Source organism: Ammoniphilus resinae (assembly GCF_017873965.1).
GTDB classification, from domain to species: domain Bacteria; phylum Bacillota; class Bacilli; order Aneurinibacillales; family RAOX-1; genus Ammoniphilus_A; species Ammoniphilus_A resinae.
In genome coordinates this window covers 403,314-518,656 of the sequence record NZ_JAGGKT010000001.1, presented here as the reverse complement: position 1 = coordinate 518,656, position 115,343 = coordinate 403,314, and the positions used below count along the sequence as shown (strand labels likewise).

The window sequence follows — 115,343 nt, the reverse complement described above, 5'->3', positions numbered from 1 at the left end:
TCCTGAGCGGCGTAAATACGGAACGCCCTTGCCTCTCAATCTGAAGGATGTCCCGGTTTGGGTTCCCGGTGGAACCTTTAATTTCACTTTGCCATCCAAGGTTGGTACTTCAATTTCATCTCCTAATGCAGCTTGACTATAGGAGATTGGTACCTGGCAATAGATGTCATTCCCATCTCGTTCAAAGAAATCATGTCTCTTCACACGCAAAACAACGTATAAATCTCCAGGGGGGCCTCCGTTCGCACCGACTTCCCCTTCCCCGGTAACGCGTAGCTGCGCCCCCTCATCAACACCCGCCGGAATGTTAAGATGGATTTTACGGCGCTTCTTCACTGCACCTGCACCGTGACATTCGGAACATTTCACCTTAATGATTTTTCCACGTCCACCACAGGCCGTACATGTCCGCCTGTTTACCACCCGACCAAACGGTGTATTAGCCACCTGATCCTGCTGCCCGCTTCCTCGGCATACCTGACAAGTATCTATCTTAGTCCCTGGTTCGGCCCCACTTCCGTGGCATTTATCACAATCCATCTCTTTTGGAATTTCAATATCCATTTCTTTTCCAAAAATAGCGTCTCTGAACTCCAAAGTGAGAGTATACTGCAAATCCGCACCTTGTCTTGGGGCATTCGGATTTCTTCTGCCACTCCCACCAAAGAACATATCAAAAATATCCCCAAAACCGCCAAAATCTTGTCCGCCAAAACCTCCAAAGCCTCCGGCACCTGAATCAGTTCCAGCATGGCCAAATTGGTCATATCTTTGTTTTTGCGAAGGATCACTTAATATGTCATAAGCTTCTTTCACTTCTTTAAATTTTTCCTCGGCATCAGGGGCCTTATTGACATCAGGGTGAAATTGTCGCGCTAATTTCCTATAGGCTTTCTTTATTTCTTCAGGTGAAGCACTTTTATCCAAGCCAAGCACTTCATAATAATCCCTTTTGCTCATAACGTTAACCTCACACTCCCGCTAAAATTCCGACCGTCCATAATCTTGACACAATCCACATCATACCAGGAAAAAAAGTCAAAGCCAAGATAAAACCTGACTTTGACTTAGATCTTGCTCCTTTATCCGAGCTTGATTATTTCTTATCTTCATCTACAACAGTATAGTCTGCATCGACCACATTGTCATCCTTTGATGAGCTGCCGCCCTCTGGGTTTTGTCCCTCCGCTTGTGCAGCTTGCTGGTATAGCTTAACCGAAAGCTCCTGAACGATCTTAGACAATTCTTCCTTGGCAGCTTTGATTGCTTCAATGTCTGTTCCTTTTAATGCAGCGGAAAGTTTTTCTTTAGCTTCATTCGCTTTTGCTATTTCGCTTTGATCGATCTTTTCTCCAATTTCTGTAATTGTTTTTTCCGTAGAGAAGATCAGTTGGTCAGCCTCGTTACGTACTTCCACTTCTTCCTTGCGGGTTTGATCTGCTTCGGCATTGGATTCAGCCTCTTTGACCATGCGGTCAATCTCATCATCGCTTAATCCAGAAGAAGCAGTAATCGTGATATTCTGCTCTTTTCCTGTTCCAAGGTCTTTCGCTCTTACATTCACGATGCCGTTTGCGTCAATGTCAAAGCTTACTTCGATTTGTGGTATGCCGCGTGGTGCTGGCGGAATATCTGTTAATTGGAAACGGCCCAAGGTTTTATTGTCAGCCGCCATGGAACGCTCCCCTTGAAGCACATGGATATCAACAGATGTCTGACTGTCAGCCGCTGTAGAGAACACCTGTGATTTGCTTGTAGGGATCGTTGTATTTCGGTCAATCAATTTTGTGAATACTCCTCCAAGCGTTTCAATACCTAGGGAAAGAGGAGTTACGTCAAGCAAGACCACGTCTTTAACATCCCCGGTCAAGACACCTGCTTGAACCGCAGCCCCAAGTGCAACCACTTCATCAGGATTTACCCCTTTATGAGGATCTTTACCAATGAACTTTTTGATCGCATCCTGAACAGCTGGAATTCTTGTAGAACCTCCGACTAATAAAACCTTATCAATTTGTGTTGGCTGAAGTCCTGCATCTTGAAGTGCACGGCGAGTTGGTCCCATTGTCCGCTCAACTAATCCGGAGGATAGTTCCTCAAATTTTGCACGGGTCAAGTTCACCTCAAGGTGCTTTGGACCTGTAGCGTCTGCTGTAATAAACGGTAAAGAAATAGTCGTAGTGAGTACACCGGACAAATCTTTTTTAGCTTTCTCCGCAGCATCTTTCAAACGCTGTTGTGCCATTTTGTCATTGCTCAAGTCGATTCCAGTATCCTTTTTAAATTCAGCAACTAAATAATCCATGATCACTTGGTCGAAGTCATCCCCACCAAGTTTGTTATCGCCTGAAGTGGCTTTCACTTCGAAGAACCCATCAGACAGCTCAAGGATTGATACGTCAAAGGTTCCTCCCCCAAGGTCATAAACAAGGATTGTCTGGTCATCAGCCTTTTCTAATCCATAGGCTAGAGCAGCAGCTGTCGGTTCGTTGACAATACGCAGAACTTCCAAACCAGCAATTTTTCCTGCATCCTTTGTTGCTTGGCGCTGGCTATCATTGAAATAAGCAGGTACAGTGATAACTGCTTTATCCACTTTTTCTCCAAGGTATGCTTCCGCATCGGATTTCAACTTTTGCAAAATAATAGCAGAAATCTCCTGTGGAGTATACTGTTTTCCTTCCAATTCTACCTTGTAGTTTGTACCCATATGTCTTTTAATAGAAATGACTGTGTTAGGGTTAGTAATGGCCTGTCTTTTTGCTGCCTCACCAACAATTCTTTCTCCATTTTTAAAAGAAACAACAGAAGGGGTTGTGCGGTTGCCCTCAGCATTTGCAATAACAACCGGTTCTCCTCCCTCCATAACAGCTACACAAGAGTTGGTTGTACCTAGGTCAATACCAATTACTTTACTCATATTAGATGCCTCCTGATTTTATTTATATAGTCAACTTCTCCCCGAAAATGGTAGATACTATGAGCTGACCTTCACCATCGATGGGCGAATCACTCGATCCTTCAGTTGATAACCTTTTTGCAGTTCCTGAATAACCATCCCCGCTTCATGATCAGGGCTCTCCTCCTGCATCACCGCCTGGTGGAAATGAGGATCAAAAGGCTTTCCAACCGTTTCAATGGCCTGCAAGCCTTCTTGCTCCAATGTTTGAACAATCTGACGGAAAACCATATCCACTCCTTTGGTAAGGGAGTCCACATCTTGTGAATCTTTTGCAGCGGCTAATGCCCTCTCCAAATTATCTAGAGCTGGAAGGAGACCTTCAATCACAGACTGCGCAGCGTAACGGATGAGCTCTTCTTGCTCCCTGCGGGTGCGCTTGCGATAATTGTCAAAATCAGCCTGAACCCGCAAATAACGATTATAGTTTTCTTCCACTTGCTTTTTCAACTGTTCGATTTCTACGTTGGAATCAGCATCGGCTTCCTGAGCATGCTCTGTCGTCTCGTTTGCTTCATCCAGTTTCACTTCATCTACAGTTTCCTGTTCATTCACCTGGTTTTCGTTTGACACTTCACCCACTCCTATTCCAATAGATCAGATGTTTCTTTCATCCGGATGATGGTATGAATTCTTAAGATACTTTCGGCAACCTCACCCGCAGCTTTTAAGGCGAATTTCTTAACAAGCACTGGGTCGACAACGCCCAATTGAATCATGTCCACAGCGCGGCCACTATCAAGATCAAGAGCGACAGAAAATGAATCTTCCCTAGATTGGGCGGCCCGAACCTCTTCCAATTTTTCAAAAGGATTGAAACCCGCATTGATAATCATCTGTGAAATCGGACGCTGAAGGGCCTGAATCACAGCATCGACTCCATAACCTTCCAATCCAGTCTGTGTTGATCGCCATTGTTCTAATTCCCTTGCCATCGCAACCTCCACACTGCCTCCACCGGGCACAATTCCACCGCGAATCGCCGCTTGCACGGAAGATGCTGCATCCTTCGCAATTCTTCCCCTCTCGCCAACGATCTCTGGTGTAGAGGCACCGATTAGAATCGTTGCGGTCGGTTTCCCAGCTCCTTCTAAAAAACGAACTTGCTGCTTGGTCTCTAACGTAACCATTCGTTTACAGCTGCCCAATAGCTTTTTAAAATCCTGTTTCAACTTAAGCAACCCATGAAGCTTGACAGGGATCGCTCCCAGATGTTCGGCAAGCCGATGAATCTGTGCTTGCGGAATTCTATGTATAACGGTAATTCCAACATCTGCACAATATTCTTCGGCAAAGGAATCACATGAACCTTCACAAATAATAACCCGAACTCCCATCTGGTTGATATACTCCAGACATCTTAGAAAGTTCTCTTTATTTTCAAGATACTGTTTAAAGCCGATCTCCGTCCCGAGCGCCTCATCGTCAATTCCTTCAGGACCAAAACGATCCTCGAGGAGCAAAACAGCTGGGTTCTCTAGATCAGACGGCATTTGCCGTGAGACTGGTCTTTTTTGTAACAGGATCCCTTTTATAACTTCACTTTCTTCTCCCTGATGAACCTCGACCAAATCTGCAAGTTTTAGCTCTGTTTGAACAAGCTGCTTATCTCCCACTAAATGGCATGCTTGCAAAACCAAATCACTAATCTCTTGATTTTCCCTAGCAGCAATATAGGCCGTTTGTCGAAGATGAGGGTCAGTTAGGTCCGTAACAGCAGCAGCCATTCTAGCCAAACTACGTTCAGCAGTGGCCACCCCTTGGCGGATGCCCGCTATCACTTTTACCGGGGGGACACCCCGGTGGATTTGCGCAGCCCCTTCTTGCACCAATGAACTTGCCATTATTGTCGCAGTTGTTGTCCCGTCGCCGATCTTCTCTTGCTGAGCAGTAGCGATTCGGATCAGCATCCGGGCGGCAGGATGCTTTACTTCCATTCTCTCCAATATCGTAACCCCATCATTCGTAATGACTACGTGTCCACGCTCATCTACCAGCATGGTATCAAGACCTTTCGGCCCAAGGGTTCCCTCTACAGCAGAGGAGATCGCCCGAACAGCATTCACATTATTCATTAATGTCGTCAGCCGCTCATCTCCTATTGGATGCTGACCTTCGCTAGAACGGGTCATGCTTCCAACTCCTTTAATCCTTCTACTTAAGGTTCATTTTTATAGATTTTCCCTAACAATCTTGTTAGATCCTTCGAGATATAATCAACAATACTAATCACTTTTCCGTACTCCATCCTCGTCGGCCCAATAATTCCAATCGTGCCAAGAGGATTCCCATCCACATGATAAGTTGCACTAATTATACTGCAATTATTTATCGCGTCCTCTTTATTTTCAGCCCCGATCTTCACTTGTACGCCGAGTGTCGGTGAACTAAAGTGTTTCAGCAGTTGTTCATTTGTATCAAGGAATTCAAGAATGTCTTTAACCTTATCCACATCCCTGAATTCCGGTTGCATCATAATATTTGTTGTTCCTTTTAGGAATACCAACTCTTCTGGATGACTGTGAAAAGCTTGTTCAAGCATTTCGATTAATCTTTGATAATTATCAAATACCTTTTGCAATTCATTGGAGATCTCTTGGTAGATCCGATGCTTGACTTCAAGCAATGGCATCCCTACCAATTTGCTATTCAGAAAGTTAACTAGCCTTTCAATTTCCGAAATAGGGACTCCTTCTGGTACTTGAATCGTTTTATTTTCTACCTTCCCTGTATTGGTAACAATAATCGCTACCGCAGTGGTGGAATTTAACGGGATCATCTGTATATGTTTGAGCAGGTTTTCCTTCACTTCGTGTCCAAGTACAATGGAAGTATAATTGGTTAAACCGGAAAGGATGGCCGCTGTTTGTTGAGTAATCTGTTCAAAAGCATAATACTTCTCAGCAAACAACAATTTAATCCGAGAGATTTCCTCCTTCGTTAATTGTTTTGGCTGTAGAATATGGTCAACATAAAAACGATAGCCTTTTTGCGAAGGTATTCTGCCTGCAGAAGTATGCGGCTGTTCTAAAAATCCCAGTTCCTCCAGATCCGCCATTTCATTTCGAATGGTGGCAGAGCTGTATCCAATATCTTCCCTTTTCGAAATCGTACGGGACCCGATAGGTTCCGCGTTGCGAATATAGTTGTCAACAATAGCATGCAATATTTGAATTTGTCGATTGGATAACATATACTCACCCCTTGTTAGCACTCCTATCTATCGAGTGCTAAAACCTTCACATTTAAAATACCAAATCGTACAGACTGTTGTCAACTATTCCAAAAACCGCATAAACACTTCATTTCCTAGGGGGATTCCTTTTTCCGTTAATCGTACCCGGTCTCCAACCTGTTCTAGTAGCCCAAGCTTTTCGAGGTTTGTTATTTGTTTTCCGAATACATCTTCGATTAGCTTACCGTAACGTTTGAAAAATTCCCTTTTCGAAATTCCTTCCATTAATCGGAGGCCCATTATCATAAATTCCTCCATTACTTCCCGATCTGAAACTGTAAATTCTTCAATTCGCGGCAATCCATTTTGCTTAACCAACTGCATATATTGTTGAACTGGCCCGGCATTGATATGCCTGCTTCTCTTCACATAGCCGTGCGCCCCGGCACCAATGCCATAATACTCCTCGTTTTTCCAATACGTTTTATTATGACCGCTTTCGTAGCCATCCTGGGCGAAATTGCTGATTTCATACTGCCGGTACCCATGCAATTTCATTTCTTGTCGAACTAGTTCGTACATCGCTACTTCTTCTTCCTCGGCTGGAAGGATCAGTTGATTTTTTTCATAAAGAACATGGAATAACGTATTTTCCTCAACTTTTAAACTATAAGCAGAAAAATGCTGAAGACCGAGATCAAAGGCTTGATTTAACGTCTTCTTAAATAATTCTACAGACTGTCCTGGCAGACCGAAGATCAAGTCGATAGATATATTCGTAAAACCTGCTTGTCTCGCATCATGCAGAGATCGGAAAACCTGTGCAGAGTCGTGGATCCGTCCAATTTTCCTTAGAAGTTCATCATCAAAAGCTTGAACACCGTAGCTCAAGCGATTGACTCCCCCTTTTCTCATGATAGTTAACTTTTCCGGATCCGTCGTTCCAGGGTTCGCTTCCATCGTAAATTCTATATCATCTGTTTGATTAGGAATATGTTGTCTGACCGCGTTTAAAAAATACTTCATTTGTTCGGCAGATAGAAAGGTTGGTGTTCCACCGCCAACAAAAATAGTTTGAATCGCATCAGGAGGTGTTTGCTTCATCGTTAAGATGATCTCTTGCTCCAAGGCATAAAGATAATCCCAGACCAACTGCTGATTCTGTGTAACGAAGGAGTTAAAGTCACAGTAATAGCATTTATTTGTACAAAAAGGGATATGGATATAAACAGAATGTGGCATATATTCACCTCAGTTTTTGGAGTTACAGGTTAGACTGAAAAGGGGCTTTGGCAACCAGCCAAAGCCCTATCCCTTCAGTTTATTTCTTGTCCATTTGCAATACGGCCATGAATGCCTCTTGTGGGACTTCTACGCTCCCCACCTGTTTCATGCGTTTCTTACCTTCTTTTTGCTTTTCAAGCAATTTACGCTTCCGGGAAATATCTCCACCATAACATTTCGCCAATACGTTTTTCCTTACAGCTTTAATTGATTCACGGGCAATGACCTTATGCCCGATCGCTGCTTGTATAGGCACCTCGAACATTTGTCTTGGAATTAGCTCCTTCAACTTTTCGCAGAGGAGTTTTCCTCTTGCATAGGCGCTATCCTTGTGCACAATGATCGATAAGGCATCAACCTCTTCGCCGTTTAGCAATATGTCCATTTTAACCAATTTCGAAGCCTTATAGCCTATTAACTCATAATCAAAAGATGCATAGCCTTTTGTATTTGATTTCAGCTGATCAAAAAAATCGTACACAATTTCCGCCAAGGGGATTTCATAGGTTATCTGTACACGTGTTGTATCAATATATTGCATATCGATAAAATCACCGCGTTTTCCTTGGCAAAGCTCCATCACCGCACCAACAAAATCCTTAGGAACCATAATCTGTGCCTTCACATAAGGTTCTTCTATCTTATCAATGAACTGCTGTTCCGGCATCTTCGATGGATTATCAATATCGAACTGTTCACCATCCGTTTTTGTGATCTTATAGATAACACTTGGGGCAGTGGTGATCAAGGTGATACCGAACTCACGTTCGACCCGTTCTTGAATAATTTCCATATGCAGCAGCCCAAGAAACCCACAGCGAAAACCAAAACCTAAGGCTTGTGAGGTTTCCGGCTCATATTGTAAGGAAGCATCATTTAATTGAAGTTTATCCAAGGCATCCCTTAGATCGTTGTATTCTGACGTATCAACAGGATATAGACCACAGTACACCATCGGATTGATCTTTCGGTATCCAGGAAGCGGCACTGTTGCCGGTTTTTCCGCACTTGTAATGGTATCCCCTACCTGCGTGTCACCTACAGATTTCATGCTCGCGGAAATAAAACCAACATCTCCGACAGTGAGCTCGCCCAGTGGTTTTGGATAAGGTGCTGAAGCCCCTACCTCTGTTACCTCAAACACTTTGTTTGTGGCCATCATTTTAATTTTCATGCCTTTGCGAATCGTTCCATTGACCACTCGAATGTAAGCTACAACCCCTCGATACGAATCATAATAAGAGTCAAAGATAAGTGCTTGTAAAGGGGCATCTGGGTCACCTTCAGGTGCAGGGATCTTCTCCACTATTTGTTCCAAAATCTCTTCAATCCCTATTCCAGCTTTGGCCGAGGCTAGGACTGCATCACTAGCGTCTAACCCAATGACATCCTCTATTTCACGCTTCACTCGTTCAGGTTCGGCACTAGGAAGGTCAATTTTATTAATTACCGGAACAATTTCCAGGTTATTGTCTATCGCCAGGTATACGTTCGCCAAAGTTTGCGCTTCAATCCCTTGTGCTGCATCCACAACAAGCAGCGCTCCCTCACAAGCAGCCAAGCTTCTGGATACTTCATACGTAAAATCGACGTGTCCAGGGGTGTCAATTAAATGAAGAATGTACTCTTCTCCATCTTTTGCTCGATAATTTAAACGAACAGAATTCAACTTAATCGTAATTCCGCGTTCTTTTTCTAAATCCATGGAATCCAGAAACTGATCTTCTTTTTCCCGATCACTTAGGGCGCCTGTATACTCCAGAAGTCGGTCAGCAAGCGTTGATTTCCCATGGTCAATATGCGCGATGATAGAAAAATTCCGTATTTTTTTCTGTCTCTCTAATCTATCCATTATCCAAGACCTCCTCAAGAGGAAAAAATGCACTATCCTTAATTATAGCATGGACATTTCTCTCAGGCAATGCGCTGTCAGATAAAGTTATTGAAACGCAAATAAAATAAAGCGCACAGTAGGGCGCTTTATTTGAATAACCATTTTGCCATATTATTCGTCGAAGTGGAGATCCAATCCCCTACTGAATTCCCAATGCTGCTTATCCAGTTGCTTGCGGCCTGTCCTTGATCTGTAGCACGGTCGACTCCATTAATATAGTATTGCTGACCAAGAACAGTCATTTCCAATTTCCCCTGATCTACACGAGCAATATGAAAAGACTGTGCCGGCCCATTTTCAAAACCATCTAAACGGCGTGTCCCGTTCTCCGCCAGTTGAATTCCTCCCAAGACAAAACATATCATAAACAGCACGAACCCAAAGAATTTGATTCTCCATATCATAGTTTTTGGCTCCTAATGTGTATAAGCTGATACATTGTTCTTATCAATCGCTTGATGCAGGGCAGCATTTAATCCATTCGCAATAATATTGCCCATATCTTCAATGAATTCATCTACTTCCTTAGGTGTGACAATTAAATTGTGTCCAAGCGGCTGAAGCACCTCCCTAATAAGCTGTCGCTTCTCTTCTTCAGGCAGTACACCAACAAGCCCCATGATCACCTTTTTTCCTTCCACAGAGGGCTCATCCTCTTGCGTAAATGGCTTAGTTGTTCCTGGAAGATTAAATCCAGCGGGGGTAAGGCGGCTGGCTGGCGATGGATTCTTGCTCTCGTTCATTTGCCTTCCCATATGTGACAAGACATAATCAATCGTATCACTGGCGATCGATACTGCATCCACAACAGTAGGAACACCAATTGCCACAACAGGAATCCCTAATGTTTCTTTTGTGAGTGGCTTTCTTTTATTTCCCACACCTGACCCTGGATTAATCCCTGTATCAGCAATTTGAATGGTTGTATTAACCCTTTCCAATGCCCTTGACGCTAACGCATCAATAGCAATAACAAAATCAGGTTTTGTTTTTTCCACTACGCCAAAAACAATCTCACTTGTTTCAATCCCCGTGATTCCCAATACACCTGGAGACAAGGCACTGACGGGACGATATCCCTCTTCTACATGTTCTGGCAATAATTCAAAGAGATGCCTTGTCACTAGTATATTTTCTACGACGATAGGTCCCAAAGCATCAGGTGTCACATTCCAATTCCCCAGACCGACGATCAAGGCTTTGTGATGTTCTTGTATACCGATTTCCTGCAAAAATTGTTGAAAAGCCTTGGCGAATTCTGTAGCAACCAAATTTTGCAGTTCCGTATCTTTTCTGCGCAGCCCAGGTACTTCCATCGTTAAATATTTCCCGGGAAGCTTTCCGATCTGTTGGGCTCCTTGTTTATTAAGCACCTGGACTCGCGTCATACGTATTCCATTCTTTTCTTCCGTACTCATCTCCACGCCTGAAATACTTGGTTCCCCTGTGCGCTCCAATTCCAACTGATGTGCTTCCAATGCCAGATCGGTTCGAATGGAGTATTTGGACAGATCCATATCTTTTTCCACTTCACTCATTATCGGCCAACTCCAATCTCTTTTCTTCCAGTATTACACATCTCTGCAAATTTTATGATGTGAAAATCCTATATAATAATCTCAATACGCTTATTGCATTTCACTTAGGCCCATGGTAAAATGATTTTTGTTGCAATTAACGAAGTTATGGATGCACCAAGGAGGTGACTCTGATGCCAAATATAAAATCACAAATTAAACGTACGAGAACGAACGAAAAAAGACGTACGCAACGTGTTGCACAAAAATCTGCTCTTCGCACTGCTCTTAAGAGTGTAGAAGTTGCAGTTTCTGCAAACGATCTTACTGCTGCTCAAGAAGCATACAAATTTGCTGCTAAAAAACTTGACAAGGCTGTAACTAAGGGTCTTATTCATAAAAATGAAGCTGCTCGTAGAAAGTCTCGCTTAGCGCAAAAAGTGAATGGCGTTACTGCCTAACACCAAAAAGTGCTCTAACCTGTTGAACTAGGTTAGAGCACTTTTTTTTCGCCCTTTAATATCTCCTCTGCTCTCATCATAAACAATTCAAGAGACAATTTTTTATCTATCTTCCCAGATTTAATCCGATAATCTTCTTCAGCTAAATAAGCTAAGACGTTTCGAAGTCCTTGCTCACTGAAATTCTTTACTTTTTCTGCTGCTAATTTTACAGGATAGGGGTGAATACCGAGTTGCGAGGCAATCTGCCCTTGTGTATATCCCTTGGAGAGTAAAATTTTCACATGCAAAATCAAACGAAACTGACGGACCAATAAACTTAGAATCGTCAGCGGCTCTTCCTTATTTTTCAATAAATCATAAAAGATCCTCATGGCACGTGTCATATCCAATTTAACGACTCTTTCCACCAAGGAAAATATGTCCTGTTCGAGGGTTCGCGAAGCCAATTGGTAGACAACATCCTCGGTAATAGTCCCCCGGGCGCCTACATAGGATGCTATTTTCTCCAGTTCCTGGTGTAGGGTCCGCAGATCGGTTCCAACCGTCTGCTTCAAGAGATTTGCTGCCTGGTCATCGATCCCTGCATTCAGCTTCTGGGCACGCCTTTGAATCCAGGAAATTAGTTCTGGTTCTTTTAGTGGTGAAAATGCCACCATCGTACTATGTTTTTGCAGAAGCTTAACAACTTTTTTTCGCTCATCTAGCTTTTCCACTTCTACCGCGAGAACAAGGACTGTTGTCTCTAGTGGCTGTTGAATGTAGTTCAGGAGAGCATCGATGTGATGTTCTACACCTCCAGTTTGTTTCGCTCCGGTTAAGAACATTGCGTTTTTCCCGATAATCAACCGTTTCTCGCCCATAAACGGAAGTGTCTCAGCCTCTTGAATGACGTCCTGTATCGGAGTTTCGTTCAGATCAAAAATATGTAAATTAAATTCTTCTAACTCCTGATCAAGCACTTTTCCTTTTAAAAAACGAATAAACTCTTCGCTTAGAAAAGTTTCCGAACCGTATAGTGTGTATAGAGGATCTATATCGTTTTGTTGAACCCGCTTAAATACATTACGAGAATCCATTTTCTCACCCCTTTTTATTGTACTAAAAAAAGGGTGCGCTCTGCACCCTCCAATTGTTTCTCGTATATATGTAAACGTCCAGATTAGGATCCTAGGCTTCATAATCTGGACGGAAAGCAAAGGTTACTTTCTTGCTTTCAATATATGCCGTTCTACATTTTTTGTTCCTGTCCGGAAGGAAGATTTACTTTCCATTGCTCTTTATAGGCTGGGAAATGAATTACATAAATGAATTCATATGGGCTTAGCCACTGAATTGTGACCGTACCCCCTCCTCCCCATGGATGACCGCGGAAATATTCTTTTCCCTCCTGGTCTTTCACAACCATCATCTGCCCTTCGACTGCGGCGATGTATCGTTGATCGGGTGATGAGACCCCCTCTTTCGCGGCTTGCATATCTACTTCCGGCTTACTCTCCACTGTGTCCGCCGATTTAAATGCCTTTTCGTTCGACACCGCCCCTTCCTCAGGAACCGCTAACCTTGGCGCTGCAAAATTTTGCATTATAGCTGGTTCTTCTGGGAGAGGCTGAAGGGCCAGCGCTTGATCCTTTGCACCGTTATTCTCAAGTGGTTGCTCTTCCACTACCCGTTTTTTCAATGTACCTGACATTGCATTCTCTGAACCTGCTTTGTCCATTGACTCTGCTTCTTCATGAACCTTAGGAGGTTCCGGGTTTAGAATTGATGGTTGTGCATCTTGGTTGGGTATGGATGACTTTTCCATAGTTGGTTGACTAAGACTCTCCCTTGGCTCCGTACCCACCATAGACTGCTCCGTATGTTCCTCAACCCGGGAGCTTTCCGCTGTATTTTCGTCCGCTGATAACGTCCTGCTCTCCCCAACAGCTGGTACTTTGTCAGCATGATCTGCTGTGTTGGCCGTTTTTTGCTCCATCTCTGCAGACCTTTCCGGAGCAGAGAACATATTCTGCATTGATATCGCCAAAAACATAGCTGCCGCAGCAGTTCCAATCATAAGTCCGTATCTTTTCCAATCCCTTCTGATCCGTGGGAAGACTTTCTTATCCTGTGCAACAGTTCCTTGTGCCACTGTTCCGTCCGTTTGTACAGCCAAGTAAGGCAAGATTGAATCCACGATGCTGACAGGTGGTTCTACTTGGGGCAGTTTTTCTAACTCCAATGAAAGATTTTGTAAGCTTTCATTTAACTTTTGGCATTCGCTGCAGAGTTTTAGATGTTCTTCTAATAAAGCAAGTTCGTTTGGAGAGAGATCCTTATCTAAATTCCGCTGCATTAATAGGGTCACCTCACTACAGCTCATATTCTCACACCACCCTTCTGATAGTCCTGAAGTAATCCTTGCAGTTGCTGTCGTGCCCTGTATAAATGGGACTTGACGGTATTCAGGGGAAGTTGTAAAGTATCGGCAATTTCATGATAAGAGAGATCTTGAACATACCGAAGGATAATGACCGTCCGTTGATGATCTGGTAATAATTCAATAGCCTTTTTGATTTCTTTCGCCATATCAATTCTCACTACTTCACTTTCGACATTCGCTTTATCCTCAAGCGGTAAAGAATGTTCATCGATGGATACGGTTTCGCGCTTTTTACGACAGTGATCAATGCAAATATTTGTCACGATGCGCTGCACCCATGTGGTGAATTTCGCCTTTTCTTGATAGGTATTGATTTTATTATAAATACGTATCAATGCCTCTTGTGAGGCATCCATAGCATCCTGCTCATTCTTCAAAATATAAAATGCAGTTTGGTAGACCGATTTTTCTATATTGCGCAATATTTGAATCAAGGCGTCGCGATCGCCTGCTTGCGCCTCTCTGATCAGATCTGGCTCAGTCACTAAGGTTCCCCTCCCTTACTATTTTATTGACGTATTACATACTTTTTAGGTTGCAGTTGACTAGAAACTACCAACTCTCCTTTTTTAATTTCAATCGTAATCGCACCATTATCATCCGTTCTTTCAATGTGACTGCCGATGGCAGCCAATCTTTCTAATGGTTCATGATGTGGATGACCAAAGCGATTTTTTCTCCCCACGGAAATAACCGAAACAGACGGATGAACCTGCTTTACCCATTGATCGGTTGTTGAAGTTTGACTTCCGTGGTGTGCCACTTTCAGCACATCTACTCTTTCTATTATATAAGGCAATAGGATATTTTCACCTTCTGCTTCCAAATCTCCAGTAAATAACAGCCGAAACCCCCATGCTTCCAATAAGATAACAACAGAATTGTTGTTATCGGAAGACATAGGGTGTCGCGGGTCGGGATTTAAAATTGTCCATACGACACTTTTGTTATCATGCCACTTGAGACCTTTATAGACCTTATGTACAGGGATTTTTTTACTTTCTATCGATTTAAACAAATCCCGTTCTTCCTGACTGCCTGGAGGTAATCCATTGACCAAAACAGAACCCACCCCAACAGCCTGTATGATCGATAATAATCCTCCGATATGGTCCAAATCTCCGTGGGTTACGATGATCTTTTCAATTCGATTGATGCCTTTCGATTTAAGAAAAGGGACTATGACGTTTTGGCCAGCATCAAACGGTTTCTTCTTTTTCTGCCAGCTTTGTCTTGGTGCAATCGCAGCACCTCCGCCATCAATTAAATAAACTTTTCGATTTGGTAATTCTACCACGATTGCATCCCCTTGTCCCACATCAAGAATAGTGACTACTAGATTTTGCCGGTTAATAGGAATTGCAATACATTGAAAAGCAATCAAGAGAGTTATGCTGGTCCACCAAAATTTTATCCACTTCTTCATTATCCACAATCGACTTAGCAGGACAAAGTAATAAACAACCAACCACAGAAAGCTTGGTTTTTCAACATAGTAATTTGTCCATGTAAAGCGGCTCAAATTTACCACCACTTGATTAATCAGATTCCATAATTCTGCCAAGACTTTTGCCATTAAATAAGCAAATCCAGGATGAATGAGTCCAATCAGAAAGGATGCAAAACCTACGGGGATAATCATTAGGGAAAAAAACGGGACGAGAAAAAAATTTGCCAAAGGAGACCAGAAAGAAAACTGGGAAAAATAATAAATTAAAACAGGTAAAGAAACAAGTTGGGCAATCATTGTTACACAAATCATAAGCCGAAAGGGAACTTTTACGTTAGGGGGGTGCGGATAAAAAATGGGCACAAACACAATTAGTCCCCAGGTGACGAGAAATGACAATTGAAAACCAATATCCCATAGTTGATATGGATTGTAAAAAAGCATGCTTAAAAGAGAAGCCCCCCAAATATTTAGCCCATCCACCGGTTTTCGCAAAAAATTTCCTAACAAAAAGATGACAGCCATAATCCCAGAGCGGACAATCGATGGGGAGGCCCCCGTGAGCAAAACATAGAGAGGAATAAAAGCGCAAGTCAGAAGAAGCGAACTCTCCCTTGTCAAGCCAATAATGCGGAGAAAAGCCAAAGCCCCTCCACTGAGGATGGTCATATGTAACCCGGAAATCGCCAGGATATGGAGCAATCCAAAGATTGAATAAGCATTGATCAAGCTTGGATCAATATCATCCCGGTTGCCAAGCAAAATTCCCTTCACAAGCGGCGTAATTTTCTCTGGGAATGTCCGTTCAACAGAATGGGATAGATAGTTTTGGATGGAAGAAAGAAGGGTATCAAATTGAAATGGGGGTGGGTCTTTAATGACTTGAGGAGCGGAGGAGGTTTGGATGATCCAGTGGATGCGCTGATGATACAAATATTGCTTATAATCAAAAGCATTGGGATTCCGTGCGGGCTCCGGTGCTGTGAGTTTCCCCTTTATCCGGACGAAACTTCCCCTATTTAAGTCGTTTGCCATTTCCTGATCTTGTTTTGATTGAAGATACACTTGACAGATTACTATTTCCTCTGCTTCTTGTTGGTCAAACTGGGCCAAATGAAGTTTAAAGGTTAACAGATTCCCGTCAACCTTTGGCTCGGAACGAATCGTCCCAGTCATTTCTACCGTTTTTCCTTCATCTATAAGGGTCGTATCATTCAGCTTTTCAAGCAGGTCATAATAACTCGCACCCAGCATTAAGAAAAGGAAGAGAAGAATACATTCCGAAAAATTCTGACGTCGAATCAACATCCAGATCCCTGGAAAAAGCAAAATAAGAAGATATCGGAAAGGATCACCCATCGAAAAGAAGTGACTAAAAACGATCCCACCGGTAAACATCAGGGAAAGCCAATAAACAGGCCTTCTTGCCATCCATTCATTTTTTATCGGAATATACTCATCCCTCCTTGTTATTTACCTACCCTCATTTTATTGTTTTCTGTCAGAAAGGACAATATCAAACATTAAATAATTTCAGTTATTTTTTCATCTTTCTTCGCCTGCCATTTTCCAACAACAATCACCAGAACAGTCGTCGCAATCGGAATAATGAAACCAGCCCCTGGTAAAACTTCGTGCAGAAAATGGCCGAGCCCTTTATCACCTAGGGCCATTTCCCCTGCTGTATACCCCAATAACCCTGCACCAGCCAAAATAATGATTGGAAAGCGATTCATCAACTTCATCAGAAGTTGACTACCCCAAATGATCAACGGGATACTTAAAGCCAATCCGATGGCAATCAAAAGAATACTGCCATTCGCGGCACCTGCTACTGCCACCACATTATCAAGACTCATGATCAAATCGGCAAAAATAATAGTTCGGATGGCTTCTGCTAAGTTGCCTCCACTTTTTAGGGATTCTTCCCCCTCTTCCCCTTTTAAAAGCTTAATTGCAATCCAAATCAGGAGCAATCCTCCTATCACTTGCAGATACGGGATCTTCAAGAGCCATACTGCAATAAAGGTTAAAATAACCCGTAACCCAATAGCCCCGCCGCTTCCCCAAAGAATGGCTTTCTTTTGTTGCTCAACCGGAAGATTCCGGCTAGCTAAGGCAATGACCACGGCATTATCCCCGCTTAAAACAATGTTAATTAAAATAATCTTAATTAGTCCTACAAAAAAATCCTCCATGAAACGCCTCCTTAAAAATTAAAAAATAAAAAGACCTTAGCATAACTTCAACAGAAACATAAAGATTCTGTTGAAGTTAAGCAAAGGTCTCGCATAGCACAAGTACTTACAAAGCCGGGAATCAGATTCCGTAATGACGACTTTGTATCAAGAATAAAGATATTCTTGCAGCTACTCCCCTTTACTGGAGAAGAGAAAATCGGCCGATTCAGCCGATTTACCACTTAGGAAAGTGAAGATTATTAATGAATTAAAGTGAACGAAACTTTTCTTAAAAAGAGTATACCATCAAATTCCGAAAATTAAAATAAGAAAAGTAAAACTGTATGCAGTCCTCTAAGTAAGAACTCAGAAATCCAGCTAAAAACAAAGAAAGCAGCAATGGGCGATATATCGATCATCCCAATGGGCGGAATGAAGCGACGGAAAACAGCTAAATACGGTTCCGTTATCTTATATAAGAATTCTGCGATTTTGTTTTCCTGAAGCTGTGGCAGCCAAGATAAAAGAATTCTCCCGATCAATGCAAAGTAATACAGGCGAATTAAATAAGATGCACCTACCATAATCGTACCAACAATGGATTCTGTCAAAGCCAAATCCTCCGTTTGCTTGTATTTTCCTATCATTATACTTTCTTTGCCCCAAAAACAAAAGGGTGCCTTTAATCAATAACCTGCGAATCATCCGTTCCTTGAGGGGGATGATAATCTTCTAAGCCACGAAAGATAATTCCCTTTTGTTCTAGTAATTGCTGAACCTTGGTATGATCCTTCCGGTAAGGACGGTGATAAACGATCTCTCCAATCCCACTGTTAGCCAGTAAATTGGCACAAGTCCAGCAGGGTTCGTCTGTTACATACACAGTGGCACCTTCCCGATTTTCACGATCTGTGAACAGCAGTAAATTTTGTTCGGCGTGAATGGTGCGAATACATCTCGTCTTTTTCACTAACTGTCCATTTTCTTCCTCGTAGTTTTGGACAAGCATGCAACCTTCTTCGTAGCAGTCTGCCACCCCCATCGGTGCCCCGTTGTAGGAGGATCCTAACAATTTTTTATTCTTGCATAGTACAGCACCAACATGGCGTCTTCTGCAGGTCGCTCTTGTTGAAGCCATATAGGCAATATCCATGAAATACAGGTCCCAAGATTTCCTCATCCGCTCATTTCCCTCCTATGCTGATACATTGATTATAGCGATAAACCATGTTAAAGTGGAGTCTGTACTTATTTTTTCTTACTAAAGGAGCTTTTTTATGTGCGGATTTGTCGCTCTTTATAACATAAAAAATCATCCGGTATCCTCCGAGCATTTAAAAGAAATGACCGATGTGATTACACATAGGGGGCCGGATGACAGCGGATTTTTTACTGATTGTCAGGTTGGACTGGGTTTTAGACGGCTTAGTATTATTGACTTAGAAGGCGGAAAACAGCCGCTTAGCAATGAAGATGGAGACATATGGATTGCCTTTAATGGCGAAATTTATAACTACCAGGAACTGCAAGCCTGGTTAAAAGACCGCGGACACCAGTTTAAGACCGAGTCGGATACAGAAACGATTGTCCATTTATATGAAGAAGTCGGCTTTGATTGTCCGAAACATCTTCGTGGAATGTTCTCCTTTATGATTTGGGACCGAAAAAAACAGCTGTTCTTTGGAGCACGGGATCATTTTGGCATCAAGCCTTTTTATTGGACAGAAACTGAGGACTTTTTTGCTTTTGGTTCTGAAATCAAAAGTTTGCTTAAGGTGAATGGAGTACATAAAAAAGTAAATCCAACCTCCCTTTATCACTACCTAACCTTCCAGTATGTTCCCGACCCCGAAACCATGTTTGATGGAATTCATAAATTGCCGCCTGGACATCAAGTAATGATTAAGGATGGAAAATTAACGATTGAACCTTATTGGAAGGTTGAATTCACCCCAGAGGAGAAGCCCTTCTCTTATTTTGTTGATGGTACCAGACAAATATTAGAGGAGTCGGTGCTAAAGCATCGGGTTAGTGATGTGCCGCGCGGCGCCTTTTTATCAAGTGGGATCGATTCCAGCAGTATCGTGGCAATGCTTCGCCAGCATGAAGAGGTGAAAACTTTCACCGTTGGTTTCGATATCCCTGGTTATAGTGAATTAGATATAGCAAGGGATACAAGTCAGTTTTTGAAAACTGATCATCATGAGGTGAAGATATCTGCAGAGCGTTATCTACAGGAACTGCCACGACTAATCTGGCACCAGGATGAACCTGTTGCTGATCCGTCTGCGATCGCGCTTTACTTCGTCGCCGAATTAGCCAGCCAGTATGTAACCGTTGTGTTATCTGGTGAAGGGGCAGATGAGTTCTTTGGGGGGTATAATATTTATCGTGAACCACATTCTTTACGGATGTTTTCATCGCTCCCCGGTTCTATGAAATCTGCTTTAAGACAAGTAGCAGGCGTCCTCCCAGATGGTGTGAAAGGAAAAAGCTTTCTAATCCGTGGATCAAAAAGTGTAGAGGAACGATTCTTTGGGAATGCCCTCATCTTCTCTGAAGAGCTTAAACAAAAGGTAACCATGAGTAATCTGTCAAATGATCCTGCCTACGTCAGCCCTTTTAAGATCACCTCTGAGATCTACAAGGGTGCTGCTGGGTATGATGATGTAACAAAGATGCAATACCTTGATATTCATAGTTGGTTGCGTGGCAATATTCTGATGAAGGCTGACAAGATGACGATGGCCAATTCCCTTGAACTTCGGGTCCCATTCGTCGATCCAAAAGTCTTTGAATTTGCCGCGAAAATTCCTACCAAATACAAAATTGCTGAGGGAACAACCAAATATGTGTTGAGAGAAGCAATGAAAGACTTGCTACCCCCACAAATCAAAACCCGCAAAAAACTTGGTTTCCCCGTACCGACTCGGGTGTGGCTGCGTGGCGAGTTCTACTCCTGGGCAAAGGAACTGATTTACAGTGCGGAAGTAGATGAATATATTAACAAAGCCTATGTTTTATACATGCTTGATGAACATAAAGAAGGAAAAGTTGATTACAGCAGAAGAATTTGGACCATTCTTATCTTCATGCTGTGGCACCAAATTTTTATTGAAGAAAAGTACTGCTTCGGTCCTTTCGTCAGCCCTTATATAGAAACGAGACGGAAGAATTTAGAGACTTTTCGAGTAGGATAGGTAGAGTTAACCGTTCAGAGATGTTTTCTGAGCGGTTTTTTACGCTTAGAGAGTGAATAGCGGAAAATTTTTCCCTTATTCTCAAAAACAAAGGAGGCGGTCCCGCATGATCGAGTAAGCCGCCTCCAACTATACTTATTTCTGACTAGCCCTCAAAGCCTGGTCCAAATCGTATAAAATATCGTCAATGGTCTCTAAACCAATGGATAAACGGATAAGATCAGGGGTGACGCCTGCCTTCTTCTGCGCTTCTTCATCCAATTGCTGGTGTGTTGTACTTGCTGGATGAATGACAAGCGATTTTGCATCTCCGACGTTAGCAACATGTGAGAACAGCTCTAAGCTATTGATAAACTTCTTGCCTTCTTCTACCCCGCCTTTGATCCCAAAGGTAAAGATGGCACCAGCACCCAATGGCAAGTACTTCTTTGCCAATGGATGATAGCGATTTTCCTCTAGTCCAGGATAATTAACCCAGGAAACAAGCTCGTGGTTTTGCAAGAATTCAGCAACCTTTTGAGTGTTTTCTACGTGACGCTGCATCCGAAGCGGCAAAGTCTCCAACCCTTGAATAAAGAGGAAAGAATTAAATGGCGCTACAGCGGCACCAATGTCACGTAGAAGCGTTACTCTCGCCTTAATGATATAAGCCAATGGTCCAACAGCCTGAGTATAGACGATTCCATGATAGCTAGGATCTGGTTCGCTTAAACCCGGGAATTTCCCATTGTTCCAATCAAATTTACCAGAATCAACAATAACACCACCAATAGCTGTCCCATGTCCGTTAATGAATTTGGTTGCCGAATGAACAACAATATCTGCCCCGTGTTCAATTGGACGGCATAAATAAGGGGTAGCAAAGGTATTGTCTACAATTAGTGGTACTCCATTTTCATGGGCGATCCCAGCAATCGTTTCAATGTCAGCAACATTGATTTGCGGATTTCCGATGGTTTCTATATAAAAAGCCTTCGTCTTATCGTTTACTTTATCACGGAATTGCTGCGGGTCGTCTACATCCACAAAGTGGATCTTCAGGCCAAGCTTTGGTAGGGTGTGGGCAAATAGGGCATACGAGCCACCGTAAAGGCTACTAGAGGCGATAATTTCATCCCCTGCACCTGCAATGTTTAACAAAGCGTATGTAATAGCAGACTGTCCCGAAGCGGTCGCTAACGCCCCTACTCCTCCCTCTAACTGCGCAATCCGCTGTTCAAAAACATCCTGCGTTGGATTCATGATCCGTGTATAGATATTGCCAGATTCCGCCAAGGAAAATAAATTAGCAGCATGGTCAGTATCATTGAAAGTAAAGGATGACGTTTGGTAAATCGGTACAGCGCGGGAATTTGTTTCAGAATCTGGTTTTTGTCCAGCATGTACAGCAAGCGTATCAAATCCTAATTTTCTTTCAGTTGTCATTGTTATTCCTCCCTTTAGTAATAAGTGTCTCCTAAAACTTAACAAAAATAAAAACCTCTTCCAGATGAAGAGGTCGTGTCCGAATCACACACAATCTCTCTCATCTTTCAGAACCATCGTTCTGCTGGATTTAGCACCTTGCAGCATCACTGCCGGTTGCCGGGCGTCATCGGGCCAGTCCCTCTACCGCTCTTGATAAGAGAATACTATGAAATTGTTATGAATTAATTATAAAATTTAAAATAAATGCTGTCAACACGTTTATATTATCTGATACGTATATGATCCTTTAACTGTTGGAAAATTTTCTCGCCGATCCCTGGAACGTCTTTTAACCTCTCCAGCTCTTGAAAGGCCCCATGGGTTTCTCGATATTCAATAATTGCCTTAGCTTTAGCTGGTCCAATTCCTGGTAAACTATCAAACTCTGCCTCATTTGCCGTATTAATTTGTACCTTTGGATCGTCCTTTTGCTGCCCTATCACTCCCGCGGTACTTAGGGCGGAAGCCTCCTCTCCCCTTTTTGGCACATAAATCATCTCACCATCCTGAACTGTCTGCGCGAGGTTCACTAACTTTTCTTCGGCATCTGGCAGGAGACCTCCGGCCATTTCGATTAAATGATGAACCCGCGACCCTTCCTGCAGCTGATAGACCCCAGGGTTCTTCACTGCTCCTTTGAGATCAACCCATACCTCATGGCTTTCAGGCAGGTCTTTTGAATCCTCTACCTTCTTAGCAGAATCGAGTTCAACCAGCTCAAAAGGCTTGTCATCCTCCTCCTCTCCAATATCCTCGCGAATCGAAAACTGATAAAATACCATACTGATGATCAATATGAAACAGGCAATGCCAATATAAACAAAACTCTTTTCTCTTTGTGACCAGTTAAAATTCATCACCATCAATCCTTTCCATAGCTTGTCTTCAAACAGGCATTTACATATAATCTAAGAATATGACTTTAGAGAAAAATGAGGTGTCTATCGTGAGTGTACATGAGGAAATTTCCAAAAAGACAAATAAAACCTGGGGGATCATTCAAACATACAGAAAGTTGGATGAGAAACGGGAAGCAGAAATTGAAAAGGTCATTCTGCAGTGCCAAAACAATGAGGCATTTTCTGTGGATCAAATCAATAAAGTCACTGAGGAGATCAATTCATTTGCAGCAATCAATCATCTCCCTTCCCGAAAGTTTGTCACTAAACAAATGGTAGAAGAAGCTGCACAGAATTAGTAAATCTAAGAAGGAATTCATCGTTAATCCTGATTTTGATGTATGGATTCCTGCCCTCCATCATACATATAGGAATAAAGATTGATCGGGGGGGATTTCCATGCGAGTGGGCTTTATTGGAACGGGGAGTATGGGAAGCATTCTTCTTGAAGCGTTTATATCGGAAAAGGCCCTTAAACCAGATCAAATTACCGCTAGCAATCGTACCCGTGAGAAGGTAAAGCGATTAAGTGAGAAATACCCTGGTTTAACTTATGCCGATGATAATATCCAAGTGGTAAAAAACAGCCAACTTATTTTCATCTGTGTGAAGCCTTTGGAATTCAAAACTGTGATAGAGCAGATCAAGCCTTGGATTGAAAAGGATCATCTCATCGTGTCTATAACTAGTCCCATTCTTATACAAACATTAGAGGAACAAATCCCCTGCAAAATTGCAAAAATTATCCCAAGTATCACCAATTTAGTAGGTGCTGGGGCTTCTCTCATGATGTTTGGAAGTCGAGTAAAATCCGATGATCGCGACTTTTTAAGAAAACTTTTTGAAAAGATCAGTAAGCCGATTGAAATCAAGGAAGAGTTTACTCGGGTATCTTCTGATATCGTTAGTTGTGGTCCTGCATTTCTAAGTTTTCTTCTGCAACGATTTATTAGCGCTGCGGTCGAAGAAACCGGGATTAACCAAGATGATGCCACATTCCTTACAACCGAGATGATTATTGGATTTGCCAAATTAATTTCGGAAGGTCCTTTTGATCTTGCCACTCTCCAGCAGCGGGTAGTTGTTCCTGGCGGAGTCACTGGTGCAGGTCTTATTGCATTGGGAAATATCGGGGATACCTTTAATCAAATGTACCATAATACCCATGAAAAGTATCGCACAGATTTAAGAGAAGTGGAAGTCATGTTTGAAAAATAGTATAAAAAAAGAGGGCTAAACGCCCTCTTTTTTTATTCGCCAATAACCTCTTTGGCAGACTTTTTAAGTTCATCAGATACCTGCAAACCAAATGCTTTTGCAGAATCAAGGTTAATCGTGAGATCTGCGTCTTTTGTTACTTCAACAGGATTAGCAGTGGTTGCTTCACCTTTTAGGATACGCGCGGCCATTTCTCCTGTTTGGTATCCCATTTTATAATAATCAATTCCATAGGTGGCTACTGCACCACGTTTCACGGAATCAGTATCAGATGCAAACACTGGCAGCTTCGCTTTCAAAGCTGTAGTAACGACACCCTCCATCGCTGAGACAACGGTATTATCGACAGGAATAAGGATTGCATCGACCTTTCCAGCTAACGCCTCGGCACCGGATTGAACTTCGGAAGCTTTTGTAATACCTACCTTCTCGACTCCAATATTGCGTTCTTTTGCGGACGCTTCAATATCTTTCACCTGAACTTCAGAATTCACTTCGCTGCTGCTATAAATGACACCGATTTTCTTCACTCCAGGAATAAACTTCTTAATTAGATCCACCTGCATGGCCATTGGCAACTGATCTGAGGTTCCGGTAATATTGTCGCCAGGTTTATCCAGCGCTTCAACCAGTCCTGCTGCCACAGGGTCAGTTACAGTCGCAAAAACGATAGGGATATCCTTGGTTGCTTTTGCAGCTGCTTGTGCAGTCGGCGTAGCGATCGCAACGATCATATCCTTCTGATCAGCAGTAAACTTCTGTGCTATAGAAATGGCATTGTTCATATCCCCTTGTGCGTTCTGCAGATCAACATTCAGGTTTTCTCCATCTTTGAACCCCTTGTCTGCCAATGCATCAACGATTCCTTTACGAACAGAATCCAAGGCGGGATGCTCAACAATCTGTGTAATTCCTAAGGTAATGGTTTTTTGTTCTTCCTGTTTTACGGGTTGTTCCTGTGCTGTTGCTTCCTGGGATGTGCTGGCTTGCTGTTCAGCAACCCCGCTGCACCCAACCCCAACGAACATAGTTAATAACAATGCTAAACTTGTCTGAATCGCTCTTCTCAACTGTCTCTCCTCCTGATCTTCTCGTCTCAACTTTAAGTTTAATTCTCGACTTTAGATTAATTATACACAAAAAAATTATTTGGTCTAGCACTTTTGTCACAAATTATTTTTCTCATCTGCAAATAATACAACTTAAAGGTAAAGCCCTACAGAACAACTACATGGCCTGTAGGTGCACAAACCTATTTATGAAGGAGGAAAAGTTCATGATTCAACTTGTTCTAAAAAAGGATGCCATGAACACCATGTATTTTGATGATATCAATGAAGGAAGAGCCTCATTCACAAATGAAGCTCAAGGACTGACCGCTTCGCTTTCTGAGGAAGAATTTGATGGTTTTATGAAATCTAACAACCTGATTGTTTATCATAATACAATTAAGGGGTACGAAACTGGGGAAATCTACGGTGAGTTCACAGCGGAATAGGATGTACTAAAAATCCGCATTTCCCCTACTTTCTTTTCCTCATGCCACGAATAAGATATAGCAGGTGATGGCTCGATGACCCTGCTATGTCAAGTTTCATACAAAAAAGAAAAGGCTGCTTATCTGTTGGAAAAAAAAATACGAGAACGCATCGATCGGCAAGGATCCTATTCTACGCTGATTGTCTTCTGCATTGGAACAGACCGCTGCACAGGTGATTCGTTGGGGCCACTTGTAGGGACATATTTAAGCCAAGGGATTGGAATGAATGTCCAGGTATGGGGCACCTTGAAAAATCCGGTACATGCGCTGAACCTTCGAACTGCTCTGCAGAACCTGCAACAACTTCGATCCCCTCTTGTTATTGCCGTTGATGCTTGCCTTGGACAAAAAAACGACATTGGAGATATTCAACTCGTGGACGGTCCGTTAAAACCAGGCATGGGGGTTAAAAAAGTCCTGCCGGAGGTAGGTCATTTTCATATTAAAGGAATTGTGAACGAGAGCGGTTTTTTGGAAACCATGATGTTGCAAAATACTCGTTTGTTTACCGTCATGCAGATGTCTGAAGTGATTTCACAAGCTTTGAAGAACGCTTTATCTTAACGATAAGAAGGAAACACCCAAAATAGGGGGAGACTATCCCCCGTTCAATAGAATACGGGGAAATAGGGAGGAAAAAACCTCTATTTTCTCAAAGCAAATTATGAGAGCGCTAACACAAATAGGATAAGGGGATTTCCTCCCCCTTTTTTTATTTTGGCAGCCTTTCTAAGAACAAGAGGAAAAACTCACCTTATTAGATTCATCTTGCTTCATCGCTGTAAAAAATAGTCTTTCACTCGTTTCTCGCGGTGGCTCGTCAGTAAAATCTGCCGTACACATAATATGATCAAATCCCGCTTTCCGTAGCCAGTGTTCGATCTCCTCTACCGTGTATCCTCTCTGCTGATGAACCTCTTCAAATCGTTTATAATAACCGCCTTCTTGAACAAAAAAGGTTAGTTCATGGGTTACCTGACTTGCCCCATCCCAATCACATTGCCAAATATAGGAGATATCTGAATCTGCTAAGGCAAATGTTTGATCGCCATAAAACGCTTGGATTTTGTATACTGAATGAACATCAAACAAAAAGATCCCTCCGGGTTTTAGGGCCTGCCAAACGTGACAAAAGGTCTGCTCCACATCCAAAGGGGTTGTCAAATAAGATAATGAATCACAAAAACAGACCACAGCATCAGCGGAAGAAGGTACGATGAACTCCCTCATATCCTGGCACAGAAGTTGAACGTTTACGCCTGATTGTTGGGCTTTGTCGTAAGTGACTGCAAGCATGTCATCCGAAAGATCGATACTGGTGACTTCGTAGCCCCTTCTTGCCAGCTCGATCGAGATGGTCCCCGTACCACAAGCCAAATCAATCACTTGCTGTACACTTCCCCCATAACGCTTTGTTGTTTGCATAAAGTACTCCATCCACTGGTCATAAGGAGCATCTTCCATAAGGCGGTCATAAATCAATGCAAGCGATTGATAGCTACTGGAATTGGATGACACTTGCATCTCCCCAAATTCGTTCAATATTATAATACTCACGTTCATCCTTATGAAAAATATGGACGATCACATCCCCCAAATCCATCAAGACCCAGCGTGCTTCATCATATCCCTCGACACCCTTAATATCGATCCCTGCCTCTGCCATCTGTTTCTTCAACTCGGAAGTAATAGCTTGTACCTGTGTCCCCGAGTTCCCATGACAAACTACAAAATAATCAGCTATCACGGATAGTCCATGGATATCTAATATCACTACATTTCCCGCTTTTTTGTCCTCCGCGATCGCGGCTGATTTTTGGGCAATTTCTAAAATCGTCACTATTGTTCTGCCTCCTATCGGGTTTCTTGAAGATCAGCAAGCATTCCGTTATATGCTTCCACCGTTAAAGGATAGATCCTCTTCTTTTGTTTAATCAGAAACATAAGCGTATTGCCAAGTGCTTTGAGTAACGCCTCATTCAGATTTTGATGGGCTAGTTCCCTTATTTCATCAACCCCAGGGAATTGTCTGCCTGGTTCAATATAATCCGCCACCCATAAAATTTTTTCCAATAACGTCATATTTTTCCGGCCAGAAGTATGATAGCGAATGGCATCTAACACATTTTGATTTGTAATCCCTAAATCCCGCTCAACAATATAAGCTCCTACCGGTGCATGCCATAGTTCTTTATCATATAGTAAAAGAACCGCCGAAATCGATTCTTCCCTCTGAATGATTTCTTCCATCTTTTCCCGTTCCCAAAATTTACAGTAATCATGAAGGATTCCCGCAAGATCAGCTTCTTCCGGATCTGCCCCATACTGCTTTGCCAAGGCTTCCGCTGTTGAAGCAACACCTAATGTATGGATGAAGCGATGTTCAGTCATTTGTGCACGGACCTGCTGCAATAGGTTTTCTCGATCAAACGTCATACAAATGATTCTCCTCGATGTACTTTTTCACCTCGTCAGGCACCATAAAACGAATGGACTGTCCATTTTTGAGGTAAGTCCGAATGAGCGTCGATGAAATTTCAGTCTGCGGCATCGGAACCATTTTCACATATTTTCTGGCCCATTCATTATCCGGCAGGTATCCAGGACGATGCACGCCAACGAATTTCACCAAATTGACCAGATGGTCAATTTTATGCCATTTAGGCAGATAATCTATCATATCTCCACCGATGATGAAATAGAAATCAACTTTCGGGTATAAATCCTTTATTTCTTTAATCGTTTGTATTGTGTAGGATGGGCCTGGTCGACTTAATTCATAAGGAAAGGCATGAAAGTAAGATATAGATTGCGTGGCAAGCTCCACCATTTTTAATCGATGGACAGCTTCTGATACATGCTTGCCTTCCTTATGGGGCGGAATATGAGCAGGCATAAACCAGATCTGATCCAACTGCAACTGATGGTAAACTTGTTCAGCTGTCATCAAATGGGCAATATGGATCGGATCAAAAGTCCCGCCTAAAATCCCGATTTTCATCACTTAGGTTGGAATCTCAAGCTTTTTATTTTCTTTCGATTCCTTGTACAAGACAACGGTTCTCCCGATTAATTGGACAAGCTCAGCATCTGCCCCATTTGCCAATGCTCCGGCGACTGTATTCTTATCTTCCCCACACGTGTCTAGAATAGAAACTTTAATCAATTCTCGCACTTCCAAGGCCTCTGCGATTTGTTTAGTTAAATTTTCATTGACTCCACCCTTTCCCACTTGAAAAATAGGTGTAAGATGGTGTGCCTCAGAACGCAAAAAACGTTTTTGCTTTCCTGTTAACATTTTGAATTACCCCCTTTTATCTCTGTTATTTATTCGGATGACTTGCTCTGGAGTTGATCCAACACGGTCTGCTTCATAAGCGAAATAGGCGGTTGTTTTCCCGTCCACTTTTGCTGAGCAAGGGCACCTTGATGGATAAACATCCCAACCCCGCCATGTGTTCTTGCGCCAATCTTTTTAGCTTCCTGTAACAGCTTTGTTTCTAAAGGATTGTAAATCAAATCGCTAACTACTAACTTTGGATGTAAAAATGAAGGGTCTATAGGGATATTATCCTCATATGGGTACATTCCTACCGATGTCGTGTTAATAATAAGGTCAACTTGCTCGACATCCTTTGCCTTTAAATGATCACTCGACAAACTTACAGAGTGTGTGAAATGACTAATTTGTTTTGCCAATGCCTCCGCCTTTTCCACCGATCGATTAACCACACAAATGGATGCTACCCCGCGTTTTGCAAGTGAGACTGCTACGCCTTTTGCAGCTCCGCCAGCCCCTAAAATTATGACCCGTTTCCCTGTGAGAGGCACTTTCCATTCTTCCAGAAGGGACTGGACATACCCCGCTCCATCGGTGTTGAAGCCAATCAATTTTCCGCCATCATTGACAATCGTATTAACAGCGCCTATTTCTTCAGCTTCTTGATCAATCTCATCTAAAAAAGGAATGATTGCCACCTTATGCGGGATCGTGACATTCACGCCTGCAAACCCCAGTGCTCGTATCCCGTTGACAGCCTGCTCTAGCTGGTCAGGTGCGACGGCAAAAGCTGCATAGGAAAAATTTATTCCTAGCGCCCGAAAAGCCTGGTTATGCATTATAGGTGAAAGGGATTGTTCGATCGGATACCCAAACACCCCTGTCATGATTGTCTTACTGTTCATTGAAACGCCTCTCCTTTAACACTTCCAAGATTAATTTCTTTTTCTAGATCAAAGCCTCTCGAATCGTTACCGATACGCCATCGGGTGCATACACGTCTACCAGAGCCCCTGCACCCCCAACCGTAATCCAACCGAGACCAGAGATCACAATATCCTTCTTGCTGCCTGACTCAATCTTAAAGGATCTCTTGCGCATCGGAGGAAGCATCTTTACATTTTCTCCCGTTGGAGGGGACAGCAAATCTGTGCCCACGTGCGAAGTATACAATTCTTCTGCCTTTTCCAGTTTTGTCCGATGAATCGTTATCCTGTTCGAGGCATAAACAACGAATGATTGTCGATCACCCTTTACAAAATCGATCCTGGCCATACCGCCAAGAAACAATGTCTGCTGATCATTTAATTGAAAAATCTTAGGGTTCACTGTTTTCTCTGGGGAAATAAGTTTTAAATCTTCTGCTGTAACCATATGTACTATTTGATCCCGATTAATAATTCCCGGTGTATCATAAAGAGAAGTTTGTTTGTCAATGGGAATTTCAATCATATCTAATGTTGTACCAGGAAATCTCGATGTTGTTAATTCAACCTCCGATTCCCCGTATTCTTTTAGGATTCGATTGATTAACGTGGATTTTCCAACGTTGGTCGCGCCCACTACGTATACATCCTGTCGATTCCGATGTTCTCCCAGCGCCTGAATAAAGCGCTCCATGCCCATACCTTTGCTAGCACTGCAAAGAACAACATCCACCGGTCGCAACCCTAGTTGTTTGGACTGGTATTTCATCCAATTGACCAGACGGTTTGGATTGATCGCCTTCGGAAGAAGGTCGAGCTTATTTCCTACAAGCAGAACCGGATTATTTCCTACAAAGCGATGCAGTCCCTTCAACCAGCTGCCGTTAAAATCAAAAATATCGACAACGTTAACGACAAGCGCCTTTGTCCCCGCAATCCCGTTTAAAATCCGAATAAAATCCTCATCATCCATAGCCACTTGGGCCACTTCATTGTAATGCTTAATTTTAAAGCAGCGTTGACAGATTGGATTCTCCTTTTCCATAGTGCTGGTCGGAACATAACCAATCTTTTGTTTATCCTCTGATTGCAACGGTACACCGCAGCCAGCACACTGCCTTGCTTCTGTCACTCTGTCCATCGTAGTTAGTCCTCCCATGTAATCCATCCTTTTTTTCTCATCCAGGAGAGAGCCAGTCGTTCAAGACGGCGATTAAATCGCGTATAAATCCCATCGGTCTCAGCCACTGGGACAACTAAAATTGTATACAACCCCAGGCGATTGCCTCCTAATACATCTGTAAATATTTGATCTCCGATCATAACGGTCTCATGGTACGCCAAACCAAGGCGTTTCATCGCCTCCCGAAACGGGCTGCGAGTCGGTTTTTTCGCCCTATGTATATAAGGAATTCCTAAGGGGTCGGCAAATTTTGAAACCCGAATCTGATTATTATTCGATACCACAATAACTTGAAAGCCTTCTTTTTTTACAGTATCCAACCAATCCATTAAAACTGGCGTGGCATCCGGTCGGTCCCACTCAATCAAGGTATTGTCCAAATCCGTAATAATTCCTTTTACCCCTTTCCTTTTCAATGCTGCCAAATCGATGTCATAAACCGAAGCAACATGTAGATCAGGAACCAATTTTTTCAGAAACACACCCACACCTCACAAACGAAAAGTTGCATCTATCCATATTTTCTCAGAGTAACCTAGACCCTATTCATTGGCACGTATCCCATCAAATTATAACCGAAATACAACATTTGGTATATACTCTGCCCCAAACCTTGGCTGGGTAACCAATATTTGGACATACCGTAATTATCCAAAACATGTTATTCTTTTACCATCGATCTACCAATCTTACCAAGTCGATGCAAAACATCAAAAGAAAGGATTGATAGGATGAAAAGTGGAAAGTTGCTAAATTATGCGTTAGCAGGAAGTATTGTTTTAGGTGGATTGCTTGGTTTTCATAACACTGGAGCTGCTTCCAGCTTTGGAAATGATGTTGCTGACCGTGCGGATAATTATATTGGCACTAAAATCACTAATTTTGGCCCCGCCTATTTTGTTTCCTATGTTTATGGGAAAGAAGGAGAAAAAGTCTCTAGTAATTTAAAGACCTTAAGCAATCAGGGCAAGCTCATTCTGGACAAAAACAAGCTTGAAAAAGGGGATATTGTGTTTTTTGGATACAGTGCTAGCAATCTTTTAGGTGCTGGTATCTATACTGGGAATGACAAAGTTGTTATAGCCTACAAGCCCTATAAAACGATCAAGGAGATCAATTTAAATAGTGGAGACGGAAAAAAATACTATTTAGGGGCAAAAAGAATTAACTCTAGCGATTCCAAAACAGACACAAAGCCAGATTCATCAGCTTCAGTTCAAGCCCAAAAGGTCATAAATGCTGGGAAAGATTATCTTGGTACGCCATATGAATACAGTTCAAGCCGTTCCAATACGAAGACTTTCGACTGCTCGGACTTCGTCCGTCAGGCCTTCATAGATGGAGTCGGCATCAAATTGCCTTCTGATTCAAGGGGACAAGCCTCTTATGTGCAGGATAAGGGACAAATCAAAACAGATTGGAGAGATTTGAAACCGGGGGACATCATGTTCTTCATGGATTACAAAGGGTGGAAGAAATCCGATTACAATGGAATCAATGTATCGAAACAAAGAATCTCACATGATGGAATCTATCTTGGAAACGGGAAAATATTACATACCTATTCGAAAGATTCCGGTGGCGTAAGAATTGATGATATTGAAGGAACCCATTGGGAATATCGCTTTATATTTGGCGGAAGCGCGTTCTAATTTTTTAAAAGGACCCAGTACTGGGTCCTTTTCCTGTTTCAATAATACTGATTTCTAGCTTCAATCGTAATAAAGATTCCTTTGTAATACTTTTCAATTGAGTGAATCTTAAACCCTGCCTCCTTGATGTAGTGGATGGTATCTCGATTCAGACAGCATCCATCACAAAGCCGTTTCCAAACAGGGGTTAACCAGTCCTGCAACGATCCAAGAACCTGATGATCTATCTTAACGTGTTCAAACAACAGAATTTGACCGTCCACCTTGCATACACGGCGGATTTCCTGCAATGCCTTCAACGGATTGGGAATCGTACATAATACCAAGGTTACAACTACGGTATCAAACACATGATCAGCAAAGGGAAGCTGCTCCCCACCAGCCTCTATTACCTCAATCGGAATTTTTGCTTGTCTAATTCGATTGAGAGACTGCTTTAGCATCAACGGTTCGGGTTCAATAGCAACTACCTGATCGGCTTGATCGTATAACGGAAAATTTATCCCTGTCCCCGATCCAATCTCCAAAACCTTTCCCTTTGCTTTCCCAATTAGCTTTTCCCTTATTCTCCTAAACTTTTTTTGTTCCAAAGGTCCCATTAAATGATCATATAAACGAGGAAACCAATAGCTCATTCCAACCCCCTCCATTCCCCATCTTATACTTATTTTTGGATTTTTGGAGAAAATAAAAACCTAGATCCAAAGACCTGCTTTTGTATTTTTATTTATATTTTCTTTTATCATTTGGAAATAATATCCCCAAAGGAGGTTGCATGTCGTTGAACGTAATTGAACTAGTGACAGACATATTCACAAACTACAAGCAAACAAACAATTCACCTCTACATGTTGGGGAAGTGATGAATTTATGGACATTCCTTACTGCTACAGAAAATTTTACCAATAGCGAAGAAATTACGTTAAATACTGTCGGAGATCAGGATTTAAAAAAGAAGATGAGTGAATTAATCGAGAATTATCACAAACCCATTATAAAAGAAATTAAAGCTATTTTGTTAAAAGATGGTGTAGAATTACCCCAAGGGCCATCTGAAAAGCCTGATTTAAAGCTTGACGTTCCTACTGGCGGAAAAATGACTGATGAAGAGGTTGCAAATTTTGTTGTATTCAACTTAGTTTGGGCTATTAATTTTTGTGCAAGAGGACTTACTGAAGCTGTGAGAGCAGATGTTGGAACATTATTTGTGAAGGCTATCATTCAAAAGGCTGGATTTTCTTTAACCCTCAAGCAGTTAATGACAGATAAAGGGTGGCTTCATGTTCCACCTGAGTATAAAATCCCAGGTACTAATCAAAAATAAATTAACAAGAAAATCGAGTAGGAGGGAGTGACTAACCCCCGTCCTCTCACACCACCGTACGTACGGATCCGTATACGGCGGTTCGCTAAACTTGACGAATCTCTGAATATCGTTGAAGTAAACTTCGAAGTCCTAGGGACTGCCAGTAGGCATTACCTAGGGCTTTATTTATTTGAGGAGTTCTCGAGGTTCTCCAAGCACTTTTGCGCGTGTTGGCAAGACGATGGACGTCCTTTTCTTTTAATCCCAATGATCGAAGGACATGGTAACGGGTTCGTACTTTCTTCCATCTTGTCCATTGGACCATACGAAGTCTGTGACGGATCCACTCATCTAAGGATTTTAATGGGCTCGGCGTTTCTATGAGTGCATAGTAACCGATCCATCCCATCAGATAGCGATTTACATCTTCAATAATATATTCCATCGGTGATGGGTCTGTTGCCTTAATCATGGAGCGGATCTTTTCTTTTACCCTCTTGAGTGATTTAGGCGCGATTCGAATTCTCGATTTTTTCTCGATAGTAAAACTAAACCCCAGAAATTTACGATTCCACGGTCTATCTACTGCGCTTTTTTCCTCGTTTACTTTTAGTTTTAACTTCTGCACCAAGTATTTTGTTACACTCGTTTTCACTCGTTCTCCCGCACGTTTTGTCCTCACATAGATATTACAGTCGTCAGCGTATCGACAAAAGCGCAATCCCCTTCTTTCTAGTTCCTTATCCAGATCATCCAGTAAGATATTTGCAAGAAGTGGGCTAAGCGGGCCTCCCTGTGGTGTTCCTTCTTCGCTTCGAGTACAGATTCCATGACTCATAACCCCAGCTTTCAGATAAGAGCGAACGAGTTTTAGTACCCGTTTGTCTTGCACCTTTCGAGCGATACGGCTCATGAGTATGTCATGATTCACTCGATCAAAGAATTTCTCTAAATCCATATCCACTACGAAACGGTATCCTTCCTGGATAAATCGTTGGGCTTGGCGTATCGCATCATGTCCCCGTTTATTTGGACGAAAGCCGTAGCTATGGTTAGAAAAGATCGGGTCGAATATGGGTGTGAATACTTGGAGGATGGCTTGTTGGATTAAACGGTCTAAAACGGTGGGAATACCTAATAACCTTACGCCTCCGTCAGGTTTCGGGATTTCGACTCTGCGGACAGGTGAGGGTTTGTAGGTTCCCTCTAACAGTTGTTGTTTAATCGTGTCCCAGTGCTGTTGGACGTATGCTCGGAGTTGTCGGGTTGACACCCCGTCGACACCCGCCGCACCTTTGTTGGATTCCACTCTTTTCAGGGCTTCCAATAGGTTTTTCCGTTCTAGGATTTTCTCCATCAAATCCATCTCGATATCTTCCCTTCGCAGGATGAGGTTCAAGTCTTGCCGATGGATACTCTGCCCTCTCTAGTACCCCCAGGGCTTCACCCTTCTTCTCCTAGAGTAGTTCCTTTCGGAATTCTGCTTTCTACGCATCCATACGAAAGAGATTGATTCATCCTTGATTTAGCGTTCAGTCCTTCCCTGTTCGAGCGTCCTCTACTTAGGTACTATGACCTCTGCTGACTTCTGCATGTTCAACGATTCCTTACAGTTTCGCTTACCATGGGTACATGGCATTCCATGCAGACCTCCCCAGGTAAGAACGCTGTCTTTCTGCTCATGTACCTGCCCAAGTTTACTAAACTAGCCCTTGGCGACTTTGGACTTTGTCTTGTTGAGCAGACTCATCCGACTAGCCTAGCCTCAAATTGGATTCGTGTACCTCAGGTCAAGCATTTGCCTCCAGCTTCCTTCAGATTCCACCTCACGGTGGACACCCTTGCTCTTGGCTAACGGTAGGCGTTCGCCAGCCCCCGTTCGGGACTTACACCCTATAGACAGCGCCCATGCTGGGCGCACTCAAACAAAAAGCCACCTCTCGGTGGCTTTTAATTTTTCATTCCGTGCTATCCCCATTTCCCACTTCCTCGCGGCAATCCTCGCAAATCCAGTGGTCCACTTCTAAGCCGTCTTTGCGTTTCTTTTTACAATCATTACAAGTTAACATAGCACCCTCCTTGTCTTCGATTTTTTTCTTCAGCTTAATTGTTCAAGAAATAATCGAGAAGTCCTATTGAGGGCTCCTTCTTGTCTTTATTATAACGGCTCATACAGAAATTCATAGTGAGGAAAATCACCTTGATTTGCTTACAGATGGTTTGCGATAAAACTCATTGAACAGTTTCATTAAAGCTCTCTTTTCAATGCGCGAAACATAGGATCGAGAGATTCCAAGCTCTTTGGCAATTTCACGCTGTGTCTTTTCCTCCTGTGTCTCCAGTCCAAATCTTCCAATGATGACCTCTTTTTCTCGATCATCAAGCACGTGAATATGTTTATAAATTTTACTTTTCTCAATCTGCAGTTGAACTTTATCCACAACTTCGTTTACATCGGTTCCTAAAACATCTATTAGGCTTATTTCATTTCCTTCCTTATCTGTCCCAATCGGATCATGTAAAGATACATCTTTACGTGTCTTTTTAAGTGATCGCAGGTGCATGAGAATTTCATTCTCAATGCAACGAGCGGCGTAGGTGGCAAGCTTGGTACCTTTATTGGTCTGGTAACTTTCAATGGCTTTGATCAGCCCAATTGTCCCGATGGAAATCAAATCTTCGCTATCTTCTCCCGTATTTTCAAATTTTTTCACGATATGTGCAACTAGCCTCAGATTATGTTCAATGAGCATATTTCTCGCGAATTCATTTCCTTCTTCCATTAACTGCAGGTACTTCGTCTCATCCTTTTCAGAAAGAGGCTGGGGAAAGGCATTGTTTTTAATATAAGAGACAAAAAGAACCAGCTCTTTAATCACTAAAGAGATGGCCGCAAAAAACCCAAGCATATATTCTGTCACCTCCAGGACGTATAGAATATTATAAGCATATGTGGAGGTGAATTTGTCCGTGCCTGTACCAATTAATTATTTTCACGAAGGTTTGTCTAGTTCTGCTCTTCAAGTGCTGCTAATTCATTAACAATCCGTTTAAACAGCGGAATTACCCTGTTTGATCCTGATAAATTTTCCTGTTCAGCTACAATGGCAATCACATATTTTGGACTTTCGCTCGGTGCGTAGCCCACAAACCATTGATTGTTTTTTCCTGCGCCTTTGCTGTCAATTTGAGCAGTTCCCGTTTTACCTGCAATCTGCCAGTCCGCTTCAGCAAGTGCCTTTGCAGTTCCATCTGTGACCACTAATTCCATCATTTTCCTTAACTGGTAGGCCGTGTATGGTTTAATCCCTTCTCCTGGCAGTTCTTTATCTTCAAAAGAATAGAAAACGCTTCCTGTTTTATAACGGATATCTCCTACTACACGAACTTCCTTTCTCTCTCCACCACCCACAATCGAAGCGACCATATTTGCAGCCTGAAGTGGAGTAATTTGCACATCCCGTTGTCCAATAGCTGTTTGGATAATAATGCCCTCATCCTTCTTTTGTGTTTTTGGAGAAAAAATTTGCCCAGCGTCCTCGCCGGAAAATTGGCGGAATGTATCCATCTTAAAGAATGGCGACTCTTCCCAGCCAACTCTTTGCGTGACACCTAGTTTCGCTGCGTACTCTTCAATCTTGCCAGGAGGTAGCTTGAGGGCTGCCTTCGCAAAGGTGATATTACATGATTCAGCAAAAGCCTCAGCGAAAGTAATCGACCCATGTCCTCCTTCTTTCCAACAGGAAAAACCGTATTTTCCATAGGATCCGTTGCATTCAAAATGGTCATCAGGCTTAACAAGCCCTTCTTCCAAGACCGCGGCTGCTATCACTGTTTTAAAAACAGAACCAGGGCTAATCTGCTTAATTGCCCGATTCACCCAATCCGACTGGTTCGGATCAATTTTCGTTGGATTAAATTCAGGCTGGCTGGCCATAGCCAACACCTCACGTGTATTCGCATCTAAAATCGTAACAGACCCCTGCTTGATGCCTGCTTGCCCCATCCATTGTTCTACTTTTTGCTGTAAATCATGATCAACGGTTGTAACAACCGATAGGGGATAGAATTGATTTTCCTGTTCAATCAACCTGGCTTTCAAACCATTCAACGGGTTTCCCCTGCCATCTACAAAATAGGAAACAGAGGTAGGACCCACTCCTTGCAAAAACCGTTGAAAACTTCTTTCAAGCCCAGACGCACCAATTAAGCTATGACGGCTAATTTCGCCGTTTCGCAACTCATCTGCATATTCCTTTTCAATTAATTCCGGATTTTGACTAATATAGCCGATGAGATGTGCAGCCAAACCATCATTTTGGTATCTTTCAGTGATCGGTAAAGGAATAATCCCTGGAAGGGCCAGTTCTTCTACCTGCCTTGCCTCCTCATCTGATAAAGCCAGGATCCGCCCATTTTCCCCACGAATAAAGGTAGGTTCCTTCACGCCATCTACTAACTCTATAAATTTTTGATGATTTATACGCAAGATGTTTGCCAACTGCTCTAATTTATCCTGGTTTGTCACTCCGCGAACAAGTGGAAAAACAGCAACACCTTTTACCGGGGTCCCTGTTAGTGGAGTACCGTTACGGTCCAAGATATCCCCTCTGCCCGTGTGCAGAATCACTTCCTGCTTGCGTTGTGAAACAGCTTCCTCGACAAGATTGATCGAGTGGGCGGAAAATTGGTGAACACTAATTATTTGAATCCATAATAGCCTAATAATTAGACAACACATGATAAAGCCTAAAATGACGAGCGAACAAAACATGCGACGTTTATTTGTATTTGATAAGTCCATCAAATAAAACACCCCCCTCAGGCTTACCATTTTTGCCTAAAAAGGGGGGATTTATACTTTTACTTCTTTTTCTTCACGGAAAAGAGAATACCATCGCCAATTGGAATAAGCGATGAATCCAATTCAGAATGGTTCATCATATATTGATTGAAATCATGTATCTTTTTTACCATAGGAGCTAGTCTTTTATTTTCAACCACTTCTTCTGCTACTAATCCTTGAAATAGGACATTGTCGCAAATTACGATTCCACCAGGCTCCAAGTGTGGCAAGTAAAGGTCAAGGTGTGAGCGATATTGTCCTTTCGCTGCATCCAGGAATAGACAATCAAAGCGATAATGCGAGGGAAGCCCCTCACCCGCATCTCCCTCAATCAATTCAATCCGATCTCGAACCCCAGCTTTTTCAAAATTGTTTCGTGCCCTATTTGTCCGTTCTTTATCAATTTCCATCGTGGTAATCCGCGCCATGGGAGCAGCTTCAGCCAACCATATCGTTGAGTACCCAATCGCTGTACCAATTTCCAAAACCCTTTTAGGCTCATAGGCAAGGAAAAGGGTTCTCATGAATTGAATACTAGGAAGCTGAATGATCGGTATCCGTTCCACTTTTGCTTCCGCCTCCAGCTGAGTAAGCAGCTCTCCGCGTGCAGGGATCAGTGTTTCTATATAGTTACTAATTTTAGGCTCGGTAATCATCATAACATCTCCTACAAGCATACAATTATTATTCTGTTATATATTACCACAAGGTTTTTTCATTTCCTACTTCTTCTGTTTTTTACTTAAAGCAATATTATGCAAATGCTGCTGATAGGTCTCAGAGAAATAGTGTTCCCCAGATCCATCTTTTTTGGTTACATAGAAGAGATAGTGATTTTTTTGCGGCTGTACTACCGCTTCAATCGATTTGATCCCTGGTGAAGCAATCGGTCCAGGGGGGAGCCCCTTATACTTGTAGGTATTATATAAGCTGTCCAATTCCAAATCCTTATAGGTCAACTTGGCCTTTTGATTGCCTAATGCATATTGAATAGTGGCATCTGCCTGAAGCATGATATCCCCAGCAAGCCGATTGAAATAGACGCCCGCAACGATCGGTCTCTCCTTATCGACTACGACCTCCCTTTCCACTATGGAGGCAAGAGTGATAGCGTCGTGAAGAGTTAGCCCATTTGATTTCAGCTTTTCCTGCCAGGAGGGATCCCATTCCTGCTGAAATTGATCTAGCATCATTGTAATAATTTCGTGAGCTGTAATGCCTTCTCTCAATTCATAAGTTTTTGGGAATAGATAGCCCTCAAGTCGGTATTTCGTTGCTCGATCCTTCGGAATCTGTTTGACAAATTCATAGGGGAAATCCCCGTGGTTTACTTCTTTTAGGAATTCTTCTTTATTTACCAGGCCCTTTTCTGTTAAAAAATCAGCAATTTGTGCTACGGTGTAGCCTTCGGGTATCGTTATTGGTGTTGTGGAAACATAAACGTCTCCCTCTACCAACCGATCGATGATCTGATCAACTGATTCCCCTCTGGTAAACTGATATTTCCCAGCCTGCAGCTGACTTCCTTTTCCCTGTTTGCGAACATATAATGCAAAAGTAAATCCGTTATGAATAAGCCCGTTTTTTTCTAATACTTGTCCAATCGTTTTCGTAGAACTTCCCTTAGGGATCTCAACTATAACTGAATCCCCCTGCTCCATGGACTTCAGTGATTGTATATAAAAAGTATAAAGACCACCAGAGGCAATGATAAGCAGGATCAGTAGCCCCAAAAATGCTTTTTTCATCAAAGATTTCCCCTTCATCAAAGATGACTACGTTTACATACTTCCCCATTATACATGATTTTGTCGAATATTTGATAAAAAAAAGACTGTCCCTCTCATTAGGAACAGTCCCTTTCGTTTACTTATTCACCAAATTCAGCCTCAAGTGCTTCAAAGGTTGCAATCACATTTTCCTGCTCTTCCTCTGATTCGATGGGATACAGCATTCCTTCCTTCTCATCAAAGCGAAGGAAATGAACTTCAACTTCTTCCTGTCCCTCTTGTTCTTCCGGCACTAAACAGAAGTATTTTCGATCTTCAATATCAAAGATGTACATGATAAGAAAGTCTTTTTCTTCACCGGTCTCATCATCAGACAAGGTAATAACTTCACCAACTTCAAATTCTATTTCTTCCATCTCCATACTACACCTCCCGAGGCTATTTCCTCGCATCCAAATACCCTTTAAGGATCATGACGGCTGCCATTTTATCAATAACCTGCTTACGTTTTTTACGACTGACATCCGCGGCTACCAGCATTTTTTCAGCGGCTACGGTCGTTAGGCGTTCATCCCAAAGGATGACGGGAAGCCCCAGAGTTTCTCTCGCCTTTTCGGCAAAGGATCGAGATAATTCACCCCGCGGGCCAATGGTCCCATTCATATTTTTGGGCAGGCCAACAACAATCTCTTCTACGTTATATTCCACCACTAATTGTTTCAGCCGTTCAAAATCTTTTGTTAGTGTTTCTCTTTTAATTGTTTCAACACCTTGGGCGGTCCATCCAAGTTCATCGCTAACAGCAACGCCAATGGTTTTATCGCCAAGGTCTAAGCCCATAATCCGCATATTTTCACCTGAATTTTCATTTCAATTCAAATTCTAGACTAGGAGTCCCCTTAAGAGACTCTTACACCAAACTAATTAGGTTCTATGTTGAGCAAGATAGGAACGGACTAATTCTTCGATAATCTCATCGCGTTCGAGCTTTCTGATTATACTTCTCGCGTTGTTATGTCTTGGAATATAAGCCGGATCACCGGAAAGCAAGTAGCCGACGATTTGATTGATTGGATTATATCCTTTTTCTTCTAACGCGTTATAAACGGACAAAAGTGCATCTCTAGCCTGAACATCTGTGTCATCAACTTTTAGATTGAACTTCATCGTTCGGTCCCAAGAACTCATAATCAACACCTCTTCTTGAAGTACTCTGTTAAAATACTTCGCTATAGGTACGCATAATCCTTTTTCTTTATTGCTGCTTAACCCATTCTTCAACATATTCCAGAGCATTTGCCAGTTGATCCGGATTTTTCCCACCGGCCTGTGCCAGATCGGGACGACCGCCCCCACCCCCGCCACAACGGTTGGCAACTTCTTTAATCAGCTTTCCGGCATGGAATCCTTTCGCATTTAGATCTTTGGAAATTCCGGCAGTCAAATTGACTTTTTCACCCTGTACAGAACCAATGACTACAACAGCCGATCCGAGTTTATTCTTTAAATCATCAACAATGTTGCGGAGATTTTCCATATCCATCCCGTTCACTTGTGCTGAAAGAACTTTGATTCCATTCACCATTTTCACTTGATCTATCAAGGATGATGCTTCAACACGACTTAGCTTGGCTTTTAAAGATTCGTTCTCCTTTTCCAGATCCCGAATTTGAATCTTCAATCCCTCGATTCGCTTTGGTACATCTGTCATGGATGATTTTAAATCAGCAGCAATCTGGCTCAAAGTATGGTACTGCTCATTGAGATATTCATAAGCCGCTCTTCCAGTAACTGCTTCAATCCGTCGAACACCTGCGCCAATCCCGCTTTCACTGACGATCTTAAATAATCCGATTTCTGACGAATTCCGGACGTGACATCCACCGCATAGTTCTAAGCTATAGTCACCAACCTGCACGACCCTAACAACGTCCCCATACTTTTCACCGAATAGGGCCATAGCTCCCATTGCCTTTGCATCTGTCAATGATTTTTGCATGATGTTAACATCTATGCTGCTCCAGATCTTTTGATTCACGATTCCTTCTATAACTTCCAATTCTTGCGGCTGAATCGAACCAATGTGGGTGAAGTCAAAACGAAGGCGGTCAGGGGCAACCAATGACCCCGCTTGGTTGACATGCTCTCCAAGCGTATCTTTTAATGCTCGATGAAGCAGATGGGTCGCAGTATGGTTTTTAATAATATCTGAACGGGAAGCAGGGTCAACAACCGCTTCCACCGTGTCCCCAACTTTAATCGTCCCAGCCTCAACCGTTGCAGTATGCACATGTTGACCATTAGGACCTTTCTGCACATTTTCCACACGTAGCTGAACCCGTCCACAGGTGATTAAGCCTTTATCGGCAATTTGTCCCCCGCTTTCCGCATAAAACGGTGTGCGGTCAAGAATCACTTGACAGCTCTTTCCTTCAGCTACGAAATCAACAGATTGATTTTCATAGATCAGGGCAACAACTTTAGCACTTATTACCAATTCATTATACCCAACAAATTCACTCTTAACCGTAATATCACCCAAAATACCGCCCTGCACCTTCATGCTGTCCACTTCATGTCTTGCTGCACGTGCACGGGCCCGTTGTTCTTCCATTGCTTGTTCAAACCCTGAAAGATCAACGCTCATTTGCTGTTCGGAAGCGAAATCTTCCGTCAAGTCAATTGGAAAACCATAGGTATCGTATAGTTTAAAAGCTTCTTCACCTGATAGTGTTGCTTTCCCTTGTTGCTTGGCTTGCGCAATCATTTGTTCCAAAATAGTGAGACCTTCATTCAAGGTTTCGTGGAACCTTTCTTCTTCCGTGCGAACGACCTTCTCAATAAATTCCCTTTTTTCTACAACCTCTGGATAGAAATCCCCCATAACATTTCCTACTACAGGTACGAGTTGGTACAAAAAGGGCTTTTCCATTCCCAATACTTTTCCATATCGAACTGCACGGCGAAGCAAGCGACGAATAACATAGCCTCGTCCTTCATTGGAAGGGAGCGCACCATCTCCGATGGAAAAAGCAACTGTACGAACGTGATCGGCAATTACCTTAAGCGCGACATCTGTTTCCCAAGAAGAACCATAGGTTGCTTTGGTCATTTCACAGGTTGCTTGGATAATTGGGAACAAGAGATCGGTTTCATAGTTATTATCAACGTTTTGAATCACCGAAGCCATCCGCTCAAGTCCCATACCAGTATCAATATTTTTCTTTGGCAGCGGAGTATAAGATCCATCGGTATTATGATTATATTGAGAGAAAACAAGATTCCAGATTTCTAGATAACGCTCATTTTCCCCGCCTGGGTATAACTCAGGATCATTTAGATCATTCCCAAATTTTTCCCCACGGTCATAAAAGATTTCGCTATTCGGGCCACATGGGCCTTCTCCTATATCCCAAAAGTTCCCTTCCAAACGAACGATACGTTCCTCAGGGATTCCGATTTTTTTGTTCCAAAGTTCAAATGCTTCCTCATCTTCCGGATGGATCGTCACAGAAAGCTTCTCAGGTTCAAATCCGATCCATTCTGGACCTGTGAGAAACTCCCAAGCCCAAGTAATAGATTCCTCTTTAAAATAATCACCGATGGAGAAATTTCCAAGCATTTCAAAAAACGTATGGTGTCTAGCTGTTTTCCCTACATTTTCAATGTCGTTTGTGCGAAGTGATTTTTGCGAATTGGCAATACGCGGGTTCTCCGGGATCACCGTACCGTCGAAATACTTTTTCAAAGGCGCCATCCCACAGTTAATCCACAGCAAAGAAGGATCCTCATGTGGAACAAGAGGGGCACTTGGTTCAATTCGATGGCCTTTGGAAGCGAAAAAGTCCAAAAACTTCGCTCGTATTTCGTTTGCAGTTAATTTCTTCATACAAATTATCCTCCATTCGGTTAGGGATAGACCCTAGTCAAAATTTTTTTGCTTATCTCAAAATACAAAAAACCCTCATCCCTATACAGGGACGAGAGTTCATCTCGCGGTACCACCCTGGTTGCACGTAACAATAGTGCCTCCTCAATGACTGTAACGGCGTCGATCCGGCAGGTTCCCTGCTCTCCAGATTGGCTTTCAACCGTGCTCTTCCTAGACACCCTTCCACCCAAGGGGTATCCTCTCTGTAAAAGAAGAATTGCCAGTCTACTTGATCCTTCATCAATCACTATTCAATCTTTTGTCATTATAAGGATTCTTTTTCTTCATGTCAATGTTTCACCAAGTGTAAAATGACATGCTGTGAAATGACCCTTAACACAGCAACAATCGGTACTGCAAAGATCAATCCAATTAGACCAGCAATTTCTTCGCCTAAAAGGAGGGCAATAATTATGAGGAGTGGATGTAGCTGCAGCCGTTTTCCCATCACCATTGGCGAAATGAGATTACCTTCAAGCATCTGAACAACTAAATTTACCGCAAAAACGAGCAGGGTCATTTCCCAAGAGATCGTCAAAGCCAAAAGTATGGAAGGTGCGGCTCCAATTAATGGTCCAACGTAGGGAATGATATTTGTCACGGTAATGAACACTGCAAAGATGAGGGCATAGGGCATATCGATAAACCAATAACCAACATAAGCCAAGCATCCAACAATTCCACAAACTAATAACTGGCCGCCAATATAATTTCCCAGGGCACGGTCAATATCCTGAAACAGTTTTGTCGCCTCTTTTCGTTTCGTCCGCGGAACAAACCAGAGAAAGGCTCTTTGCAGCATCTCCATATCTTTTAGCAAATAGAAAACAATAAAAGGGATCACTAGGAAATTAAGCAGCTTTTGAAACAAACCACCTGCACCATCCAAAATGCCTGAAAAAAATTGAGTTGTACGCATCTCCGAATTAACCAAGGCCCCATCAATCGCATTTCTCATACTGGCAGGTAAATCGTATTTATGGGTATGAATCTCAGACAACCAGCTCTGATAAGTTCCAACAAGTTCGGGAATATGTTCAGTTAAATCTTTGGATTGCTTTAAAAAGGACGGGATAAGATTCATTAACAAAACAACGAAAAATAGGGAAAAACTAAAATAAATTATAAAAACAGCAATCCCTCTGGGCACATTTCTCTGCTGTAAAAGGGTTACAATAGGATTCAAAAGATAGGCGATAATGATTGAAATAAGAAGGGGGGTTAGGACCGCTTTAACAATTGCCCAAATCCATCCCAATACGGGAGAAAGCTTTACTAACAAATACATGGAGCTAGTCAGAATCAAGATAGACAATGCAAGGAGGAAAAACTTCATGAATTTGGAGTTAAACACTTGGATTCCCTCCCTTCAAAGGAATTGCCTTCTTATTATTTCCTATTTTCCATAAAATATTGAACTGTAAGGATTAGTCTAGTCAGTACAAGCAAAAAAGAAGTAACCTCCACATTCATTAAAAAGCAGGGAGGTACTTCTTTTTTGACACGGCAAATTCCATAAGGGATCTGTTTACTTTACCATTCCTTTAATCCGACTACCCGACTTAACCGCCCATTTTCTCATGGGAACAACGGCCATTTTTCCCCATTTCATTGTCTTCATCCATGGGGATTTCTGTCTTTTTGGAAAAGCCCAACCAACCATGGCTAATGCTAAAACTCCAAGTCCAACGATCCAAGACATGTTTCTCATTTTGTATTCTCCCCTTTTGTAGTGGATTCTTCTTCCTCAAAGATGGGGATCACGATAGCATCCTCACCGATATTGACCTGTTGAAGGGGTTTTATTGTCTTTCTTCCTTCCTTTAGATCCGTTAAAAATCCATCGGAAATTTCAAAACCCACGATTGAACTATACTCCCTTTCGGAACTAATATCCCCTGGGGAAGCCAACTCCTCCTGAAAATAGATATCCTCTACATGGCCCAAGATCGAACCATCTGGGGTAATAACCGATTTCTCAAGGAGCGTTTTCTGTCCGTTCTTTAGGCCATTAAGGTGCTCGAAGCCTGAAATCCATTGTAAGGATTCCGAATCGGATACTGTTACACAGTCCCCACCGATCGCGTGGATAGAGTCGGAAGGGATAAAGCGGCCCCGTCGAAAAAAAGTTTTCACTTCAACGAGCAGGCCTTGGAACGTCCATCCCTGATCGAACAGAACATCGCGAACAATTCCCAGCTCTTGTCCTTTTTGTAGATCAATGACAGGCAAGCCGATTACATCATTCGCTTTGTACACGGGAAGACCCTCCTTCCGCTTTCTTAGTCTGTGCAGAAGTATTTTACCGTATGTTCTACAATTTTTTCATTTGCATGAACGGCAACTAACATTCGTCTTTGTCCAAAGCTTGATCAATCGTCCCCCCGCCAAGGCATTCTTCCCCGTTATAGAAAACAACGGCTTGACCCGGTGTAATAGCCTTTTGTGGTTTTTCAAAAACCACCTTCCAGCAATTCTCATTTAATATCTCCACTTGAACCTTTTGATCCGGTTGACGATAACGGAATTTCGCTGTACATTCAAAGGTTTGCTGCGGCATTTCGTTGGGAATCCAGTTTAAATCACTGGCCAACAAGCCATAGGAGAATAGGCTTGGATGGGTGGAACCTTGTGTAACATACAAGACGTTTTGCTTCAAATCTTTACCAACCACAAACCATGGTTCACCAGTTCCCGAACCGCCTATTCCAAGTCCTTGTCTTTGGCCAAGAGTATAATACATTAGGCCGTCGTGCCTTCCTTTGACTTCCCCCTCCAGTGTCTGAATTTCACCCGGTTGTGCAGGAAGATAATGGCTCAGAAACTCTTTGAAATCTCTTTCACCGATAAAACAGATCCCCGTACTATCCTTTTTCTTTGCAGTTGCCAGACCTGCCTCCATGGCAATCTTTCTCACTTCTGGCTTTTGCAAATGACCAATAGGGAACATTGATTTAATTAACTGATGTTGTCCAAGTTGATTAAGAAAATAGGTTTGGTCTTTGTTTTGATCCAATCCCCTTAGAAGATGTGCTTCCCCATTTCTATGTTCAACCCGTGCGTAATGACCAGTGGCCAAATAATCAGCTCCAAGGGAAAGGGCTTTTTCCAAAAAAGCCTTAAATTTAATTTCTTTATTACACATGACATCGGGGTTAGGTGTCCGCCCTTTTTTATATTCATCTAGGAAATAAGTGAAAACCTTATCCCAATACTCTTTTTCAAAATTGACGGTATAATAGGGGATTTCAATTTGGTCGCAGACACGGCGTACATCCTCATAGTCCTCATCAGCCGTGCAGTGGCCAAATTCATCTGTATCATCCCAGTTTTTCATAAATATACCGATTACATCATACCCCTGTTGTTTAAGCAGAAGTGCAGCAACAGAGGAATCCACGCCACCTGACATCCCCACGACAACGCGGGTATTTTGATTTGTCTGACTCATTTTCATCAACCTTTTTTCTACCGAAGTCTGTTTATAATTTCTACCACCTTATTTGCTGCATAGACGGCTTGTTCCATTGTATTATTGATTCCAAAACTAAAACGAATCGCTGAACGCTGGCGTTCTTCCTCTAGCTTCATGGCTTTTAGGACGTGAGATATCTCTAACGATCCGGCAGAACAGGCAGAACCGCTAGAACAAGCAATCCCCTCTAAATCCAAATTCATGAGCAGTGTTTCTGTATTTTGACCAATAAAGCTGACATTGAGTATATGTGGTAAATATTCAGTTGGATGCCCATTCAGGCAAAAGTCTATGCCTGCCTGTTTCCAAACGCTAAGCATCATTTCTCGAATTTCAACATATTTCTGTTGCCTTTCCTGCATGGCAACCTGGGATATTTCTATGGCTTTGCCAAAACCAATGATTGCCGGCACATTTTCCGTTCCAGCACGTCTCTTTTTCTCCTGTTCGCCGCCATATAGCAGCGGAGCGAATCGAACGTCTTTTGAAACATAGAGTGCGCCCATCCCTTTGGGTCCATTGATTTTATGCGCTGAAACGGAAAGCATGTCGATGGGTAACTCACTTGTGTTGATTGGTAAGATCCCAAATGCCTGAACTGCATCTGTGTGCATGTAAACCCCATTTTCACGTGCAATCGTTCCAATTTCCTGAATGGGCTGAAGGGTTCCCACCTCATTATTTCCATACATTATGGAAATAAGAATAGTTGAATTTTTAATCGCCTTGCGTATATCGTCTGGATTCACCCGGCCCGTCTGATCTACGGGAAGATAAGTGACCTCAAACCCTAACCTTTCCAAGTGTTCACAGCTGTGAAGCACCGCATGATGCTCGACGCTAGAGGTGATAATATGGTTCCCTCTGTCCCGATTGGCCAGGGCAGTTCCGATGATCGCCAGGTTATCCGCTTCTGTCCCACCGCTTGTAAAAACAATTCGGCTATGTTCCGTGTGCAGACTAGTTGCGATATTTGAACGCGCCTTGTCGATCCCGGTTTTTACCTTTCTTCCAAAACGATGAATACTGGACGGGTTTCCATATACTTCTGTGAAATATGGAAGCATTGCTGCGACTACTTCCGGGTGGACCGGAGTTGTTGCCGCATGATCAAAATAAATTTCTTTCATCTCTGTCACCCGCCTAAATATAAAACATATAGGAATCCATTAATCCGTTGTCCTGGTAGGAAATTAAATCCTGTAAGGTGGTTGAATCCAAAACCTCTGAAATAGCGTCCTTAATCTTCAACCATAAATCCCGTTTTGCCGGATCCTCTTCTTCTTCAAATTCTACCGGACTAATTGGCCCTTCAAGCACCCGAATAATATCGCCAGCTGTGATTTCTACCGGGTTTTTGGTCAAAATATAGCCTCCGTAGGCTCCCCGGACACTTTTCACCAATTCCGCGTTGCGCAGCGGTGCTACAAGCTGTTCCAAATAATGTTCGGAAAGATCATTTTTCTGTGCTATGCTTTTTAATGAGACTGGTCCTTCTCCATAACGGTTTGCTAATTCCATCATGATGGTCAGTCCATACCTACCTTTGGTGGAAATTTTCATTATTACACCCCATTTAAGTTCTGTTCTATTTTTCCCTCTCCAGAGATATTAAATAATCCTTTATCTGTTTTTCGTATCCATTTTCTGTCGGCTTGTAGAATTTTTCTTGAACCCCATCTGGTAAGTATTGTTGTTTAACATAATGCCCCGGATAATGATGAGGGTACAAATACCCTTCTCCATGCCCAAGCTTAGCTGCTCCTTTATAATGGGCATCCTTTAAATGACGCGGTACAGGACCATGGCCCTTAGTTCTTACCCAGTGCAAGGCTTCGTTTATTCCATTATAAGCAGCGTTACTTTTCGGTGCGCTTGCACAATAGGAAACCGCTTGTCCTAAAATAATTCTTCCTTCCGGCATGCCTATCAATTGCAAGGCTTGAAAGGCGGAAACAGCTACTTGAAGAGCTTGTGGATCGGCATTTCCTATATCCTCGGAGGCCAAGATGACAATTCTGCGCGCAATGAATAGTGGATCTTCGCCTGCATCGATCATTTGCGCTAGCCAATAAAGTGCTGCATCAGGATCCGAGCCGCGCATCGATTTGATGAATGCGGAAACCGTATCATAGTGTCGATCCCCATTTTTATCGTAGCGAACCGCTCGCCGTTGGATCGATTCGACGGCCACTTCAAGGGTGATTACGATTTGATTTTGCTCATTAGGGATCGTTGTTGTCACGGCCAATTCCAAGGCATTCAACAGCTTGCGCGCATCCCCCTCTGCATATTGAATAAGATGTTCTTCACCATCCGGTGTCAACTGAATATCAAGCTCGCCGTAACCATTCTCTTTGTCTAGGGTGGCACGATAAAGAATTTGTTTCATATGTTGGGGGGTCAAAGAATGTAGAGAAAAAATTTGCGAGCGGGACAATAAAGCAGAATTGACTTCAAAAAAAGGATTTTCCGTGGTTGCTCCAATTAGGATAATCGTTCCTTCTTCGACAAAGGGCAAGAGAGCATCCTGTTGAGATTTATTAAAGCGATGAATCTCGTCAATAAATAAAGTGGTTCTTTGGCGATACATGTTATACCGCTGCTTGGCCTCGTCTACCACTCTTCGAATATCCGCAACCCCAGCGGTCACCGCATTGATCTCTGTGAAATAAGCCTTTGTCGTCCCCGAAATCACCTTTGCTAGCGTAGTCTTCCCCGTTCCCGGCGGCCCATAAAATATAAGAGATGAGATTTGGTCTGCTTCGATCGCCCGACGCAGCAGTTTCCCCTTCCCTACAATATCCTCCTGCCCAACGAAATCATCCAGTGTTCTTGGCCGCATTCTTGCCGCCAAAGGCTGCCTGTTGCCTGCCCCTGAGTCACGTCCGTTATCCTGGGTCGGCTCCTGAAAGTCATATGAAAATAAATCCATAGCAAACTCCCTCTATTTCTAGGTTAATTGATGTCATTATAAGAAAACAATTGCATCATGTAAAGGAACGAGTTCTAAAACAAAAAAGACTGTACGTTTGACTTTGCACAGTCTTTATTTGAGTCTATTGACTCACTCGCTCAATTTTGACATTCGCGCTATCCAGCAAATCGTTAATCGCTACACTTGCCATGATCAAGCCCGCAACGGCTGGAACGAATGAATTCGAGGCAGGGGGTTGCTTTGCTTTGCGAATAGGGGTATTAGGATTTTGCACAACCTGTTGCAATACATCCTCCCTTTGCTTGACTGGGATTTCTGTAGAGTAGACAACCTTCACCCCTTTTTTAATGCCATCTTTTCGGAGTTCCCTACGCATTACCTTTGCGATTGGATCATAGGAAGTTTGAAAAAGATCGGCTACCTTAAAGCGTGTGGGGTCTGTTTTATTAGCGGCACCCATGCTAGCAATAATCGGAATCCCCCGTTTTTTGCATTCCTTGACTAAATGGATTTTACTTGAAACAGTATCCATTGCATCAACAAGGTAATCTATTCGATCCACCGCAGAGAATAACTGCTCATATGTTTCCTCATTATAAAACATGTTTAAGACAATGACTTCACATTCCGGATTAATTCTCGCAATGCGATCTTTCATTAATTCCGTCTTTTCCTGGCCAATGGTATCCAATAACGAATGGAGTTGGCGGTTGATATTCGTAATGTCCACAACATCCTTGTCCAATAGTATAATCCGTCCTACTGCCGAACGGGCTAGCGCTTCTACTGTGAAGGATCCCACCCCTCCGACTCCAAGCACAGCAACTGTACTATTTCGTAAAACTTCCAACCCCTCAGAACCAATCCCGAGTTCGGTTCTTGAGAACTGATGCAACATAAATGGTGCCCCTTTCAAAAAATCTCAGTTAACTTATATGATAACCACCTTTTTCAAAAAGTAAATATAACATAAGATGGTCGAATAGGAAAGGGGCGTTATTTCCCCAACACTACCTCTCCTAAAAAGCAAAAAAGCTTCCAAAGGAAGCTTTTCATTTACACTAGTAGAGTCCCGTTTATGCCGTGCCAGGCCTTCGTTTTGAACCTTAGCTCAAAACCAATCCCTCGCGGGTACATCCTGTTCCCTGCTTCAATGTTCGTTAAAGCGTTAAAGCTAACGAAATCCATTCCATCAGGAAAACTCCGGAATTCTTTTTCAATCTCTGTTGGGCTCAAAACCGTTAGGTTCACGTACATCTTAGGACTCTTTATATTGTTATTTTAGCTTAAAATGAAAGCGTTAGCAACAGGTATCTTTCATTTAGGCCTTAACTTCTTCCGGCAATTTCAATTCAATACTTAGTTCATTAAGCTGTTTTTGATCCACTGGCCCTGGCGCATCTGTCATTGGATCGGTGGCACTTGCTGTTTTTGGGAAGGCGATTACCTCACGCAAATTATTTCGACCAGCAAGTAGCATGACCAAACGGTCAAGCCCTAGTGCCATACCGCCGTGTGGAGGTGTTCCGTATTCAAAGGCATCAAGCAGGAAACCAAATTTCTCCTGTGCTTCCTCTGCACTAAAGCCGAGGGCTTTAAACATTTTTTCCTGGATATCTCGTTTGTAAATACGTGAGCTTCCGCCACCTACTTCATAGCCATTAAGCACCAAATCATAGGCTTGCGCGCGGATCTCTCCGGGATTTGTATCAAATAAAGGGATATCCTCTACTCTTGGCATGGTAAACGGATGGTGGAGGGCCACATAGCGCTTTGCTTCTTCGTCGAATTCTAATAATGGGAAATCAACTACCCAAGCAAATTTAAAGACATCATTATTAATAAGTCCTAATTCTTTTCCAAATTTCAAACGAAGGGCACCAAGGGCGTCCGCCACAACCTTTGCTGAGTCAGCAACAAACAATAACAAGTCGCCTTCTTCAGCTTCGAAGCGAGTTTTAAAATTATTGATTTCGTCTTCGTTGAAGAATTTGCCAATAGGTCCTTTAATTTCGCCATCCTTGAAAGCAATCCAGGCCAATCCTTTTGCCCCGTACTTGGAAGCAAATTTCATCAGATCGTCCACATCTTTACGCGAGTAATGTCCGCAGCCTTTAACATTAATCCCTTTGACTTGTCCACCCTTTTCAATAGCCCCACTAAACACTTTGAATCCACAATTAGCAGCCAAATCCGAAATATCTGTAAGCTCCATGCCAAACCGCAGGTCAGGCTTGTCAGATCCGTAACGATTCATTGCATCTGTATAGGTCAAACGTTGGAACGGAAGTTCAACCTTTAATCCAATTGCTTGTTCACATACGTAGGCCATCATCTTTTCCATTAAAGGAAGGAAATCTTCCATCTTCATAAAAGATGTTTCAATATCCACCTGGGTAAATTCAGGTTGCCGGTCTGCTCGCAGATCCTCATCACGAAAACAGCGAACGACTTGAAAATACCGATCAAACCCGGACACCATCAGAAGTTGCTTGAAAATTTGCGGAGATTGCGGCAAGGCAAAGAATTCTCCAGGATGTACGCGGCTTGGTACCAGGTAGTCACGTGCTCCTTCCGGAGTGCTCTTTGTCAGCATCGGTGTTTCCATTTCCAAGAATTGATTTTGGTCCAAAAAGTCCCGGAAAGCTTTCGTTGTTTTGTGACGAAGAATCAGTCCTTTTTGCATCGATGGTCTTCTTAAATCAAGGTAACGATACTTTAAGCGAACATTTTCATCCACATCAACCCCATCTTCAATTAAGAATGGCGGTGTTTTTGCATCATTGAGAATCTCCACTTCAAAAACATACACTTCGAGCTCACCGGTTTCCATCTTAGGATTCACGGTTTCAGGACTGCGTTCAACCACTTTCCCCTTGATTGTCAATACATATTCACTGCGGATTTTATCACCAATTTCGTGTGCCTGTGCATTAAACTCCGGGTTAAGGACGATTTGCACCAATCCGCTGCGATCGCGAAAATCGATGAAAATAACCCCACCCAAATCGCGGCGTTTTTGCACCCAACCACTTAGTACAACTTCCTTGCCAACATCTTCTTTGTTGATTTGTCCACACATCTTTGTGCGATACGTTTCCATTATCTTAGCTCCTTTTTCTTTTGTTTATTAGTTGATAAAGTGGGTCTGTCGCCTTTGAAAGTTCGCCTACTGTGCAAGAATGTACGAAATCAGTTCGGACACAGCCACTTCCGTTTGACTTCCATCCTGCATGTTTTTTACAATCACTACATTATTTTTTAACTCATCTTCCCCTACAATCAGTACAAAACGAGCACCATAACGGTCTGCTGCCTTTAGCTGCGCTTTCATCTTTCTGCTTAGATAATCTTTATCAGCTGCAATTCCATGGGCCCTAAGTTGATCCAAAAGCACAGTCGTCTTCTTCTCTGCTTCTTCACCTAAGGCTATTAGATAACAGTCCAATGTCGTATCCACGGGCAATTCAATTCCTTGGCTTTTTAAGGTAAGCAGGGCACGCTCAATACTTAAGGCAAATCCAATACCTGGCATATCATTGCCGCCAATTTGTTCAACAAGCCCATTGTAACGGCCGCCACCACAGACGGTTGTAATAGACCCAAACCCCTCCGCCATGATTTCAAAAGCCGTTTGTGTGTAATAATCCAGTCCACGCACCATTCTTGGATTCACTGTATAAGGAATTTGCACTTGATCCAAATATCCTTTTACCGCTTCAAACTGAGGAGCACAATTTTCACAGAGATGTTCTGTAATATTAGGAGCATCCTTTGTCAAAGACTTGCATTTTTCGTTTTTACAATCCAAAATGCGGAGTGGATTCCGATCTAAGCGGGACTTACAATCATCACACAACTCATCTTTATGCTCTGCCAAATGTTGAATCAGATGTTCCCGATGAATAGGCCTACACACCTGGCATCCGACACTATTGATTTCTAAATGCAGTTCTTTTAATCCCAAATTAGTATAAAAACGCATTGCCAGAGCAATTACTTCCGCATCAATCGCGGGATCATTGCTGCCGATGGCTTCTACTCCAAATTGAGTAAATTGGCGCATTCGTCCTGCCTGTGGGCGCTCATACCGAAACATCGGTCCAATATAAAATAATTTTGTGGGTTGAACAGGATCCCCATACATTTTATTTTCTACATAGGAACGAACAACTGCCGCAGTTCCTTCAGGTCTTAAGGTGATACTGCGATCACCTTTATCGATAAAGGTGTACATTTCCTTCTCTACAATATCCGTTGTTTCTCCTACACCGCGTTGGAACAATTCTGTATGTTCGAAAATGGGCGTTCGGATTTCACGATAATTAAAAAGCTTGCAGGTCTCCCTCGCTTGTTTCTCAATATACTGCCAAAGTTCAACCTCACCAGGCAAAACATCAGCTGTTCCGCGAGGAATATTGATCGCCATAATTCTTCCTCCTTTAACCTAAGTTTTGCAAAATACAAAAAAACCTCCCATCCCCAGCATCTGCCAGGGACGAGAGATTTATATCACCCGTGGTACCACCCTTATTTAAGGAAAAAATCCTTACTCTTTTGCATAACGTATCTCACGCCATTAAGTTACTTGAAGTTTCACCTAAGGTCCTCCGGAATGTCTTTTCATCAACTGGTTAGGGAAATGCTTGCAGCCGGGGCATTCCCTCTCTGAACTATCCCATATATTGATTACTTTTTTCCTTCAAAGGATTTAATGATATTTAATTGATCGACACTAGATTTTACGAAGCTTCTAATAATCTAACCTAAGAGGTTCATCAATGTCAAGTTAAAATCTTATTTAATAAGCATCTTTCCAAATAGCCGGTTTAATGCCTTAATCTTTTCCTTAGTATAGTGTTCGTAGTTCTCATTATAGGCTTTTGGTTCCTTTGGATTGGCAAAGCGGGAAATCTCCCCAGTGACGGGGTCAACCCACTTGCTTGCGGCACCGCACCCTAACCCAATGATCGTCTGCATTTCTTCCATAATCATGATATTATAAATGCTTTCTTTTCCCGGCAGGGCATACCCTACATTTTCTAAATTTCCAAGTATATTTTTTTGGCGATAAAGGTAGTATGGGGAATACCCTTTCTCGATCGTCCATTGTTCGGCAAGCTTCATCATTTCCATAACTTCAAATCGATCTGCTACCTTGTATTTCTCTTTATTTCGGGTCATTTCTGATGCCCGTTTAAAGGATAAGGTATGCACCGTTAGGGATTCTGGCATTAGCTGGGCTGTTTCTTGCAAAGAATGGTGAAATTCCTTAATTCCCTCGCCAGGAAGTCCGATAATTAGATCCATATTGATATTTTTCATCCCCATTTCCCGGGAAAGAATAAATTTTTCGACCGTTTCCTCCACGGTGTGGTGGCGCCCGATGGCATTTAATGTCTCCTGTATATAAGACTGTGGATTAATGCTTATCCGATCAATCTTCCACTTTTTTAATACCTTTAGTTTTTCTTCGGTGATCGTATCCGGACGCCCCGCCTCTACCGTGACTTCTCGAACCTTATCCATTCTCGGAAACACCTGATACATTTTTTCATAAAGCAAATCCATCTCTTCAGCGGTAATACTTGTAGGAGTTCCACCACCGAAATAAACCGTCGTAATCCCAATCCCTTGTTCCTTTAACCAGTTTCCGATCATTTCCATTTCATAGTGAAGCCCACCTAAGAAAGACTGAACAGATCCTTGTTTCCCCTGAATCGCATAGGCTGGAAAAGTACAATAGGCACATTTTGTTGGACAAAATGGAATACCAATATAAATACTGACTTCTTTGGAAAGCTGATATAGATCTGGAACTGCCGTTAGCTGGGATTTCACAATATCCTGCATCAGCTCAATTTTTTCGTTACGAACCAAGTATTCTTCTTTAATTTTCTGTTGAGATTGGGGCAGATCTTTCCCTTCACGGAGTTGCCTATGTAGAAGTTTAGTTGGTCTAATTCCAGTGAGAATTCCCCATGGTTGTTCGATCCCAGTAAAGTCCTGAAGCACTAATAATAACGCCTGCGACATCATCCGCTTAAGATGTTTCTTCTTGTCTTCTTCTGCGATAATCCTTGTCACACTGGAAACTGTTTTTTCAAGCCTTTGATGGTTCTCTACGTTTTCAAGCAGGATATGCACCTGTTTGTCACTCATAATCGGATAGCTAACCAAAAGATTTGCGTTTTCATCTGTTTGAAACACTACTTCTGGATCTTCCAAAAAAAGCTGAATTATATGCTGGAAGCTCCGCTGATATGTCTCCTCTATTCCCAAAATCGATATTTTCATCGTTTCCACCTTCATTAAACGCCAAATTTATCGTATAATGTACCACATTGTTCCCGCTATTTCCACCCTGTTAACCGTTCAACTTAGTTCCACGAACGGTTTTCTCCCAACATTCTGCTCATCTCCTGTCCCGTTCTATTTGGGATATTCTTGGCCATAAAAACATCCACGTTGCTTTCCTCACACGTATAATCCTGAAAATCGGTGGTTAAACCTATTGATATGGTTCTTTGGGATTGGATTTCCTTTTTATTCTGCCTCATAGGTAAACTCCTTTCGTCACAGCAGTATCCTTATCTCCTCCATTATTCCCATTTTCCAGCTTTTTTTATGATCTTAAAGGAGATCCTTTGTTATTTAGCGAAGTGTAGTTCTTAAATAATTTTGAGCAGGAAAGGATTGTCACAATTGCCGCAACTTCCGTTCTTTCGTATGTGGATTCCGATCCTCTTCATTCTTGTTTTTTTATTTTCTCCGACCCTGCCTATGCTGACCGTCTCTTCTGAGGGAAAGCAAACGGCTTCCGTCACTGTGAGCACTTTGAATGTCCGTGAAGAGCCGGGATTAAACTACCCAATTGTTGGTGAAGTGCATCAGGGAGAATCCTACCAGATATCAGACATGAGGGACGATTGGATCGAAATTATCTTTGATCAGGGGAAAAAAGGGTGGGTTGCTTCCTGGTTGGTCGAAATACAGGTTGAAGCTGAGGAAAAGAACAACACAGCACTCTACAAGATTTCTCCAACGATTGAAGCTCTGAACGTGAGATCCGGTCCAAGTACATCCTTTTCCACTGTTGCCCAGCTGTCACAAGAAAAATCCTATTTGGCATTGGAAGAGCAGGGGGATTGGATTAAGATTAAATTTTCAGAAGACTCCTCAGGATGGGTCGCGGGTTGGCTTGTAAAAAAGGACAAGGATTCTAATTCCCAAGTGCATACTTCTTCACAGGGCTTTATAAAAATTTTAAGCACCGGCACAAACATTCGTTCAGGTGCAGACACCTCTTTTCCAGTCGTCCATATTGCCCAAGAGGGAGAACGATTCCCCGTCCTTGAACAAGTAGGGGATTGGTTTAAAATTCGTCTGACCACTCAAGAAACCGCTTTTGTTGCTGGGTGGATTGTAGCTGCAGAAGGACTTCCCAATGTTTCAAGAAAAGAAATTGGAGATCTGTTAAAAGGAAAAACAATTATCATTGATCCCGGTCATGGAGGTTCTGACAGCGGGGCTATTGGCCCCCATTTGGGAACACTGGAAAAAATCATCAACCTTGAAGTAAGCCAGCTTCTTACCAATCACTTAAAGGAAGCTGGGGCAAAAGTCATCTTAACGCGCCAGGATGACCGAAAGCTTTCCTTACAGAGCCGTGTCGATGCCTCGATCATTCATCAAGCCGATGTATTTATTAGCCTTCATCATAACACCAGTGAAAATTATCGGGTGAACGGGCTTATCACCTATTTTTACAGCGATGGAGAAGATAAAAAACTAGCCGAGCAAATCCAGGAATCTCTCGTGAAACACACCGGATTGACGGATTTAAATGCACGCTTCGGAGATTATTTTGTCTTAAGGGAAAATCCCCAGCTAGCTGTCCTCTGTGAATTGGGATTTCTGACAAATTATCAGGAAGAAATTCAGTTAAATACAAAGGAATACCAAAGAAACGCAGCAGAGGGGATTTTTCAAGGGGTTATACGATATTTTAAGGATAAGTAATAAGAGGGACCCAGTAGGGTCCCTCTTATATCAACTTTCCAATATCAATGTCACAGGCCCATCGTTAATTAATTGAACCTTCATATCTGCACCAAAGGTGCCTGTTTCCACACGCAACCCACGATCGCGCAGTTTTTCATTAAATAGTTCGTATAACGGCATAGCGTGATCCGGTTTGGCTGCTGAAACAAAACTGGGGCGCCTCCCCTTTCGACAATCCCCGTACAAGGTGAATTGCGAAACGGAAAGCAAACTTCCCCCCACCTCCAAAACAGAGTGATTCATTTTTCCCTGTTCATCTTCAAAGATCCTTAGGTTTGCCACTTTTTCTGCGATAAACGTAACGTCTTCTTCCGTATCTTCATGCGTGATGCCCACTAGAAGTACCAACCCACGATCGATCTGACCGACAAGCTTCCCTTCTACCTCGACTGAAGCTTTTAGACTCCGTTGAATAACTACTTTCATGATTTCTCCCCTACGTGTTTAAAACTCTTCTTACGGAATAGACATCTTTAATTCTTTTCAGCCTTTCCACCACTTTATGCAGGTGATTCGTATTTTCAATGGCAATCGTCATATTGATTTTCGCCATTTTATATTTATCTGTCTTGCCGGCTACAGCCACAATATTTGTTTTCATATCTGCGACCGTATTGATCACTTCATTAAGCAATCCATTACGATCATGTCCTGTCACTTCAATTTCCACATCAAATTGCTGTATGCATTGGCTTTCCCATTCGACGGAAATAAGTCGATCTTTTTCATCCTCTTGGTATATGTTGGGGCAATTCTGACGATGCACAGATATTCCACGGCCTCTGGTAATGAAGCCAACAATTTCATCCCCTGGAATCGGTGTGCAGCATCTTGAAAAACGAACCAGTAAATTATCAATGCCCTTAACCGAGACCCCCTGTGTAGGAGATTTGCGTTTAGCAAAATCCTGCTTAAAGTCCGTTTTGATTTCAGGCAGAAGTTTTTCATCGCGCAACCTTCTCAGCTTTTCTGTTAACTTGCCAGCAATCTGGGCTGCTGTAATCCCACCATAGCCTACAGCTGCATACATATCTTCTTCATTTGAAAAATTATACTTTCCGGCTGCATCAGCAATATTTTCTGCAGTTAAAGCTTCCTTCGGATCAAATCCGAGTTTCTTTAATTCATTCTCGACGGATTCTCTCCCTTTAAGAACGTTTTCTTCGCGTTTTTCCTTTTTAAACCATGCCTTTATTTTATTGCGAGCCTGCGAAGACTTTGCAATTTTTAACCAATCCCTGCTAGGACCATAGCTGTGTTTGGAGGTTAAGACTTCAACAATATCTCCCGTTTTAAGCGAATGATCAAGAGCGACAATCTTGCTGTTTACCTTTGCACCAATACATCGATTACCCACTTCCGAGTGAATTTTATAGGCAAAATCCAAAGGACCGGAACCATTCGGAAGTTCGATGACATCTCCTTTCGGGGTGAATACAAAAACCACATCAGAGAAAAGATCCATTTTTAAGGATTCCATAAACTCTTGAGCGTCCTTTGCATCATCCTGCATATCAAGGATTTCCCGGAACCAGGAAAGCTTATCCTCAAATGTTTCGTTGGCCGTGGTTTTCCCTTCCTTATAGGCCCAGTGGGCGGCAATCCCGTACTCGGCAATACGATGCATCTCATACGTACGGATTTGCACTTCCAACGGTTCGCCGTTCGGTCCAATAACTGTCGTATGAAGGGACTGGTACATATTAGCCTTGGGCATCGCAATATAATCCTTAAAACGACCAGGCATTGGTTTCCAAAGTGTGTGTATTACACCTAAAACAGCATAGCAATCCCGAATATCGCTTACGATGACACGCACGGCAAGAAGATCATAGATTTCGTTGAATTCTTTATTTTGTTGAGTCATCTTTCGATAGATACTGTATAAATGTTTCGGTCGTCCAGAAATATCGGCAGAAATTTGCAATTCACCAAGTTTCTCATCAATTTCCTGAATCACCTGTTCAACATGCTTCTCACGTTCCGTCCGTTTTTTCTGCATTAAATTGACGATTCGGTAATATTGCTGCGGATTGATGTAACGAAGAGCAATATCTTCCATTTCCCATTTAATTGATGCGATCCCCAGACGATGGGCCAATGGGGCAAAGATTTCCAGTGTTTCATTGGCAATTCTTCTTTGCTTCTCTTCCGGAAGGTGTTTAAGCGTCCGCATATTATGCAGCCGATCTGCAAGTTTAATCAGAATAACACGTATATCCTGGGCCATGGCCACAAACATCTTTCGGTGATTTTCGGCCTGTTGTTCTTCTTTTGATTTATATTTAATTCTCCCCAGCTTCGTCACGCCGTCCACTAGTTTCGCTACCTCGTCGCCAAACTGTTTTCTTAGCTCTTCTAGTGTTATGGGAGTATCCTCTACAACGTCATGTAAAAAAGCTGCAGCTACCGTAACCGCATCCATTTGCATATTAAGAAGAATCTCTGCTACTGCAATCGGATGAATGATGTAGGGTGCTCCAGATTTCCGGATCTGCCCCTCGTGAGCTTCTCTTGCCAAAGCATAGGCGCGTTCGAGTAAATCTATGTCCTTTTCGGGAAGATATTTTTTGGCTTTGCTTATGGCATTAATTGAAGCCTGTTCAATAGCAGCGGTATCCACAGTCATTTCTTTCACCTTTCATTTCTCTGGTCTATCTCTCTACTCCATAAGTGTATTATTCTATTCATTATCATAGAAAATTTACAGAAAGTAAAGCGGCGAGTGGTGAAATATGAGGGGGCAGGAAGGTTTAGGCATTAGTGGATGAAGGACAGTTCATAAAGAGCCGCTTAAATAAGTAAAAGATTCCACTTAATTGATCTAAATGGAAAGTTTATTCTTAAATAAGCGGATCTTTTCAGGTTAAACTTGGAAAGGTGGATATTCTACTCAATTTACTTCCAACAATAACCGGAAATTTTCCGGTTAATACTTCTTGAATCGACGACACGGTCAGTCTCCCTCTAATACTTCACCAAGGAAAACACATCGATCCCCTTCATCTTATCACGTCCATTGAGGTAAGTTAATTCAATTAAAAAGGCAGCACCGACGATCACACCACCTAATTCTTCAACTAATTTAATCGTCGTAGAGATCGTCCCGCCAGTCGCGAGCAAATCATCAGCAATTAAAACCCGCTGCCCTGGCTGAATTGCATCCTTGTGCATAGAAAGACGGTCTTTTCCATATTCCAAATCATAATCTGCGGATATGACTTCACTTGGTAGCTTTCCCTCTTTCCTGACGGGAGCGAACCCCTTTCCAAGCGAATAGGCCAATGGTGCCCCAATAACAAATCCTCTTGCCTCTGGCCCGGCAATGATGTCTATCTGCATTTGTTTCGCATATTCTGCAATCTCATCTATTGCCTGCTTATATGTATTGCCATCCTTCAATAAGGTTGTAATATCTTTAAATCGTATTCCTTCCTTAGGGAAGTTTTCGATAATTCTAATGTATGGTTTGTAGTCCATGATTTTATTTCCTCCTAAACTTGGGCTGACTCAATTTTACTAAACGAAAAAGATTCAAACAACTATTTCCTTTATTGGATAATCTCTGTATGCTGTTCAGGGAATTGGCCATTATAGGGGTTAACATGCACCATAACGTCATGCACATGGCTATAATCGCTCATTAGACGCATTTTCACTTCTTTTCCTATAGCATGGCCAGCCTCCACCGTAATATCTGGTTGCACCCCAATTTTCACATCAACGATAACATAGTGCCCATTCTCACGTGCCAATAAGCTATTAACCTTCATCACACCTTCTACCCGTTCAACGGATTCTACTAGCTCTTTAGCATTTTCCCTATCGATCACACGATCCAATGTGTTATGAATGGATTCCTTCATAATATTGTAAGCCATTTTCAAAACAAGAATCGAGACGGCAAGTCCTGCTAAGGGATCCAGGTACAATAAAAAGGGTGAATTTAGCCATCCGCCGAGGATAGCTCCGCCAATTCCAACCAATGCAGCAAATGAAGAATAGACGTCTGATCGATGCTCCCAAGCATTCGCAATCAGGGCCTGGCTGTTTAATTTCTTACCCAGACTGTACTTGTAGCGAAAAAGCATCTCTTTGACCACGATAGAACCAAACGCAGCATAAATCGCAATCATGCCAGGGGCTTCGAGCGGCAAGAAAAATGACTTCAAAGAGCTGTATCCGACTTCCAGACCAACAATAAATAAAAGAATGGAGACAATAATCGCTGCTATCGATTCTGCCTTTCCATGTCCGTAGGGATGATCTTCATCTGGAGGTTTTTGGGCAGCTTTTAATCCGATCAGGACAGCGAATGAACCAATTACGTCTGATGCGGAATGGACAGCATCAGCTATTAATGCTTTACTGTTCGCAACCATGCCGATAATTCCTTTGATTGCAGCCAAAGCAATATTTCCGATGATACCAAGCCAGGCCGCAAATTCTGCCTTTTGAAATCTTTCTTCCTTCATAAAAAAAGTCACCCCACCCAGAAATTCTTCTCGCTATACGAAAACCGCGGGTGCATCCCGCGGTTTTCATAGTTTGCTCTTTATGAAGCTTCATTATTTGTAGGTGTGATGCGATTTCCGGCAAATTCCTTCGCTTTCCACTCCAACCAGATCTGGCTGGCAATAAAGATGGAGGAATACATACCGATAAACAATCCAATTGTTAGGGCAAGGGAGAAGGTTCGAATGCTCTCCCCGCCAAAAATAAGCAATGCTGCTGAGGCCATTAGAACGGTAATAACCGTATTGATGGAACGCGTAATCGTTTCTTGGATACTCAGGTTAACGACATATTCCAAATCGGCCTTACGCTTTACTTTATGAAGCTTCATGTTTTCTCGTATCCGGTCAAATGTAACGATGGTATCATTGATCGAATAACCCACAATGGTTAGAATTGCCGCGATGAAGGGAAGATCCACCTCAATCTGGAAAATCGAAAAGATCGATATGACACCTATTGCATCGTGAAGCAGGGCAATGATCCCCGCAATCGCAAAGCGATACTCAAAACGAACGGTAACATAGATGACAATCCCGATAGATGCCCATATCAAGGCATACATGGCATTCTTCGCGAGTTCGCGGCTGACAACCGGGTCAACTGTACTTTCTTGAATGTCCACCTGATCCCCATACTTTTTCGTGAAGGAATTCTTGACACTCGCAATTTGCTCCTTGTTAAGAGGCTCTGTGAACCGGACCGCTGCGCGTTCACCGTTGTCACCAGCAGTTACGATGCTTCCGGGTTCAAGATTCAGCTGTTTTAATTCGGCTGCCACTTCAGCTTCTGTAAATGGCTTGCCAATCGCGATGTCCAGGCGAGTTCCGCTTTGGAAGTCTACCCCAAGATTAAAACCTAAGAAAAGTAAGCCTAATATCCCGATGATCTGGAGAACCCCGGATAATAAAAAGAATTGTTTTCTATGTGAGACATAATTCCATGTCTTCGGATTAAAGTTCACCTATTTCACTCTCCTTCACGCCATAATACCACGGTTTGCGCAAAGCATTAGAGCGAACCCAGATTGCTAAGAGCAAACGAGTCCCAAAAACATTGGTAAGAAGCGTCAAAATAATCCCGACCATCAAAGTAACAGCAAATCCTTGAACAGAACTTGTCCCGAAATAGAACAAAACGATACCTGCAATGATGGTTGTTAAGTTCGCATCAATAATTGTTGATAAGGAGCGCCTTTGTCCAGCACGCACAGCTGATAGCAAGGTTTTTCCAGATCGCAGCTCCTCTTTAATTCTTTCATAAGTAATAATATTCGCATCAACCGCCATCCCGACCGTCAAGATAAAGGCGGCGATCCCCGGCAGGGTTAATGTAGCATGCATCCAATTCAAGACAAGTAGGGTTAAATACATAAAGACAACCAATGTAATGATAGCAATAACACCTGGCCAGCGATAGTACAGAAGCATAAACAGGAAGATTAAAGCAATCCCAATGAAACTGGCATAAATCCCCTTTTGCAAAGATTCGGCACCTAAAGCAGCACCCACGCTATTAGAATAGATCTCCTTCATTTCTACAGGAAGTGCACCTGCATTTAAAATCCCTGCTAATTCGGTAGCTTCATCCACCGTATAATTACCTGTAATCGATGCAGTTCCCCCTGAAATAACGCTTTGTACAACAGGGCTTGTAAGGATCTTTTCGTCTAAGGCAATGCTAATTGGTTGTTGCAGATAAGTTTCAGTAATCTGCTTAAATTTATCAGCATCCTTTAGTTTTAAAGCAATATATGGACGTCTTAATTCATCATATTGCACAGAAGCACCATTTTTAGCCAAATCATCCCCGGTCAAAAGTTCTTTCCCATTCGGGTCCAGGAAGGATAATCGAGCTGGTTCACCCAATAGCTTTCTGGCTTGCTCCTGATTCGTCACACCAGCTAGTTTTACACGAATTCGGTCAGTTCCCTCCACCTGAATATCTGGTTCAGAAACCCCGATGACGTTAACGCGTCGGTTCAATGCAGAAACGGTATCCGTTAGCGTACCCTTGTCTAATTTTTCCCCTTCATGAACAGGTTTTACTTCGTAAAGTATCTCGAAACCACCCTGCAAGTCTAAACCGAGGGTAATTCCTTTCGCTACCCCAAGGCCCGTGTAACCGATCACACCAAACATTAAGATAACAATTAATGAAAAAGCCCATATTCGGCTCCACTTAATCATATACTGCCAGCTCCTCCTTTGATAAAGCTTGTCCATCTCTATGATCATTTTCAAAACTGATAAAGAAACGTCGCCTGCAACAAATTAGTCCCCTCTTGAGCAGATGGGGCCCTTTCTCCAATGTTTCTATTATACGCATCGTATAAATTTCATGTCAATTCACCAGAAAGATCAAAAAAGCTTCCAATTTAGAGGAAGCTTTCCATTACTCAAATTCACCGCGGTAAATCCGCATGGTCATCCAATTCATAAATACAGTAGCCTTTAGGGAGAGGATGTCATTGACTAGCTGATGCAAGGCTGGGACAGCATTTTTATAACGGCTTGCAACACAATCCCAAATTTCATCAGCAGTTACATGTTCATATCCAAGGAGATGAAATTCTTCTGCCTTACTTTGGCATACCGAACGCATCTCGGTACGCAATTCTTCCAAGGTTATTGCTTCATTCGCTTCCATCTGATCACTCTTTTCCACGATTATATTGGTCTTGTCCTTCCCGTCCATGCATAAGAATGGATTAGGGTAGTCCAGCTTCTTCCATTTCTAAAACAAATCAGCAGTATTTAACAGGAAAGAGGTTAGTAATTGATGACGAAGCAGACCTTCTTTAAGGGCACATTGATTTTAGTTGGAGCAGGGCTTCTGACGAAGCTTCTGGGATTTATCAATCGAATTTTTCTTTCACGAATCATCGGGGCGGAAGGCATGGGATTGTATCAAATGGCTGTTCCAACGATGTACCTAGTGATTACAATTACCCAGTTTGGACTGCCCATTGCCATCTCAAAACTGGTGGCAGAGGCCCATGCACAAAGAAAACCTGAAAAAATAAAAATCATCCTGAAAATCTCTTTACTCCTTGTCTGCATTTTAAGTGTTATCTTCACTACAGCTATGATTTTCGGAGCCCCGATTATTTCCAAGTATCTTCTTACAGATCAACGCGCCTATTATGCGCTCGTGGGCATCGCACCGATCGTTCCGATCGTAGCCATATCTTCCATTATTCGGGGGTATTTTCAGGGAAAGCAAAATATGATTCCAACGGCAAGTTCACAAATGATCGAACAAATTATCCGGATTTTTACTGTCCTATTTCTAGCCCAACATTTTCTCCCAATGGGAATAGAATATGCGGCAGCAGCTGCCATGGTTGGAATTGTTATTGGTGAATTTGTAGGTATGCTAAGTCTTGTTTATCATTTTAGAAAGGCTAAGCTAAAAAAAATCTGGTATGGTGCAAACTCCTTAAAGGTCATCCGTACCCATGTCGAAACGTGGAAAGGATTAATGCGCATTGCCCTTCCTGTCACAGCAGGCAGATTGATCGGATCCTTTACCTTCTGGATCGAACCGATTATCGTCGCTCAAAGCCTAGCACTTGCCGGTTTAGCAACGGCAGCCGCAACGAGCTACTATGGTCAGTTACAGGGGATGGCTATGCCCTTATTAACCTTTCCAACTTTCTTTACTTATTCGTTGGCTGTGACCTTAGTTCCTGCTGTTGCAGAAGCGCATGCTCAAAAAAATTGGCGAATGGTCCATCGGCGCATCGGCCAATCCCTTCGCATTGCGCTCGTTATTGGGGCCCCCTTTACCGTTATTCTGTATATCTTTGCCGAGCCGCTTGGCTTACTTATATATGGCTCAGCAGAAGTTGGACAAATCATGAAAATCATGGTGCCTTTTTGCCTTTTGCTTTATTTCCAAGGACCACTCGCTGCGGCATTACAAGGGTTAGATTACGCCCAGGTAGCAATGAAAAATTCTATCTATGGTGCTATTCTAAAAACCGTCGCTATTTATATACTAGCTACCCAACCGGAAATTGGACCAACAGGGATTACCCTTTCTATTAGTATGGGAATTGTCGTGGTCACCTTACTCCATTTCTTTAGCATTGTAAAATTAACGGGCTTCACAATTAAGATAATGGATTTTATAAAAGTGGCTCTTGCAATGGGCTTGATGGGTTGGTGTGGAATTCAGCTTTATAAGTGGGGCGAAGAAAATTTAACGGATGCATTGAATATTAGTGTGGCCTCTAGCGGTTGTTTATTGGTTTATCTGTTCTTGCTGGTATGGTTTAAGGTGTTGGGCAGACAGGATATCCAAAGGATACCATTCATTGGGAAAATCCTGTCCCCCTTTATTCGTCTTCGCTAACTTTTTTTACGATCAAGATACATTCTGCCTTGTTGGTCAATACTGCAATAAGAGACCTCTTTAAAACGGCTAACTCCGAATTCTTGAACTTCGTTTTTAAGCCAAAATCTGGTTTTCCCTAATCTCTCAAGATTATGGTCCAGAACTTTGCCGTCCAAAATTAACGGTAAAGGCAGTCTTGGTGGTGGCGCTTGACTCGGCAACGGGTCAAGCATCCCCATTTCTACATCGGCAAAACTTTGGCTCCTGGAAATGGGCATTGCTTTTGGAATTGGATGGATTGGGACTTTTTCCCGCTCTCGAAACAAAAGTCTTGAAAAAAGATGGACGGTCGTCAAAAGAAGGATCGGCGTTAAATAAATCATTAATGGGGCACTTGGTCTAACAATGGCTACAACGGAAAGTAGGGCAATCATAAATGCCACCATTAGATCCACCAATCTGATTTTACTTTCGTAAGTAAATGCCTTCATCACAAGAACAACTAAGGTGTAGAAAAACAAAGTTCGCAGTAATAGGATGACCCATTCCATGGAATTCTCCCTTATCCGCTGCTCCAAAACCTAAACGTTGTGGAGCAAATTGATGATTCTGCTCATTAGTCTAAACAATTTGTGCTTAACTATGTGAAGACCCTCATTCCAACTACATCCATCGCCGTTTTTTAAAGATATACAGCATAAAGGTGGTGATAAGCAACATAAAAGCGCTTATCGCACCTGCAGCCCAGGCTTTATTTTCCATAGGTAGACCTACGTTCATTCCAAAGAATCCAGTTATAAACGTGAGCGGCATCATAATGGTCGATATAATGGTTAGGACTCGCATAATTTCCGCAGTTTTTGCACTGACAATTGAATAGTATGTATCCATTGTACCATTGACCAAATCTCGAAATGTCTCCGTTGAATCGACGATTCGCTCCAAATGGTCTACAAGGTCAATATAAAAGGGAATATTTTCCTCTCTAATCTCAAACGAAAGCCTGCCATTCAAGTTCGCGAAGATTCTTTTTTGTGGCAGAATCACCCTTCTAATCAAAATAATTGTCCTTTTTAGCGCTAGAAATTCCTCTGTAATTTCTTCCACTTCGTGGTCATAAATTTCATCTTCGAGTTCATCGATCCGTACACTAATACGGTCAAGAATTGGAAAGTATTCGTCCGTTATCCCATCCACAATATGATATAACAAATAATCCGGACCTCTATTCATGTATCCTTTTCCACGCAAACTTGCTGCTGCAATTCTCCCCACCGCTGGCATCGGGCTTTTATGAATGGTGACAATATAATTTGGCCCTAAGAATACGTTCAGTTCGACAGTTGTAATTTCATTATCGCTTTCCTCGTTATATCGAAGGGCGTGAAAGACGAAGAAATAATAATCATCATAATTGTCCACCTTTGCCCGAGGGCTAATATGCAAGCAGTCTTCGATCGCGAGCGGATGAAAGTTAAAGATGTTGGAAATATAATGCAGCTCGTCGTTTCCCACATCATAGAGATCAATCCATAACAGATCTTCAGGAGATTTTAGAAATTGGTCTATTTGGTCAAGATCCATATCATGGTACATTTGCTGTTCTGAGTGATTATAAAAATATGTCTTAATCAAACACTTCACCCCATTCCACTCAACGGCTTTCTGTTATTCTACCTTAATTTACTTATGAACGAAAGATGCATTCTTTTGTTTTCCAATGCCTGACGGTTTTTTCCTTTTATACACAAAAAAGGACAGGGAACCTGTCCTTTTTTGTGTGAAAATTATAGGAATGCTGTTAAGTACCTGAAATAAATATAAACGTTAGCAATCACAAGGGCCACCAGTGTAATCGGAGCGCCGATTTTCAAGAACTGCATATAGGAGAATCCGTGCCCTTCTCTAGCTGCCATTCCTGCCACAATCACGTTTGCTGAGGCACCGATAATCGTTCCATTTCCCCCCAAACAAGCTCCCAATGCTAAAGCCCACCAAAGTGCATCTAATTCTGCAGAATCATGTGGCAGTCCAAGACCTGTTCCTAAATCTTGAATCAGCGGAATCATTGTTGCTACAAAAGGAATGTTATCGATCGTAGCAGAGGCTATCCCGGAAACCCAAAGGATCAGTATAGCGGCCATAGGAATATTTCCTTGTGTAAAGTCAAGCATGCCTTGTGCAATGCTCTTGATAATCCCCACATCCACAAGTCCGCCAACAAGGGTAAATAAACCGGCGAAGAAGAAAATGGTTACCCATTCCACCGAATGGAACACTTCTTCCATATCGTGTTCTTTTACACCAATCATCATTAATAGTGTAGCTCCACCAAGCGCAACAACGGCAGCTTCAAGATGTATAACGGAGTGGAGAATAAAGCCTAAAATAGTGATTCCGAGAACAATCAAAGACTTTTTCATTAACACAGGATCTGTAATGTATTCCTTTTCATCTATCTCCATGATCGCTTTTTTCGTTTCTTCACTGGCATGCAGCTGTTTACGATAGATAAAGTAAAGTAAAGTAAGATAGCGGTTACAATACTTATCACAACAATGACTGGAGCTAGATTGAATAAGAATTCATTAAACGTAAGGTGTGGATTCGCTCCCCCGATCATAATGTTCGGTGGATCACCGATTAACGTTGCAGTACCCCCAATATTGGAAAATAGCACTTCAGAAATAAGAAAAGGCACTGGATTTACGCCAAGAATCCGGGTAATGGAAAAGGTAACAGGAACAATTAATAAAACAGTTGTCACATTATCCAGAAAAGCTGAGGCTACAGCAGTGAGAAGCGAGAGCATAATGAGAATCCGAATCGGCTCCCCTTTAGCAATCTTGGCCGCGCGAACCGCAGCAAATTGGAAGACACCTGTTTTATTCGTTATCCCCACTAAGATCATCATTCCGATAAGAAGGGTGATCGTTCCCCACTCAATATGGTGTGTAAAAGCTTGATCAAGGTCCACAATACCGAAACCTATCATCAAGATGGCACCCAGTAAGGCAATAACAGCACGATTCATCTTTTCTGTAATGATAATCGCATAAGTAACTAAGAACACAATTACTGCAATGTAGAGTTGTGCTGTCGAAACGTCGGCAACTTGATGTTCCACGATTTCTTCCTCCCTCATTATTTGTCTAAATTTGCTTTTTTATTATACCTAAAAGGTGTGCTTTTCGTCCATGCCATGCTTGTCATATTACAGAAGAATTTTTCATAGATTGTACAAAACCTATCGAATTTGGAGGTCTGTACATGAAGTCATTTACCGTTTCATCTTCCCCAATTATTACAGGTATTATCACGACATTATGCTTAGTTCTTGCAGGGTCGCTTATTACATCCTTATTCCTTCAATTTAGCAGCATTAGCGAAAACAGTATGCCTTATTTTACCTACACAGTGAACGGAATCAGCTTACTTGTTGGGGGGTTTTGGGCAGGAAAAAAAGGGGGACAGAAAGGTTGGTATTTCGGAGGGTTGACTGGTGCTACATATTTTCTTGTAATTGTACTGATTGGCTATTTGGCCTTTGATGTTGCCCCCATGCTGAATTCCCTGATTTATTTAGCCTTTTCCTTTGTCGTTGGGGCGACTGGCGGAATTGTTGGGGTGAATATGGCAAAGAAATAAGATAAAGCCCCCAAAATTGGGGGCTCTTCTTTCCGCATAGGAAAGTTTAAGTTCACTTAGGTGTTGAACGAAACTTTCCAATCGGCATGACAGCATCTGCCTCCTACTGAACTACGTCGAATTTGCTTCCTGTTCAGAAGGGATTGTAGTCCCTGTAGGGGAAAACTTCCTCTAAAGAAGGATACATCTTCTTCGAAAAGGCTACGGTAGAAGTTTTTCTTATTTTACTTCCTCGTCTGAATTGCTAACTGCGCTTATTGCGCCTCTTTCAAGCGTGACTTTCGTTGCTTCGGAAATCTTTAAAACAACAGTATCTTCCCTTAATTCTTGAACTGTCCCATGAATCCCACCGATCGTGACCACTTTATCACCCTTCTTGACCGCTGCAAGCATGGCATTTCGTTGCTTTGCTTTCTTCTGCTGTGGGCGGATCAGCAGGAAATAAAAGATAGCAAACATCAGGACAAGCGGTAGGATTGAACCTAGAAATCCACCACCTGCTGCTCCTTCTGCTAATTCCATCATAAGGAAAACCTCCTCTATTAAAATGATCTATCTTTATTAAGCCCATATTGAGCGAAAAACTGATTACGAAAGTCCAATAGACGGTCCTCCATAATCGCTTCCCTTACCTCTTCCATAAGCTTAAGTAAGAAATATAGATTGTGATAAGATGTAAGTCTCAAACCAAAAATCTCATCCGCGCTGAAAAGATGCCTGATATACGCCCGTGTATAGTTGCGACAGGTATAACAGTCACAGGCAGGGTCAAGTGGAGTAAAGTCCCGTTTGTACTTTGCGTTGCGAATAACCAACCTTCCCTGACTTGTCATGCATGTCCCATTTCTTGCGATCCTTGTAGGCAAAACACAATCAAACATGTCAATTCCACGGATCGCACCGTCAATTAACGAGTCCGGGGAACCCACCCCCATCAGATATCGGGGTTTGTTCTCTGGAAGCAATGGAACAGTATATTCAAGGACCTCATCCATCATTTCCTTCGGCTCTCCGACACTAAGGCCGCCAATGGCGTAACCTGGAAGGTCCAACGCAACAATTTCCCTTGCACTCTGTTCCCGTAAATCGCGGTACATGCCCCCTTGAACGATGCCAAATAGAGCTTGGTCATGTGGACGTTGATGTGCGATCTTGCAGCGCTCTAACCAACGGGTCGTTCTTTCCAAAGAATTTTTCACATAATCATGATCAGCAGGATATGGTGCACATTCATCAAAAGCCATAATAATGTCTGCACCAAGGGAATTTTGGATAGACATAGCTTCTTCAGGTCCGATGAACAATTTTTCTCCACTCAGATGGGAACGAAAATGAACACCAGCTTCTTCAATCTTTCTAAGATTACTCAGACTAAATACCTGAAAACCTCCACTGTCCGTTAAGATTGGACGGTCCCAATTCATAAATGAATGAAGACCACCCGCTTCGAGAACAATATCGGGTCCAGGTCTAAGAAAAAGATGGTATGTATTACTAAGGATAATTTGTGCATTCATATCCTTTAATTCTTCAGGACTCATCGCTTTTACTGTTGCCAAGGTGCCAACAGGCATAAAGATTGGCGTTTCAATCACACCGTGCGGAGTATGTAGTCGCCCCCGACGGGCTCCGGTCTGCTTGCACACCTTCAACAGCTCATATTTTACTGCCAAAATAAAATTCCTCCACTCGTAACATTATACTATAATTCCAGCCTTTGGGAAAACAAAAAAACAGGAAATTCTAAATTAAGAGCATGGCATCACCAAAGCTAAAGAACCGGTATCGCCCCTCAACTGCTTCGTTATAAGCTTTAAGTACGTTCTCTCGCCCTGCAATGGAACTGACCAACATCACCAACGTAGATTTAGGAAGATGAAAATTTGTCAACAATCCGTCAATCACCGTAAACTGGAATCCTGGATAAATAAAAATATCTGTCCATCCTGAGGTGGCAACCATCTTTCCTTCATAATCTCTTCCGATAGTTTCCAACGTCCTAGTTACCGTAGTCCCAACAGCAATTACTTTTCCGCCTCTTTGTTTACATTGATTGATCAGATTTGCCGTCTCTTCAGTGACAGAATAATATTCAGCATGCATATGATGCTCAAAAATATTTTCCACTTGCACGGGGCGAAAGGTACCAAGGCCAACATGAAGGGTAATATAAGCGATTTGAATCCCCCGATCGCGAATCTCCTGCAAATATTCCGTAGTAAAATGAAGACCAGCTGTCGGTGCAGCTGCCGAACCCGGATTTTGGGCAAAGACCGTCTGATAACGTTCAGGATCATCCAACCGTTCCTTGATGTAAGGTGGAAGTGGCATCTGTCCCAATTCATCGAGAATTTCATTGAAAATCCCACTATATTCGAAGCGTATAACCCTTCCACCAGCATCAGTACTTCCTTCACAAATGCCCTTCATTTTTCTTTCGCCAAAATCAATGACCGTTCCCGGTTTTACCTTTTTCCCTGGTTTCACCAAGGTTTCCCAACGATCATCTTCCAGCTGTTTTAATAAAAGAATTTCTATGCTTGCGCCTGTATCTTCTTTCACACCAAATAAGCGCGCAGGAATGACCCTTGTATCATTTAATACAAGGGTGTCTCCCGGTTGTAAGAAAGATATCAGATCGCGAAAATGGCAATGGTTGATTTCTCCGTTGCGTTTATTAAGAACGAGCAATTTTGAGGAAGCTCGATCTTTCAATGGGGTTTGCGCAATAAGTTCTTCTGGTAAATCAAAGTCAAATAAGTTTACGTCCATAGTATCATCCTTCAAGTTATTCAATCGTTATGTCTTGATAATAGTGTGACAAAATTTGCCTGTAGTCATACCCGTTTTCTGCCATCTTCTTGGCCCCATATTGAGAAAGCCCCATTCCATGCCCATAACCATTTCCACGGAAAAGAAAAGCAGCATTTTGAGTGAGAACATTCACTTTCTGCTCATTTCCAAGAGCAATCATATTGTTCACCAATATAGGTACTGACTGTTCTGCCGGATCTTGCACAGCATACAAAGGAAGTCCACTAGAAGATTCCTGCTGCGCATTTGCAGATTGTATGGTGAAGCGGCCAAGCTGATCGATTTCAAAAAGTGTGCTTCGCAAAGCTGTGTTTCCCTTTTTAAATAAGGTCCGAAAGGCATCTGGACTTTTCACCTGCACGGTTTTTCCATTCGCCTTCACTTCCATTACCCTGCCTGATGGGCCGCGCTCTGTGACCTGTAAACTTTCAATAGGTCGATCTGCTTTCAGCATCTGTTGGAGTTCAATTCCCGAATAAGGACCGGCAATCCAAGAGTATGGATTATCCTCACGAACTTGTTCCAAAATCACAACTGTCTCTCCATAGGCAAGCTTGTCCATGATCTGATGGGATGCTGTCCCGGGTCCCGATCGAAAGTTCAAATCACTGGTATTAACCAAACCGTAGGAAAATCCAGCTGCATTTTTCTCCGTAGTGAGAGAAATAAAATCGGATCGGACATAACCAACTTTTCCATCATTTGTAGCAATATGGTACCATATTATCGCTGACTTCTCCGGTGCATTGTCTTCACTTGAGACAGACTGGATGTAAGGTAAATCATTTCCCCATACTTCTTTGCCAACCGCCGTTTGCCCACCTGCATTAGAATAGTACAAGGTCTCTATCGGTTTTCCCTGATAGGTGACAACAAGTCCTGCTGTTTCTCGAACAGCTTGCCGTGTATCTTCCCCTTCCATTTTGACCCCATAGTAGGCCTGATCATTGACCGTATCGGTTACATGGGCAATCCCGTATTTCAATCCCGCGCTTGTCACACGCGTCCGGGATAGAATCGCTTGCGCCTTTAGGGCTTCAAGCGGCCAGCCCTTGGCCATTTCACTACCGACTACCGAATATAGATACTCCTCTAATGGAAGTTCGTTTACAACCGTGTGAGCTCCTTTATAAAGGGAGAACTCAATTTTTCCGCGGTAGCTTCGATTATCTTTTTCTACAAGGGTCAAACCGCTGTTATTCCCTGGATTCGATTGCTCAAGTATTAGTGTCAACTGGGACGAGAAAAAAAGGTGGGTAATCGTATTCGAGCCATACACACTATCTTTGAGAAGAATATAAGGTTGATTTTGATTCGCCACCGTCATCCGGGAAGCAAGATCGGGAAACCTGTTATGTATTGAATCTTGTATGTCTTGAAGCGTATCCTTTGATGTTTCATTCCCTACCCACACTCGATGCTGGATCTTTCCTTCTACTGTAAGAATAACGGGGTACGCATCAATCCCACCCTTGGTTAATTGACCAGCCAAATCTAAGGCGGATTGTAAACTGCCCACTGCCCCCAAATCTAGACGCAATCTCCCTTTTGTGTTAGGGGTATATCCCATCTGCTGAACGATCTTGTTCTTGTCAGCTGCCAGCTTGACTTCGTTGGAATAAGGTCCAGCAATAACCTGAAAGCTTCGCCCTGCTTTAAGAATTTCATTTTTTATTTGATTTTGGCTTAAGTGTTGGCTAACCTGTTGGGCGTCCATGAGGTCATCCGATGTTTTCACCATTAAATAAGACTGATCAGGACTGACACGCATTGTGGTGTTTGCTGATTCCTCAAACAGCTTTAGTCCAGAAGAATCATTCACCACAATTCCGGTTTTGCTATCAACGGTGACCGCAGGGATCGCAGCATTATCGATAAGCAAGGCAACACGGACATTATCCAGATTAGCTGCACTTGCAAAGGGGGATTCACCGGTGAAAAGCAAAGCCATACAAGTTGTAAACAACACAAAAAACAGGAGAGGCTTTCTTTTCATAGTTCTTTCCTTTCTTTGATTATTTAAATAAACGAACCAGATAAAAAATGAGAGACAGCAGAACACTAAGCAAAATACACGTTGCCAAGGGGAAATAGAAACGAAAGTTTTCCTTTTCTATAACGATGTCCCCCGGTAGTTTCCCTAGATGTAAAAAGCGCCCGCCAACTTGCCATAGTAAGCCGATAATAACTATCACGATACCAGTAATAATTAACGCCTTGGCAACGGGATTCATCCTTAAGAAGGCACCTCCAAATTAAAATGCTGATAGGCTGATGGTGTAGCAATTCTTCCTCGCGGCGATCTTTGCAAAAAGCCAATCTGAAGCAGATAAGGTTCATAAACATCCTCTATCGTATGCGATTCTTCACCAATGGTTGCCGCTATCGTGTCCAGTCCCACTGGACCTCCACGGAACCTTTGGATAATCGCGAGCAGCAGTTTATGATCGATCTGATCCAACCCGAGACGATCCACTTGAATTTGCTGCAATGCTTCTTGTGTGATTTCTTCCGTAATCACTCCATTCCCTTTTACCTGCGCAAAATCTCTAACCCTCTTCAATAGCCGGTTGGCAATTCGAGGAGTACCACGTGAGCGAAGCGCAATTTCCTCTGACGCCTGCTGATTAATACCAACTTCTAAAATATCAGCGGACCTGCTAACAATGAAAGCGAGCTCGTCCATCGTATAATATTCCAAACGGCTAACGACTCCAAAGCGGTCGCGCAGCGGCGCTGACAACAATCCTGCCCTTGTGGTTGCGCCAATCAGTGTGAAGGGTGGCAAATCCAAACGCACGGAACGGGCGCTCGGACCCTTACCTATTATAATATCCAAAGCATAGTCCTCCATTGCTGGATATAAAACCTCTTCAACACTTCGGTTTAAACGATGAATTTCATCAATAAACAGCACATCCCCATGCTGTAAGTTGGTTAGAATGGCGGCAAGATCCCCGGGTCTTTCGATGGCAGGTCCCGACGTGGTGCGTATATTCACTCCCAATTCATTGGCAATAATCGTAGATAAAGTGGTTTTTCCAAGCCCAGGCGGTCCGTACAATAACACATGATCAAGTGACTCCTTGCGTAGTTTAGCCGCCTCGATATAGACCTTTAAATTTTCTTTAACAACTTTTTGACCTATATATTCCGATAAATATCGGGGGCGCAGGCTATATTCTACACCAAGATCCTCTTCGCTCATTTGGGAAGAAATAATCCGATCATCCATCCTACTCTGTGACCCCCTCTTGTTTTCATACTAACTGGTTAAAATCAATTGTAATGCTTTTTTAATTAATTGTTCCGTTGTCCCTTTCTCGCTTTTCAACTTGACCATTACTTTGCTCACTTCTGCATCACTATACCCCAAGGCCTTCAAAGCTTCTGCAGCTTCCTGATGGGAAGAGGCAGGCTGTTCGTCGGTCGAAAAAGCAAAAAGTTGCTCCTCCGTTCCCCAGTCTTGCTCATTCACCAAATTTCCAAAATCCTTCAACTTGTCTTTTAGATCTAAAATCATTCGACCTGCTGTTTTTTTACCGATCCCGGGAAATTTGGTAAGAAAAACTATGTCTTCCCTTTGAACAGCTCCAATAATTTGCGAAGGGGTTGCTGCTGCAAGGATGACGATTGCCCCGCGGGGGCCAATCCCAGATACATCCAGTAACTTACGGAACAAATCTCGCTGTTCTCTATGGACAAATCCATAGAGCTGGATGGCATCCTCGCGAACATGCTGGTGGGTATAAACACGTTTTTGCTCCATTTTTCTGTATTCGTAAGGATTCGGACAAAATATCTGATAGCCCACTCCCTGTTTGGTTAAAACAATAATACAATCCTTTTCGATGTACTCTACTTGTCCTTCAATAAAATCTATCATTTCTTCACACCATGACTTATATTTTGAATAAAAGAGGAATGGGCATGTGTAATCGCCACTCCTAAAGCATCCGCTGTATCATCTGGTTTTGGGGTCTCCCGTAGGGATAAGAGAACCTTCACCATCTCCTGCATTTGCCTTTTTTCGGCTTGACCATAGCCAACAATTGCCTGTTTCACCTGTAAAGGGGTGTACTCATAAACAGGTATTCCTGCTTCTTCTGCAGCAAGTACAATCACTCCACGGGCCTGCCCGACAGAAAAGGCAGTTGTTACATTGCGGTTAAAATAAAGCTTTTCAATTCCCATAACTTCCGGTTGATACTTCGCGAGAAGGGAGGTCATTGCATCATAGATTTGTTTTAAACGAAGCGGTTCGGAGGTATGTGCTTCCGTCCTGATGCAGCCATATTGTTTGGGGACGAGCTTGCTGCCAATTTTGTCGATGATGCCAAATCCTACAATCGCCAGTCCAGGGTCAATTCCTATAATTCTCACTTAATACCAGCTCCAGCCCTATAATATCTATTTCATTCTACTATAACGAAAGGTAGAAAAAAAGACAGCCTTATCTGTAAGACTGTCTTCTACCCTTCATCGGCCTCAACCTTTTTCTTCACATTCCCGGTTAGGTTGGCAAATTCCTCATAGCTGGAAAGGATGCTGTTGTATTCAGCGATATCTGTTATCCGAATGCCCTTTTGCAGAAATTCTAGTTCACTCATAGGCAGTGCCGATTCTAATTTTTTTGTATTGATTTGAAAGAAGGTCTGGATTACCTTTTGCTCTTCAGGCGGGCCTTCGTACAGTGTCAGTATGCCATCTTTGGATAAGCCGAAATATCCTTTTTCCTTACAGATTGGTGCAAGGTCATTGACCTGTTTACCAAATTCAAAGTGATTCCCTTCCTGAGAGAGAAGCTGCCAATCTTGGTAATCCTGAATAACCTGATCAGTTGACGCAACCATTTGACTTAATTTTTCTTCCGATTCCACACCGCACACAAAGGACTTTTTCAATACGATGGAAACTTCCATTGACGATATAGCTGGTTCAGCCTCCGCATCTAATGCGGCTTGTTCACTTATAGGAGCCTCCTGCTGTGATTTATACATTAACCAACTGCACCCACCGAGAAAGGCGATGAGAAGGATAACCATCATCCACAGGAAAACTATTTTAGATTTCCTTTTATTTTGTTGCCACATATAAACCCCTTCTAAAGCTTTTTAATCCAAGTTATTTCCAACTTTAGAAAGGGATATACCCTGTTACCTAGAACTTAGGAGGGCTAGGGGGCATATGGCGCTTATGTTCGGAAATTTTATGAAGACGTTCAATGATTGCGCGATCCTTTTCAGGAATATCCTCTCCGTCAAGAAACGCATCGATCATGGCATAGGTTGTTCCCATTTCTGATTCATCGGTTTGATTTTCCCATAAACCAGCACTCGGCTGGCGTTCCAACACTTCCACCGGAACCCCCAAATAACGTCCCCATTCGAACACTTCGCTCTTTTTCAAATGACTAAGTGGTAAAATGTCCACACCGCCATCACCGTATTTGGTGTAATATCCAGTATAAACTTCCGCTGCATTATCTGTTCCAACCACGAGGTATCGGTAGTGTCCGGCAATTGCATATAGTGTACTCATTCTTAACCGTGCACGTAAGTTACCATCATTTAATTGACTGATTTCCTGCCGATAGGCATTCTTTTCTTTCAGTTTTTGGTCGACCGAACTTAAAAGGATCTTATGCGGCTCTGTCAGATTCACTTCAATATAATCCAATTCAAAGGACTGAACTACTCGGAGGGCATCTTCTTTATCCTTTGAATTAGAGCTACATGGCATAATAACACCTAGGGATTGATCAGGAAAGGCCTTCTTGATCAATCCCGCTACCACGGCGCTGTCAATTCCGCCGCTTACACCTACTATTAGTCCATTGACCCCTGCATTTTCCACCTGTTGGCGCAGCCATTCTACCGTTAATTGAACTTTTTCTTCGATAGTCCTCATCTGTTGCTACCTCCACTATACCCACTTTTCCTTCATCATACCACAATGGAAGAATCGCTATCTGCTTCCTCCCTAAAAAAGTGCCTACTTCCTTGAAAGAAGGTCATCCGATGACTCCAATTCTTCATGATCATAGTCAGATAGGCATCTATTTTTTTGGAAACCAAGGCTGGCCGTCCCCCATATAACCCGATTACTTCCCGCATAAAATTATCCGGATAACGTAACAGCAGATAAGCTAGAGAGAGTTGCTGGTCATTCAAGGGTTTCCATCTCTGATATTGTTCGATCATTGTTGCAAATATATCCAGATTCCAGGCTTGTTGATCCAGCGTACGGTTCATCATCTGGACAAGGTCAAGCAATTGATTATCATACATTGCGGTATCGTAATCAATGAGGTAGGTTTGATCGCCAATCCTAAAATTGTGGCTCGCCAGATCGCGATGTGCCACACAATGATCGATTAAAGATTGCCGGTATTCCTGCTCAATCGGTGATCGTTTGGTGAAATCCAAAGCAGATTGTGCTTCTTGTATGATATAAGGGGAAATTTTGATAATTCTTTTTTCAAGTGTACCAAGGGATCTGCTTCGTTTCATTCTTTCAATAATCGTTTGAAACCGCTGAAGTCGATCCTCCCACTTATCCAAGATAGGAACCGATGCTTCCGGATAGACCGGACCTCCTTTAATCTGTTGTGCATGATAATGGAACTCGGCTAAGCAGGAAACAGTGAGAACAATGTCGTGAAAAGTATCATATTGTGCATCCCTGCCTGGGATTGGCTTTGTTGCAACATAATATCTTCCTTCGTGAGGAATGTATGGCAATTGATCCTTCGTATAAACATATTGCAGCGTTCGTTTAAATCCCTTTTCTCGTAATTTTTCCGTCAGAAATACAACCCATTCCACTTTTTGCAGAGAATCATATCCCTTGACAAAAATCGGTCCTTGAAAAGTATCAACAAACAAGGCTTTGCGTATCCTTTTCACCGATTTTACGTGACGCCTCCATTGTTTTTGCATTTTCTGAATAAGGTCTGCCTGCATATTCACGGCTCCTTTAGTTGTAAAAAGGGGTACTTAACGTACCCCCAGCTAGTTAATCCTTTTTCTCCCGATAGTTAGAACTGGAACATGATGAGCTTTCTTCCTCACAACCCCACGATCCATTTCCGTAAGGGTACATATTGTGGGGCATGTGATGATATCCTGGCTGGTTCATAAAAGGCGGCCCTGGTTGCATCATATATGGACTTACCAATCCTGGATGAGAAGGCGGCATATATTCCTGCCCGCAGTCTTCTCCCTTTTCAGCATAGGTGTAATATAATTGTTCATGATAGGGCGATGGATAATGAGCCTGGGTGAAAAATTTCTTGTCATGCTGGTTTTGCATCTCATGCTCGGGATACATCGGCATCCCAACGGAATAAGGTGAGACTGCTGTTGGTTGCTGCATATACGGGTCAGGCATTCCATATGGACCCATTGGACCCATAGGCTCCATTGGATTCATTGGATTCATTGGATTCATTGGATTCATTGGACTCATTGGATATGGGAAACCCGGTCCTGGACCTGCATTACAGTCACATCCAGAAGGCATAGGCCCTGCCATTGGAACACCAGGATAGGGATAGAAATACCCTGAAGGTGTCACGTCGGATGAATATCCCCCTGGATACATCCCTGGTTGATAAGCCCTTGCCGCTGTCATCTCCTGCTCTGCCGCATAGGGTGGGGCTGGTGGCATAGGTAGAGGTGGGATCATTCCCGGTGCGGTTGCCCCATAATGTGGCATAGGTGGGGCCATTCTTGCCTGATCCATTCCGTAGGCAGATGAATAGTTGGAACTTCCTACACTTTGATCTAAGTCTTCTACATCGGCAGAGAAATTCGAAATTTGATCCCTTGAAAGCTCTTGACTTTCCATATTAGAAACTGATTCTGTTCTCTTTACCACCGGAATGGTTTGTTGTGCCCTCTTCCTTAAAGGAACAGAAGCCGTTGGCACCTTCACCTTCGTACCCGCAGCTATCTTCTCGATGTCCTTAATATGGCCATTGACCTCCTGCAGTTTTTGCAAAGATAGATTGTATCTCTTGGCTATCTTTGCTAAAGTTTCTCCTCTTTTGACAATATGGATTTTCAACGCGAAAGACCCCTTTCCTAAAATTCCTTACATCATATGCAGGAGTGGGCAAATTGCTCATAAAGGAAGGTGAAAAGATGGGCGGGATCTGTGGATCAGTGGTCTGACTGAGTTGGGATCCTAGAGGAGAGACGACAGAAATTGGAGCTTGGTCTGTCAGGAAAACCCTTGTTTTCTGACAGGTAACCACGTTTAGGACATGATCCAGTCAGGAAAGCACTCGTTTTCTGACAGGTAACCACGTTTAGGACATGATCCAGTCAGGAAAGCACTCGTTTTCTGACAAGTAACCACGTTTAGGACATGATCCAGTCAGGAAAACCCTCGTTTTCTGACAGGTAACCACGTTTAGGACATGATCCAGTCAGGAAAAAGCATCAGATTTTGACACTTGCTGACTTGCTTAATCTTATCACTAAACAATGATTGCCCTGCGCACCTCTCCAATGACTCTTCCCTCTTTATCCCCCTGTCCCTCCCCAACCAACCCAACTTTAGGTACGAGAAGCATATGACGGCGACAAGGCCCACCAGCACATCGAGAGAACAGTCAAGGGATTCTTTGTCAAAATCCCCCAAAAAAATTATTTGCAGCCTTCTCCAATTGTACAGTGTGTCATGCTGTTAAAAAGGTTTGGTTCATTTTGAGACTATAACTGTACGAAAAAAAGGGTGCCCAGTTAGGCACCCTTTAGCTCGCTTACTATATTAAAACACTTGTAATCCGTCTTTATCTACTTCACGTCTGAATTCTTCTAATAGTTCATTTGTAACTGGTCCTGGGCGACCGTCTCCAACTACGCGACCGTCTACTTCGTAAACAGCAATGACTTCTGCTGCTGTTCCAGTTAGGAAAACCTCATCAGCAGTGTAAACATCGTGGCGGGTAAATGGCTCTTCTTTCAATTTGTAGCCTAGACGTTCCGCAATGTCAATAATCGCATTGCGGGTAATCCCCTCAAGTGCACCTAAGTAACTTGGTGGAGTGTAAATCACTTTGTTTTTAATAATAAAAATATTGTCCCCTGACCCTTCACAAACGTAACCTTGAGCATTAAGCATAAGTGCTTCACTAACCCCAGCCATATTCGCTTCAAGCTTAACAAGGATATTATTTAAATAGTTCAAGGATTTGATTTTCGGATTTAGTGCATCCGGCACATTTCTTCTAGTTGGTACGGTAATAATGCGAATCCCTGTCTCATAATGTTCTTTTGGAAACAAGGCCAATTTCTCAACAATGATGATAGTAGAAGGTTTAGGACATTTCCGTGGATCGAGTCCTAGATCTCCTGTACCACGAGAAACAACCAAGCGGATATAGGCATCCCGCATCCCATTTTTTCTGATCGTTTCAGCCATGGCTTCGGTCATTTCTTCTTTAGTCATGCCAATATCTAACATGATTGATTTTGCGGAATCATACAGCCGGTCTATATGTTCCTTACACTTGTATATAACTCCGTTATAGACTCGAATCCCTTCAAAAATCCCATCACCATAAAGAAAACCATGATCGAAAACGGAAATTTTCGCATCCTCTTTTTTCACGATTTCTCCATTTAAATAGATCCAACGCTGCTCCATATGAGGTACCTCCACCTTAATGCTCTAAAGAATTGAATTCAATAGGCTAAAATAACAAACGTTCTTGAAAGGACATCTCAAATAGCTGTACAATACTTAATTTACCCAATTAAATACGACAAAAAAATCTAATTAATGACATTTGTCATTATAAGGACGAGTCCTAGGAAAGTCAACAGCTTTCAGAGCCAACTTCTGCTTTCTTAACATAAAAGGGATAGGATCCTAAGGTTCGGATTTGACAGCCCAAAGCCTCAATTTCAGCGAATGCTCCTGGAAGCAGGACCTCATCCATTTGCTGATCAATATCAATAATAAAATGATAGTTGCCCAAACCTGTTTTTGTCGGTCTAGATTCAATTTTGGAAAGGTTGATCTTTCGCCATGCGAAGGCTGCCAATACTTGGTATAGAGCCCCTGGAAAATCAGACGGCAGTGTAACTAAAATAGATGTTTTTTCATGGTCTGTTGCTTGCAATACTGGCTTATAACGGCTTATTATAAAAAATCGGGTATAGTTATTGCTATGATCCTGTATTTCCTCCTGAAGAAAATGCACAGGATAGATCGACTGTGCAAGCCGGTTTCCAATTGCCGCCCAAGGTTGTGTTGGGTTCTCGCCAACCAACCGGACTGCCTCCGCAGTACTCTTCGTATACTCAATTTCCGCATGTGGTAGGTTTCTCTGTAAAAAATGCCTGCACTGTGCCACCGCTTGAGGATGTGAAAGGACCTTTTTCACTTGGGAAAAATCTAGTTTCAACGAAGCCATAAGGTGCTGGGATATTGGATAAGCCAATTCCCCAATGATTGGCAAATCTACCTGATGGATTAAATGGTCCATGGTCAGATTCACTGTCCCCTCAATGGAATTCTCAATGGGGACAACCGCATAGTGCGCTTTTTCCAGATCCACTGCATCCAGCACATCAGGAATTGAAGAATATGGGATGTATTGAACGCTTTCGCCGGCAAAAAAGAACCTTGCTGCTTCCTCGGTAAACGTTCCTACAGGTCCTAAAAAAGCCACTTTTCTCTCCATCATAGATGCTCCTTGGGTATTTTCTTTTAACTCTACTCGCTTTAAAATGGAGTGTCAATATCTTCAGAAATTCGCGCACCATGAAGATCGGGCATAAGGCTCATGGTTGTCGAACCAATCCCGTTTTGCAAGAGAGTATCTACAAAAAATTGCTTCAATCTTTCATCATTTCCTTCCAAAAAGGAAATGATCGTTGGACCTGCACCGCTCAATGCGGTACCTAAAGCACCATATTCATGCGCCTTGTCTAGGAGTGTCCCCATTCCTGGAACGAGTGCCGTCCTATAGGGTTGGTGAACCCGGTCCTGCATAGCCGTATTGAGCATGTCGTACCTTCCGCTTGCAAGAGAGGCAATCAAAAGTCCTGCGTGACTTAGGGTAAATACGGTATCCTTACGGCTATATTTTTCTGGTAGCACACCTCGCGCTTTCTCCGTGGATAGCATAAAGTCTGGGATTACAGCTAACGCCTTTAAGGATGACTTTGGCTCAATTTTAATATAAGGGACTTTCTCTTCCTCCATCACCGCAACGACAATTCCTCCGAATAGGGAAGCTCCGACATTATCAGGATGTCCTTCTATATGGCTCGCCATCTGAAAAATTTCATCTTTTGAAAAAGGCTCTTCCGCCAAATAATTGGCTGCTACGAGGCCGCCAACAATGGCTGCAGCACTGCTACCAAGACCTCTGGTCAAAGGGATATCACTTCTCATCTGAATGCGCAGCGGTGGAAGTGTTAGGCCTGCCTTTTCAAATAAGTATTCAGCCATCTTGTAAACCAAGTTGCTTCGATCTGTAGGCAACCCTTTGAGATCATCCCCATAGAGTACAACCTTTGGTTCATCAGAAACTTCCATGCGAATCTTTGTATATAGTTCAAAAGCCATTCCCACCGTATCAAAACCCGGGCCAAGATTGGCTGTACTTCCTGGAACGATTACTTGTACTCCCTGTTTCATTGTTTCATCACACTCATACCAGACATTATTTTTCTTCTCCCCCTTCAACCCGATACAAACTTTTCACTTCATTTATTGACTTCAAATGAGAAAAATCACGTAATAGCTTCTCCATATTCGCTTTTGTAGCCATATGTGTAATAATAATAATTTCTGCTTGTTTGGTTGCGTCACCACACGGCTGTTGCATGATCTGTTCAATACTAATATCGGAATTGGCCAATAGGGAAGTGATTTCTGCTAAAACCCCGCGCTGGTCAGAAACGATAAGACGAAGGAAAAATTTCGATTCGATCTGTTCTGAAGTCTTTAGAATGGTTTCCCGATAAGGTGCAACCATTCCCCTGCCGTTCACACCTAATTTCATATTCTTCACAACAGTGACTAAATCCGAGGTGATAGCTGTCGCCGTAGGCAATTCTCCTGCCCCTGGTCCATAAAACATGGTTTCTCCAACAGCCTCTCCATACACGTAAACCGCATTAAAAACCCCATTCACAGAGGCAAGCGGATGTGTGTGATGAATCATCGTTGGCTGTACACTAACCTCTATACACCCATCATCATTTTGAGCAATTCCCAAAAGCTTGATTTCATAACCTAATTTCTTCCCATAATGAATATCCTCAGCGGTTACCTTGGAAATCCCGCGCACCTGAACATCTGCTAAATGATAATTTACATGGAAACCCAAGGTGCTTAAAATCGCCATTTTCCTGGCCGCATCCAGTCCTTCTACGTCAGAGGTTGGATCCGCCTCGGCATACCCTAACTCCTGGGCCTCCTTCAGGACTTTTTCATAAGGTGCCCCTTCTTTACTCATCTTCGTTAAAATATAGTTAGTTGTCCCATTGACGATCCCCATCATTTTATGAATGCGATCAGAAGAAAGCCCTTCAACCAAAGCCCTAAGGATCGGTATCCCACCTCCTACACTGGCTTCGTAGAAGACGTCACATCCCTTTTCTTCAGCTTTCGAGAGGATTTCAGCGCCATGCATAGCTACCAAATCTTTATTCGCTGTAACGACATGCTTTCCATTTTCTAATGCCTCTAAAATATATTCTTTCGTAGGATGCGTCCTGCCCATTACCTCAATAATTATATCAATATTGGGGTTTCTAAGTACAGCATAGGGGTCTGTTGTCAACCATTCGGGGTTGATGCGAATATTTCTTTCCTTGCTGGTGTCTTGCACCAAAATTTTTTCCACCACAATTTCAAGTCCAGTCTGCTTAAACAAGTCTGACTGGTGTCCTTCTAATATTCTTAAAACACCCGTCCCAACGGTACCAAGACCCATAAGACCTACTTTCACTTGCTTCTTTTCCATCATGTCCTCCTTAAACCTCATTAAAAACTTTATCCTCTCCCGATCATCACTGCCCTGCGCACTCCATCCAACTGCTGCAACTCATCTATAAAATTTGTCGTTGTTAGAGTTAAGCCAGCTGTATCAATCGATAAAGTTAAATTGGCAACCCCCTGTAAAGGGATGGTTTGATTAATCGTTAAGATATTCCCGCCTTTGCCTGCAACGAAAGCAAGAACTCTTGAGAGTACCCCGGAACGATGCTCCAGCTGCAAAGAGATCGTTATAATCATTTGCTTCATCATGGCATTGAAAGGGAAGATGCCGTCCTTGTATTTGTAATAGGCGCTTCTGCTTAGCCCTACTTTACTTACCGCCTCATTGACTGTTTCAACAACGCCTGCCTCAAGCAATTGTTTGGCTTCAATTGTCTTCAGTACAGCTTCCGGTAATATATCATCCCGCACTAAGTAGTACTTTTCCTCCCGAGCACCCATATTCGTCCTCCTACAGTGAACAATTGTACTCTGATAGTGGACATTATATCGAAACTTGCGGTTTTTGACAATAGGCAAAAAGCGTAACAGTTAGGATACCCACTATTACGCTTGCCAGTAAAAATTTTAACATTGCTCTAGGATATTTAATCTACGAATTCAAATTCAAAATCATCAATCCGAACCAGGTCCCCGTTCTTAGCGCCTAAATCACGCAGGGCTCTGTCAACTCCCATATTTCTCATTGAACGGGAGAATCGTTGAATTGAATCATGAGAATTCAGATTCGTCATCTTCATTAGACGCTCAATGTATGCCCCTTCGACCACAAACACTTCTTCATCTTTGCGCACGAAAAATTTCTCAGGTTCTTTTTCTGCACGGTAAATGACACGATCTTCTTCGGCAGTTTCTTTTACCTCCTCGATCAGCGGTGTAAGCGGGATAGTATCCAGGAGATCCGCAACAGCATACATCAATTCCTGGACACCTGCTTTAGTAGCTGCAGAAATACCATAAATCGGAATATCCTTTCCAACCTTTTCTTTAAACAGCTGCAAATTTTCCTGTGCCTCAGGAATATCCATTTTATTAGCTGCTATAATTTGTGGACGATCCTCCAGTTTTTGATTATATAGACGCAGCTCTTTATTGATCTGCAGATAATCCTCATAAGGATCTCTGCCTTCTGACCCAGCCATGTCAATTACATGGATGATTACCCTTGTTCGTTCCACATGGCGCAAAAATTGATGCCCTAGCCCGACACCTTCATGGGCTCCCTCAATCAGTCCGGGCAAGTCTGCCATCACGAAACTGCGTCCATCCCCTACATCAACAACACCTAGGTTTGGGGTAATGGTTGTAAAATGGTAATCGGCTATTTTAGGCTGGGCTGCAGACACGATGGACAGTAAAGTTGATTTACCAACGCTTGGGAATCCCACGAGTCCTACATCAGCCAATACTTTCAGTTCTAGGCGAATATACCTTTCCTGACCTGGTTCTCCGTTTTCTGATATTTGTGGTGCGGGATTAACCGGGGTTGAAAAGCGGATGTTTCCGCGTCCTCCTCTTCCCCCCTTGGCGATAATCGCTTGTTGACCTTGCTCAACCAAGTCGGCAATCAATTGGTTCGTATCATCATCGTAGACTAAGGTTCCTGGCGGCACTTTTACAATCAAGTCTTCCGCACCCGCACCATGTTGGCTTTTGGTTCTGCCGTTTTCCCCCTTTTTTGCCTTAAAATGTTTTTGATATTTAAAGTCAACGAGGGTTCGCAGTCCTTCCTCCACTACAAAAATCACATTGCCGCCACGGCCGCCATCGCCACCTGCCGGACCACCTTTATCCACGTATTTCTCACGACGAAAAGCAACCATACCATCTCCGCCGTTTCCACCCTTAACATAAATTTTCGTAACATCTACAAACATTATTATTTCATCACCTTTGTTTTCACAGATAGAGGAACATAAAACTCCATAATTGATTCACTATTATTATGTAATCCTTCCACAAAGAAGCCTTCTCCATTCCCTAAATTCTTTACAAGGGTATGTAAAGCCGATAAAGAATTCTCTTCGTCTAAATTCCCTTCATACTCGGAAGATATGTATAAACTTTCTTCTAACATTTGGATATGCAGGACAAAAACGTTGGGATCCCCTTGATTGTCCAAGGCGTAGGAACGGTAAATTTCAATGATTCCTGTAATGAGGGTATAAATTCTTTCTTGATCCTCTACAGGAAATTCTGTTAAACTCAATGCTCCAGGTAATTCTACCTCCAAAGTCAGTTCCTTATGCAAGGCATTGAAGGTTAACAGATACATCACAAGCGGTTGGTATCCTAGATGGGAAATCTGGCTCTCTTTGTTTGCGATGTCCGTAACCTTTTTAATATATTCCTCACAAAAGTCATATCGCTGCAGCTTCAGGTAACCAAGCAACACCTGCAAATGATTGAGCCAATCATGCCGCTGATGACTCATACAAAGCAAAAAACTTTCCAATTCCCGAGAGGCTGGTTCCCTCTCTGCCTTTATCTTTTCCTGGCTATCATTCGATTCTTGCCGCCTTAACCGCCACATCTGAATAAGACCTAAAGATAAAAACAGAACGGACACAAAACTAAGGCCTACACCTACAAAGGATGGCAAAGGTTGTAATGGAATCATAAGTGTACAAAATCCCGAGATTAGAAACGGAAGGAATGGCATACGCTTCAAATTGATTACTCCTGTCTGTACTAATTTCTCCATATTTTAACACAAAAACCCGACAAATTGTCGGGTTTCTTGATTCCATATTAAGCTTCTTGTGCAATAGCTTCGATCACAACTTGTTTACGGTCACGTCCTAAACGCTTAAAACGAACAACACCATCAGCTAAAGCAAAGAGTGTGTCGTCTCCACCGATTCCAACGTTAAGACCTGGATAAATCTTTGTTCCGCGTTGACGAACCAAGATGTTACCCGCTTTAACGAATTGTCCATCGCCACGTTTTACACCTAGGCGTTTCGCAATACTGTCACGGCCGTTTTTAGTAGAACCTACCCCTTTTTTGGAAGCAAAAAATTGAAGATTCATTTTCAACATGAAGTCCACCTCCTATTTACTTTTCTATCATGAACTTTAACATATTTACCGTACTCTATAGCAACTGATTGCAGTGAAGAAATCATCGCATCCATCAACAACTGAACTTTCTCCTGTTCACCTTGTTCAAACGGAGGAATCCGACATTCCAGATATCCGCCATCCCCTTGTACCACAGGGAGTTCAATCCCTAGAAGATTGTATACCGCGTTGATCATTCCAAGCGAAATGCCTGAAATTGCTGCACATACAATATCTTCCCCCGGGTCGGCAAACCCAGCATGTCCATCAATTGTGATAGATTCGATATTCCCAGCTGCTTTTCTTGTTACATAAACATGAATCATGAGCTTCAATTAAGCATTAATGCTTTCTACAACAACTTTTGTATAAGGTTGACGGTGACCTTGCTTCTTGTGGTAGTTTTTCTTTGCCTTGTATTTGAAGACAATAATCTTCTGACCACGGCCATGTCTTTCAACCTTAGCTGTTACTGAAGCACCTTCAACTGTTGGACTACCTACAACTACTTGACCATCCTTATTCACCATAAGAACACGATCAAAAGTTACAGTGTCTCCTTCTGTTTGTGGAAGCTTCTCAATATAAAGTTCAGCACCTTGCTCTACTTTATACTGTTTTCCGCCAGTTTCAATAATTGCGTACATCTGCTGCACCTCCCTATACTTATACTAAGACTCGCCATTGCAGGTGCAGGGATCAAAACCTGTCTTCAACCTGTTTTGTGCGGTTGTAGCATGCGTGACAAGGTGCCATGCATGTTATCAACAAAAGACAGATTAACATAATTCAAGGTGGGCTGTCAAGCTTAGATTGGGCTTTGCAATGCCCGCTCTTTTACTTCCTTCACGGTACCAACGAAAGGGAGAGTATACTTTGTTTGATGAAGATTTTCATTCGTCCTTAAATACACGTGAACTCCCCACCTTTTTGTCTTTTCACTATTTAGATGTTTTTCCAGTTGTGGGTGAATTTCTAACAGGACTGCTTCAATATCAGGGTTCTTTGCATATTCTCGAATTTCCCTTTCGATTTTCGCGCAGACTGTTTCTTCTGAACTAATTTTCCCTGTCCCCTCACAATAGGGACATGGTTTTGTTAAATAATCCTCAAGGGTCTGCCTGGCTTTCTTTCTTGTCATTTCTAGCAACCCCAGTTGGGTAAATCCGAGGATATGTGTTTTCGTTCGATCTTTCTTCAATTCCTCTTTGAGGGAATCTAAAACAGTATTTCGATGTTGCTGGTGGAACATATCAATAAAGTCGATAATGATAATCCCGCCCAGGTCCCGGAGCCGCAATTGTCTGGCTATTTCCTTTGTCGCTTCCAAATTTGTTTTAAACACGGTTTCCGCCAATTCGCGGCTTCCAGTGAATTTTCCTGTATTCACATCAATCGATGTTAAAGCTTCGGTTCGGTCGATAATCAGATAGCCGCCGTTTTTCAACCATACCTTCCGTTTTAATGTCTTTTCCAGTTCACTTTCGATGTGATATGTATCAAAAATGCCTGTCCGTTCCGTATATAATTTGATCTTCTTTTTAAAATCTGGGATTACATCTCCTAACTGCTCCATCAGTTTTGTATAATCTTCCACATGATCAATCAGAAGTTCATCTATGTCAGGCGAAAAAACATCACGAACAATTCTTATCACGAGATCAAAATCTTTGTGAATCAAACGTTGTGGTTTACTTGCTCTCGCGGTTGTAAGGACTTTTTTCCACATTGCACGGAGAAAGAAAAAATCATTCGTTAGCTCTTCGGATGTGGCTCCTTCCCCCATTGTTCGCACAATGATTCCTTCCTGGTTTTCTCGCAGCTTTTCACAGATCTCCTGCAATCTTTTCCGCTCCTGCAAGCCTTCGATCTTGCGCGAAATGCCGATATATGGATCATCCGGCATATAGACGATAAATCTTCCTGGAAAGCTTAATTGTGTAGTAACACGCGCCCCCTTTGTTCCAACTGGCTCTTTTGTCAGCTGCACAACCAGCTCTTGGCCTTCTGTTAGGATTTCCCGGATATTTGGTTTTTCTTCTTTCTGTAAAGAGGACAAGCAATCATCAATATAAAGATATGCATTTTTTTCCAAGCCAATATCAACGAATGCAGCCTGCATTCCAGGTAATATATTAACAACCTTTCCTTTATATATATTACCTTCCAATCTCTCATTTCCCGGTCGTTCAATCCATAATTCAATTAATTTTCCTGCCTCAAGAAGTGCTACTCTTTTTTCCTGATCCGTAGAGTTCACAATAATTTGTTTCAACGTTATCCCTCATTTAATGCCTATTGGTAATGCCTATTAGTATATAGTAATGCCCATTAGTATATTGGATTCAAAACTGAAACCAGCTGCTGGGGTTTGATAAAAAAGGCTGAAAGCAGTTCTTCCTCTGAGTATATCGCAATGACCCTCCGATCGCGATCAATAACATGTATATAATGGTAACATCCTTTTTTCATCAGTTTAACCACTTCCCCCACTTTTTCATCCCGGTCCAAATAAATACTGCAAACTGTCATTGGTTCCTTTGATTTGATTTTTTGTTCTTTAAAGAGTAAAAAACGGATGAATTGATACTGGATTTTTTTCCAGGCCATACGGTTCTCCATTAATAAATAAACGCAAATAACAATTAAATTGATTTTAGCCGGGATAAAGAAGGATAAAAAGAAGAGGAAAAGGATCATTAGGATTGACCAAAGGATTGTCAAACGCACACTGCGATAAAAGGAATACCAACTGCATAGAAGAGCCTGAACAATTTTCCCTCCATCCAGCGGCCAGATCGGCAATAAGTTGAACGAGGCTATAAGCAGATTCCCTTGAATGAAAAATTGACACCATTTTGCATCCCAAAAATGAGTATTTTGGAATATTAAGGCCATTAGAATCATTAGGAAATTCATAAAAGGACCGGCTAATGCCACAATGATCTCATCCTTGGTGTTCGTCGACCCCGACTCATCCACTTGGGCCACCCCGCCAAAGGGAAGCAGTTCCATACTTCGTACTCTCCATCCGCACGCAAGTGCAGCAAATATATGTCCCAATTCATGAATCACGACCAGGGTGAAGAGCGTGATTACCTCTAAGAATTGTCCGGTCCATACAGCTGCAATGGTAACAACCCAAAATAGGGGGTGGATGCGAACTTTAAACCGTTGTAACTTTCTCTTATTCAAAAGGGATCACACTCGTCGGGTCAAGGGCATGGTCGTTTTTAATCAATGAAAAGTACAGCTTATCGCCTTCACCCACATGTGCAATGGTTTGCCCTGGATATACCCAATCATTTTCCCCTAGCTCGATCGGATTAACATTCGCATAGATGGATTGCGTTTGGTCCACGTGTTGGACGATAATGGTTTGCCCTAGTTCTTCCTTCTGTCCAACAAAAACAACCCATCCTTGATCAATGGCTAATACATTAGCCTCTGTTTCAGTCGCAATTTGAATTCCTTTCCCATCCATTGCAAAAGGTGTAATTACTTTTCCTTTTACAGGTACTACATAGTCCATTCCATTTTCACTGATTGTGGAAACGGGTTGTCCCTTTTCACTGCCTGAAAAGACAGGAAGTATAGTAGGCGCAGCGCCAAGTTTTTTTTCCAGCCAGGCAACAGTTCCTGCAAAGTTATATTCTCTCGTCATCACTTCTGTTACAAATTGTTTTCCGCTACTTGCCAACGGAAACGAGGTATTCTGAAGCAAAAAGACCAGACTGACAATAAATAAGGAAAGAACAGACTTCAACAAAAACTTACGACTGAAATAAGTGGTAGTTTCTGGTTCATGTTCTTGTTCATATCCATCATTCCATACATACTTACGTTCACGGCTGTATCCACTTCTTCTTTCCGCAGCATAATCATAATCCGCTTGAAATTCATCATCATAGGAATAAGCCTTTTCAAACGAACGCTCCCGTAACTGACGCAATCTCTCTTCCCTACGTTTCTTAATGGAATCCGATTTCATCCCAAAAACCTCCCTGGACTTGTCCTTACCCAACCTTATGAGATGAATATCAAAAATATACGTCATGATGCTAGAGATTAAAACAAAAAAAAGCTTCGAATCGAAGCTTCTATTAATCAAACATTAATGTCTTTCTCCTCATGCCTACGTTAAGCACAAGCCCGACGATAACCAGATTGGTGACGAGCGAACTCCCCCCATAGCTGATAAAAGGCAGAGTGATCCCCGTAATCGGCATTAATTGAATCGTCATCCCTACATTTTCGAAAATTTGAAAGACAAACATGCCTATGACACCGGAAACTAGGTAAGCACCAAAGGGATCTTTCGCATCCATCGCTATTCGAACCATTCGATAGATCATTAAGAAAAATAAAAAGATCAGAAGACTCCCGCCAAGAAAGCCAAGTTCCTCGGCGATTACGGTGAAAATAAAATCACTTTCCCCAACAGGTACCCAGCCGAATTTGGCCTGTGTCCCTGCGTTCATTCCCTTCCCCGTTAATTGTCCGGAGCCAATGGCTATGAGTGATTGGATCAACTGGAAGCCTTTATTCCCTGCGTCCAGTTCTGGATGAAGCCAATACTCAATTCGATCCCATTGATATGGCTTGACAAGCTTAAAAAACAAATTTTCCTTAAATTGATAAAGGTAGGTCAAAAAGCCAAAAAAGGATCCTCCTAGTCCTGCAAGCAAAGCAAAATGTCTTCCCCTTATTCCACCGACTATCATCATACTAATAAGAATCCCTGAAAATACAAGCGCATTCCCAAGGTCCGGCTGAATTAGAATGAGCATTGTAGGGATCCCAACAATAACAAAGATCGGAAACAACTCATAAATCTTTCGAAAAGGCTGCTCTTCCTCTGATTTTTTCGCGAAATACTTGGCCAAGGTCATGATTGTAATCATTTTCATTGGTTCAGCAGGTTGAAAGGAGATAGGCCCTAAATTGTACCAGCTTGTCGTATTATTTACCGGTTCAGTAAACAACACACCGATCAAAAGTACAACCCCAATCCCATAGAATATATAAACAAAATTTCCAATTAAATTATAATCAAACAACAGAACAATCATCAAAAAAACAAAGCCTATGGCATAATAAACCAGTTGTGTGCCTTCCAGGCTTAGATTCGGAGAGGCACCAGAAATCCCTAAATAACTATACCCGGCAAATCCAAAAAGAATTAATACAAGTATCCAATCCAACGTTTTTAAATATTTTGATTCAAAATCCATATCCATGCCTCCATTGGAATTATTATAACCTGAGGAGACTTAAAAGGAATAGCAGGAACTTAAAATAAGTCCCTGCTATCTTATCCCAAATAATTTTTTAACCTTCTTAAGAAAGCCGCCTTCTTTTTCTTCTAAGTTTAGTAAAGGAACGTGATCCCCAAGAATTCTCCGGGCAATATTGCGATAGGCCAGTCCCGCCTTTGATTCATGGTTCATGGCAATCGGTTCCCCATCTTTCGAGGCTTTAATTACTTTTTCGTCATCCGGAACGATACCAAGGATCTCGATCCCTAGCTGTTGAATGACATCATCAACCTCTAGCATATCGCCTTGTTTCATCATGCCATAGCGGATTCGGTTAATGATCAATTTAGGAGAACCGGTTTTTTCCTTCTCCAATAACCCAATAACCCGATCGGCATCCCGAACAGCCGTTGGCTCAGGGATCGTGATGACGATGGCCTGGTCAGCACCTGCCACTGCATTTTTGAAGCCCTGTTCAATCCCCGCAGGACAATCGATGATTACATAATCAAAATCCTGCTTTAACTCCTTAATAAGGCCTTCCATTTGTTCTGTATTAATAGCCGACTTATCTTTGGTTTGTTTGGCTGGCAAAAGAAAGAGATGCTCAAAACGTTTATCCTTAATAAGGGCCTGTTGAAGCCTGCATTCTCCATCAATGACATCAACTAGATCGTAAATAATACGATTTTCCAGTCCCATCATGACATCCAAATTGCGAAGACCGATGTCCCCGTCTACCAAACAAACTTTTTTTCCTTGCAAGGCGAGGGCTGTTCCTATGTTAGCTGATGTGGTGGTCTTCCCTACTCCACCTTTCCCGGAAGTTACTACGATTGCTTCTCCCATTGATTCTTATCCCCCGTTCTTCTATGTATAATCTCTTTTGTTCCAATAATTGGCTCGTAGCTTATGGACTTGGTTTATTTTATCTATTGACATCTGTCCATTCTCAAGATAGGCAAATTCCATATCATTGCTTCCATCGATCCATTCATCAGGGGGGCGACTAATCACATGGGCAATTCTCAACTGTGTGGGCCTCAAGAGAGAAGCGGCAATAATCGCTTCTTCATTTCCTTCACACCCTGCATGAGCCAATCCCCTTAGAGCACCAAGGACAAATATACTACCTGTACTGTAAATACAGCCACCGGGATTCACATCCCCCAGCAGCAGAAGGTCCCCCATATGTCTTAGTTCTTGACCAGATCTTACGGTTTTAGTTTCCACCCGGACCGTTGACATTAATTTATCCAGTAACGCCTGCTCTTTCGTGATGACCAGTGAGTCAATACTTTTTACAACGAGGTTGCTCTTTAATTTAATGATTTCTCTTAACTCTTTTTCTTCTTCGGACGTTAAATATCTATGACCAAGTTTAATTGTGATCGGAATTAAGGGGCCTGAAAGTATTTGCTGATGGCTATGTTCGATTTTATCTTTGAGCTGGAGAAATAAATCTTCCAGTGAACAGGTTTCATCCATAATAAAAACCAGGCCATCTTTCGTCCCCTTAATTGTCACAATGTTTTTTGTTGTCGTCATTCCGCCTATTCCCCCCACCTATACCCATTCGCCATTTTCCCCCTTTTTTCCTGCCTCTTGTTTATTGTCCATGGAATTCACTTAAGATCGGGAAATCTATGATTCTACTTGGAAAAAGGCCTCAAGTATTTTCCTTGAAATCGGGCCGCTCGTGTCTGAACCAGATCCCCCTTTTGGGACAATAACAACAAAGGCAATCTCCGGATTATTGGAGGGTGCATATCCGGCAATTAGTGAGTTGTCATTTTCAGTTCCTGTCTGTGCGGTACCAGTTTTTGCAGCAACAGGAATGACAAAATCTTTAAAGGTATAATAGGCAGTCCCGCCAGGTTCGGTAACCTTTTTCATTCCATCCTGGACAATATGAATCACCTCAAGCGGAATATCTACCCGGTTAATTACCTCAGGGTATCTTTGGGTAAGCAGACTTTGGTTTTCCTCGGACTCAAGATTACTAGAGCGAATTTCCTTCACCAAAAAAGGTCTCATACGATATCCATCATTGGCAATGGTAGCTATATATTGAACTAATTGCATAGGTGTATAGGCATTGTACTGACCAATCAGGGCATACGCCAGATTGCCAAGGTAAAAGGTGTCCGTCTTCCAGCCCGTTGACTCTCCAGGCAAGTCAATTCCCGTTTTTGTTCCTAAACCGAATTGTTCGAAATAATAATCCAAAACCTCGAATTTTTCCAGGTACTCCCGTGGCTTTTGTGGATATTCCGCTAGTTTCATGGCCAATTTATACATGTAAACATTACATGAATATTTAAGCGCCTGTTTAGCCGTAAGCGCCCCATGCCCGGTTTTTTTCCAACAAAATATCTCACGATCTCCGATCCTTAAACTCCCTTCACACGTTAGCCTCTCGTCAGGAGTAACCAGATGCTGATCAATTCCCAACATAACAGAAAGCGGCTTCATGGTAGAACCAATGGGGTACGCACTATTTGTAATGCGGTTAAGTTCTTTCCCTTTTATTTTCTCATTATATATTTTCCCGAAATAATCGGAGTAGTGCAGATTAAGATCATAATTCGGATAACCGGCTAAGGCGAGAATCTCCCCTGTTTTTGGTTTCATTGCTACCGCAATAGCCTCCGTTACTGCTGGATTATGCTGATGAATTCGGGTTACCTCGTCTTTTAGAATATTTTCCACCTTTTCTTGGAATCTCCAATCTATGGTCAAAACCAAATCGTGTCCTGGTACCGGAGCAGCGCTGAGATACTTATCTATGGTTTCCGCATTTTTATTCACAGTAACTTGATAAGATCCATCTCTTCCTCGCAATTCCTGTTCATAGGCCTTCTCTAGACCAGATACACCAATTTTATCTGTTGGCCTATAGCCTTTTGACATGTATTCTTTCACAAGGTTGACCGGAATGGAATTCACATAGCCGAGTAGATACGTACCTGTTGGTTCTGTTTCAGACCCGCGAATTTGCCGAACGGATTCCACGACCACTTCAACCCCTGGCAGATCCTTTCTTCTTTCTGCAATCTGAAACATCTGTTCTTTCGTAATTCCCACTTTAATCCGTCGGGGAATATATTTGGGCTGAGGATATTGAATTCGTTCCAAAACGGCGTTTGGCTCCATTCCTAGAATCTCAGCCAATTGGTTTGCCACCACTTTTTCATTGGTTTTCCCCTCTGGAGGGAGGTAATTTACTGTATAAGCCGGTTTATTCCATATCAATGGGATATGATGTCGATCAAAAATCATTCCCCGGGGAGCAGGCACATTTAATTTCTTCGTATTATTCACTGCGGATACTTCTAAATACTTTTCACCTTCGACTAACTGAACAAAAGATAAGCGCAAGATCAGGGATGCAAAAAACAAAAATACCATAACAAAAATTAAGGTAAGTCTTTTGGAAACAAAAGGTGGTAACGTCCCACGTTTCGGTTCACTCATCGCCTGACTTGACACCTCCTCCGGTTTATCAAACAGCCTCGTCTATCCGTCGTTCCCCCATCGTTTCTAAGAACGAAGTTAAAGGTCGATAAATGATCGCAGCAATAAATGTGTTGAGGAATGCCGTGGGGATATACTGTGACCAGTCGAACGATTCTCCGCCTGTTAAACCAAATAAATCCAGCATTCCATATCCAATGATTTCATGGATGTAAACGCCAATAAAAACGGTGATTAATACCAATAATACATTCAATTGAAAATATTGATAGGCCAAAGCACAGAGGTAGGGGATCACCGCCATGCTAAAAGCATATGCTCCAATGACGTCACCATATAACAAATCGATAAATAATCCATAAACAAGGCCAATAAAGAAGGCCTTTCTTCGCCCAAGATAGAGGGAAATAAAAATAATAATAATTAGTCCAAATCGCGGCAGAAAGTGAAAGGCTGAACCAATGACTTCAGCTATAAAAATTTGAAGCACGGTTCCTTCCATAATGAAGACCCCTGCTAGAATGGTTGCAAGAATTCCCCATTTCATGACCCTGTTCCCCCTTCTTCAGTTGGTTTTGGAACTGGAATTTCAGTAGGAGGAACAAATGATCTTTCCACTACAAAAACTTTCTCAATTTTTTGCAAGTCAGCATTTGGTTTAATAAAAGCATCCTTTGTTAGAAATTGATCGTCCATCCTCACAGCTACAATCTCACCCATGACTAAACCTTTTGGCACCGTACCGCCTAACCCGGAGGTAATAACCAACTGACCCGGAGAAACTTCAGATTGCATCGGTATTTTTCTCATGATTAACAGATTATTTTTAGGATCATACCCTTCTACAACGCCGAATATATGTTCTTTCCCTTGGATGATTGCTCCGATATGATTTCCCCGTTCAATATCCGTAACTAATTCCACCTGGGAAGAATAATTGGATACACTTTGTACTCTTCCAATGTAACCCTTGGGAGTAATGACGGCCATATTTGGCTCGATCCCGTCCTTTTCACCACGATCAATAATGACCGTATGATTCCATCTTTCCGGGCTTCTTGCAATGACCTCGGCTGCCCGAACTTTATAATCCGATAGTTTTGATTCCTTTGCATCCAGCATATCGCGCAGTTGCTCATTTTCAATTTTTAATTCCTGAAGGTCAGCTGACATTTGCGTATACTCTTCCATCTTTTGTTTCAAGCCCTTATTTTCCTCGAATGCTGAATACATATGTTTAATGTTCTCAAAAAAACCCGCTACAGCATAAGCGGGTTTGTATACTACTCCCTGCACCAGGGAAAAGGAATCCCGAATAAACCGTTCCGGCCAGCTCGGGTACGGTCGATCGTTCACAGTGATCCCCATTATAATAACGAGGAGTATTAAACTGACTAATAAGGCAAGCAACCGTCTTTTCAAGAAAAAATTAGACACAACTTAACACCTGCTTTTCTATCTTCCTCTTCGAGATCTTGTTGTAATTCCCGACTTCGACTTGAATAAGTGAAGATTTTCCAAGGCGCGCCCGGTCCCGATCGCAACACAGTCTAACGGATTTTCAGCAATGATCACGGGCATTCCTGTTTCCTGGCTCAATAGTTTATCCATATTCCGTAAGAGGGCCCCACCACCAGTGAGAACAATGCCTCGATCCATAATATCGGCAGCAAGTTCAGGTGGGCTTTTTTCAAGAGTGACCTTAACAGCTTCCACAATACTGTTCACGGTTTCCTGAAGCGCATCAGAAATTTCATGAGAGGATATTTCAATTGTTTTGGGAAGCCCGGAAATCAAATCTCTTCCCCTTATATCCATCTTCTCATTTTTTTCTGTAGGCATCGCAGATCCGATTTCCATCTTTAATGCTTCAGCTGTTCGTTCTCCGATCATTAGATTATATTTTTTCTTTATGTATTGTATGATCGACTCGTCCATCTCATCTCCGGCCAAACGACTGGATCTACTGGTAACAATCCCTCCCAACGAGATGATCGCTACTTCAGTCGTCCCACCTCCTATATCGACAACCATACTTCCTGTTGGTTCCCAAACGGGGAGATCTGCCCCAATCGCCGCAGCAAAGGGTTCTTCAATCGTATAGGCTTCCCTTGCTCCCGCTTGTTTTGTTGCATCTTCCACTGCCCGTTTTTCTACTGCCGTGATCCCTGAGGGAACACAAACCATAACATTCGGTCTTCGCGGCAAGATTCCTCTATTTTTTTGAGCTTGGCGGATAAAATAACGAAGCATTGTGGCTGTCGTCTCAAAATCTGCAATAACCCCGTCCTTCATCGGGCGCACCGCCACAATATTTCCAGGCGTACGTCCAATCATGCTTTTTGCGGCATTTCCCACTGCTTCAATTGTCCTGGTATCCGTTCGAATCGCAACAACAGAAGGTTCTCGCGCGAGAATCCCTTTTCCTTTCACATAAACTAATGTATTTGCAGTTCCCAAATCTATACCCATATCTCGTGAGAAACCACCGAACATCTATGCCGACTCCTTCCATACCTACCATAAATATTTAACTTTTTTGTAGTCTTCGATTATCTATTACACCAACATATAATTATAAGAGTTTTAGCCTATGAATTCAAATCAACGCATGTTCCTTTAGGCTATAGTAACGGCCATCACCAATCACCACATGGTCCAGCACATCGATTCCAACTAGTTGACCGGCTTGGATCAATCTTTTCGTTACTTCAATATCCTCTTTGCTAGGTGCGGGGTCCCCACTTGGATGATTATGCAGGCAAATAATCGAAGCACTGCTCCTGCGAATGGCTTCCTTAAAAACCTCCCGCGGATGGACAATAGATGAATTGAGGCTGCCGATAAAGATTGTGTGCTGTCCGATCACCTGATTTTTTGTATTTAAGAACAAGCACACAAAATGCTCCTGCTTTAAGTAACGAAGTTCTTCCATCATAAATTTTGAAACATCTTCAGGGGATCGAATCGTACAGCGAGTTTCGGGTGTTGTTTTTGCAATTCTTCTCCCAAGTTCGATACTAGCCAACAGCGAAATCGCCTTTGCGGGACCAATTCCCCTTACTTCTATTAATTCCTCCATCGAAACATCAAGGAATTGCCGGAGTCCCCCAACATGTCCCATCACCCGATGGGCAAGGTTTACAACCGATTCTCCAGCAGAGCCAGTACCTAGTAAAATCGCAATCAATTCCACATTTGACAAGGCGTGAACCCCATTATGAATCATCCGTTCTCTTGGAAGTTCCATCACTGGGACTCGATTCTCAGCTAAACCTCTTTTCCCCAAAAAAACATCCCCTCATCCATCGTTTATATTTTTTTCTTAAAAATGCTAAGACCTTTGTCCAATTTCAAGAATGGGGTATCCAAAATCATTGAGAAAGTCAGCTAATAACCGTATAGGCAAACCAACAACAGAGAAATAATCGCCTTCAATCTTTTCAATAAAAATCGCTCCAAAACCCTGGATTGCGTAAGCCCCCGCTTTATCTGAAGGTTCACCAGTTGCAATGTACTTCTTTATTGTCGATTCACTTAGCCCTCGCATCGTGACCTTAGTTTCCACATGTCCCGTGAGTTTCCGTCCGGTACGAACATCCATCACTGTCAGCCCACTAAAAACAGAATGGGTGCTGCCTTGTAAAGACATTAGCATTCGGAAAGCATCCTCCAGGTTTATGGGCTTCCCAAGGATTTGATTGTTCAAAACAACGATGGTATCTGAACCTATCACTAAGCCGTCAGAAACTTCTTCACTTACACTGGCCACCTTTCTTTCAGCCAACAATTCGACAATTTCCGCAGGTTTTAGTCCGTCAGAAAAAGATTCATCTACCCCGCTTACCTTCACAGAAAAATCTAGGCCTAAATTTCGTAGGATCTCTTGCCTTCTTGGTGATGAGGATGCCAAGATCAGCGGCCTCTTGTCCGGTAGAACCATCTCCCGCCTCCTTAAGCTTTTTATTTAATCTTTTTGTAGAGCCAATACGCTAAAACTAAACCTAAGATTCCACTAAGGTTTAGTTTAACCTGGAGAAAGAAATCATACTTAAATATTACAAAATCCCCTTTAGGTTCCCATGTAAGCACTTCTCCAGTTCCAAGAAAAGGAACCCATTGTCCCAATATTTTCCCCATAATACTCCCAAAAATAAGTCCAACAATCAGGACGATAATAAAAACAATGGTGTTTTTCATTCAGTTGCTCCTCTCAGATAGAAAAATTCTAAATTTTCCCATAGGCACAATCAGTTTAGCAAAAGGTGATTTTTTCGACAAGTTGTTCTTCAGGCTGAAAACAACATGAAAGAAAAGGGAGCAGGCATAACCCGACTCCCTTTAAGCTATTTGAACGAGGTTAAAAACTGCTCTTTGCTTCCAAAAGCATCCAAAAAGGCCTGCTCCGCTTGCCACAAATATCCTTCAACTGGTTCCTTCTGAAATCTCTGCAAAGCCGTGATGCCTTTGCTATAGTCATTCAAGAATCGATTCCCCAGTTCCTGCTGTTGTTGTAATTTATTAATGATTTCCCTCCCACGATCAAGAAAACTTCGGTGAGAGGTTGCCACTTCTTTCATGGTTTCCGCGGTAATCCCCCCCTCATTTAACCCCTCACTAAGAGCCTTTCCAACAACGGTGATTAATTCTGATTCCTTGGTAAACCAATTACCCCATTCCTCCTGCGTTACATTCGTATCAGCTTTTAAAGGGAGGGTAATGGTTCTTTCGGAATAAGGGTATTCCTTTATATACACATCAAGGTCTTTAAAATGATTCGCAATGGCAAGTGCTTGATTCCGATCCAAGCTTACTCCTAAAAATAAATAAAGTGGTGTTTCACCTTGAAAAATATGTGGCCATCCATTAGCTTCAATCTTATCTAAAATCGGTTTGGCATTCTCTTTGTTTTGAAAGACACCGCCTTGAATCATATGAAAACTCTGCGCAGGGAGGTGAAGAGAAACTTTCTTACCTTCTTTGCTGTTCACATCCAATTGGACAGGAGGTTGCTGCTGCCCGCCCGATGATTCAACCTTTGCTTGTTCTGGTAGCTGCTGACTCATCGGCGCTGCCGCACTTGGTGTAGAGGGCTGATGAGGGGTCACACCCGTGTTAGAATTAAAAAAATTTAGCACCACATAGCCAAAAACCAGACCAAGGGCAATCGCACCAGACACAGAAAGCACCGCACTGCCTAAACCTTTTGGACTTGTACCTTTTATTTTATTTGAGCGCTTCTTTCGAACCTTTTGTGAAAAAGGAACTCTTCTCTTTTCAGATGTAGGCAATGAATTTGGTACATATTTAGGACCGTATATTTCTAGGTCATCGTTTGTTGTTTCCTTACTTACCGCAATTTCCTTGTGTGCCAGGGGATCTGGTGAAGGGTTGTCCAACTCACCAAAGGTCTGTAAGGAATCTTGCTCCTTTTCCTTTATCGGAGGGATAGACTGCGTGTTTTTAGTTTGATCGGCTTGTCCAAGTCGGATTGTGATTCTCGCCTTATCCTTGTTCATGATTAACCTCTCCTTTGAAGACCTTTTATTGTTATCATATGAAAATGAGAGATTAATAGAACTAAAAAAGACAGAAAAAAACCGCTAACAAATGTTAGACGGTTGTTCATTGTTTTAAATTGAGCACATTACTGATCCTTCCAATGAGAAACAAGCTTTTCCGCAACCTTCCAGATATCACCTGCTCCCATCGTTATGATTAAATCCCCACGTTTTGCTGTATCTAACAAATACTGGTAAACGTCTTCTTTTGTCGGCATATAAACCACGTTGGGGTTGGAGTTCTTCTCTATTAAGTCAACCAAATGCTGTGCTGTTACATCCATTCGGGTGTCATTAGCAGGTGAATATATATCGGCAATGACCACATGGTCAGCATCGGAAAATGCCCGGCTAAATGCATCTAATAGAAAAAATGTTCGAGTATAGCGTTGTGGTTGAAATACTGCAACAATTCTTCGATTCGTTGACTTTGCAGCCTGAATCGTCGCTTCAATTTCCGTTGGATGATGGGCATAATCGTCAACCACGAGAATATCATTGACCTCACCAATCACTTGAAATCGCCTTTTCGCCCCACGAAAATAAGGGATAGCCTCCGCAATCTGCGGGAAAGGAATACCAGCTTCCAGGCAGACAATCGTTGTAGCTAAAGCATTTAATACATTATGACGTCCGGGAACGGATAAGTTCAACCTTCCAAGCTTCGTCTTTCCTTTTTTTAATGTAAAAGAAACCGTCCGGTCCCCGTATATAATCTCTTCTGCAGAAAAATCAGCAGGTTTCTCAATCCCATAGGTAATGAATTCGCATTTTAAATCTGGAATCATTTCCTGCAGATACTCATCATCAGAACAAAGGACAGCTTTACCATTTTCTCTAATATTCCCCAGGAATTTCCGATAGGCCTTTTTTAAATTTTCAAAATCCCCATCATAATTTTCCAGGTGATCTGCTTCAATATTGGTAACGACGGCAATCTCAGGATGATAGTGGAGAAAGGATCCATCGCTTTCGTCTGCTTCCGCAACAACATATGGCCCTTTCCCAGCCCTGGCATTACTTCCAATATCCATAATTTCTCCACCAATAATGTAGGTCGGGTCAGCCCCTGCTTTTTCCATGACCAGTGAAATCATTGACGAGGTCGTTGTTTTTCCATGGGCGCCAGATACGGCTATTCCTGAACGCTCGTTTAAAATACGGGCAAGCATTTCGGAGCGGTGTATTAAAGGAATTTGTAAATTCCCTGCCTCTACCAATTCTACATTATCCTTCGGAATATCTGTAGAGTACACCACAACATCTGCGCCCCGAACATGTTTTGCCTCGTGTCCAATAAAAACTGTAGCCCCTCTTGAAACGAGCTTATCCGTCAACTCTTTACGGGCAACATCAGATCCCGTAACCTTAAGCCCCATGTCAACCAAGACTCTGGCAATGGCGCTCATACCATAGCCGCCAATCCCGATGAAATGTATATGTTCGGTTTTTGCTGTCAATTTATTCACCAGTCCCTTCCTTTAAATCGAAGCAGGCAGCTTGCTTTCCGCCAAGTTCCTTGCGCAGGTCGGAAATAAAGTAAAGCGACCCTGTTGCTAGCAAGATATCCCCCTTTGCGGCTTCACTTTGCCATGTAGAAACCGCCTTCCGCCAATCTTCTATGGGGAGGATCTCAAGTTGCGAGTTGGCATCTCGAAACCACATCTCTAAATTTTCTAACTCCGTAGCCCGGGGGTGCTCTGCCTTGGTCACAATTACCTGGCTAACCACCGTGGAAAGTCGCTGGATCATTCCTTGCACATCTTTATCTTCAAGCGCTGCAAACAGAAGTCTAGGCTTCTGGTGTGCAAACCGTTCGCTTAGGACTTTCGATAATGCTTCTATTCCTTCCAGATTATGCGCACCATCCAAAATAAGCAAGGGATCCTCTTTTATGATTTCAAATCTCCCCGGCCAAATTGTCTTTTTTAACCCTTCCAGCAAATCCTCGGATTCAAAATAGACAGCATAAAACTCCCGCATAACCAATAAAACCATGATCGCTAATCCTGCATTTTTCACCTGATGTTCCCCTAACAGAGGGATCTGCAAATCGTGATAATCTGTATATGGACTATAGAAATCAAGCATTTCTATCTGCTTATCTGGGTCAGTAGATTTACGTACGATACGGAAATCTTTATTTAATCTATAGATTGGGGATTTTTTTCTTACCGCAGTTGTCTCGATCACTTCCAAAGCTTCAGGATCTTCTTCTGTGGTAATAGTAGGAAATCCATTTTTAATTATGCCAGCCTTCTGCATAGCAATTTCCCTTTTTGTTTCCCCTAATATTTGCGTATGATCAAAGCCGATGTTTGTAATTGCAGAAACGATTGGAACAACAACATTTGTACAATCATTGAGACCTCCCAAACCCGTTTCCCAAATGACTAGGTCCGGAAAAACCTCTTCGGCAAAATAAAGAATGGCAATCAGGGTTGTCGTTTCAAACTCTGTAAGAGGTCCCCATTCTGTTCTTTCGAGTTCTTCAGCAAGTGGAATCAATCTTTCAATAAAATTGGCGAATTGATCGTCCGGAATGTCCTTTCCATTCCACTGTATACGGTTTGTTACGTTACCCATGGCTGGAGATGTATAGGTTCCAATCTCATAGCCAGCTTCCCGTAGAACACTAGTCAGAAAAGCCACAGTAGACCCTTTGCCATTGGTACCGGCAATGTGAACAAATTTCAAGCGGCGCTCGGGATGACTTAACTTTTCCAACATCCATTCCATTCTTTCCAAGCCTGGCTTAATCCCAAATTTCTGTAACCCCTCTAACCAATTCATTGCTGTATCAAATGCAATCATTTTGTAAACCTCACTTCTAACTCATTCCTAAACAATATATGACTTTAAACGATAAGTAATGAATAGAAAAGCTTCGGGGAAGCTTTTCTATTCGTTCTTTTCCCTTAATTTTTTAATTCTTAGTTCTTTAATTCTTGGATTCTGACCTGGATTTTTTCCAGCTTTTCTTGATAGTCTTTGCCTTTAGCCCGTTCCTCTTCAACCACGTGGGCTGGAGCTTTGGCGACAAATCCTTGATTCACCAATTTTTTGTTTACTCTTTCTACTTCATTTTTTAAATGCTCAGCATCTTTCTCCAGACGGGCAATTTCCTTATCAATATCAATTAATCCAGCCAACGGCAGATAAATTTCTGCCCCTGTTACAACAGCGGAAACGACCTTGTCAGGAACCCCAAGACTAAGTGAAATCTCCAGTTTCTGCGGATTGCAAAAGCGTTCAATATATTCTTCACCCTGGGATAATAAGCTATAGGCTTCTTCATTTGTTGGTTTAATCATTAACTCTACTTTTTTGCTTAACGGTACATTCATTTCTGCCCGGATATTACGGACACTGCGAATGACTTCCATTAACAGCCCCATCTGTTTCACAGATTCAGGGTAATGATGGGTCTCATCCACTATTGGCCAAGGTGCTACTGTAATGCTTGCTCCACTTTGCGGCAGATGCTGCCAAATCTCTTCTGTGATAAATGGCATATATGGATGAAGCAAACGAAGGGTTTGATCCAATACATGGCATAGGACGGATTGTGTCGTTTTCTTTGCTTCTGCATTTTCTCCATACAGATGTGGTTTTGCCATTTCAATGTACCAATCGCATAAATCATCCCAAATAAAGTTATTTAGGGAACGTCCAGCTTCACCAAATTCAAATTGATCAAGAAGACGGGTCACATCGGCAATGGTTTCATTTAAACGGGTTAAGATCCACTTATCTGTAGTACCTAAGTTACCGGATAAATCGATGTCTGCAGCCGTGAATCCTTCCAGGTTCATCAAAGCAAAACGGGAGGCATTCCAAATTTTATTAGCAAAGTTCCGTGCAGATTCTACCCGTTCCCAACGGAAACGTTGGTCATTTCCCGGGGTATTCCCTGTAGCCAGCATGAAGCGCATAGCGTCTGCCCCGTATTGATCGATGACCTCCATTGGATCTACTCCGTTGCCTAGCGATTTGGACATCTTGCGACCTTCCGCATCACGAACAAGTCCGGTGATTAATACATTCTTAAATGGGTTTTCACCAGTAAACTCAAGGCCCGTAAAAATCATCCGGGCTACCCAGAAAAAGATAATATCATAACCGGTAACCAAAACATCCGTAGGATAGAAATGCTTCATGTCCTCTGTTTCCTCAGGCCATCCAAGCGTGGAGAAAGGCCAAAGTGCTGAACTGAACCAGGTGTCCAGGACATCATTGTCTTGTTTTAACTCCGTACTGTCACAATGCGGACAAGTTGTAATATCTTCCCTAGAAACGGTCATTTCCCCACAAGAACCGCAATACCAGGCAGGAATCCGATGTCCCCACCATAATTGACGGGAAATACACCAATCACGAATATTTTCAATCCAGTGCAAATAAATTTTTTCAAAACGATCGGGAACAAAAGCTACTCGCTCTTCACTTTTTTGTTTATTGATAGCCTCTTCTGCTAATGGTCCCATTTTGACAAACCATTGGGTAGACAGATAGGGTTCAACGACTGCCCCACTCCGTTCACTATGGCCAACCTGATGGATATGCTCCTCAATTTTAAAGCATACTCCCTGATCCTGAAGATCCTTAACGATCTGTTTGCGGCATGCAAAACGATCCATTCCCTGGTACGCGCCGGCATTCTCGTTCATTTTTCCTGCTTCATCCATGACTAGAATCTGCTCTAGATTATGTCTTCTTCCTAGTTCAAAGTCGTTCGGGTCGTGTGCAGGGGTGATCTTTACTGCCCCGCTTCCAAATTCCCGATCAACGTAATCATCCGCAACAATTGGAATTTCTCGTCCAATAATCGGCAGGACAACAGTTTTTCCGATCAACTTCTGATACCGTTCATCTTTCGGGTGAACGGCAACGGCTGTATCACCAAGCATCGTTTCTGGCCGTGTGGTAGCCACTTCGATATAGCCTGTCCCATCCTTGAGCGGATATCGAAGATGATAGAGTGCACCTTTTAATTCTTTATATTCGACTTCAATATCGGAAAGTGCAGTTCGAGTCTCTGGATCCCAGTTAATAATATATTTACCGCGATAGATTAAGCCTTTTTCATAAAGTCGAACAAAAACTTCGCGAACAGCCTTTGATAGTCCCTCATCAAGTGTGAATCTCTCTCTAGAGTAATCGAGAGAAAGGCCCATTTTCGACCATTGCCTGCGAATGATCTCTGCGTATTTATCTTTCCATTCCCAAACTTTTTCCACGAATTTTTCCCGGCCTAAATCATATCGGGATATCCCCTCTTCTTTCAACCTACCTTCTACCCGTGCTTGGGTTGCAATCCCGGCATGGTCCATACCTGGTAGCCACAAAGCATCATAGCCCTGCATCCGCTTGGAACGGATCAGGATATCTTGAAGTGTATTATTTAAGGCATGTCCAATATGCAAATTTCCTGTTACATTGGGTGGGGGAATGACAATGGTAAAGGGCGTTTTTTCAGCATTTCGTTCCGCATTGAAAAATTTCCCTTCCAACCAATAAGGATACCATTTTGCTTCAGCTTCCTTCGGATCATACTTTGTAGGCATTTCTTTCATTGTGTCTGCCATGCAAATTCCTCCTGGGTATAAATTTTTGCTTAAAAATAAAAAACCTCTTCCATCCAAAGGACGAAGAAGTTACTCGCGGTACCACCTTTGTTAACAAAAACAGCATTGCCCAGTTTTTGTTCACTTCACCTGATAACGGACAGGTTCCGTCCCTTCCTACTTCTATTTCAAAAGGGCAACTCCCGGGCTACCTTCAGCAGCTTATATCCAAAGGAATCTTCCAGCCTTGGATTCCTCTCTCTTCATGGTTTCACTGCTTACTCTTCCCATTCCATGTCTTGTACCTATCAAACTGATTTTCATTTTATCAATTAATATCATCATAGACAAGAGTTTCGCTCCTTAACCAACGAAATCTTATGAATTCTAAAGGTTCACTTCATTAAACAAGTGATTCAAGGAACAACAGGGAACTTACCACACCATCCATTCGGATTATTTCGGGAGCTACCTCCCTGTTCTTTGTTTTCACATATTGGTCAATTATCGGTCGGACATCCGCTCCACAAACAACTCGGTTACGATATGGATTATAATAGGACCATGTCCTCCCTTCTGCATCCCAGGCAATTCCAATGGACGTTCCCCCCTGCTGGACGACGGCTGTCAATAAATCCGTCAAATTTTCTCTGCTTGGAGAAGGGCAAAGACCGCCGAACATGGCATGCTCTGTAAAATGTATCTCCTTAAATTTCTCTTGATCTGAATAAAATAGCTTTGCAGCTAGCCCTTGTGCCGACCCGTACATGGAATCAAAAACAATGGATAACTTCCCCTTTTTGATCCTTTCGATATCTACTGTTTGACGAAGATAATTTAAATAATCATCGCGCAGAGAGGTTTGCTGTATCCATCCATTTGATTCTGCCACCTGAAAGTCCACTAGGCGATATTTTACGTCCCTTTGGTTCAAGTCTACCCCTTTAAAACCGGCAGGCAATATGCGAAGACCATTATATTCCACAGCCCTAGCACCTCCCGTTACCATTAAACCGATCGCTTTTTCCACTTTTGTGGCTGCATGTAAAATTGCACCTAGTGGGGTTGCTTCCTTCGCCAACGTCACCGGAATTCGATGGGCAGCCAAAATCTCGCTGCATCGTTTGGCGTGTAATTCAGCCTGAAATCTTGTATCGTAACCAATAAAGACCCTGCTTAATTGTTCTTTAGCCCATTGACTGGCAAGAAGATGAACCAGCTGACTCATTTTGTGCAAGTTGAACTGTTGGGCAATCATGCCCCAATACAAACCATCATCGTATTGCATCGCTGAAGCTCCTTAATGAAATTATGGTTGAACGCCCAGTTCGATTGTTTCATATGATATAAACAGTAAAGCCTGGAAAGGATGGGTTAGACCGTGAATCGTTTTAAATATCATTCGACATACATTAAAATAAAGGCCGGATTTAGACAGCTTGTTCTTCCGCTCGGGATTTTCCAATTAGTTCGAACACTACTGCTACCCACTTCAATAGACGTAGTCCTGTTAATAATCATTGCCCTAGTTTATGTTGGGTTGGAATTGGATTGGTTTTAACTGGAGATTTTTTTGAGGAACAATAAGAGAAGGAAAGAGAGAAGGTTATTTCCCCTTTCCTTTTTTTCTGTACATGTATCTTTATTGAAATGGTATTTTTTGACGATTATTTTCATCTATGTATCTTCCAAACCTAGCTGCCAAATGATCCCAATGCCTCTGTTTGCGTATTGCATCAACCATCTTCTCGGCTTCATCCGGCGTAATCTCGCCTTTTTGCATGTATTGGTTAAAATAAGTCCATACTTCAACGGGGACTGCCAATTGAAACAAAATATAAATTAATTCCGTATCACTTAATTTTCGTTCCTCTTCATACCCTTTCAAGAAGGAAAGTACAGCCTCTTCTTTCCAGTCGCTCTTCTCATAAATATTGCGAAGGAGATGAACTGTATCGTGGTGTAGCGTGACCAACGGCTGATTATACCCCCCGCTTACATGCCATCCTTGATCCGTTTCCGTTAATTGGTCCAACTGAAAGGAAGCATAGGAAAGTGGTAAGGAAAAAACAGAGTCTTTGACACCCTCCCACAGTTGATAAGCTCGGCGAAATCTCTGGTAAAGCAAAGGAAGGTTTGCGTAGATTAGCTCATCAATTAATGTGGGATGCTCCTTATGCTCAATTGCCTGAATCCCTTCTTTTATCCACTTACTCCCTTGAATAAAAAAATCATCCGAAAAAGGAGTATGGTTAACAAGTGTTGTTTTGGGTTCTATTCCTTCCAAGGCATGGTGATACTGCGCATATACACGTCCTGTTGATTCACAATCCCAGTAATCGGAAACATTTGGCTTACGCCCCTCGGGAATATGACTTAAAACAAAATATTTGCCTTGGTAGCGAATATATTTTTTTTTGTTCATATTCGGTATAAACTTCTCTACGGCCTGGTGACCAAGCGCACTCATTTGTTCCCGCCAAGCATTAGACCATTTTAATTGAGCAGACTGATTCCAAACGGTAACTCTTTTTTTCCCCTTGTTCGTTTCAACCAAATAGCCATCCTCGAGAGTTTGCACTCGAAGAACTTTCAATCTATAGGCAGCCATCATCTTTTTCAACTGATCCAAGGAGATTTTCAAACTGTTCACCCCTTCACAGGAATGTATAATATTTGACCCTGACTAATTTGAGTCCTTACAGCCTGGTTAGCTCTTAAGATCGATTCAGCCTGTATTCTATACCGTTCAGCGATTTCTTCAATCGTCTCATCTTTTTGTACAATACATAATTTGAGCTTTGTAAACTGTTCTTGATTGCTTTCCATAAAATTGGTTAGGTAAAGGTGTTCTTCTTTTTCTTCTTCATCTTCTGCAGCATCCTCCGAGCGTTCGAGATTCGGAGTTTGTTCTACTTCTTCCCGAACCGGTCTACGTGAAAAGATGGAAGATAGAGAGGTGATTTCTTCCCGATCCTGCTTTGTTCCCTTCCCCGTGATTGCCACTCGGATATCCTCTTCCATTTCTGAGATCACTTCAACATTCTCTTCAGGCGCCTGCCCCAGATTCGGCAGAGCAATGACATTATCAAGCGGCGTCCTTGATTCGAGATCATTTTCTTCCTCTTCCTGTCTCTCTCCTTTTTCTTCTGCTTTTTCTTCTGCTTTTATCTCTGGTGTATCCGCTATTTCTGGTTCCTCACTGACTTCTGATTCGGCGTTCGCTTCCAATTCATTTCTTACTTCTATTGCGCTGACTTTTGGTTCATCTCTGACTTCTGGTGCCGCTTCTACTTTCACTTCTTTTTCAATTGGTGCAATAGGGCGTTCATTCTCCATTGCTTCCATAGCCTGTACCTGTTCTATCTTTTCAGAAGATAGTTGAATGCGCTCTTCTTCTGCCGGGGTTGGCTCCGCAATTTTTGGGACCTGGTCTTCGATTGCTGCCAGACGTTCCTCCAATGTTGGTTCTTGCTTGGATTCACCCGTCCCTCCCGCAATATGAACAAATTCCAATTGTTCCTCTAATATCGTTTTCTTTTTCATCTCGTCCTCCTTCTCAACAAAACCTCCGATGATCAGGCTGGCGATAATTTCAATTTGATGCTGCGACATTAGATCATAGTCAAAAGAGTTAATATATGCATAAACATCAGATACATCCCGCACTTTGCCACTAGGTAGAGTGATCTTAACCGGTATACGATGCTCAAGTTTATCTTCCTTTGTTAATGGTGAAAAAGGCCCCCGATCCGCAGAAAGCGGTGTGAATTGTACCGACTCTTCATAGCTGTGAGGCAAATCATTGGTTTCACTCAAAATTTTATTTTCGTTATTCCCGCGATAACTCCCGTACACATAGAGAGAACCTGTGATTTCTATTTCTTCGCCCCTTTGCTCAATTTCAACATTCGGCACAATTTCCATCTCTTCTATTTCCTCAATCGGAATTTGCTGTTGTGATAGTTTAATCGTTTCCTTGATATCGAATTGATACGTACCCAAGCTATTTTTATTCATTGAATATAAATCCTCCTTTCCGTAAGTCACCTCTCCTAAAATATATTGTTTGATAGCGAATGATAGAACTAAAAAAAGAAGTCCTAAAAGCTTAACGCTCCTAGGACTTCCTACTTATAGTTGCTGCAGTGCCTTCCGATTAGCTGCAATGGTAAATTCAATATCCTCATCCGTATGTGCAGTGGAGACAAACATTCCTTCAAATTGTGACGGTGGTAAGGATACTCCTTCATCAATCATCGCTCGGAAATAACGGGCAAACCGCTCCGTATCACTTGTCTTCGCTGTTTCATAATTAATAACCTCTTCGCCGGTAAAGAACAATCCAACCATCGATCCTACTCTGTTAATCCAGTGTGGGATTCCAAGATCTTCACAGTTTTGACGAACCCCAGCTTCTAAACGAGCGGACTTACGCTCAAGTTCTTCATAGACACCAGGCTTTCCTAGCTCCAATAAGGTGGTGTATCCAGCTGTCATGGCAAGCGGATTTCCGGAAAGAGTCCCCGCTTGATAGATCGGCCCAGCAGGTGCAATCTGCTCCATGATTTCCTTTTTCCCACCATAAGCCCCGACTGGCAGTCCACCGCCGATGACCTTTCCTAAGGTGGTTAGATCAGGTGTAATCCCAAATCTCGCCTGTGCACAATGATAATCCACACGGAAACCTGTCATAACCTCATCAAAAATTAACAATGTGCCATAGTCTTCCGTTATTTTCCTTAAGCCTTCCAAGAAGCCCGCCTTAGGTGGAACGACCCCCATGTTCCCGGCAACAGGCTCTACAATTACCGCTGCGAGATCATCGCCATAATGTTCGAATGCTAGCTTGATCGCTTCCAAATCGTTATAAGGAACTGTAATCGTATGGCTTGCCACATCCTTTGGCACCCCTGGACTGTCTGGCAAAGCTAAAGTAGCGACCCCAGAACCCGCCTTGATCAGCAAACTATCCGCATGTCCGTGATAACATCCTTCAAATTTGAGGATTTTATTCCGTTTCGTATAGCCGCGTGCCAAACGCAAAGCACTCATCGTCGCTTCTGTACC

Annotated in this window: 112 protein-coding genes, 2 pseudogenes, 1 riboswitch and 3 other annotated features (2 of these 118 cut by a window edge); of the genes and pseudogenes, 12 read left to right on the top strand and 102 right to left on the bottom strand. The window is 42.5% G+C overall.

Annotated elements, in window-relative coordinates; genetic code table 11:
* The 9 genes from dnaJ to gpr form a co-directional block, all read right to left on the bottom strand.
* Nucleotides 1–960, bottom strand: the 5' portion of a protein-coding gene (gene dnaJ / locus J2Z37_RS02445; RefSeq protein WP_209808535.1) for a molecular chaperone DnaJ. The gene continues 162 nt to the left of window position 1, outside the view; the window shows 960 of its 1,122 coding nt (coding positions 1–960); it begins with the start codon at nucleotides 958–960; its stop codon lies off the left edge, out of view.
* Between the two features lie 136 nt (nucleotides 961–1,096).
* Nucleotides 1,097–2,920, bottom strand: a complete 1,824-nt coding sequence (dnaK, locus tag J2Z37_RS02440; RefSeq protein WP_209808533.1) for a molecular chaperone DnaK — start codon at nucleotides 2,918–2,920, stop codon at nucleotides 1,097–1,099.
* Between the two features lie 57 nt (nucleotides 2,921–2,977).
* Nucleotides 2,978–3,532 carry a nucleotide exchange factor GrpE gene (grpE, locus tag J2Z37_RS02435; protein ID WP_342453768.1) on the bottom strand — a complete coding sequence of 185 codons (555 nt, stop codon included), beginning with the start codon at nucleotides 3,530–3,532 and terminating at the stop codon, nucleotides 2,978–2,980.
* Between the two features lie 11 nt (nucleotides 3,533–3,543).
* Nucleotides 3,544–5,091, bottom strand: a complete 1,548-nt coding sequence (locus J2Z37_RS02430) for a TCP-1/cpn60 chaperonin family protein (protein ID WP_209808531.1) — start codon at nucleotides 5,089–5,091, stop codon at nucleotides 3,544–3,546.
* Between the two features lie 26 nt (nucleotides 5,092–5,117).
* Nucleotides 5,118–6,152 (bottom strand): heat-inducible transcriptional repressor HrcA, encoded by a 1,035-nt coding sequence (hrcA, locus tag J2Z37_RS02425; protein WP_209808529.1) that lies wholly within the window; start codon nucleotides 6,150–6,152, stop codon nucleotides 5,118–5,120.
* Nucleotides 6,153–6,236: 84 nt separating this feature from the next.
* Nucleotides 6,237–7,376, bottom strand: a complete 1,140-nt coding sequence (gene hemW / locus J2Z37_RS02420) for a radical SAM family heme chaperone HemW (RefSeq protein WP_209808527.1) — start codon at nucleotides 7,374–7,376, stop codon at nucleotides 6,237–6,239.
* A 79-nt stretch (nucleotides 7,377–7,455) separates the two neighbouring features.
* A complete protein-coding gene (gene lepA, locus J2Z37_RS02415) occupies nucleotides 7,456–9,270 on the bottom strand; it encodes a translation elongation factor 4 (RefSeq protein WP_209808525.1) in 1,815 nt (604 codons plus the stop codon).
* Nucleotides 9,271–9,398: 128 nt separating this feature from the next.
* On the bottom strand, nucleotides 9,399–9,716 hold the full coding sequence (locus J2Z37_RS02410; RefSeq protein WP_209808523.1) for a DUF3679 domain-containing protein: 318 nt from the start codon (nucleotides 9,714–9,716) through the stop codon (nucleotides 9,399–9,401).
* 12 nt (nucleotides 9,717–9,728) lie between these two features.
* Nucleotides 9,729–10,841 carry a GPR endopeptidase gene (gpr, locus tag J2Z37_RS02405; RefSeq protein WP_209808905.1) on the bottom strand — a complete coding sequence of 371 codons (1,113 nt, stop codon included), beginning with the start codon at nucleotides 10,839–10,841 and terminating at the stop codon, nucleotides 9,729–9,731.
* A gap of 182 nt (nucleotides 10,842–11,023) precedes the next feature.
* Between gpr and rpsT the strand changes: the two genes are divergently transcribed.
* The gene (gene rpsT, locus J2Z37_RS02400; RefSeq protein WP_209808521.1) at nucleotides 11,024–11,290 is read left to right on the top strand and encodes a 30S ribosomal protein S20; all 267 of its coding nucleotides are present in this window, start codon (nucleotides 11,024–11,026) and stop codon (nucleotides 11,288–11,290) included.
* Between the two features lie 32 nt (nucleotides 11,291–11,322).
* On the opposite strand, the gene holA is transcribed toward rpsT, so the two are convergent.
* The 7 genes from holA to J2Z37_RS02365 all read right to left on the bottom strand — a co-directional run bounded on the left by holA (nucleotide 11,323) and on the right by J2Z37_RS02365 (nucleotide 18,525).
* Nucleotides 11,323–12,369 (bottom strand): DNA polymerase III subunit delta, encoded by a 1,047-nt coding sequence (gene holA / locus J2Z37_RS02395; protein ID WP_209808519.1) that lies wholly within the window; start codon nucleotides 12,367–12,369, stop codon nucleotides 11,323–11,325.
* A 152-nt stretch (nucleotides 12,370–12,521) separates the two neighbouring features.
* Nucleotides 12,522–13,655: a zf-HC2 domain-containing protein gene (locus J2Z37_RS02390; RefSeq protein WP_209808518.1), complete on the bottom strand. Its 1,134-nt coding sequence runs from the start codon at nucleotides 13,653–13,655 to the stop codon at nucleotides 12,522–12,524.
* Nucleotides 13,652–14,200: an RNA polymerase sigma factor gene (locus tag J2Z37_RS02385; RefSeq protein WP_209808516.1), complete on the bottom strand. Its 549-nt coding sequence runs from the start codon at nucleotides 14,198–14,200 to the stop codon at nucleotides 13,652–13,654. Before J2Z37_RS02385 ends, J2Z37_RS02390 begins: the two co-directional genes overlap by 4 nt.
* A gap of 23 nt (nucleotides 14,201–14,223) precedes the next feature.
* Nucleotides 14,224–16,596, bottom strand: coding sequence for a DNA internalization-related competence protein ComEC/Rec2 (locus J2Z37_RS02380; protein ID WP_209808514.1), 2,373 nt, complete (start codon nucleotides 16,594–16,596; stop codon nucleotides 14,224–14,226).
* 92 nt (nucleotides 16,597–16,688) lie between these two features.
* Nucleotides 16,689–17,363: a TerC family protein gene (locus J2Z37_RS02375; RefSeq protein WP_209808512.1), complete on the bottom strand. Its 675-nt coding sequence runs from the start codon at nucleotides 17,361–17,363 to the stop codon at nucleotides 16,689–16,691.
* Nucleotides 17,364–17,665: 302 nt separating this feature from the next.
* Nucleotides 17,666–17,929, bottom strand: a complete 264-nt coding sequence (locus tag J2Z37_RS02370; RefSeq protein WP_425340303.1) for a YggT family protein — start codon at nucleotides 17,927–17,929, stop codon at nucleotides 17,666–17,668.
* 98 nt (nucleotides 17,930–18,027) lie between these two features.
* Nucleotides 18,028–18,525 carry a deoxycytidylate deaminase gene (locus J2Z37_RS02365; RefSeq protein WP_209808508.1) on the bottom strand — a complete coding sequence of 166 codons (498 nt, stop codon included), beginning with the start codon at nucleotides 18,523–18,525 and terminating at the stop codon, nucleotides 18,028–18,030.
* 97 nt (nucleotides 18,526–18,622) lie between these two features.
* Here J2Z37_RS02365 and asnB point away from each other — a divergent pair, with 97 nt between their 5' ends.
* Nucleotides 18,623–20,545 carry an asparagine synthase (glutamine-hydrolyzing) gene (gene asnB / locus J2Z37_RS02360; protein WP_209808506.1) on the top strand — a complete coding sequence of 641 codons (1,923 nt, stop codon included), beginning with the start codon at nucleotides 18,623–18,625 and terminating at the stop codon, nucleotides 20,543–20,545.
* A gap of 135 nt (nucleotides 20,546–20,680) precedes the next feature.
* Here asnB and J2Z37_RS02355 read toward each other — a convergent pair whose 3' ends face one another.
* Nucleotides 20,681–21,970, bottom strand: a complete 1,290-nt coding sequence (locus J2Z37_RS02355; protein WP_209808504.1) for a homocysteine synthase — start codon at nucleotides 21,968–21,970, stop codon at nucleotides 20,681–20,683.
* A gap of 97 nt (nucleotides 21,971–22,067) precedes the next feature.
* Nucleotides 22,068–22,172, bottom strand: a riboswitch (SAM riboswitch).
* 64 nt (nucleotides 22,173–22,236) lie between these two features.
* A complete protein-coding gene (locus J2Z37_RS02350) occupies nucleotides 22,237–22,869 on the bottom strand; it encodes a helix-hairpin-helix domain-containing protein (protein ID WP_209808502.1) in 633 nt (210 codons plus the stop codon).
* A gap of 89 nt (nucleotides 22,870–22,958) precedes the next feature.
* Here J2Z37_RS02350 and J2Z37_RS02345 point away from each other — a divergent pair, with 89 nt between their 5' ends.
* Nucleotides 22,959–23,210, top strand: a complete 252-nt coding sequence (locus J2Z37_RS02345) for a DUF2533 family protein (RefSeq protein WP_209808500.1) — start codon at nucleotides 22,959–22,961, stop codon at nucleotides 23,208–23,210.
* 100 nt (nucleotides 23,211–23,310) lie between these two features.
* Nucleotides 23,311–24,129 carry a late competence protein ComER gene (gene comER, locus J2Z37_RS02340; protein WP_209808497.1) on the top strand — a complete coding sequence of 273 codons (819 nt, stop codon included), beginning with the start codon at nucleotides 23,311–23,313 and terminating at the stop codon, nucleotides 24,127–24,129.
* Nucleotides 24,130–24,161: 32 nt separating this feature from the next.
* Here the strand turns inward: comER and J2Z37_RS02335 are convergent, their stop codons facing one another.
* Nucleotides 24,162–25,199: an ABC transporter substrate-binding protein gene (locus J2Z37_RS02335; protein ID WP_245203488.1), complete on the bottom strand. Its 1,038-nt coding sequence runs from the start codon at nucleotides 25,197–25,199 to the stop codon at nucleotides 24,162–24,164.
* 206 nt (nucleotides 25,200–25,405) lie between these two features.
* Here J2Z37_RS02335 and J2Z37_RS02330 point away from each other — a divergent pair, with 206 nt between their 5' ends.
* On the top strand, nucleotides 25,406–25,627 hold the full coding sequence (locus J2Z37_RS02330) for a hypothetical protein (protein ID WP_209808494.1): 222 nt from the start codon (nucleotides 25,406–25,408) through the stop codon (nucleotides 25,625–25,627).
* A 75-nt stretch (nucleotides 25,628–25,702) separates the two neighbouring features.
* Complete coding sequence (gene yyaC, locus J2Z37_RS02325) at nucleotides 25,703–26,233, top strand: spore protease YyaC (protein WP_209808492.1); 531 nt, start codon at nucleotides 25,703–25,705, stop codon at nucleotides 26,231–26,233.
* A 165-nt stretch (nucleotides 26,234–26,398) separates the two neighbouring features.
* Here the strand turns inward: yyaC and J2Z37_RS02320 are convergent, their stop codons facing one another.
* Genes J2Z37_RS02320 through J2Z37_RS02285 form a run of 8 tightly spaced genes read right to left on the bottom strand, consistent with a single transcriptional unit; the run spans nucleotide 26,399 to nucleotide 31,540 of the window.
* Complete coding sequence (locus J2Z37_RS02320; RefSeq protein WP_342453767.1) at nucleotides 26,399–27,187, bottom strand: methyltransferase domain-containing protein; 789 nt, start codon at nucleotides 27,185–27,187, stop codon at nucleotides 26,399–26,401.
* A complete protein-coding gene (rsfS, locus tag J2Z37_RS02315; RefSeq protein ID WP_342453766.1) occupies nucleotides 27,168–27,509 on the bottom strand; it encodes a ribosome silencing factor in 342 nt (113 codons plus the stop codon). Before rsfS ends, J2Z37_RS02320 begins: the two co-directional genes overlap by 20 nt.
* A 14-nt stretch (nucleotides 27,510–27,523) precedes the next feature.
* A complete protein-coding gene (gene yqeK, locus J2Z37_RS02310) occupies nucleotides 27,524–28,105 on the bottom strand; it encodes a bis(5'-nucleosyl)-tetraphosphatase (symmetrical) YqeK (protein WP_209808488.1) in 582 nt (193 codons plus the stop codon).
* Complete coding sequence (locus J2Z37_RS02305) at nucleotides 28,095–28,670, bottom strand: nicotinate-nucleotide adenylyltransferase (protein WP_209808486.1); 576 nt, start codon at nucleotides 28,668–28,670, stop codon at nucleotides 28,095–28,097. The genes yqeK and J2Z37_RS02305 overlap by 11 nt, the downstream gene beginning before the upstream one ends.
* 3 nt (nucleotides 28,671–28,673) lie before the next feature.
* The gene (gene yhbY / locus J2Z37_RS02300) at nucleotides 28,674–28,967 is read right to left on the bottom strand and encodes a ribosome assembly RNA-binding protein YhbY (protein ID WP_209808484.1); all 294 of its coding nucleotides are present in this window, start codon (nucleotides 28,965–28,967) and stop codon (nucleotides 28,674–28,676) included.
* A 29-nt stretch (nucleotides 28,968–28,996) separates the two neighbouring features.
* Nucleotides 28,997–29,854, bottom strand: coding sequence for a shikimate dehydrogenase (aroE, locus tag J2Z37_RS02295; RefSeq protein WP_209808483.1), 858 nt, complete (start codon nucleotides 29,852–29,854; stop codon nucleotides 28,997–28,999).
* 43 nt (nucleotides 29,855–29,897) lie between these two features.
* On the bottom strand, nucleotides 29,898–31,007 hold the full coding sequence (gene yqeH, locus J2Z37_RS02290) for a ribosome biogenesis GTPase YqeH (RefSeq protein WP_209808902.1): 1,110 nt from the start codon (nucleotides 31,005–31,007) through the stop codon (nucleotides 29,898–29,900).
* 14 nt (nucleotides 31,008–31,021) lie between these two features.
* Nucleotides 31,022–31,540, bottom strand: coding sequence for a YqeG family HAD IIIA-type phosphatase (locus J2Z37_RS02285; protein WP_209808482.1), 519 nt, complete (start codon nucleotides 31,538–31,540; stop codon nucleotides 31,022–31,024).
* Nucleotides 31,541–31,789: 249 nt separating this feature from the next.
* On the opposite strand from J2Z37_RS02285, the gene J2Z37_RS02280 reads away from it, so the two are divergent.
* Complete coding sequence (locus tag J2Z37_RS02280; protein ID WP_245203486.1) at nucleotides 31,790–32,710, top strand: C40 family peptidase; 921 nt, start codon at nucleotides 31,790–31,792, stop codon at nucleotides 32,708–32,710.
* Nucleotides 32,711–32,748: 38 nt separating this feature from the next.
* Here the strand turns inward: J2Z37_RS02280 and J2Z37_RS02275 are convergent, their stop codons facing one another.
* Complete coding sequence (locus J2Z37_RS02275) at nucleotides 32,749–33,345, bottom strand: class I SAM-dependent methyltransferase (protein ID WP_209808481.1); 597 nt, start codon at nucleotides 33,343–33,345, stop codon at nucleotides 32,749–32,751.
* Nucleotides 33,346–33,491: 146 nt separating this feature from the next.
* Between J2Z37_RS02275 and J2Z37_RS02270 the strand changes: the two genes are divergently transcribed.
* Entirely contained in the window at nucleotides 33,492–34,034 is a 543-nt protein-coding gene (locus J2Z37_RS02270; RefSeq protein ID WP_245203485.1) for a DUF3231 family protein, read from the top strand.
* Between the two features lie 85 nt (nucleotides 34,035–34,119).
* Here J2Z37_RS02270 and ltrA read toward each other — a convergent pair whose 3' ends face one another.
* From ltrA to J2Z37_RS02160, 22 genes are all read right to left on the bottom strand, one after another.
* Nucleotides 34,120–35,382 (bottom strand): group II intron reverse transcriptase/maturase, encoded by a 1,263-nt coding sequence (gene ltrA, locus J2Z37_RS02265; protein ID WP_209808478.1) that lies wholly within the window; start codon nucleotides 35,380–35,382, stop codon nucleotides 34,120–34,122.
* 829 nt (nucleotides 35,383–36,211) lie between these two features.
* Complete coding sequence (gene sigK / locus J2Z37_RS02260) at nucleotides 36,212–36,925, bottom strand: RNA polymerase sporulation sigma factor SigK (protein ID WP_209808476.1); 714 nt, start codon at nucleotides 36,923–36,925, stop codon at nucleotides 36,212–36,214.
* 98 nt (nucleotides 36,926–37,023) lie between these two features.
* Entirely contained in the window at nucleotides 37,024–38,820 is a 1,797-nt protein-coding gene (locus tag J2Z37_RS02255; protein ID WP_245203545.1) for a peptidoglycan D,D-transpeptidase FtsI family protein, read from the bottom strand.
* Nucleotides 38,821–38,879: 59 nt separating this feature from the next.
* Nucleotides 38,880–39,518 (bottom strand): O-methyltransferase, encoded by a 639-nt coding sequence (locus tag J2Z37_RS02250; protein WP_209808472.1) that lies wholly within the window; start codon nucleotides 39,516–39,518, stop codon nucleotides 38,880–38,882.
* 66 nt (nucleotides 39,519–39,584) lie between these two features.
* Nucleotides 39,585–40,610 carry an endolytic transglycosylase MltG gene (gene mltG, locus J2Z37_RS02245; RefSeq protein ID WP_245203484.1) on the bottom strand — a complete coding sequence of 342 codons (1,026 nt, stop codon included), beginning with the start codon at nucleotides 40,608–40,610 and terminating at the stop codon, nucleotides 39,585–39,587.
* Between the two features lie 122 nt (nucleotides 40,611–40,732).
* Nucleotides 40,733–41,014, bottom strand: coding sequence for a DUF1292 domain-containing protein (locus tag J2Z37_RS02240; protein ID WP_245203483.1), 282 nt, complete (start codon nucleotides 41,012–41,014; stop codon nucleotides 40,733–40,735).
* A gap of 16 nt (nucleotides 41,015–41,030) precedes the next feature.
* Nucleotides 41,031–41,441, bottom strand: a complete 411-nt coding sequence (ruvX, locus tag J2Z37_RS02235) for a Holliday junction resolvase RuvX (RefSeq protein ID WP_209808466.1) — start codon at nucleotides 41,439–41,441, stop codon at nucleotides 41,031–41,033.
* Between the two features lie 75 nt (nucleotides 41,442–41,516).
* Entirely contained in the window at nucleotides 41,517–41,780 is a 264-nt protein-coding gene (locus tag J2Z37_RS02230; protein WP_209808464.1) for an IreB family regulatory phosphoprotein, read from the bottom strand.
* Between the two features lie 67 nt (nucleotides 41,781–41,847).
* Nucleotides 41,848–44,481 carry an alanine--tRNA ligase gene (gene alaS / locus J2Z37_RS02225; protein WP_209808462.1) on the bottom strand — a complete coding sequence of 878 codons (2,634 nt, stop codon included), beginning with the start codon at nucleotides 44,479–44,481 and terminating at the stop codon, nucleotides 41,848–41,850.
* Between the two features lie 331 nt (nucleotides 44,482–44,812).
* The gene (locus tag J2Z37_RS02220) at nucleotides 44,813–45,877 is read right to left on the bottom strand and encodes an AI-2E family transporter (RefSeq protein WP_209808460.1); all 1,065 of its coding nucleotides are present in this window, start codon (nucleotides 45,875–45,877) and stop codon (nucleotides 44,813–44,815) included.
* Between the two features lie 174 nt (nucleotides 45,878–46,051).
* Nucleotides 46,052–46,234: a hypothetical protein gene (locus tag J2Z37_RS02215; protein WP_209808458.1), complete on the bottom strand. Its 183-nt coding sequence runs from the start codon at nucleotides 46,232–46,234 to the stop codon at nucleotides 46,052–46,054.
* Nucleotides 46,231–46,782: a PRC-barrel domain-containing protein gene (locus J2Z37_RS02210; RefSeq protein ID WP_209808456.1), complete on the bottom strand. Its 552-nt coding sequence runs from the start codon at nucleotides 46,780–46,782 to the stop codon at nucleotides 46,231–46,233. The genes J2Z37_RS02215 and J2Z37_RS02210 overlap by 4 nt, the downstream gene beginning before the upstream one ends.
* A gap of 85 nt (nucleotides 46,783–46,867) precedes the next feature.
* Nucleotides 46,868–47,974 (bottom strand): tRNA 2-thiouridine(34) synthase MnmA, encoded by a 1,107-nt coding sequence (gene mnmA / locus J2Z37_RS02205; RefSeq protein ID WP_209808454.1) that lies wholly within the window; start codon nucleotides 47,972–47,974, stop codon nucleotides 46,868–46,870.
* 17 nt (nucleotides 47,975–47,991) lie between these two features.
* Complete coding sequence (locus J2Z37_RS02200) at nucleotides 47,992–49,128, bottom strand: cysteine desulfurase family protein (protein WP_209808452.1); 1,137 nt, start codon at nucleotides 49,126–49,128, stop codon at nucleotides 47,992–47,994.
* A gap of 13 nt (nucleotides 49,129–49,141) precedes the next feature.
* A complete protein-coding gene (gene cymR / locus J2Z37_RS02195) occupies nucleotides 49,142–49,561 on the bottom strand; it encodes a cysteine metabolism transcriptional regulator CymR (RefSeq protein WP_209808449.1) in 420 nt (139 codons plus the stop codon).
* Between the two features lie 25 nt (nucleotides 49,562–49,586).
* Nucleotides 49,587–50,933 (bottom strand): AAA family ATPase, encoded by a 1,347-nt coding sequence (locus J2Z37_RS02190; RefSeq protein ID WP_209808447.1) that lies wholly within the window; start codon nucleotides 50,931–50,933, stop codon nucleotides 49,587–49,589.
* A 124-nt stretch (nucleotides 50,934–51,057) separates the two neighbouring features.
* A complete protein-coding gene (locus tag J2Z37_RS02185) occupies nucleotides 51,058–51,834 on the bottom strand; it encodes a tRNA threonylcarbamoyladenosine dehydratase (protein ID WP_209808445.1) in 777 nt (258 codons plus the stop codon).
* A gap of 158 nt (nucleotides 51,835–51,992) precedes the next feature.
* Nucleotides 51,993–52,193: a hypothetical protein gene (locus J2Z37_RS02180; RefSeq protein WP_209808443.1), complete on the bottom strand. Its 201-nt coding sequence runs from the start codon at nucleotides 52,191–52,193 to the stop codon at nucleotides 51,993–51,995.
* A 64-nt stretch (nucleotides 52,194–52,257) separates the two neighbouring features.
* The gene (aspS, locus tag J2Z37_RS02175) at nucleotides 52,258–54,039 is read right to left on the bottom strand and encodes an aspartate--tRNA ligase (protein ID WP_209808441.1); all 1,782 of its coding nucleotides are present in this window, start codon (nucleotides 54,037–54,039) and stop codon (nucleotides 52,258–52,260) included.
* Between the two features lie 66 nt (nucleotides 54,040–54,105).
* Nucleotides 54,106–55,365 carry a histidine--tRNA ligase gene (hisS, locus tag J2Z37_RS02170; RefSeq protein WP_209808439.1) on the bottom strand — a complete coding sequence of 420 codons (1,260 nt, stop codon included), beginning with the start codon at nucleotides 55,363–55,365 and terminating at the stop codon, nucleotides 54,106–54,108.
* A 62-nt stretch (nucleotides 55,366–55,427) separates the two neighbouring features.
* Nucleotides 55,428–55,651, bottom strand: a binding site (T-box leader).
* 82 nt (nucleotides 55,652–55,733) lie between these two features.
* Complete coding sequence (locus tag J2Z37_RS02165) at nucleotides 55,734–57,233, bottom strand: coproporphyrinogen III oxidase (protein ID WP_209808436.1); 1,500 nt, start codon at nucleotides 57,231–57,233, stop codon at nucleotides 55,734–55,736.
* An 83-nt stretch (nucleotides 57,234–57,316) separates the two neighbouring features.
* Complete coding sequence (locus J2Z37_RS02160; protein WP_209808434.1) at nucleotides 57,317–57,496, bottom strand: hypothetical protein; 180 nt, start codon at nucleotides 57,494–57,496, stop codon at nucleotides 57,317–57,319.
* Between the two features lie 136 nt (nucleotides 57,497–57,632).
* On the opposite strand from J2Z37_RS02160, the gene J2Z37_RS02155 reads away from it, so the two are divergent.
* A complete protein-coding gene (locus J2Z37_RS02155) occupies nucleotides 57,633–58,958 on the top strand; it encodes an N-acetylmuramoyl-L-alanine amidase family protein (RefSeq protein WP_209808432.1) in 1,326 nt (441 codons plus the stop codon).
* Between the two features lie 30 nt (nucleotides 58,959–58,988).
* On the opposite strand, the gene dtd is transcribed toward J2Z37_RS02155, so the two are convergent.
* From dtd to J2Z37_RS02125, 6 genes and pseudogenes are all read right to left on the bottom strand, one after another.
* Nucleotides 58,989–59,426 (bottom strand): D-aminoacyl-tRNA deacylase, encoded by a 438-nt coding sequence (gene dtd, locus J2Z37_RS02150; protein ID WP_209808430.1) that lies wholly within the window; start codon nucleotides 59,424–59,426, stop codon nucleotides 58,989–58,991.
* A gap of 10 nt (nucleotides 59,427–59,436) precedes the next feature.
* Complete coding sequence (locus J2Z37_RS02145; RefSeq protein WP_209808428.1) at nucleotides 59,437–61,629, bottom strand: RelA/SpoT family protein; 2,193 nt, start codon at nucleotides 61,627–61,629, stop codon at nucleotides 59,437–59,439.
* A gap of 338 nt (nucleotides 61,630–61,967) precedes the next feature.
* The gene (locus tag J2Z37_RS02140) at nucleotides 61,968–62,480 is read right to left on the bottom strand and encodes an adenine phosphoribosyltransferase (RefSeq protein WP_209808426.1); all 513 of its coding nucleotides are present in this window, start codon (nucleotides 62,478–62,480) and stop codon (nucleotides 61,968–61,970) included.
* A 71-nt stretch (nucleotides 62,481–62,551) separates the two neighbouring features.
* Entirely contained in the window at nucleotides 62,552–63,475 is a 924-nt protein-coding gene (locus tag J2Z37_RS02135) for a cation diffusion facilitator family transporter (protein ID WP_209808424.1), read from the bottom strand.
* 80 nt (nucleotides 63,476–63,555) lie between these two features.
* Nucleotides 63,556–65,704 (bottom strand): annotated as a pseudogene (secD, locus tag J2Z37_RS26085) (protein translocase subunit SecD).
* A 205-nt stretch (nucleotides 65,705–65,909) separates the two neighbouring features.
* Nucleotides 65,910–66,212 carry a post-transcriptional regulator gene (locus J2Z37_RS02125; protein ID WP_425340300.1) on the bottom strand — a complete coding sequence of 101 codons (303 nt, stop codon included), beginning with the start codon at nucleotides 66,210–66,212 and terminating at the stop codon, nucleotides 65,910–65,912.
* Nucleotides 66,213–66,296: 84 nt separating this feature from the next.
* Between J2Z37_RS02125 and spoVB the strand changes: the two genes are divergently transcribed.
* Nucleotides 66,297–67,874 (top strand): stage V sporulation protein B, encoded by a 1,578-nt coding sequence (gene spoVB, locus J2Z37_RS02120; RefSeq protein WP_209808899.1) that lies wholly within the window; start codon nucleotides 66,297–66,299, stop codon nucleotides 67,872–67,874.
* On the opposite strand, the gene J2Z37_RS02115 is transcribed toward spoVB, so the two are convergent.
* From J2Z37_RS02115 to J2Z37_RS02105, 3 genes and pseudogenes are all read right to left on the bottom strand, one after another.
* Nucleotides 67,871–68,407: a YetF domain-containing protein gene (locus J2Z37_RS02115; protein WP_209808422.1), complete on the bottom strand. Its 537-nt coding sequence runs from the start codon at nucleotides 68,405–68,407 to the stop codon at nucleotides 67,871–67,873. The genes spoVB and J2Z37_RS02115 overlap by 4 nt on opposite strands.
* A 112-nt stretch (nucleotides 68,408–68,519) precedes the next feature.
* Complete coding sequence (gene corA, locus J2Z37_RS02110; protein ID WP_209808420.1) at nucleotides 68,520–69,491, bottom strand: magnesium/cobalt transporter CorA; 972 nt, start codon at nucleotides 69,489–69,491, stop codon at nucleotides 68,520–68,522.
* A gap of 152 nt (nucleotides 69,492–69,643) precedes the next feature.
* A pseudogene (locus J2Z37_RS02105) lies at nucleotides 69,644–71,001 on the bottom strand (ArsB/NhaD family transporter).
* Between the two features lie 125 nt (nucleotides 71,002–71,126).
* On the opposite strand from J2Z37_RS02105, the gene J2Z37_RS02100 reads away from it, so the two are divergent.
* Nucleotides 71,127–71,504 carry a TIGR04086 family membrane protein gene (locus J2Z37_RS02100; protein ID WP_209808419.1) on the top strand — a complete coding sequence of 126 codons (378 nt, stop codon included), beginning with the start codon at nucleotides 71,127–71,129 and terminating at the stop codon, nucleotides 71,502–71,504.
* Between the two features lie 219 nt (nucleotides 71,505–71,723).
* Here the strand turns inward: J2Z37_RS02100 and yajC are convergent, their stop codons facing one another.
* The 40 genes from yajC to J2Z37_RS01900 form a co-directional block, all read right to left on the bottom strand.
* Nucleotides 71,724–72,026 carry a preprotein translocase subunit YajC gene (gene yajC, locus J2Z37_RS02095; RefSeq protein ID WP_209808898.1) on the bottom strand — a complete coding sequence of 101 codons (303 nt, stop codon included), beginning with the start codon at nucleotides 72,024–72,026 and terminating at the stop codon, nucleotides 71,724–71,726.
* Nucleotides 72,027–72,046: 20 nt separating this feature from the next.
* Complete coding sequence (gene tgt / locus J2Z37_RS02090) at nucleotides 72,047–73,177, bottom strand: tRNA guanosine(34) transglycosylase Tgt (protein WP_209808417.1); 1,131 nt, start codon at nucleotides 73,175–73,177, stop codon at nucleotides 72,047–72,049.
* A 70-nt stretch (nucleotides 73,178–73,247) separates the two neighbouring features.
* A complete protein-coding gene (gene queA / locus J2Z37_RS02085; RefSeq protein WP_209808415.1) occupies nucleotides 73,248–74,276 on the bottom strand; it encodes a tRNA preQ1(34) S-adenosylmethionine ribosyltransferase-isomerase QueA in 1,029 nt (342 codons plus the stop codon).
* 16 nt (nucleotides 74,277–74,292) lie between these two features.
* Nucleotides 74,293–76,314 carry a SpoIID/LytB domain-containing protein gene (locus J2Z37_RS02080; protein WP_209808413.1) on the bottom strand — a complete coding sequence of 674 codons (2,022 nt, stop codon included), beginning with the start codon at nucleotides 76,312–76,314 and terminating at the stop codon, nucleotides 74,293–74,295.
* 19 nt (nucleotides 76,315–76,333) lie between these two features.
* Nucleotides 76,334–76,552 carry a DUF2905 domain-containing protein gene (locus J2Z37_RS02075; RefSeq protein ID WP_209808411.1) on the bottom strand — a complete coding sequence of 73 codons (219 nt, stop codon included), beginning with the start codon at nucleotides 76,550–76,552 and terminating at the stop codon, nucleotides 76,334–76,336.
* Between the two features lie 2 nt (nucleotides 76,553–76,554).
* On the bottom strand, nucleotides 76,555–77,553 hold the full coding sequence (gene ruvB, locus J2Z37_RS02070) for a Holliday junction branch migration DNA helicase RuvB (protein ID WP_209808408.1): 999 nt from the start codon (nucleotides 77,551–77,553) through the stop codon (nucleotides 76,555–76,557).
* 30 nt (nucleotides 77,554–77,583) lie between these two features.
* Nucleotides 77,584–78,204, bottom strand: coding sequence for a Holliday junction branch migration protein RuvA (ruvA, locus tag J2Z37_RS02065; RefSeq protein ID WP_209808406.1), 621 nt, complete (start codon nucleotides 78,202–78,204; stop codon nucleotides 77,584–77,586).
* Complete coding sequence (gene ruvC / locus J2Z37_RS02060) at nucleotides 78,201–78,701, bottom strand: crossover junction endodeoxyribonuclease RuvC (protein ID WP_209808404.1); 501 nt, start codon at nucleotides 78,699–78,701, stop codon at nucleotides 78,201–78,203. Before ruvC ends, ruvA begins: the two co-directional genes overlap by 4 nt.
* A gap of 89 nt (nucleotides 78,702–78,790) precedes the next feature.
* On the bottom strand, nucleotides 78,791–79,411 hold the full coding sequence (locus J2Z37_RS02055) for a BofC C-terminal domain-containing protein (RefSeq protein WP_209808401.1): 621 nt from the start codon (nucleotides 79,409–79,411) through the stop codon (nucleotides 78,791–78,793).
* A 67-nt stretch (nucleotides 79,412–79,478) separates the two neighbouring features.
* Complete coding sequence (gene nadE, locus J2Z37_RS02050) at nucleotides 79,479–80,219, bottom strand: NAD(+) synthase (protein WP_209808897.1); 741 nt, start codon at nucleotides 80,217–80,219, stop codon at nucleotides 79,479–79,481.
* A gap of 44 nt (nucleotides 80,220–80,263) precedes the next feature.
* The gene (locus tag J2Z37_RS02045; protein WP_209808399.1) at nucleotides 80,264–81,283 is read right to left on the bottom strand and encodes a phosphotransferase; all 1,020 of its coding nucleotides are present in this window, start codon (nucleotides 81,281–81,283) and stop codon (nucleotides 80,264–80,266) included.
* 52 nt (nucleotides 81,284–81,335) lie between these two features.
* Nucleotides 81,336–82,388: a LysM peptidoglycan-binding domain-containing protein gene (locus J2Z37_RS02040; protein WP_209808397.1), complete on the bottom strand. Its 1,053-nt coding sequence runs from the start codon at nucleotides 82,386–82,388 to the stop codon at nucleotides 81,336–81,338.
* A gap of 708 nt (nucleotides 82,389–83,096) precedes the next feature.
* The gene (ilvE, locus tag J2Z37_RS02035) at nucleotides 83,097–83,975 is read right to left on the bottom strand and encodes a branched-chain-amino-acid transaminase (protein WP_209808395.1); all 879 of its coding nucleotides are present in this window, start codon (nucleotides 83,973–83,975) and stop codon (nucleotides 83,097–83,099) included.
* Between the two features lie 172 nt (nucleotides 83,976–84,147).
* On the bottom strand, nucleotides 84,148–85,017 hold the full coding sequence (gene pheA / locus J2Z37_RS02030) for a prephenate dehydratase (RefSeq protein WP_209808392.1): 870 nt from the start codon (nucleotides 85,015–85,017) through the stop codon (nucleotides 84,148–84,150).
* Between the two features lie 41 nt (nucleotides 85,018–85,058).
* Nucleotides 85,059–85,979, bottom strand: a complete 921-nt coding sequence (gene thrB, locus J2Z37_RS02025) for a homoserine kinase (RefSeq protein WP_209808390.1) — start codon at nucleotides 85,977–85,979, stop codon at nucleotides 85,059–85,061.
* Nucleotides 85,980–86,004: 25 nt separating this feature from the next.
* Nucleotides 86,005–87,312: a homoserine dehydrogenase gene (locus tag J2Z37_RS02020; RefSeq protein WP_209808388.1), complete on the bottom strand. Its 1,308-nt coding sequence runs from the start codon at nucleotides 87,310–87,312 to the stop codon at nucleotides 86,005–86,007.
* Between the two features lie 29 nt (nucleotides 87,313–87,341).
* Nucleotides 87,342–87,788 carry an ACT domain-containing protein gene (locus tag J2Z37_RS02015; RefSeq protein ID WP_209808387.1) on the bottom strand — a complete coding sequence of 149 codons (447 nt, stop codon included), beginning with the start codon at nucleotides 87,786–87,788 and terminating at the stop codon, nucleotides 87,342–87,344.
* A gap of 146 nt (nucleotides 87,789–87,934) precedes the next feature.
* Nucleotides 87,935–89,224, bottom strand: a complete 1,290-nt coding sequence (gene obgE / locus J2Z37_RS02010; protein ID WP_209808386.1) for a GTPase ObgE — start codon at nucleotides 89,222–89,224, stop codon at nucleotides 87,935–87,937.
* Between the two features lie 2 nt (nucleotides 89,225–89,226).
* Entirely contained in the window at nucleotides 89,227–90,009 is a 783-nt protein-coding gene (locus J2Z37_RS02005) for a Spo0B domain-containing protein (protein ID WP_245203540.1), read from the bottom strand.
* Between the two features lie 89 nt (nucleotides 90,010–90,098).
* Nucleotides 90,099–90,389 carry a 50S ribosomal protein L27 gene (rpmA, locus tag J2Z37_RS02000; RefSeq protein ID WP_209808384.1) on the bottom strand — a complete coding sequence of 97 codons (291 nt, stop codon included), beginning with the start codon at nucleotides 90,387–90,389 and terminating at the stop codon, nucleotides 90,099–90,101.
* Nucleotides 90,383–90,736 carry a ribosomal-processing cysteine protease Prp gene (locus J2Z37_RS01995; RefSeq protein WP_209808383.1) on the bottom strand — a complete coding sequence of 118 codons (354 nt, stop codon included), beginning with the start codon at nucleotides 90,734–90,736 and terminating at the stop codon, nucleotides 90,383–90,385. Before J2Z37_RS01995 ends, rpmA begins: the two co-directional genes overlap by 7 nt.
* A 9-nt stretch (nucleotides 90,737–90,745) precedes the next feature.
* On the bottom strand, nucleotides 90,746–91,057 hold the full coding sequence (gene rplU, locus J2Z37_RS01990) for a 50S ribosomal protein L21 (protein ID WP_209808382.1): 312 nt from the start codon (nucleotides 91,055–91,057) through the stop codon (nucleotides 90,746–90,748).
* Between the two features lie 17 nt (nucleotides 91,058–91,074).
* Nucleotides 91,075–91,152: a sequence feature (ribosomal protein L21 leader region), on the bottom strand.
* Nucleotides 91,153–91,218: 66 nt separating this feature from the next.
* Nucleotides 91,219–92,685 (bottom strand): Rne/Rng family ribonuclease, encoded by a 1,467-nt coding sequence (locus J2Z37_RS01985; RefSeq protein WP_209808381.1) that lies wholly within the window; start codon nucleotides 92,683–92,685, stop codon nucleotides 91,219–91,221.
* Between the two features lie 56 nt (nucleotides 92,686–92,741).
* Nucleotides 92,742–93,605 (bottom strand): M50 family metallopeptidase, encoded by an 864-nt coding sequence (locus J2Z37_RS01980; RefSeq protein WP_209808380.1) that lies wholly within the window; start codon nucleotides 93,603–93,605, stop codon nucleotides 92,742–92,744.
* Nucleotides 93,598–94,401: a M23 family metallopeptidase gene (locus tag J2Z37_RS01975; RefSeq protein ID WP_209808379.1), complete on the bottom strand. Its 804-nt coding sequence runs from the start codon at nucleotides 94,399–94,401 to the stop codon at nucleotides 93,598–93,600. The genes J2Z37_RS01980 and J2Z37_RS01975 overlap by 8 nt, the downstream gene beginning before the upstream one ends.
* A 112-nt stretch (nucleotides 94,402–94,513) precedes the next feature.
* Entirely contained in the window at nucleotides 94,514–95,644 is a 1,131-nt protein-coding gene (gene rodA / locus J2Z37_RS01970; protein ID WP_209808377.1) for a rod shape-determining protein RodA, read from the bottom strand.
* 75 nt (nucleotides 95,645–95,719) lie between these two features.
* Nucleotides 95,720–96,517: a septum site-determining protein MinD gene (gene minD, locus J2Z37_RS01965; RefSeq protein WP_209808376.1), complete on the bottom strand. Its 798-nt coding sequence runs from the start codon at nucleotides 96,515–96,517 to the stop codon at nucleotides 95,720–95,722.
* Between the two features lie 21 nt (nucleotides 96,518–96,538).
* Nucleotides 96,539–97,216, bottom strand: a complete 678-nt coding sequence (minC, locus tag J2Z37_RS01960) for a septum site-determining protein MinC (protein WP_209808375.1) — start codon at nucleotides 97,214–97,216, stop codon at nucleotides 96,539–96,541.
* A gap of 96 nt (nucleotides 97,217–97,312) precedes the next feature.
* Nucleotides 97,313–99,145: a peptidoglycan D,D-transpeptidase FtsI family protein gene (locus J2Z37_RS01955; protein WP_209808374.1), complete on the bottom strand. Its 1,833-nt coding sequence runs from the start codon at nucleotides 99,143–99,145 to the stop codon at nucleotides 97,313–97,315.
* 28 nt (nucleotides 99,146–99,173) lie between these two features.
* Entirely contained in the window at nucleotides 99,174–99,692 is a 519-nt protein-coding gene (gene mreD / locus J2Z37_RS01950) for a rod shape-determining protein MreD (RefSeq protein ID WP_209808373.1), read from the bottom strand.
* Nucleotides 99,689–100,582 carry a rod shape-determining protein MreC gene (gene mreC, locus J2Z37_RS01945; RefSeq protein ID WP_209808372.1) on the bottom strand — a complete coding sequence of 298 codons (894 nt, stop codon included), beginning with the start codon at nucleotides 100,580–100,582 and terminating at the stop codon, nucleotides 99,689–99,691. The genes mreD and mreC overlap by 4 nt, the downstream gene beginning before the upstream one ends.
* A gap of 18 nt (nucleotides 100,583–100,600) precedes the next feature.
* The gene (locus tag J2Z37_RS01940) at nucleotides 100,601–101,641 is read right to left on the bottom strand and encodes a rod shape-determining protein (RefSeq protein WP_209808371.1); all 1,041 of its coding nucleotides are present in this window, start codon (nucleotides 101,639–101,641) and stop codon (nucleotides 100,601–100,603) included.
* Between the two features lie 103 nt (nucleotides 101,642–101,744).
* Nucleotides 101,745–102,395, bottom strand: a complete 651-nt coding sequence (gene radC / locus J2Z37_RS01935; RefSeq protein WP_209808896.1) for a RadC family protein — start codon at nucleotides 102,393–102,395, stop codon at nucleotides 101,745–101,747.
* An 84-nt stretch (nucleotides 102,396–102,479) separates the two neighbouring features.
* On the bottom strand, nucleotides 102,480–103,088 hold the full coding sequence (locus J2Z37_RS01930) for a Maf family protein (protein WP_209808370.1): 609 nt from the start codon (nucleotides 103,086–103,088) through the stop codon (nucleotides 102,480–102,482).
* Nucleotides 103,089–103,108: 20 nt separating this feature from the next.
* The gene (locus J2Z37_RS01925) at nucleotides 103,109–103,345 is read right to left on the bottom strand and encodes a DUF4321 domain-containing protein (protein WP_209808369.1); all 237 of its coding nucleotides are present in this window, start codon (nucleotides 103,343–103,345) and stop codon (nucleotides 103,109–103,111) included.
* A gap of 146 nt (nucleotides 103,346–103,491) precedes the next feature.
* On the bottom strand, nucleotides 103,492–104,664 hold the full coding sequence (locus J2Z37_RS01920) for a hypothetical protein (protein ID WP_209808367.1): 1,173 nt from the start codon (nucleotides 104,662–104,664) through the stop codon (nucleotides 103,492–103,494).
* Between the two features lie 128 nt (nucleotides 104,665–104,792).
* Entirely contained in the window at nucleotides 104,793–106,175 is a 1,383-nt protein-coding gene (murC, locus tag J2Z37_RS01915; protein WP_425340299.1) for a UDP-N-acetylmuramate--L-alanine ligase, read from the bottom strand.
* Nucleotides 106,168–107,520, bottom strand: coding sequence for a bifunctional folylpolyglutamate synthase/dihydrofolate synthase (locus tag J2Z37_RS01910; RefSeq protein WP_209808365.1), 1,353 nt, complete (start codon nucleotides 107,518–107,520; stop codon nucleotides 106,168–106,170). The genes murC and J2Z37_RS01910 overlap by 8 nt, the downstream gene beginning before the upstream one ends.
* Before the next feature lie 119 nt (nucleotides 107,521–107,639).
* Complete coding sequence (locus tag J2Z37_RS01905) at nucleotides 107,640–110,294, bottom strand: valine--tRNA ligase (protein WP_209808363.1); 2,655 nt, start codon at nucleotides 110,292–110,294, stop codon at nucleotides 107,640–107,642.
* Nucleotides 110,295–110,347: 53 nt separating this feature from the next.
* Nucleotides 110,348–110,577, bottom strand: a binding site (T-box leader).
* 99 nt (nucleotides 110,578–110,676) lie between these two features.
* A complete protein-coding gene (locus J2Z37_RS01900) occupies nucleotides 110,677–111,561 on the bottom strand; it encodes a phosphohexomutase domain-containing protein (RefSeq protein WP_209808360.1) in 885 nt (294 codons plus the stop codon).
* 93 nt (nucleotides 111,562–111,654) lie between these two features.
* Here J2Z37_RS01900 and J2Z37_RS01895 point away from each other — a divergent pair, with 93 nt between their 5' ends.
* A complete protein-coding gene (locus J2Z37_RS01895) occupies nucleotides 111,655–111,834 on the top strand; it encodes a hypothetical protein (RefSeq protein WP_209808358.1) in 180 nt (59 codons plus the stop codon).
* Nucleotides 111,835–111,915: 81 nt separating this feature from the next.
* Here J2Z37_RS01895 and J2Z37_RS01890 read toward each other — a convergent pair whose 3' ends face one another.
* From J2Z37_RS01890 to hemL, 3 genes are all read right to left on the bottom strand, one after another.
* The gene (locus tag J2Z37_RS01890; protein WP_209808356.1) at nucleotides 111,916–112,917 is read right to left on the bottom strand and encodes a protein kinase family protein; all 1,002 of its coding nucleotides are present in this window, start codon (nucleotides 112,915–112,917) and stop codon (nucleotides 111,916–111,918) included.
* A gap of 5 nt (nucleotides 112,918–112,922) precedes the next feature.
* The gene (locus J2Z37_RS01885) at nucleotides 112,923–114,293 is read right to left on the bottom strand and encodes a LysM peptidoglycan-binding domain-containing protein (protein WP_209808354.1); all 1,371 of its coding nucleotides are present in this window, start codon (nucleotides 114,291–114,293) and stop codon (nucleotides 112,923–112,925) included.
* 114 nt (nucleotides 114,294–114,407) lie between these two features.
* A protein-coding gene (gene hemL, locus J2Z37_RS01880) for a glutamate-1-semialdehyde 2,1-aminomutase (protein WP_209808352.1) crosses the window boundary here: on the bottom strand, nucleotides 114,408–115,343 show its 3' portion. Its footprint extends 354 nt past the window's final position; 936 of the gene's 1,290 nt are visible here — the last part of the coding sequence; its start codon lies beyond the right edge, outside the window; its stop codon occupies nucleotides 114,408–114,410.

What these genes read in the sequence shown, in the direction of transcription:
- dnaK (WP_209808533.1), bottom strand. Translation starts at nt 2,920, where the DNA reads ATGAGTAAAGTAATTGGTATTGACCTAGGTACAACCAACTCTTGTGTA.
- J2Z37_RS02430 (WP_209808531.1), bottom strand. Translation starts at nt 5,091, where the DNA reads ATGACCCGTTCTAGCGAAGGTCAGCATCCAATAGGAGATGAGCGGCTG.
- hrcA (WP_209808529.1), bottom strand. Translation starts at nt 6,152, where the DNA reads ATGTTATCCAATCGACAAATTCAAATATTGCATGCTATTGTTGACAAC.
- hemW (WP_209808527.1), bottom strand. Translation starts at nt 7,376, where the DNA reads ATGCCACATTCTGTTTATATCCATATCCCTTTTTGTACAAATAAATGC.
- lepA (WP_209808525.1), bottom strand. Translation starts at nt 9,270, where the DNA reads ATGGATAGATTAGAGAGACAGAAAAAAATACGGAATTTTTCTATCATC.
- J2Z37_RS02410 (WP_209808523.1), bottom strand. Translation starts at nt 9,716, where the DNA reads ATGATATGGAGAATCAAATTCTTTGGGTTCGTGCTGTTTATGATATGT.
- rpsT (WP_209808521.1), top strand. Translation starts at nt 11,024, where the DNA reads ATGCCAAATATAAAATCACAAATTAAACGTACGAGAACGAACGAAAAA.
- holA (WP_209808519.1), bottom strand. Translation starts at nt 12,369, where the DNA reads ATGGATTCTCGTAATGTATTTAAGCGGGTTCAACAAAACGATATAGAT.
- J2Z37_RS02390 (WP_209808518.1), bottom strand. Translation starts at nt 13,655, where the DNA reads ATGAGCTGTAGTGAGGTGACCCTATTAATGCAGCGGAATTTAGATAAG.
- J2Z37_RS02380 (WP_209808514.1), bottom strand. Translation starts at nt 16,596, where the DNA reads ATGGCAAGAAGGCCTGTTTATTGGCTTTCCCTGATGTTTACCGGTGGG.
- J2Z37_RS02375 (WP_209808512.1), bottom strand. Translation starts at nt 17,363, where the DNA reads ATGGAGGATTTTTTTGTAGGACTAATTAAGATTATTTTAATTAACATT.
- J2Z37_RS02370 (WP_425340303.1), bottom strand. Translation starts at nt 17,929, where the DNA reads ATGGTAGGTGCATCTTATTTAATTCGCCTGTATTACTTTGCATTGATC.
- J2Z37_RS02365 (WP_209808508.1), bottom strand. Translation starts at nt 18,525, where the DNA reads ATGAGGAAATCTTGGGACCTGTATTTCATGGATATTGCCTATATGGCT.
- asnB (WP_209808506.1), top strand. Translation starts at nt 18,623, where the DNA reads ATGTGCGGATTTGTCGCTCTTTATAACATAAAAAATCATCCGGTATCC.
- J2Z37_RS02355 (WP_209808504.1), bottom strand. Translation starts at nt 21,970, where the DNA reads ATGACAACTGAAAGAAAATTAGGATTTGATACGCTTGCTGTACATGCT.
- J2Z37_RS02350 (WP_209808502.1), bottom strand. Translation starts at nt 22,869, where the DNA reads ATGAATTTTAACTGGTCACAAAGAGAAAAGAGTTTTGTTTATATTGGC.
- comER (WP_209808497.1), top strand. Translation starts at nt 23,311, where the DNA reads ATGCGAGTGGGCTTTATTGGAACGGGGAGTATGGGAAGCATTCTTCTT.
- J2Z37_RS02330 (WP_209808494.1), top strand. Translation starts at nt 25,406, where the DNA reads ATGATTCAACTTGTTCTAAAAAAGGATGCCATGAACACCATGTATTTT.
- yyaC (WP_209808492.1), top strand. Translation starts at nt 25,703, where the DNA reads ATGACCCTGCTATGTCAAGTTTCATACAAAAAAGAAAAGGCTGCTTAT.
- yqeK (WP_209808488.1), bottom strand. Translation starts at nt 28,105, where the DNA reads ATGACGTTTGATCGAGAAAACCTATTGCAGCAGGTCCGTGCACAAATG.
- J2Z37_RS02305 (WP_209808486.1), bottom strand. Translation starts at nt 28,670, where the DNA reads ATGAAAATCGGGATTTTAGGCGGGACTTTTGATCCGATCCATATTGCC.
- yhbY (WP_209808484.1), bottom strand. Translation starts at nt 28,967, where the DNA reads ATGTTAACAGGAAAGCAAAAACGTTTTTTGCGTTCTGAGGCACACCAT.
- aroE (WP_209808483.1), bottom strand. Translation starts at nt 29,854, where the DNA reads ATGAACAGTAAGACAATCATGACAGGGGTGTTTGGGTATCCGATCGAA.
- J2Z37_RS02280 (WP_245203486.1), top strand. Translation starts at nt 31,790, where the DNA reads ATGAAAAGTGGAAAGTTGCTAAATTATGCGTTAGCAGGAAGTATTGTT.
- J2Z37_RS02275 (WP_209808481.1), bottom strand. Translation starts at nt 33,345, where the DNA reads ATGAGCTATTGGTTTCCTCGTTTATATGATCATTTAATGGGACCTTTG.
- ltrA (WP_209808478.1), bottom strand. Translation starts at nt 35,382, where the DNA reads ATGGATTTGATGGAGAAAATCCTAGAACGGAAAAACCTATTGGAAGCC.
- sigK (WP_209808476.1), bottom strand. Translation starts at nt 36,925, where the DNA reads ATGCTTGGGTTTTTTGCGGCCATCTCTTTAGTGATTAAAGAGCTGGTT.
- J2Z37_RS02255 (WP_245203545.1), bottom strand. Translation starts at nt 38,820, where the DNA reads ATGGACTTATCAAATACAAATAAACGTCGCATGTTTTGTTCGCTCGTC.
- J2Z37_RS02250 (WP_209808472.1), bottom strand. Translation starts at nt 39,518, where the DNA reads ATGATTACCGAGCCTAAAATTAGTAACTATATAGAAACACTGATCCCT.
- mltG (WP_245203484.1), bottom strand. Translation starts at nt 40,610, where the DNA reads ATGAAAAAAGCATTTTTGGGGCTACTGATCCTGCTTATCATTGCCTCT.
- J2Z37_RS02240 (WP_245203483.1), bottom strand. Translation starts at nt 41,014, where the DNA reads ATGGAGATGGAAGAAATAGAATTTGAAGTTGGTGAAGTTATTACCTTG.
- ruvX (WP_209808466.1), bottom strand. Translation starts at nt 41,441, where the DNA reads ATGCGGATTATGGGCTTAGACCTTGGCGATAAAACCATTGGCGTTGCT.
- J2Z37_RS02230 (WP_209808464.1), bottom strand. Translation starts at nt 41,780, where the DNA reads ATGAGTTCTTGGGACCGAACGATGAAGTTCAATCTAAAAGTTGATGAC.
- alaS (WP_209808462.1), bottom strand. Translation starts at nt 44,481, where the DNA reads ATGAAGAAATTAACTGCAAACGAAATACGAGCGAAGTTTTTGGACTTT.
- J2Z37_RS02215 (WP_209808458.1), bottom strand. Translation starts at nt 46,234, where the DNA reads ATGAGAAACATGTCTTGGATCGTTGGACTTGGAGTTTTAGCATTAGCC.
- mnmA (WP_209808454.1), bottom strand. Translation starts at nt 47,974, where the DNA reads ATGAGTCAGACAAATCAAAATACCCGCGTTGTCGTGGGGATGTCAGGT.
- J2Z37_RS02200 (WP_209808452.1), bottom strand. Translation starts at nt 49,128, where the DNA reads ATGAAAGAAATTTATTTTGATCATGCGGCAACAACTCCGGTCCACCCG.
- cymR (WP_209808449.1), bottom strand. Translation starts at nt 49,561, where the DNA reads ATGAAAATTTCCACCAAAGGTAGGTATGGACTGACCATCATGATGGAA.
- J2Z37_RS02190 (WP_209808447.1), bottom strand. Translation starts at nt 50,933, where the DNA reads ATGGATTTATTTTCATATGACTTTCAGGAGCCGACCCAGGATAACGGA.
- J2Z37_RS02185 (WP_209808445.1), bottom strand. Translation starts at nt 51,834, where the DNA reads ATGTTGCATCAGTTCTCAAGAACCGAACTCGGGATTGGTTCTGAGGGG.
- J2Z37_RS02180 (WP_209808443.1), bottom strand. Translation starts at nt 52,193, where the DNA reads ATGTACGTGAACCTAACGGTTTTGAGCCCAACAGAGATTGAAAAAGAA.
- aspS (WP_209808441.1), bottom strand. Translation starts at nt 54,039, where the DNA reads ATGGAAACGTATCGCACAAAGATGTGTGGACAAATCAACAAAGAAGAT.
- hisS (WP_209808439.1), bottom strand. Translation starts at nt 55,365, where the DNA reads ATGGCGATCAATATTCCTCGCGGAACAGCTGATGTTTTGCCTGGTGAG.
- J2Z37_RS02165 (WP_209808436.1), bottom strand. Translation starts at nt 57,233, where the DNA reads ATGAAAATATCGATTTTGGGAATAGAGGAGACATATCAGCGGAGCTTC.
- J2Z37_RS02160 (WP_209808434.1), bottom strand. Translation starts at nt 57,496, where the DNA reads ATGAGGCAGAATAAAAAGGAAATCCAATCCCAAAGAACCATATCAATA.
- dtd (WP_209808430.1), bottom strand. Translation starts at nt 59,426, where the DNA reads ATGAAAGTAGTTATTCAACGGAGTCTAAAAGCTTCAGTCGAGGTAGAA.
- J2Z37_RS02145 (WP_209808428.1), bottom strand. Translation starts at nt 61,629, where the DNA reads ATGACTGTGGATACCGCTGCTATTGAACAGGCTTCAATTAATGCCATA.
- J2Z37_RS02140 (WP_209808426.1), bottom strand. Translation starts at nt 62,480, where the DNA reads ATGGACTACAAACCATACATTAGAATTATCGAAAACTTCCCTAAGGAA.
- J2Z37_RS02135 (WP_209808424.1), bottom strand. Translation starts at nt 63,475, where the DNA reads ATGAAGGAAGAAAGATTTCAAAAGGCAGAATTTGCGGCCTGGCTTGGT.
- J2Z37_RS02125 (WP_425340300.1), bottom strand. Translation starts at nt 66,212, where the DNA reads ATGGACGGGAAGGACAAGACCAATATAATCGTGGAAAAGAGTGATCAG.
- spoVB (WP_209808899.1), top strand. Translation starts at nt 66,297, where the DNA reads ATGACGAAGCAGACCTTCTTTAAGGGCACATTGATTTTAGTTGGAGCA.
- J2Z37_RS02115 (WP_209808422.1), bottom strand. Translation starts at nt 68,407, where the DNA reads ATGGAATGGGTCATCCTATTACTGCGAACTTTGTTTTTCTACACCTTA.
- J2Z37_RS02100 (WP_209808419.1), top strand. Translation starts at nt 71,127, where the DNA reads ATGAAGTCATTTACCGTTTCATCTTCCCCAATTATTACAGGTATTATC.
- yajC (WP_209808898.1), bottom strand. Translation starts at nt 72,026, where the DNA reads ATGGAATTAGCAGAAGGAGCAGCAGGTGGTGGATTTCTAGGTTCAATC.
- queA (WP_209808415.1), bottom strand. Translation starts at nt 74,276, where the DNA reads ATGGACGTAAACTTATTTGACTTTGATTTACCAGAAGAACTTATTGCG.
- J2Z37_RS02080 (WP_209808413.1), bottom strand. Translation starts at nt 76,314, where the DNA reads ATGAAAAGAAAGCCTCTCCTGTTTTTTGTGTTGTTTACAACTTGTATG.
- J2Z37_RS02075 (WP_209808411.1), bottom strand. Translation starts at nt 76,552, where the DNA reads ATGAATCCCGTTGCCAAGGCGTTAATTATTACTGGTATCGTGATAGTT.
- ruvB (WP_209808408.1), bottom strand. Translation starts at nt 77,553, where the DNA reads ATGGATGATCGGATTATTTCTTCCCAAATGAGCGAAGAGGATCTTGGT.
- ruvA (WP_209808406.1), bottom strand. Translation starts at nt 78,204, where the DNA reads ATGATAGATTTTATTGAAGGACAAGTAGAGTACATCGAAAAGGATTGT.
- J2Z37_RS02055 (WP_209808401.1), bottom strand. Translation starts at nt 79,411, where the DNA reads ATGTGGCAACAAAATAAAAGGAAATCTAAAATAGTTTTCCTGTGGATG.
- J2Z37_RS02045 (WP_209808399.1), bottom strand. Translation starts at nt 81,283, where the DNA reads ATGCAGGCAGACCTTATTCAGAAAATGCAAAAACAATGGAGGCGTCAC.
- ilvE (WP_209808395.1), bottom strand. Translation starts at nt 83,975, where the DNA reads ATGGAGCAGCGTTGGATCTATTTAAATGGAGAAATCGTGAAAAAAGAG.
- pheA (WP_209808392.1), bottom strand. Translation starts at nt 85,017, where the DNA reads ATGGAGAGAAAAGTGGCTTTTTTAGGACCTGTAGGAACGTTTACCGAG.
- thrB (WP_209808390.1), bottom strand. Translation starts at nt 85,979, where the DNA reads ATGAAACAGGGAGTACAAGTAATCGTTCCAGGAAGTACAGCCAATCTT.
- J2Z37_RS02020 (WP_209808388.1), bottom strand. Translation starts at nt 87,312, where the DNA reads ATGGAAAAGAAGCAAGTGAAAGTAGGTCTTATGGGTCTTGGTACCGTT.
- J2Z37_RS02015 (WP_209808387.1), bottom strand. Translation starts at nt 87,788, where the DNA reads ATGGGTGCTCGGGAGGAAAAGTACTACTTAGTGCGGGATGATATATTA.
- obgE (WP_209808386.1), bottom strand. Translation starts at nt 89,224, where the DNA reads ATGTTTGTAGATGTTACGAAAATTTATGTTAAGGGTGGAAACGGCGGA.
- J2Z37_RS02005 (WP_245203540.1), bottom strand. Translation starts at nt 90,009, where the DNA reads ATGCCATTCCTTCCGTTTCTAATCTCGGGATTTTGTACACTTATGATT.
- rpmA (WP_209808384.1), bottom strand. Translation starts at nt 90,389, where the DNA reads ATGTTGAAAATGAATCTTCAATTTTTTGCTTCCAAAAAAGGGGTAGGT.
- J2Z37_RS01995 (WP_209808383.1), bottom strand. Translation starts at nt 90,736, where the DNA reads ATGATTCATGTTTATGTAACAAGAAAAGCAGCTGGGAATATCGAATCT.
- rplU (WP_209808382.1), bottom strand. Translation starts at nt 91,057, where the DNA reads ATGTACGCAATTATTGAAACTGGCGGAAAACAGTATAAAGTAGAGCAA.
- J2Z37_RS01975 (WP_209808379.1), bottom strand. Translation starts at nt 94,401, where the DNA reads ATGAAATCGGATTCCATTAAGAAACGTAGGGAAGAGAGATTGCGTCAG.
- rodA (WP_209808377.1), bottom strand. Translation starts at nt 95,644, where the DNA reads ATGGATTTTGAATCAAAATATTTAAAAACGTTGGATTGGATACTTGTA.
- minD (WP_209808376.1), bottom strand. Translation starts at nt 96,517, where the DNA reads ATGGGAGAAGCAATCGTAGTAACTTCCGGGAAAGGTGGAGTAGGGAAG.
- minC (WP_209808375.1), bottom strand. Translation starts at nt 97,216, where the DNA reads ATGACGACAACAAAAAACATTGTGACAATTAAGGGGACGAAAGATGGC.
- J2Z37_RS01955 (WP_209808374.1), bottom strand. Translation starts at nt 99,145, where the DNA reads ATGAGTGAACCGAAACGTGGGACGTTACCACCTTTTGTTTCCAAAAGA.
- mreD (WP_209808373.1), bottom strand. Translation starts at nt 99,692, where the DNA reads ATGAAATGGGGAATTCTTGCAACCATTCTAGCAGGGGTCTTCATTATG.
- J2Z37_RS01940 (WP_209808371.1), bottom strand. Translation starts at nt 101,641, where the DNA reads ATGTTCGGTGGTTTCTCACGAGATATGGGTATAGATTTGGGAACTGCA.
- radC (WP_209808896.1), bottom strand. Translation starts at nt 102,395, where the DNA reads ATGGAACTTCCAAGAGAACGGATGATTCATAATGGGGTTCACGCCTTG.
- J2Z37_RS01930 (WP_209808370.1), bottom strand. Translation starts at nt 103,088, where the DNA reads ATGGTTCTACCGGACAAGAGGCCGCTGATCTTGGCATCCTCATCACCA.
- J2Z37_RS01925 (WP_209808369.1), bottom strand. Translation starts at nt 103,345, where the DNA reads ATGAAAAACACCATTGTTTTTATTATCGTCCTGATTGTTGGACTTATT.
- J2Z37_RS01920 (WP_209808367.1), bottom strand. Translation starts at nt 104,664, where the DNA reads ATGAACAAGGATAAGGCGAGAATCACAATCCGACTTGGACAAGCCGAT.
- J2Z37_RS01910 (WP_209808365.1), bottom strand. Translation starts at nt 107,520, where the DNA reads ATGATTGCATTTGATACAGCAATGAATTGGTTAGAGGGGTTACAGAAA.
- J2Z37_RS01905 (WP_209808363.1), bottom strand. Translation starts at nt 110,294, where the DNA reads ATGGCAGACACAATGAAAGAAATGCCTACAAAGTATGATCCGAAGGAA.
- J2Z37_RS01900 (WP_209808360.1), bottom strand. Translation starts at nt 111,561, where the DNA reads ATGCAATACGATGATGGTTTGTATTGGGGCATGATTGCCCAACAGTTC.
- J2Z37_RS01885 (WP_209808354.1), bottom strand. Translation starts at nt 114,293, where the DNA reads ATGAATAAAAATAGCTTGGGTACGTATCAATTCGATATCAAGGAAACG.